This is a genomic window from Staphylococcus sp. URHA0057, from assembly GCF_000620265.1.
Taxonomy (GTDB): Bacteria; Bacillota; Bacilli; order Staphylococcales; family Staphylococcaceae; genus Staphylococcus; species Staphylococcus pasteuri.
Map to the genome: position 1 here is coordinate 1 of NZ_JHVS01000007.1, position 115,343 is coordinate 115,343.

A 115,343-nucleotide genomic window follows, 5' to 3' on the forward strand; every position below is an offset into this window, starting at 1 on the left:
GATTTTCTTGTCTAAATCTTAAAACAGATACTTTAAAATCTCTAGTATATGAGCTATTTTTCATTTTTTTATCTAATCCTTCTGGGCCCGATTCCAAATACTGGTTAACCCATCTTTGAAGTAAAGAATGATGAGAAAGATTATATTTTTTAGTTAATCTCTTATATCCTAAACTACTATTTAAATATTCGTGAACTATTTTTAATTTGATTTCAAATTTATAATGTTTACCCATAAAAAATGCACCCCCTAAAGTTAGATTTTCAGTCCAACTTTTGGGGTGCACATCACATTTAACTTTTGAAGTGCTTTTTTAATAAATAAATTCTTTAGTAACTATTTCTATATTTTGCTATGATTAAACTGGTTAAAACATAATGAATTAGGAGATGGACTATGACTATTAACATTGATAAAAATAAAATTATTTTTTCAAGAACATTTAAAGGTACAATACATGAAGTGTTCAATGCCTATACTCAAGAGGATTTATTTAAGCAATGGTTTCACCCTGCAGGCGCTTCAACTGAAGTATTTGAATTTAATGTCGAAGAAGGTGGGCACGCGTTTTTCGCAATTCATACACCTAGCGTAACAAGTTACACTTTGTCAGAGTATAAAAAAGTTGAGAAACCGAATTATATAGAGTATTTAGACTTCTTTGCTACACCTGATGGGGAAAAGGATACAAGTATGCCAGGTATGCATATTGTTATCGAATTTAACGAAGAAAAACCCAATCAAACAACAGTAACATCGACGTCAGTCTTCCCAACAGAAGATGCTGCTCAACAAGCGCTTGATATGGGTGTTGAACAAGGTATGAATTCAACATTAGATCAACTAGAAAAATTATTAGAATCATAATTGTTAACGAATTGTACCATTTAGTGTTGGATGAGTGATGTATAATATAGGTATAAACAAATCAAAGAAGAGGTAGATTTTAAATGAAGAAAAGATATCTTATTGTATTAGTATTATACTCATTAACACATTTAGTCTCAGCTATAACTGTTAGTTCAAAATGTATATCTAATCGTTATTTACGCTTTGTATTAAGAACATTATTAGGATATGGTATTTTTGCTACAGGATTACATTACTTTGCTAAATTAAAAAGAAAAGCAAAATAATGTATTAATTACTAAATATAAGAATATTAGCTACCTACGTCATAGTTGTTGATGTAGGTAGTATTTTTTGATATTTATTAAAGTGAAAAGTAGTTTAATAATAGTGAAACTTTAATTTTTAGTAGATTTGCCTCTATTTTTTATCTTTAATTCCACATATAATAAGTGTGGTTAGAATAAAGAGTGAGATATTTATGGAGGATAGAAATGATAGAAAATCGTAAAAGCACTAAGGATACATATGTGACGAAAGAGATTATAGAAACAATCGTCGGCCAAACACAAATGAAAGAAGTGATGGCTGATAAAACACCTATGAGATATGCTTTAAAATCAATGATGGCTGGTTTTTTGTTAGCCATTGTTACTGTGTTTATGCTTGCCATTAAAACACAATTTGCATCTACACATATTGATGGGTTGATTAATTTATTAGGTGCTATTGCATTTAGTTTAGCCTTAGTATTAATCGTATTGACCAATTCAGAATTACTTACTAGTAACTTTATGTATTTAACTGTAGGTTGGTATTATAAAGCGATTCGCTTAAATAAGATGATTTGGATATTTACATTTTGTTTTATTGGCAACATTATTGGGGGCATCATTTTATTTTTCTTAATGAAATATGCACATATTATGACTCCAGAAATGACAAGTGCATTAACTGAAACAGTACATAAGAAAACAGAAGCGTCCACATGGTTAACTATTCTAGTTAAAGGTATTTTCTGTAATTTCTTCATTAATATTGGAATATTTGTTTCTATGCAATTTAAAGAAGGATTGGCTAAAGCGTTCTTTATTGCATGTGGCGTTGTTGTTTTTGTATTCATGGGATATGAACACGTTGTTTTCAATGCAGGACTATTTTCAGGGATGTTATTTTTTAATATAGATGCCTTATCAGGTTTAGGTGTTTTGAAAAATATCGTATTTGCTTTAATTGGTAACTACATTGGTGGCGGTATTTTTGTAGGATTAGTCTATGCGTATCTAAATGGCCAAAGAAATCAATTAAAATAAATTGATAATAAAGCGTAAGCGTTCATAATAAACATTGAACGACTTATGCTTTTTTTAGAAATTAATGTAAGCTGAATCAAGTTAATTGACTATATACTCATTTCTTTTTACGCTTAAAATCATGAAATGAGAAAAATGGGGACGTGAATAAGATGAGTAATTTCAATATAAGAATTGCAAACGAGAAAGACACTAAGGAAATTCACCAATTAATGTATGATGCTTTTACACCTTTAAGAGAATTAGGTATAGATTGGCCATCAGTCAATGCTAGCGTTGAAATGGTCAAAGATAATATCAAGAATAATACAACTTTCGTATTAGAATTAGATAATACAATTATTTCAACAATTACGGTTCGTTATCCGTGGGGAAGTGTTAGAAGTATTTCTGGCTATCCGTTTGTATGGTGGTTTGCAACTAAACCAGAATTTGATGGACTAGGCTATGGAAGTCAGTTATTGAAATATGTAGAAGAAGATTTTTTAAGAGATACATTAAAAGCAGCAGCGGTGACATTAGGTACGTCAGCACGTTTACATCCATGGTTATTAAGTATTTATGAAAAAAGAGGCTATGAAATTTATGCAAAGCATGAAAATGACGATGGAGATTTAGGCGTTATCATGAGAAAAATTTTAATTCCAGAACGCTTTGAAGAAAAAATATTAGGACAACCGCCATTTTAAAATTCAAAAGCTCGGAACTGACATGTTCCGAACTGATTTGTCACTAGTTCATGATAAAGTGCTTTAGAATCTTTATTCATTTTGGATTCATAATTTTGAAAACTCTTTTTCCATACAAATGTATAAGGCGTTTGATTTTGTAAAAGCCACATCATTCGTATACTATCGTTAAGTAATTATTCTATTTTACTACCAGAAAATACAAATTGTGTATAGTCATATAAAATGACTTTCAACATTATTTTAGGATGATATGATGTGTCTCCACGATGATGTTTGAATTCATCGAATTCATTATGTGGAATAGTTTCAACGATTTTATTAACATGTCGTGACATATCATTTGTGGGGATAAGAACTGAAGTTTCCATTAGTAGTGTAAGTTGAGTCATGTTATGATCTTTATACATAAGGTATCTCGTTAAGTTTGTTTAGTGATGTTTATTAAATTATACGAAGGGGTCTTATTTTTTTAAATTGTTTTGATGTAAAATTACATATAAATACGATGTATTTTGGCGAGACTCTTGAGTGAACAGGACAAGCTGAAGACTACAGGCTGAAGCTGTCCCCTAAGAAAGCGAGCCGATAATACGAAGTATTATAAATAAAGAAGCCAGTAAATGAGTTTTTTGGATAAACTCATTTACTGGCTATTTTTCTAGGATTTATGTCCTAGTTTCTTTTAATATTTATTTCTTATCTACTTTATAATCAATTAAATAGATTGATTCTGGTCTAACATTAAAGTTTTTAACATTTTTACTTACGCCATCAATTTGATCATTATAAGTAATATAACTATTTGGAATATCTTTGTTAGATGTTCTCAAAATGTTATTAGTCATTTGTTCACGTTGAGATTGACCAAATGTTTGATTAAGTTGTTTGATTTGTTGAGTGACTTCTTTATTATCATAGTTTCCTTTATTATTAGCACCTTTTGGTAAATAAGCAGTGTTAAAGAAGTAACCAGTATCTCCTCTAGGGACAGTTAAATAACTATACATCGATGCATCCCAAGCATTTTTATCTTTCAAGTAACCTTCAATATCATCTACATTTCGAAGTTTTACATCAATATTAGCTTTTTTAGCTTCAGACTGAATGACTTGTCCAATTTTAGGTAATTCTGGTCGACCATCATAAGTTACCATATTTATTTTTAATGGATGAGATTTAGAGTATCCTTCTTTAGCCAATAATTTTTTAGCTTTGTTAATATCTTGAGGTTGAACTTTACCTTCATCAATATTTTTCAATCTACTATTGAAAGGTCCAGATGCCGGTTTAGCATAATTTTTTGAAATAGTTTTCGCTATTTCTTTACGATTGATGACTGAATCAAAGGCCTCACGAACATTTTTATTCATTTTTTTACTGTCATGGTTATAAAGTAATAAATGAGTTCGGAAACCTGAAGTACTTTGGATATTTGCTTTATTAGATTTCTTTACATCATTGACTTGATCGATTGGTACGTCTGTTGTTAAGTCAGATTTGCCAGATAGTAAGTGACTAACACGAGTGTTACCATCTTCATGATAAGTGACGTTAATTTTACTTAATCTAGGGTTACCTTGCCAATAATCTTTGAATTTTGATAGTTCAATTTTTTGTGAACGTTTATAATTGTCAATTTTATAAGGACCTGTACCAACAGGTTGATCAGCGACTTTTTCTTTTGCTTTCGTATCATAAATAGCAGCAAATGGACTAGCAAGTTCTGATTTTAATTCAGGATAAGGTTCTTTTGTTTTGATAGTCACTTTTTGACCTTTAGCAGTAATGTTATCTATTGGTAATGAACCTCTTAATAAATCACTCTTTTCTATACCTTGTTCAAGACTTCGTTTCACTGCATCACCAGTTAATTTATGACCATTTTGGAATTTGATGTTGTCTTTAAGTGTAAGTGTTAATGTGTCATTAGATTTTTGTTTGTATGATTTCACTAACAAAGGTTTCACTTTACCGTCTTTAGACATTTTAAATAAAGATTCTAATGCTCCAACTTTGACAGGTACGTCAGTTTCATAAGGCGCAATAGATGTTGTTTTTAAGGGTATCTCAACATTTAAAGTATCCTTTTTAGAAGCGTTATTATTACTACAGCTCGCTAAAATAAAAGATACAATAATAATTAAAAAGGTAAATCTTTTCATGAACATATCTCCTCTCTAATATGAAAATAGATTAAGTTGTTAATTAATAATTAGGTGCGAATCATTATGTATATGACTATTCATTTAGAATAGTGATTACTTGTGTAATATATTAACAACCAACTATTCAATTATATATCTTATTTCATGTAAAATAAATCTTTATTCATAGCTTTTTATAAGACCAAAAAACCTATATAAATAATACTTGTTATATAAGGGGATTCCCTGATTTTTCCTTAAAATGTGAAAATAATCACAAAAATACATAGAATTAGTTTACAATTCAAGGTGAAAGGATTGGTTTTTATGGTAGGCAATATTTTAGTGGCACATGGTATGAGAAAAGGAAAACAGAATAAGGCCTTAGCAGAATTTATTGCAACTTTATTGAAAGACGAAGACTACCATTATGAATTAGCATTTTTAGAGAGTGATACACAAAGTTTAGAATTAACGATGGAAAGAATGATTCATCAAGGTATTAAAGAATTTAGAATTGTACCATTACTTATTTTTAGTGCAATGCACTATATGAGTGATATTCCAGATATTTTAATGAAAATGCAAAATAAGTATCCGAATATCTCTAGTCATATTAGTGAACCGTTAGGAACACATCCATATATGAAAGCATTAGTTGAAAGAAGAATTGATGATGTGAAATTATCCGATGTTTCCAACGCAGCGGTTGTTATTATCGCACATGGTAATGGTAGCGGTCGATTTACAAAGGCTCATGACGAACTTAAAGACTTTGTAAAAGCAGTTGATTCGAAACAACCTGTGTATGCACGCACATTGTACGGTGCATTAACATTTAGAAATGACTTAGAAGAAATATCAAAACAATATGATGAACTTATTATAGTGCCTTTGTTCTTTTTTGATGGCAGATTAGTCAACAAAGTGAAAGGAGTGATTGATGAGATGCCTATTCACTGCAATCTACACATCACACCTTCAATTAACTTTGATGATTCACTTAAATTAATCATTAGAGAGCGATTCGAAGCATTATATGTATAAGAAAAATCTATGTGCCTAATTATCCAATCCTTTAATAAAAACTATTCACAAGTGATAAAGGGGCATATTTATGGCTAAAAAGAAATTAGTGATGATAGGAAATGGTATGGCAGGTTTGAGAACGATTGAAGAGATTCTTGAAAGAGACGATGAACGTTTTGATATTACTATTATCGGTAAGGAACCATATCCAAATTACAACCGAATAATGTTATCCAATATTTTACAAAATAAAATGTCAGTAGAAGAGACGATAATGAATTCATATGATTGGTATGATGAGCATAATATCCAACTTATTAATAATGACCCAGCTATTAAAATAGATCGTAATAATCAAAAAGTTATGACAGAGAGTGGCATCGAAGTTGATTATGATCAATGTATATTTGCAACTGGATCTAAAGCATTTGTTTTACCAATCCAAGGTTCTGATTTTCCAAGTGTCATTGGATGGAGAACGATTGATGATACTAAACGCATGATGGAAATTGCTAAATCTAAAAAACATGCAATTGTTATTGGTGGGGGCCTTTTAGGTTTAGAATGTGCGAGAGGTTTACTAGACCAAGGTATGGAAGTAACGGTAATTCATTTAGCTGAATGGCTTATGGAAATGCAACTAGACGCGAAAGCTGGACAAATGTTAAAAGCTGACTTAGAAAAGCAAGGAATGAATTTTGAATTACAAGCTAATACAAAAGAAATTTTAGGTGAAGAAGATGTTGAAGCTGTACGTTTAGCTGATGGACGTGTTTTAGAAGCGGATTTAGTCGTTATGGCTGTTGGAATAAGACCATATACTGAATTAGCTAAACAAAGTGATTTAGAAGTAAATAGAGGTATTGTAGTTAATGATATGATGCAAACGAGCGACCCTAATATATATGCTGTAGGAGAATGTGCTGAACACCAAGGTAAAGTTTATGGATTAGTTGCACCATTATATGAACAAGGTAAAGTACTTGCTGACTATTTAACTGATAATGACACAGAAGGTTACAAAGGTTCAACAACATTTACGTCATTAAAAGTATCTGGTTGTGATTTATACAGCGCCGGTCAAATAGTTGAATCACCTGAAATTAAAGGTATTGAAATTTTTAATAGTGTAGATAATAACTATAAGAAAGTATTTCTAAAAGATGGCGAAGTCGTTGGTGCAGTACTATATGGAAATACAGATGATGGTTCACGATTTTACAATATGATGAAAAAGCACGAATCAATTGAAGATTATACATTAGTTTCATTACTAACTAAAGGTGGAGAGGAAGCTAGTAACTCTATAGAAGATATGGCTGATGATGAAACAATATGTGGATGTAATGGTGTAGACAAAGGCACTATTGTCAAAGCTATTAAAGAGAACGGACTAACTTCTGTAGATGAAGTAACTAAAGCAACAAAAGCAGGTAATTCATGTGGTAAATGTAAAGGTCAAATAGGAGAAATCTTACAATATGCTTTAGGTGATGATTTTGTTGCCGCTAAACCTTCAGGAATATGTGCTTGTACAGATTTAACACGTGATCAAATTGTAACTCAAATTAGAGCAAAAGGTTTAAAAACATCAAAAGAAGTTAGACATGTCCTTGATTTCAAAGATAAAAATGGATGTCCTAAATGTCGTCCAGCTATTAATTACTATTTGAATATGGTATATCCATATGAACATAAAGATGAAAAAGAATCACGTTTTGCAAATGAAAGATATCATGCAAATATTCAAAATGATGGTACTTTCTCTGTAATACCTCAAATGCGTGGCGGTGTGACAGATGCAGATCAATTAATTAGACTTGGTGAAGTTGCTAAAAAATATGATGTACCTCTTGTAAAAGTAACAGGATCACAACGTGTTGGGTTATATGGATTGAAAAAAGATGAACTTCCACAAGTATGGAAAGATTTAGGTATGCGTTCTGCTTCAGCATATGGTAAAAAAACAAGATCCGTTAAAAGTTGTGTTGGTAAAGAATTTTGTCGCTTTGGAACGCAATATACAACACGATTAGGTATCAGATTAGAGAAAACCTTTGAATATATTGATACACCTCATAAATTTAAAATGGGCGTATCAGGTTGTCCTAGAAGTTGTGTAGAATCTGGTGTGAAAGACTTTGGTGTCATTTCTGTTGAAAATGGATACCAATTATATATTGGTGGCAATGGAGGAACTGAAGTAACAAAAGGACAGTTCTTAACTACAGTAGAAACCGAAGATGACGTAATACGTATGTGCGGTGCGTTAATGCAATATTATCGTGAAACTGGTATATATGCTGAAAGAACAGCGCCTTGGTTAGAACGTCTTGGATTTGAAAATGTAAAAGAAGTTTTATTGGACCCTGAACGCCAACAAGCTTTATTCGATAGAGTGATGGATGCTAAACAAGCAATTAAAGAAGAACCATGGCAAGCAATAGCCAATGACAAAGCATCACAAAAAATCTTTGAAGTTGAGAGGGTATAGTTATGAAAAGTATGGAAAAGATTAAAGTTTCTAATTTGAATGAATTAACACCACTCATTGGAAAAAAAGTAATTGTAAAAGATAAAGAAATTGGTTTGTTTTTAACGAATGAAGGTAAAATTTTTGCAGTGAATAATGTATGTCCACATAAACAAGGACCATTATCAGAAGGCACAGTAAGTGGAGATTTTGTTTATTGTCCATTACATGACCAAAAAATAGACTTAACTACTGGTAATGTGCAAGAACCAGATACCGGTTGTGTAGAAACTTATCCTGTGGAAATTATCGATGGAGATATATTCATATGTCTGTAAGTAACTATGGTCAAGTATATTTAGTAGGTGCTGGACCAGGTAATCCTAATTTTCTAACTAAGAAAGCACAACGTCTTATAGAAAATGCAGATATTATTCTATATGACAGATTGGTAAATCCATTAATCTTACAGTATGCTAAACCTGAAATAGAAATTGTAGATGTAGGAAAGAAACCTTATACCAAACATATTCAACAAGATAATATTAATCAACTCATGGTTAAAGCAGCTTCAGAACACAACCATGTTGTGAGACTTAAGGGCGGAGATCCAGCGATATTTGGACGTTTACATGAAGAAGTTGAGACACTAAGTGATTTAGATATCAATTTTGAAATAGTTCCAGGAGTAACTTCTGCAAGTGCTGCTGCACAATCCATGAATATTGGGTTGACGATGAGAAGTATAGCTAAAAACGTAACTTTTTCAACTGGTCATTTTAAAGATAATCAAGAAAATCAGTTGGATATTACTCCGCTCCTTAATAAAGGTACATTAGCAATATATATGGGAGTGAAACGACTTCCAAAAATAATAAATCAGATACAACAATTCAGTGATATCAATTTTCCAATCGCTATTATTTTCCGAGCTTCCTTATTTGATGAAAAAGTAATTATTGGAACATTAAGCGATATTCAACAAAAGATAAAATCTCATCAACTTGAAGGTATGCCAGGCGTTTGTATTATTGGAGATATCGTTAACTATGTGGAATCTAAAATTGATAGTAAACCAGACCAACCTTTTTACATTGTCCAAGGGGAAAAAGGAAGAGCAATGGAAAAATGCGAAATATTAAGTGATGAAGGATATGGTTGCATAATTGAAGTAAAAAATAAAAACAAATACCATATTTCACAACAACAATTATATGAAAAAATCAAAAATCAATATTATCATCAATTTATTAAAGTCTAGATTCTATATTGTTCCTTTGGGAGCTAGCCCTAAATATGACTAACTCAATAATAAAAAGAGAGTACATTATATCTTTGTCTTAGACTTCAGTATGGCCACCTATAAGAGGTGGTCTTTTTTTATTAAAAAGAATATTGAAAGATTATAAAAAATCATAGGGGATTTATACCTTCAATTAGGACTTTCCCTAATATAAAAAGTTTGTGAAAAAATATACAATTTGAATATAAGAAAAAGTAGCGAAATTAATTAACGGACATAGATAATCACTTTGCTAGTGTAGGAGGATATATATGGGGAAATTTGGATTGAATTTTTTTAAACCAACAGAAAAATTTAACGGGAACTGGTCAGTATTAGAAAGTAAAAGCAGAGAATGGGAGAAAATGTATCGAGAACGTTGGAGCCATGATAAAGAAGTTAGAACTACACATGGTGTTAACTGTACTGGATCATGTTCATGGAAAGTATTTGTTAAAAATGGTGTTATTACATGGGAAAACCAACAAACAGACTATCCAAGCTGTGGTCCTGATATGCCAGAATACGAACCTAGAGGTTGCCCAAGAGGAGCATCATTCTCATGGTACGAATATAGTCCTTTAAGAGTTAAGTATCCATATATAAGAGGAAAATTATTAGAACTCTGGCAAGAAGCACTAGAAGAAAATCAAGGTAATAAAATTGCGGCATGGGCATCTATTGTTGAAGATGAAGAAAAAGCTAAACAGTATAAATCTGCAAGAGGTATGGGTGGCCATGTAAGATCTAATTGGAAAGATGTTACTGATATCATAGCAGCTCAATTATTATACACAATAAAAAAAGATGGACCTGACAGAATTGCAGGATTTACGCCTATACCTGCAATGTCAATGGTGAGTTACGCTGCAGGTGCACGTTTTATTAATTTACTCGGCGGCGAAATGCTTAGCTTTTATGATTGGTATGCAGATTTACCACCTGCCTCTCCACAGATTTGGGGAGAACAAACTGATGTACCTGAATCAAGTGATTGGTATAACGCATCATATATTATTATGTGGGGCTCAAATGTACCTTTAACACGTACACCGGACGCTCACTTTATGACAGAAGTTAGATATAAAGGTACTAAAGTTATTTCTGTAGCACCGGATTATGCAGAGAACGTTAAATTTGCGGACAATTGGTTAGCGCCTAATCCTGGTACAGATGCAGCAGTGGCGCAAGCAATGACACACGTCATTTTACAAGAATATTATATAAACAAACCAAACCAACGTTTCATTGATTACGCTAAACAATACACTGATATGCCTTTCGTATTGATGTTAGATAAAGATGAAAATGGATTTAAAGCAGGCAGATTTTTAAGAGCTACTGATTTAGGTCAACAAACTGAAAATGGGGAATGGAAACCATTAATTTTTGATGAAATTTCAAATGAGTTAACAGTACCTAACGGCACAATGGGACAAAGATGGGAAGAAGGCAAACAATGGAATCTTAAATTAGAAGATGATGAAGGAAACAAAATAGATCCTTCATTATCCATGGCTGATAGTGAATATGAATTACAGCAAATTCAATTTCCATATTTTGATAGTAATGGTGATGGAATATTTGAAAGACCAATTCCTACTAAAAAAGTCACTTTAGCTGACGGAACAGAAACATATATCACAACAGTATTTGATTTAATGGCAAGTCAATATGGCGTACGTCGATTTAACCATGATTTAGAAGCAGATAGTTATGAAGATAAAGATTCTAAATATACTCCAGCATGGCAACAAGAAATAACAGGTATTAAAAGTAATTTAGTCACTCAAGTAGCTAAAGAATTTGCACAAAATGCTATTGATACTGAAGGTCGTTCAATGATTATTATGGGCGCTGGCGTAAACCATTGGTTCAATTCAGATACTATTTATCGTGCAATACTCAATTTAGTTATGTTATGTGGTTGCCAAGGCGTTAACGGAGGCGGATGGGCTCACTACGTTGGTCAAGAAAAATGTCGTCCAATAGAAGGCTGGAATACACTTGCATTTGCAAAAGACTGGCAAGGACCACCACGTTTACAAAATGGAACTAGTTGGTTTTACTTTGCTACTGATCAATGGAAATACGAAGAATCAGATGTAGATAAATTAAAATCACCTTTAGCTAAAAATATTAAACATAAACATCCTGCTGATTATAATGTGACAGCAGCAAAATTAGGTTGGTTACCATCATATCCTCAATTTGACAAAAATAGTTTGTTATTTGGTGAAGAAGCTAAAGAAAATGGTGACAATTCAAATGAAGCAATTCTTAAACGCGCTATAGATGAAGTGACATCTAAGAAAACTAAATTTGCAGTAGAAGATCCAGATTTAAGAAAAAATCATCCTAAAACATTGTTTGTTTGGCGTTCAAATTTAATATCAAGTTCTGCTAAAGGACAAGAATATTTCATGAAACATCTATTAGGTACGAAATCAGGTTTATTAGCTTCACCAAACGAAGATGACAAACCTGAAGAAATCAAATGGAGAGAAGAAACAACAGGAAAATTAGATTTATTAGTATCACTTGATTTTAGAATGACAGCAACGCCATTATATTCTGATATTGTTTTACCGGCAGCGACTTGGTACGAAAAACACGATTTATCATCAACAGACATGCATCCATATGTTCATCCATTTAATCCGGCTATTGATCCATTATGGGAATCACGTTCAGATTGGGATATTTATAAAACATTAGCTAAAGCAGTATCTGAAATGGCTAAAGATTATCTTCCAGGTACATTTAAAGATGTGGTTACATCACCATTAGGTCATGACTCAAAACAAGAAATAGGTACGCCACTCGGAATTGTAAAAGATTGGTCTAAAGGTGAAATTGATCCGATTCCTGGTCAAACAATGCCTAGCTTTTCAATCGTAGAAAGAGATTACACACTAATCTATGATAAATACGTTACAGTAGGACCTAAACTTGAGACAGGTAAAATAGGCGCACATGGAGTTAGCTTTAGCGTTAAAGATCAATATGAAGAACTTAAAAGTATGTTAGGTACATGGAATGATACCGATCCAGACTCAATTAAAAATGATAAACCACGTATTCATTCAGCACGAAATGTTGCAGATGCCATGCTAAATATTTCATCAGCTACTAATGGGAAATTATCTCAAAAATCTTACCAAGATTTAGAACAACAAACAGGTATGAAATTAGCAGATATATCTAGTGAAAGAGCTTCTGAAAAAATTACATTTTTAAATATTACATCGCAACCTAGAGAAGTTATACCAACAGCGGTATTTCCAGGTTCAAATAAAAATGGAAGACGTTATTCTCCATTTACAACTAATATTGAACGTTTAGTACCATTTAGAACATTAACTGGACGACAAAGTTATTATTTAGACCATGAAGTGTTCCAACAATTTGGTGAAAGTCTACCAATATATAAACCAACTTTACCGCCAATGGTATTTGGTACAAGAGATAAAAAAATTAAAGGTGGCACGGATGCATTAGTATTACGTTACCTTACACCACATGGTAAATGGAATATTCATTCAATGTATCAAGATAATAAACATATGTTGACACTATTCAGAGGTGGTCCAAATGTTTGGATTTCGAATGTAGATGCTGAGGCACATGATATTAAAGATAATGATTGGTTAGAAGTTTACAACCGAAACGGTGTTGTTACTGCTAGAGCGGTTATTTCTCACAGAATGCCTCAAGGAACAATGTTTATGTATCATGCTCAAGATAAACATATTCAAACACCTGGATCTGAAATTACAGATACAAGAGGTGGTTCACATAACGCACCAACTAGAATACATTTGAAACCGACACAATTAGTCGGAGGATATGCTCAAATTAGCTATCATTTTAACTACTACGGTCCGATAGGAAATCAAAGAGATGTTTACGTTGCAGTTAGAAAAATGAAGGAGGTCAATTGGCTTGAAGATTAAAGCGCAAATCGCAATGGTGTTGAATTTAGATAAATGTATAGGATGTCATACTTGTAGTGTTACATGTAAAAACACATGGACAAATAGACCAGGTGCTGAGTATATGTGGTTTAACAACGTTGAAACTAAACCAGGTACAGGATATCCGAAACGATGGGAAGACCAAGAACATTACAAAGGTGGTTGGGTTTTAAATAAAAAAGGAAAATTACAACTTAAATCAGGTAGTAAATGGTCTAAGATTGCTTTAGGTAAAATCTTTTATAACCCAGATATGCCTTTAATACAAGACTATTATGAACCATGGAATTATAACTATGAACATTTAACTTCAGCTAAACAAGGTAACCATTCACCAGTAGCAAGAGCGTATTCCGTTATTTCTGGGAAAAATATGGATATTGAATGGGGACCTAACTGGGAAGATGATTTAGCAGGTGCTAATGTTACAGGCCCTAAAGATCCTAACATCCAAAAAATTGAAGAAGATATTAAATTCCAATTTGATGAAACATTCATGATGTATTTACCTAGACTTTGCGAACACTGCTTAAACCCAAGTTGCGTAGCATCATGTCCTTCAGGTGCAATGTATAAAAGAGATGAAGATGGTATTGTATTGGTTGACCAAGATGCATGCAGAGGTTGGAGATATTGCATGACTGGTTGCCCTTATAAAAAAGTTTACTTCAACTGGAAAACAAATAAAGCAGAAAAATGTACATTTTGTTTCCCAAGAATTGAAGCAGGTATGCCTACTGTATGTTCAGAAACATGTACAGGTCGTATGAGATATTTAGGCGTACTTTTATATGATGCTGATCGCGTTGAAGAAATCGCATCAACTGAAAATGAACAAGACTTATATGAAAAACAATTAGAATTATTTTTAGATCCATATGACGAAGATGTTATTGCTCAAGCTGAAAAAGATGGTATCAACCACGAATGGATTGAAGCGGCACAACAATCACCAATATATAAATTGGCTATTGAATATAAATTAGCATTTCCATTACATCCAGAATATCGTACTTTACCAATGGTTTGGTATTGTCCACCATTAAGCCCAATCATGAGTTATTTCGAAGGTAAAAATACGCAACAAGATCCAGACATGATTTTCCCAGCAATTGAAGAAATGAGATTACCTATCGAATATTTAGCTAATATGTTTACTGCTGGAGATACTGAACCTGTGAAAAAATCCTTACAAAAAATGGCAATGATGCGTAGCTATATGAGAGCTAAAGTGACTAATAGACCATTTGATGTTAAAAAGCTAGATGCTTTAGATCTTACTGAAAGACAAGTTTCTGATATGTATCGATTATTAGGTTTAGCAAAATATGAAGAACGTTTTGTAATACCAACATCACATAAAGAAACATATTTAGATACTTATCATGCTCAAGGATCTCAAGGATATGGTGGAGAGAACTTCGGTGCAAATTGTGAAGGATGCGGCGTTGCAGTTGGTTCTGGAAAAACAGGTCAAGAAATATATAACGAAAACTTTTATGGAGGGATATTCCGTGATTAATTTCGATAATTTAAAAAAATATCAAGATAGTTTTGGTTATATAGCAATGTTATTAAGCTTTCCAGAAAAATTAACATTTAATGAATCCATTACTTCACAACATCCTGGTTATCAAGATATTGTTAATTTTAGAGAAGTTATGATGAATTATACTTTGTCTGAAGCAAAACAAATTTATACAGATACATTTGATTTCAGTAAAAATTCTCCATTATATATGACATATAACAAATTTGAAACTCAAAAAGAACGAGGACAAATGTTAGCCAAACTTAAAGTATTATACGAAATGTTTGGATTAAAAATGGTAGATAATGAATTATCTGATTATCTACCGTTAATGTTAGAATTTCTACAAACTATCGAATGGTATGGCGATGATAGAGCGGAAGAAAATATTCAACTTGTAATTATGATTATTGAAGACGGTACGTATGCATTGGCAAATGAGCTTGGTAAACATAATCATCCTTATGGATATGTTATCCAAGCATTACGTAAGACATTAAAATTATGTCTAAAGTCACCAGAAGGAGTGACGCAACATGATTAGTCAATTTTTGTGGGTCATTTATCCCTACTTATGTTTGATGATTTTTATTATAGGACATATTGCAAGATATAAATATGATCAATTTTCTTGGACAGCCAAGTCTAGTGAATTAATTGAAAAGAAACAACTTAAATGGGGAAGTCTATTATTTCATTTAGGAGTTATTCCTGTGTTTTTTGGTCATGTTGTTGGTTTGGCAATACCGGAATCATGGACAGAAGCATTAGGTGTTACTGAAGGAATTTATCATTTTGGTGCCGTTTATATAGGAAGCATTTTTGGTATAATGACATTGATTGGTATGTTATTGTTAACAGCAAGACGTATAACATTTGAAAATGTAAGACGCTTGAGTTCATTTTCTGATATCTTCGTGAATTTTTTATTACTTTTAATTATTTTTATGGGATGTTACTCAACGCTTGTTACTAATATAACAAATGAAGGATTTAACTATCGTGAAACAATTTCAGTGTGGTTTAGACAGTTATTTTTATTTAGACCTCATGCCGAATTAATGTTAGAGGTACCACTTCAATTTAAAATTCATGTATTATTAGGATTCACAATATTAGCATGTTGGCCGTTTACACGTTTAGTTCATGTATGGAGTGTACCGTTATCTTATACTAATAGAAGATATATTATATATCGAAAAAATAAATTGTAATGATCCAAAGGTGGAATGATAATGACTCCAGGTTTAAATATGAAACTGCAAAATATTCAATACAATATTGATAAATTAAGAGAAGAAGAAGGCGTCGATTTTGCAGCGATTGCATTTTGTGAGCATTCAAGTACTTATTCCCCAATAAAATGGCAATATGTATCCGGAAATAACAACGATAGATATAAACTTATCGTTCTACGAAAAGGTCGTGGATTAGCTGGTAACGTCATGAAAACAGGGAAAAGAATGCTAATTTCTAATGTAGATATGGCGCTGTCACCAGATGAAAAAGTAAAATATCCCATTTTATTAAGTGAAAGTTTAACAGCGGTGATAGCAGTACCACTTTGCTTTAATAACCAAGTTTATGGTGTAATACTATTTGGCCAAAGAAATCACAAACCATTGCCTGATAATATAGAAAATATTATTATCAATGAGCGACTAGGTGAATTAAAAGAAGATATTAGGTGATTAAATTGTTGGGACATGATGATATCAAACTTGAAACTTTATTGAAAAAATATTATGAGTGCACAAATGAGAAAATTGTGTTTGTTAATAATGATGGCAAAGTAATAGCTATGAATGAAGCAGCTAATGAAGTGATTTCAATGGAAGATAATTATAGTACGATGACCAATGCAATATGTCGTAGATGTGAAGGTTATACCAATGAATTTGATTTGCAATCATGTAAAAATTGTTTTTTAGATGTAGAACAACCTAATAGATCTACATTTCAAGTTTTTATGAAAACTAATCAAAGAGAAATTGCACCATTTACTGCTACATATCAAACAATTGATAAAGAAAAAGGTATCAATGCATTTACTTTGCAAGATGTTGCACCTCAGATTGAACGTCAAGAAAAAATGAACCAACGTAGGATGATAAGAAAAACCATTTCTGCACAAGAAAATGAACGTAAACGTATTTCGAGAGAATTACATGATAGTCTAGTTCAAGAACTTTTAAATATAAACGTTCAATTACGCTTATTAAAGTACCAACAGGATAGAGAAAAAATATTGAATGATGTTGAAAATATTGAGGGTATCATGTCTCAATTAGTCGATGATGTTAGAAATTTATCTGTTGAATTAAGACCAGCTTCATTAGATGATTTAGGTTTAGAAGCCGCATTTAAATCTTATTTTAAACAGTTTGAAGAAAATTTCGGAATGCAAATTAATTACACATCTAATATTTCACAGCAACGTTTTGATAGTGAAGTTGAAACAGTTGTTTATCGTGTAGTTCAAGAAGCGATTTATAATGCGTTAAAATATGCAGGTGTTAGTGAAGTAGATGTAATGATTCAAAAAAATAATGATAATTTAATTGCAGAAATTATTGACCATGGATACGGATTTAATCCAAATTCTCAACCAAAAGGATCTGGACTAGGTTTATACGGTATGCGCGAGCGTGCTGAATTAGTGTACGGGCATGTAGATATAGAAACACATATTGATAAAGGTACAATAGTTACATTAGAAGTACCTTTGTGAAAATTTTTGGGGGAATTAAATTGAAAATTGTGATAGCTGATGATCATGCAGTTGTTCGAACAGGTTTTTCCATGATATTAAACTATCAACAAGATATGGAAGTAGTGGCTACAGCTGCTGACGGTGTTGAAGCATATCAAAAGGTGTTAGAACATAAACCAGACGTTCTTCTTATGGATTTAAGTATGCCACCAGGTGAATCTGGTTTAATAGCGACAAGCAAAATCAATGAAAGTTTTCCGGAGACTAAAATATTAATATTAACAATGTATGATGACGAAGAATATTTATTTCATGTACTTAGAAATGGTGCAAAGGGCTATATTTTAAAAAATGCGCCTGATGAACAATTAATTCTTGCGATTAGAACTGTTTATCAAGGAGATACTTATGTCGATATGAAATTAACAACATCACTTGTTAATGAATTCGTTAATAACAACAACCAAGAACCTACAGATGGGTCTGATCCCTTTAAAATTTTATCAAAACGCGAATTAGAAATATTACCGTTGATAGCTAAAGGGTACGGTAATAAAGAAATTGCTGAAAAATTATTTGTTTCTGTAAAAACAGTAGAAGCACATAAAACACATATTATGAACAAATTAGGATTAAAAACAAAACCAGAATTAGTTGAATACGCTATGAAAAAGAAACTATTAGAATTTTAGAGCCCCTTATCGCTTTAGCGATTAGGGGCTCTTATGCATTAGCGAAGCTAAGGCGAACCGAAGAAGAAAATCGCTTTAGCGATTAGGGGCTCTTATGCATTAGCAAAGCTAAGGCGAACCGAAGAAAATCGCTTTAGCGATTAGGGGCTCTTATGCATTTAAAGAAATACTTTTTCTTTAGAAATTAGTATTTCTTACACATGAGTTCATCTCATGTGTTCCATTAATAAACTCCATAGATTAAAAGTGACTAATTAATTCAGGAGAGTAACTGTATATCCTTTAAGCAGTAGCGAAAGCTACTGTGATCCTTAAAAGTACTTCCATTTTAATGGTTAGAGGCAGTGGTTGACTGGTTACTCATTTCATAAAACTCATGATTAACCTAGTCAACTATGCTGGGGAGAAAAGACGATAAAGAAATATTTTTTCTTTAGAAATTAGTATTTCTTACACATGAGTTCACCTCATGTGTTCCACTATAACCACTAGTATTTCCAACGCATGAACATGCCTCATATGTTCTATTAATAAATGCTTTTAATTTTACTGAACTCATTTATTTTTATAGGGGAAAAAGGTAAACAAATAAGGGATTACACTAATGTTCAATTTTTCACAAACATCATAAAATATAGTTATAGTTAGTACTTTGCATAGAAGTAGTAACACTCACAATTATTAAATGATTTATTCATTAAAGTACTAAATAATTATAATTTATGAAGGTGAAGACATGGACAAAAGAAAAGGTGGTTTTCAACTAGGTTTACAAACGTTAAGTTTAGTAGTTGGATTTATGGCTTGGAATATCATATCTCCTTTAATGCCTTACATATCACAAGATATTAAAATTCCAGCATCACAACTATCGATTATTTTAGCAATACCTGTAATTTTAGGATCCATTTTACGAGTTCCGTTTGGATATCTCACAAATATTATTGGAGCTAAATGGGTTTTCTTCTGTAGTTTCATAATACTATTATTCCCAATATTCTTTTTAGCTCAAGCTAAATCTCCGGGAATGCTAATGCTTTCAGGGTTCTTTTTAGGAGTAGGGGGCGCTATATTTTCAGTAGGTGTCACTTCCATTCCTAAATACTTCCCTAAAGAAAAAGTAGGGTTAGCAAATGGTATATACGGCATGGGGAACATAGGGACAGCAGTTTCATCATTCTTAGCACCACCTATTGCAGGCATTATCGGTTGGCAAACAACAGTAAGAATGTATTTAATATTTATTGCTTTATTTGCTATATTAATGTTTATTTTTGGTGATAATAAAGAAACAAAAGTTAAAGTACCTTTAGTGGCACAAACTAAAATATTAGCTAAAAATCCTAAATTATATTATACAAGCTTATGGTATTTTATAACATTTGGCTCATTTGTAGCATTTGGTCTATTCTTACCTAACTTTTTAGTTAATCATTTTGGTATTGATAAAGTAGATGCAGGAATTCGGTCAGGTATTTTTATCGCCTTAGCAACATTCCTTAGACCAATCGGAGGCATGCTTGGTGATAAATTAAATGCTGTTAAAGTATTAATTATAGATTTCATTGCTATGATTATAGGCGCAGTAATCCTGGGCATTTCTTCTCACATTGTATTATTTACAATAGGTTGCTTATTAATTAGTATATGTGCAGGTATTGGTAACGGATTAATATTTAAACTTGTACCATCATACTTTTCAAAAGAAGCTGGGACAGCAAATGGTATCGTATCAATGATGGGTGGCTTAGGAGGATTCTTCCCACCAATAGTAATCACTTATGTATCTAGTATCACTGGTACAAGCCATCTCGCATTTATATTATTAGCAATATTTGCTATTATTGCTGTAATTACAATGTTTTTAGTTAATAAAAAAGACGCGAAAACAATTAATTAAAAAAACAGACCTTGCTATGGTAAATCCATAACAAGGTCTAATATTTTATATTATGAAATTGAAATTGTTGTTGCATCTTCAGCTTCTTGCTGTTGTTTAGGCAAGCGTACGCTTAAAATGCCATTTTCAAATGTTGCTTTGATAAGAGACTTGTCTATATCCTCGAATTCAAATCTGCGCACCAATTCACCACTAGAACGTTCATTTAATTGCGTTTGTCCATTATGTGATTCAATATATTTATTAGCTTTAATAGTTAACGTATGTTGCTCAAAAGTTAATGAAATATCTTCTTTTTTCACACCTGAAAGTTCAGCTTCAATTAAGTAATGATCATTTTCATTATATAAATTAACAGGGAAAGCTTGAGATGAAAATTGATTGAATACTTGTTTACCTAAATCTCTAAATAAATCAGTTGGATCATTTTTCAAAAATGAATTATTAAAGAAGTCATTATTTGGCATATTATTAGCTCCTTTTACAGTTATAAATTAACTATATTTAATTGTAAATTCATTATATGAAGTGTTTGTTATGAGGTAAAGTAAAATGGATTATTAATAGAGTGATAATTCGTACTAGAGAATATAGACAAAAGTTTACAAAACTTGATTTTATCAACGCATAAGAAAGGGATGAAAGTGGGCAAGTTTACTTTTGCCTTTTTTCTCTATATAAGATTATTTTTCTGAGGATTTATCGAAGTTTTTAGAAACAAAAAGTTGAAGGTGGTTAACTAATTCCTTAGCTTCATTTACATCTATATCAAATTCGCCAAATACCTTTTGCGAAACTTCTGATAAAGGTTTTTTAATACTTTTACCTTGTTCTGTTAGTGAAATTTGAAGATTTCGTTCATCTTTTTCTTCACGAGTTCGAACAACGTAATTTTTCTTTTCTAATATTTTTAGTAATGGTGTTAAAGTGCCTGAATCTAAGAAAACTCTATCACCTAAAGTTTTGATGTTAAGTTTCTCATCTTCTTCAATCGCCATTAGCACTATATAACCAGTGTACGTGAGTTCATATTCCTTTAAATAATTGGAATACTTTTTGATAATTTCTTTTGATGAAACATAGAATAAAAAGCACAATTGTTTGCTTAAATAACTATTTTCGACATACATTAAATCACTCCTTGTTAAGGTAACCATATTATGAAGTGTGTGACTTGTCAAGTGCCTATTTTGATAGTAAAGTTAAATTGCTTTTCATTTAAATATTAGAAAATCATAATTAAAGATTATTGATTTGAAAAATCCAATGACTTATAAAAAATAAGGAGTATATATAATGGAGAAAATCACTCAATTTGACGATGTATTAAAAGGAAGAAGATCAGTAAAAGTATTTGATACAGAACATAAAATCAGCCATGAAGAAATGGATGATATCATTCAAAAAGCAACCAAAGCACCATCTTCAGTGAATATGCAACCATGGAGATTAATAGTTGTAGATTCTGATGAAGGTAAGGAGAAAATATTACCATCTTTCGGTAAGAATTCGAGACAAGTCAATACTTCTTCAGCTATGATAATCATATTTGGAGACTTGAAAAATTATGAAAAAGCTGAACAGATATACGGTGACGCAGTAAGCAAGAATCATATGACAGAAGAAATTAAAGATAAGATGTTAAGTTGGGTATTGCCTCATTATAAAGGATTATCTAGAGAAGGTATGAAAGATATCGTTAATATTGATAGTAGTTTAATGGCAATGCAATTAATGCTTGTGGCTAAATCGCATGGCTACGATACTAATGCTATAGGCGGATTTGATAAAGCTAATATTGCAAATGTGTTAGGGATAGATAGCGATCGATTTGTACCAGTTGTAGCAATTGCTATAGGTAAAGGTGCACAAGAAGCCCATGAATCAGTACGTTTACCACTTGATGATGTAAGACAGTATCTTTAATTAACATATGAATCATCTTTGCATTATATCAATGAGTTAAGAATATTTTGTTACAAAATTTTTATAAGACTTTAAAAATGCATAAATTTCGTTCATACTAATTAAGATAAGGCAAAAGGAGTCTATAAAATGAGTAAGAAGCAGAAATTAATCAGAATTATTATTATATTAATTATTTCATTAGTGATTGCGTTTGCGTTTTTCTTCGCGCTTAAATCATATCAAGGTCACAAAAATATTGAAATGGTTGATAGTTATTTAAAAGAACACCATTTAAAAGATAAAGTTAAAAAACAAGAAACTCTTTATAGCGCTAAAAAGGGTGTTTATTATAAGGAAGTTATTTTTAAAGATGAACCTAAAATAACTTATGTCATTCAACCTATTAGTACTAGAAAAGGTGTTTTTGCCGAAGGTTTTGATACTGAAACTAAGAAAAGTATAAAAAGTGCTAAGCATAATTACTTTAATAAAAACTATAAACCTTCAAAATAATTGCAATAAGATGAGTTACCAAGTTGAAAAACATTTGGTAACTTTTTTATTTTGGGTATCAGTTAAAATTAAAGAATAGAAATGAAGAACCTTTAAAAATAAACATAGTAAACTACTCTTGATTCATAAAAGTTAAAACATTTCAATACAATTATTTATATTTGTTATATAAATAATTATAGCTATTTTTAACTTATCTGATATAATTAAGTGATGTCAGATGAAGGGGAGTTTGCAATATGGCTCTGTTTAAGAGAAAAATCAGTCTACCTGTGCAAGTATTAATTGCATTGGTTCTAGGTGTTGTCGTTGGACTTATATTATATGGAAATGAAGAAGCGGCTAACTACATAAAGCCATTTGGAGACATCTTTTTAAACTTAATTAAAATGATTGTTATTCCAGTTGTATTCTGTTCTTTAGCACTATCTATTTCGAACGTTGGGGAATCGAAAACTGTAGGTCGCTACGGATGGAAAACAATATTATACTTTGAAATTATAACAACAATCGCTATTGGTCTTGGATTAATTTTCGGAAACCTATTTAAACCAGGTTCTGGATTAGATCCATCAAAATTACCAAAGGGCGATATTTCTAAATATCAAACATCTGCACATGCTGCAGAACAAACTACATATGGTAATCATTTTATTGATACTATAGTAAACATTGTACCAACAAACTTTTTTGAAGCTTTAAACAAAGGTGAATTATTACCTATTATCTTTTTTGCTGTATTTTTCGGTTTAGGTTTAGCTGCCGTTGGCGAAAAAGCAGAACCAGTAAAATCTTTCTTAAGTGGAACTTTAGAAGCAGTTTTCTGGATGATTAATAAAATATTAAAATTAGCACCACTTGGTGTCTTTGCATTTATTTGTACAACAATCATTACATTCGGAGCATCAGCGTTACTTCCTTTACTAAAACTAGTATTAGTTGTAATTTTCGCAATGGTATTCTTTATAGTTGTAGTATTAGGAATTGTAGCTAGAATGTGTGGCATTAGTATTTTCTCTATTATGAAAATACTAAAAAGCGAAATACTTTTGGCTTTCTCAACTTCAAGTTCAGAAGCAGTATTACCAGTAATGATGAAAAAGATGGAAAGATTCGGTTCGCCGAAAGATATTACATCGTTTGTTATACCAATTGGTTATACATTTAACTTAGATGGATCAGCTTTATATCAATCTATCGCTGCATTATTCGTAGCACAAATGTATGGCATGCATTTAACATTAACTGAACAATTAGTTTTAATGTTAACGTTAATGCTTACATCAAAAGGTATGGCAGCAGTTCCAGGTACTTCAATCGTTGTGTTATTAACAACATTAGGTGCAATGGGATTACCAGCTCAAGGACTTGCTTTAATTATAGGGGTTGACCGTTTATTAGACATGGTACGTACAGTAGTTAACGTTATGGGTAACGCTTTATCTACAGTTGTCATTGCTAAATGGGAAAACGTTTATGATAAAAAACAAGGTCAAGATTACTTAAAAACATTATAAAATAATAAATCTGACATTTTAGAGCCTCTTATCGCTTTAGCGATTAGGGGCTCTTATGCATTAGCAAAGCTAAGGCGAACCAAGAAGAAAATCGCTTTAGCGATTAGGGGCTCTTATGCATTTAAAGAAATACTTTTTCTTTAGAAATTAGTATTTCTTACACATGAGTTCACCTCATGTGTTCCATTAATAAACACCATAGATTAAAAGTGACTAATTAATTCAGGAGAGTAACTATATATCCTTTAAGCAGTAGCGAAAGCTACTGTGACCCTTAAAAGTACTTCCATTTTAATGGTTAGAGGCAGTGGTTGATAGATTATAACTTAACATATTCGTTCGTATAACATAAAAAAGAAGCAAGTCATTATCGACTTGCTTCTTTTAAAATTACATATGCATATCGCCCATATCATGGATTTGAGTCATTAATCCATGTGGTACATCATCATGATCTACTTTTTTAACACTAGCAATTTTGCCAGATTTTTCATTTTTAGTAATTCTTACGAAATCCTCTTTTTTAACAGATACATCAGCATCTGATGGAAGTTTAACGTTCTTTTCGATTTTTTCGTCTTTTTCACTAATCATTTTATCAATTGTTGTACCATTCTTCATTACGCCATAATATGTTTCTTTTTTACCGCCTGCCATCATAGCAATAACTAAAACAATACATATAATGACCATGATTGCAATAAGGCTATAAGCGAGTCCTTTTTTACCTTTCATTTAGCAAAATCTCCTTTGATATTGTTTATCTATCTACTATTTTATTTATACAGAAAAATAGAGTGATTTGCAATTAAATTTAAAATATAAGTGGATATTATAATTTAAAATTTTCATCAAATATACGAATTTGTATCACATCAAAAAATCCCAACTTATTTAAGTTGAGATTAATCATTCATTTATAACTCAATTGTGAAGGGTGTGTCTAAATCTTTGTCGTTCATCAATTTAATTGATTTAGGATTTACTTTTAATACACATAATTCAGGGTCTTTACTAGAATCGAAAAATGATTTATCTTGAGTTTCCCATAACCAGTCAATTGTTTTTTCATCTTTAACAACTTCAATAGTTGCATCGATTTCAACAAAACTATTGTTAGTCGTTTCGTTATAGCCTAATAAAATATAAGCATAAGGATTGTCTTCAATTTCTTCAACCTTTATAGAATTAATATTTGTCTTAGTATATAGTGTCAATTCATCATTATAGAATACCATATATCTACTATTAGGTTTATTATTATAAGCGGTTGATAATACACCCACTTTTGAATGGTCTAATACATTTTCAATTGCTTCAGTTGCTTTTTGATTATCCAATCCTATCATCTCCTTAATACTAAATATATCCTTAATCAGAGATTGTTAAACTTATGACAACATCATTCTACAATCGATGGCTAAATAGGTTTGAAACATACATATTTTACTTCATCATGTTTGAGAACAACATTAACATCTTGATTATCATTTTCTTGAATAAATAGTTCTGTTTTTGGATGATTGCATTGATCCAATTGATTAATAATATCTTTATCAAGAAATAGTTGTTCTTTAGTTTGTGGTAATAAATTATCTATTGTCCCATGCTCGCTATTCAAAGTTTGAACTATTGTCAATGAATGTGATTTCAATGTGTTTTTGAAAATAAATTTTTGTTGACTATCAGATAAATAACGATCGTTTATTTTATTAAATAATATGAAGTGATAATTGCCATCTTTACGACTCATAATGTAGTTATTACAAATTTGTAATTCTTCATTTACAAAAGGGTGAGTCATTTTATAAATGTGAATTAGAGGTAATGCATTACCGAATTCATTAAATAATGACAAGTACTTCGTTTCGTCTGCAATGAGTTGGTAACTAATACCACCACCATAGCGTAGTAAAGCAATGATATGACAAACTAAATCAGCTAGTTGTAAAGGATTAGAACTATTGCTAGCATATTTGAAACATTTCAAAGATAAATAATCATACACAAAATGAGTGGAGTCTATGCCTGAATCTAAAATGAACTGCTTATAATTTTCAAAATGTGTCGTCGAATGATTATATGTTCTTCTTTTATTAATTAAAGATAATTTCGTTTCAATATTTTCTATATCAATTAAATAGTAATCAAAATTAAGTCTTTTTAAAGTATCGTATGTTTTTTCTACAGTCTGATTTTGACGTAATAGGCCGTCTACAGTCATACCATATTGGATATCTTTATTTTTATTTTTAATTTTTAAATGACAAAGATGTATATCTTGTGTAGACATTTTAGACGAATCAAAAATAAGCATTAATTTTACGATTTTTTTATTTAATTTATAGTCATTATGTCCTTGTAAAAACTTCAAAATAAATTGATTAACTACATTAAATTGATTGTAGATTTAATTTTTATTGCTAAACCAATATGTCTCTCAAATAATTTATCAAGGCATCTATGTAACAAATGATAGTTAATTTGATTAGAAGTTACGTCGCTAACATTTTCAATAAGAATGACTGGTTCAGGTAAAAATGAAAAATCAATATCAAAATACTCATTGAACGTAAAATGAAATAATTCATTAAAATTATCAAGTCTAATAAATGCTTTTGAGGGTTTGGAATAATCTTTAGGATCAAAGTTATCTATATTGATTTCAGTAATCTCTGTAGCTAATTGATTATTAAAATCAAAATGATTAATTAATGGTATAAAAGGTGAATAATCCTTATCTTCTATATTTAAATGAGGCAAAGTATCCATTTTGACTATATAAGAGCGATACTGTTTTGGGCTAAAATTCAAATAGTTTTTAAACTGATTTGTAAAATTAGTATGGCTACTAAACCCAGATTCTTCTGATATAGTGTTAATTGATAAATTAGTAGTCATTAATAGTTTAATAGCATGACGAATTTTCAAACTTGTATAGTAATCTTTAAAATTCATATTTAAATAACGTATAAATAAATTTGAACAATAAGATTCTGAAATACTACTATTTATAGCGACATCTTTTAAAGAAATAGTTTGAGTTATTCTATCTTGAAGAAAAAGTAAACACTCTGAAAACAAAGTATTACTAATTGACATATTGGGGATATAATCAACATCGTATTTTATAACTGCTTCTTTATACAAGGTCTGAATTACTTTGGAACAAAGTTGATGATCAACCGTTTGGTCCTCTGAATATTGTTGTATAGTTTGTAGAATAAGCGTTTTGATATAACCACTAGATTGTAATAAATGTCTATCGAAATAGCACTGGAAAAAGTCGTCATCTTCTACATAAAAATAAAAGATCGGAATCGTTAATTGTACTATATTATGAGCATTTTCAACTTCAAATATGTCACCATGATTAATTATAGCAATGTGTGCATCTAAATCTTTAACTTCTCCGTTGATTTTAATGTTCAAGTCATTAGTTAATGAAAATAAGATGATGACTTTATTAATATTACGAAATGGCTTGGTGCTGTACTGATGAAAAAGGTTTAGGTTACATGTCATATGATATTACGAAGCTCCTCTATGTTTGTTTTGAAAATCTAAAAAAATCATCACTTATAAATTGTTTGCATTGAATAGTTTTTATGATATTCAATGTCTGTGGCATTTAATACGCGATTAAATAATAATTGATATTATAATAGATTCGCCTTCAAATAGTAATAGTTAAAAATAAAGTTCATAGTAAAAATTTTGTGAAAACGTAGCCATTTTTGTATTGTTTGCAACATAAAAGGAGTTTTAGAAATATAGTATTGTATATTTGGAAATTTTCAATAGCGTGTAATCTCATTTTTTAGTACATAATAAATATAGATTCCAATCCAAAAGAAATTTTAAAAAACTTAAATTGATTAAGGGTTGTAATCTATGGTATTAAATGTACGTTATATACACAACTTAGATATAACAACAAAAAGAGAGAGACAACATAGAATCACATATACCATATTTAGTGAATAAAAATTGATTAACTTAACATTAGTATAAACAACAAGGATTATATTCATACTTTAAATATTTTTATTAACACATTAGCAACTAGTAATTAGACATCATGAAACAATGTTGAATATATGAAGCAATGACAACAAGAATCAACAACATATTTCATATTTGGTAGAAATATTTAAACGACATCCAATGAATAACCATCTTCTGAAAATTAAAGTATGATGAAACATCAATATTTAAGTAGCGATTTTTAAAAACATTAATTTGAAATACTCCCCCCGAAGTACTAACAAATTAAATGAAGCATGACAATTCGTTTCACTGGATGTAAAAATAAGTCCTTTATATTGTTTATAATTATTTAGTGATACAACTTAGAATTAATCTTTCTTCAGACATTTATAATAATGTACATTTAATGAGTCAATAAAGGTTTATTACCTTTACTTACAAAAAAGACAAACCACTTATAAAAGAGTGGTTTGTCTTTTTTATGCTTTTAATACTGTGCTATCTTTTAAATATTGAACATCATATTGATACGCTAACGATCTTAAAAATGATAATAAATCTTCTATTGGAATATCTTGATGTTTAAATTGATGTTTTAATTTTGTAGCAGTTTCCTTTTCCTCTTCTGTAGCTAACTTTTTGAAATATCCCCACATATGATCGTAGGCATTCATAACACTTCCTTGACTAGGGGGCATTTGAATTGCTTCTTTTACTATTAGATTAATTTCATTATATGAGGGATTATGTTTAAGTCTTTCACGTATAGCATTGTAATGACTTTGACTATGGAGTAATACACGATATTTCTCTTCGCGCCATAACTTTTCAATATATCCACGTTCTTTCAATAAACTAACTCCTTTCATTTTTAATTATTTATATTCTTATACCCATTTGAAGAGTAAATTAATATAAGTTAATTAACTGTCATGACAACGATTAAATTTAAAACTTTATTGAATGAGGTTGATTTAATTATTGCAACCGTTTACAATAAAGTTAGTAATTTTGGAACTGGTTCCAAAAAATTGGGAGGGTTTATACAAATGAACTATAAACAATCAGCAGAAGATATATTAACTGCAATAGGTGGAGAAGAGAATTTAGATTCAATGGCGCATTGTGCGACGAGACTTAGATTAATATTAAATGATGAAAGTAAAGTAGATGAAGACGCATTATCTAAAATGGATGTCGTTAAAGGAACATTCTCAACTGGTGGTCAATACCAAATTATTATTGGGTCAGGGACTGTAAATAAAGTATTTAACGAAATGGAGAATATTACTGGTAAAGAAGCGTCTACAACTTCTGAAGTAAAAGAGAAGTCAACTAAATATATGAATCCATTACAACGCTTTGTGAAAATGTTATCTGATATCTTTGTTCCGATTATTCCAGCAATCGTTGCCGGTGGTTTGTTGATGGGTCTAAACAATTTATTAACTGCTAAGGACTTATTTTATGATGGCAAATCTTTGATTGAAGTCCATGATCAATTTGCTGGATTAGCAGAGATGATTAATATTTTTGCCAATGCACCATTTACATTATTGCCGATTTTAATTGGATTTAGTGCAGCAAAACGATTTGGCGGTAATGCATACTTAGGCGCAGCACTTGGTATGATATTAGTACATCCAAGTTTGATGAGTGCCTATGATTTTCCGAAAGCAGTAGAAGCGGGTAAATCAATTCCATATTGGGATGTATTTGGATTACATATTAATCAAGTAGGTTACCAAGGACAAGTTTTACCTATGTTAGTGGCAGCTTATATATTAGCTACTATTGAGAAATGGCTTCGCAAAGTCATACCAACAGTATTAGATAATTTAGTAACACCACTATTATCAATCTTTGTAACAGCATTTATTACATTCTTATTTGTTGGTCCTATTACAAGACAATTAGGATACTGGTTATCAGATGGCTTAACATGGCTTTACGAATTTGGTGGTGCAATAGGCGGATTAATCTTTGGTTTATTATATGCACCAATCGTTATCACTGGTATGCATCATAGTTTCATTGCAGTAGAAACAACATTAATTGCTGATCAGGCTAAAACTGGTGGTTCATTTATCTTCCCAATTGCTACCATGTCAAATATCGCTCAGGGTGGTGCAGCGTTAGCGTCATTCTTTATTATTAAAAATAATAAAAAATTAAAAGGTGTTGCATCAGCTGCAGGTATTTCAGCAGTTTTAGGTATTACGGAACCAGCGATGTTCGGTGTAAATCTTAAATTAAGATACCCATTCATAGGTGCTATTATTGGATCAGGTCTTGGTGCAGCGTATATTTCATTCTTTAAAGTTAAAGCAATAGCTTTAGGTACAGCAGGTATACCTGGATTTATATCAATCAATCCAAACCATGGTGGGTGGCTACATTACCTCATAGGAATGGTAATAGCATTTGTCGTTTCAGTTCTTGTGACATTTGTTCTATCTAAAAGAAATAAATATAAAGAAGTTCAATAAAGTAGGTTATAAAAAAGACAACTCGTTAATTTACTTTGATGATATCTATTAAATTATACAGAAGGCCTTATTCTTTAAAAGTATTATAATGTAAAATTACACACAAAATACGTAGTATTTATGGCGAGACTCCCGAGGGAACAGTACTAGTTGAAGACACTAGAAATACTCACAGATTTATCTGTGCCGTATTTCTGGCTGAAACTGTACCATGGGAAGGGACCCAACACAGAGAAACTGATTAAATCAGTTTCTACAAGCAAAGCAAGTTGGGCAAAGAGAGCCATACAATACGAAGTATTGGGTATAAAGAAAGCACTAAGATGATTAAAATAAATCGTCTTAGTGCTATTATTTTGGGATTTATGTCCCAAGTGATTTTTTTAATTTTGTTATAGCTATAGCTTTTGTTTTCGCCATAAATAAACACTGACGATTGCAACAAGAATAAGAGAAATAACGACAACGATAATCCAAGAAATATAACTATGATCACTTAGTGGTAATGGTACATTCATTCCAAAGAAACTAAATACCAGTGTAGGTAGGGTTAATAATACAGTAAACATAGTTAATGTTTTCATAATCGTATTCATATCATTAGACAATAATGATGCATAAGAAGTTGTAATACTTTCTAAGATACGTTGATGTAGTTCGGTTGTTTCAATTGCTTGGTTATTTTCGATAATTAAATCTTCTAGTAACTCTTCATCATCTTCAAAACGTTTAATAGCAGGTAGACGGAATAACTTTTTAATTATTGTATCGTTACCTTTCAAAGCCGCTAAGAAGTATACCAAACTTTTCTCAACTTCCATTAGTTTGAAAAGTTGCTTATTAGTAATATTATTTTTCAATTCTCTTTCGATACGAATACGTGATTTATTCAGTAATCTTAAATTTCTATTATAATGATTCGCAATCGTTGTTAAGATTTCTAGTGCAAAGCGACTATGAAACTTCAGATTAATATTGTCTTGTCTAGAGAAGTTCTCTAAAAATTCATTTTCAGCGTCACAAATAGTCATTACGATACCATTACCAATGACTATGCCTAATGGAATAGTAATAAAGGATAGGACACTGCGATTTGTTGAATTAACTAGAGGTAAGTCGATAATAATCAGTGAGTATCCAGTATCTTCGTCATACTCAATACGAGCACTTTCTTCTGAGTCGAGTGGATCTCGAATAAAGTCTTCTGGTAAATTATAATATTCCATTAAATGTTCTATTTCTTCTCTATCAGGTTCAACTACATTAATCCACAATGCTTGTTGATCAAGAGTCGTTTCGATAATTTCATTATTAATTTGATTTGAATGTTTATATGCAGTGATCATTTGTAAAAGTCCTTTCACAAGCTTTTTAACTTCAAACGCATCACAATATTTTACGAGCAATGTGTTTAACGAGACTGATTGTATTTTTGTTCTGCCATAATTCGTAACGGACCATAATAAATAATTTTGAAAATATGAGTGACAAGGTCATCAACAGAAATACGATTAGAATCTAATACCCAATATCTGATAATTGAGATTGTGGCACCTGACACATAACTATGAAAATACATTTCTGGTATGCCTTCAATTTCATTATTAATACTGATCTGATTCTTCATATTATATTGTATCAGGTCGCTTATTTTTTCTTCTAAACGACTTTTTCGTTCCAAATTAAGAATCGTATTATAAAAGTCTAGATTATCATATACATGTTGAATGATGTTTCGCAATACTTTATCTATAAATAGTGTCGAAATCATTTCAACATTTTCACCTTCAATTTCTGAAAAGGTGGTGAATTTAGATATTTGAGCAATACATTCGTCTTCCATATCGGTTAATAATAAATATTTATCTTCATAATGTAAATAGAATGTACCTCGATTTATATCAGCTTTATCTGCAATGTCTTGCACTGTAATATTTTCAATATTTTGTTCCTTTAATAATTGTATAAAGGCATGCTTTATTGCTGATTTTGTTTTACGGACACGTCGATCTTCCTTCAAAAATGTAAAACCTCCCATAATTAATAGACAATATACACCAAAGTGTTCAATAAAAGACGTTTTTCTATTAATTGATTGTTGTTTATTTATTTAAACTCATTATAATTGTAAAAGTGATAAATGTTCAACAAATTGTTGAATTGTTTCAAGGGAGGAAAAAAAGTTATGAATATATTTAAAAGTAAATTATTATGGTTGACGCCTATAGCAATCATTTTAATATTAATGATTTTCGCGGTTGCATTTTACCCAGCGTTTAATCCTAAACCAAAAGATATGCCAATTGCTATCGTAAATCACGATGAAGGTACTTCTATTCAAGGTAAGAAAACAAATATTGGTGATAAATTAGAAGATAAACTATTAGATAGCGATTCTGACGCTGTTAAATGGGTTAAAGTAGACAGTGAAAAAGACGCTAAAAAAGGTATAGAAAAAGAGAAATATTATGGGGCTGCAATTTTTGAAAAAGACTTTTCAAAAAATGCTATGAGTAAAACTCAAAAAGTCGTAATGGATAGTAAAAAATCTGAAATGCAAGATAAAGTAAAATCAGGTGAAATTCCAGCTCAACAAGCACAACAAATGGCTAAAAAAATGGGCAACCAAAAAGTTGACGTTAAAAAAGCACAATTTAAAACAATTGTAAGTGAAGGAACAAGTTTACAAGGTTCTCAAATGGCTAGTAGCGTATTGTCAGGTATGGGTGACAATATTAATAATCAAATTACAAAACAAAGTCTTCAAACATTAGAAAAACAAAATGTTAAAGTTGATGCAAAAGATATTAACGCTGTAACTAATCCAGTTAAAATCAATAACGATAAAATTAATGAAGTTAAAGATCACCAAGGTGGCGGTAATGCATCATTCTTAATGTTCATGCCAGTTTGGATGGGTTCTATTGTTGCATCAATCTTATTATTCTTTGCATTTAGAACTAGTAATAACGTTAAAATTGCACATCGTTTAATTGCGTCTGTAGCACAAATGATATTTACAGCTATTACAGCATTTGCTGGTAGTTTCGCATATGTATATTTCATGAAAGGTGCGTTAGATTTCCATTTTGATCATCCAAATAGAGTTTCTATATTTGTAGCATTAGCTATTATGGGATTCGTTGGATTAATTCTTGGAACAATGACATGGTTAGGTATGAAATCAGTACCAATCTTCTTCATTGCAATGTTCTTTAGTATGCAATTAGTAATGTTACCAAAACAAATGCTACCTGAGTTCTATCAAAAATATATTTATGATTGGAACCCATTTGCACATTACTCAACAAGCTTAAAAGAAATTATCTATATGAATCATCATCTAGAGTTAAATACAACAATGTGGATGCTTATTGGATTCATGATTTTCGGAGTAGTATCAAGCTTATTAGCAGCAGCTCTTAGAAAACATAGTAACAAACGTACTGAAATTCCAGCATAATATAGCATGATAAATTTCAATAACTGTCGATAAGATATATGTCTTATCGGCAGTTTTTTTGTGTAAATAAATGTTAATAAAACATGTATTCGTTACTCAGTAATGTATATATTGAATCAAAGAAAAAGGCAATTTCTATATTTTTCAATAGAAATTGCTTTTTATCCTTTGTCTCAAAACTTAATGTCTCAGACACTTCAATTTTGAATACGATTAAAGTGCTGTGTAACCACCGTCAACAGTAATAACTGAACCAGTAACGAATGATGATGCATCTGAAGCTAAGTATAGTGCTGCACCTTGTAATTCTTCTGGTACACCTGGACGATTCATAGGAGTCATATTCATCCAAGTATCAATCATATCTCCGCCTTTAGCGAAATAATCTTTAGTTAATTCTGTTTTCATATATCCTGGTGCAATTGTATTTACACGAATATTATGTTTAGCCCATTCATTTGCTAAACTTTTAGTAAGCATAATTACAGCTGCTTTAGAAGTATTATATGCTGCTTGTGGTTGTGGTGTGTTTACAATAACACCTGACATTGAAGATGTATTAACAATAACACCACTCTTTTGTTCACGGAAGACTTCACCAACAGCATTTGTAACTAGTACCATACTGTTTAAGTTAACATCCATTGTTTTTTTCCAACGTTCATATGGCATATCTTCAAAATCAACATGTTCATTAATACCTGCATTATTGAACAAGATATCAATATGACCAAATGTATCCATTGTTTCTTTTACCATGTCGTTTACTTGATCAACATTTGTTACATCTACTTTGCATGCAATGGCTTTATTTCCTGTTTCTTCTTCAAATTCTTTAGCAGTTTGTTGTCCAACTTCTAAATTCATATCTGCAATTACAAGATTAGCACCTGCTTCAGCTAAAGCTTTTCCCATAGATTTACCTAAACCAGAAGCTCCTCCTGTTACGATAGCTACTTTATTTTCTAATTTGAATTTATCTAATACTGACATTTAATCCATCTCCTTATGTTTATGTATGTATCCATTTTAAAATAAGATATATGAAATTCCTAGTGCAAACGCTTACTTTTATAAATTTTTATTTTCATATTACATTTTTTAAATAATAAGTTCACCATAGAAACATAAATGAATGCTCATTTGTATTCAACTACTACTTAAAAACACTATTTGATTAGTGTCTTCATATAATTACTACTCTTGAAATTTATATAAAATAAAACAACCTGGGACAATTAATGTCTCAGGCTATAATTTTAAATTCATTCATCTTCATTTTTATTATATGTAGCTTTAGCTAATTCTATAAACATATGTGCAGCTTTAGACAAGTGATTAAATTTATCACTTTTATATGCCACTACAACTTGATTAAAATAGCTAGGGTTCTCTAATTTAATACTTAACCCTTCAAAATGTTTACTACTGTTTTTAACGCTTTCTGGTACATAAGTAATCCCTAAGCCTTCATTTACCAATCTTAAAGCATTATCAATGCTGATCGTTTCCATCGCAATATTGGGTTCAAGCTCATTGTCTTCTAATATTTGATTAGTGATTTTACGCAAAGCCATATTCGGTTTTAACAATATAAAATTATCATTTACTAGTTCTTGATGAATTTCAAAAATTGATTTGTTTTTGTAATTATCATTTGTAATTAATGAATGATTGGATGGAATCATCAAATATATGGGTTCTTTAGATAGAGTTTCAAACTGGAATACACCTTGATAAAAAGGCAAAATCGTAATTGCTATATCAATCTTATTATCAATAAGTAATTGCTCAATTCGATGAGCTGATTCTTCTATTAACTTTAATTCGATACCTGGATATTCTTTTATAAATTCTGGCAATATCTTATATAATGCATGGGCTGCTAGTATAGGATTAATTCCTATGACTAAACGACCTTTTTTTAATCCAGAAATCATTTGTAATTCCGATTTCATTTCATCATACGTATATTTAATTTGATTCATATATTCTATATAACGTTCCCCAGCGTACGTTAAAGTAATTGGATTTTTCTCTCTATTTAATAACTCTGTGCCTAAGTCAGTTTCTAATTCCTTAATAAACTTACTTAAATACGGCTGTGAAATGTATAAATATTTTGCTGCTTGGGAAATACTACCAAATCTATTGATTTCCTCTAAATATTTACTTGATCTTGTGTTTATCATTTAGACACTCTTTCCTCTATATAACCTTTTAGTTATAGTTTTTATACCTAAAACAATCTTTTACAAAACCTAATTTTGGGTTGATAATATTAATTGTCATCAAATAGACAAAAATTAAACTTGAAATTCTACTTTAAGGGAGGGCCAATATGGAAATCATCGGTACAATTGGTATTATTATCGGGATATTATTCATTATCTATTTCTCAATGAATGGATATTCTATTTTAATAGTAGGTCCAATTGCTTCAATTATTGTTATTTTAACAAACGGTTTACCTTTCTTTAATTCCTTAATTGGAACTAAAGAATCATATATTACTGGATTGGCTCAATTTATTATTAGTTTCTTTGGCGTGTTCTTACTTGGTTCATTACTTGCAAAATACATGGATCAAAGTGGTGCAGCACATTCTATCGCCTCTAAAATAATTAGTAAAATTGGTACTAGCAATCCATATTCTATATTAGTTTCTATATTTTTAATCACTGCAATTTTAACATACGGAGGCATTAGCTTATTCGTGGTTGTCTTCGTTATCGTGCCTTTAGCAAAACCTTTATTCAAACAATTGAATATTGCATGGAATTTGATTTGTATTCCTATCATGTTAGGCTTAGGAACATTTACTATGACAATGTTACCAGGTACACCTTCAGTACAAAATGTTGTACCAACTAAATATTTGGGTACAACATTAACAGCAGCACCTTTATTAGGAATCATTGGAACAATCGTTGCCATAGTATTTGGTTTATGGTACATGAAACATGCATTAAATAAAAGTCTTGCAAAAGGTGAAACTTTTGATGATTTTAATACAAGTAATTTAGATTTAGAAAATGAAGAAAAATCTACACCTAATTTTTATCTAAGTATTTTACCTATCGTTGTGTTAATTATTATCAATATTATTGGTAGTATATTAAAAATTGATAACGTTATTCTTATTAGTTTAGCTATTTCAATTATTTTATCTGCCATTTTATTCCATAAACACATCAATATCCATAGAGAAGTTATTAACGAAGGTGCTGGTAGTTCAGTAACACCAATGTTCTTAACTGCTTCTGCAATTGCATTTGGTACAGTAGTTACTTTAGCACCAGGATTTTCAAGTATTAAATCTTTAATATTAAATATACCAGGAAATCCATTAATAAGTTTATCTGTAGCTTCTGCGTTATTCGGTATTATAACAGGTTCTGCTTCAGGTTCACTAGGTATTGTCATGCAAGCATTTGGTAAACAGTATGTTGATATGGGTATTGACCCTGATACAATTCACAGAGTTGCAGTAATGTCTTCATCTGTATTTACTGTTATGCCACATACTGGTGTTGTATTAACACTATTCGCATTGACAGGTTTAAATCACAAAAATGGCTTTAAATATTTATTTATTACTAATACGGGTGCCAATTTATTAGCGCTTATTGTTGTAATCATCGCATCCGCATTTATATAAACATTTTAGGAGGAATTTAATATGACTAGAAACGTAATTGTAACAGGTTCAGGACAAGGAATTGGCTACGCAATCGCACAAGGATTTGATAAACAAGGCGATCGTGTATTTATCTTTGATATGAGTAAAGATGCAGCTGAAAAAGCAGCAGACTCATTAGAAAATGGTGTAGCTTATCAAGTTGACGTAACAGATGAAGAAGTTATTAAATCTGCTATCGCTGACATTAGAAGTAAATATGGTGAAATTGATGTATTAGTTAATAACGCAGGTATCCAATTTATTTCTAAAGTTGAAGACTTCCCATTAGAAAAATGGAACCAAGTATTAGGTGTTATTCAAACAGGTACATTCTTAATGACAAAACATACAATCCCAAGTATGAAACAACAAGAAAAAGGACGTATCATCACTATTTCTTCAGCACATGGTGAAATGGCAGACCCATTCAAATCTGCATTTGTAGCTTCAAAATTTGCTCAAATCGGATTTGCTAAAACTGTAGCACTAGAAACTGTTAAATTTGGTATTACATCAAATGCAGTTTTACCAGGACCAGTTCGTACTAAATTAATTGAAAATCAACTTGCTAACTTAGCAGAACAAGATAATTCAACAGAACAAGAAGCTATGGAAAAATATATCACTGGTAAAATGCCAATGAATCGTTTATTAGAACCACATGAAATTGCTGATACTGTTCTATTCTTAGCTTCTGATGGTGCTTCAGCTATTACTGGTGAAACTATTAGTGTATCTGGTGGATCTAACGCATAATTCATTATTTCAAAATCTATAGAAAGAAGGAATAAATATGAGTAATTTAAAAGAACAATTAATTGGAACATGGGCATTAGTTAACTATCAAGATGAAGATGAAAATGGTAATATCTTCTATCCTTTAGGTAAAGACGCAACTGGTTTTATTATGTATAATCCAGATGGTTATATGTCAGCTCAATTAATGCAACAAGGTAGATCTGCTTATGCTTCTGGTGACTTACACACTGGTACAAAAGATGAAATGGCAGAAGCTGCACATGGTTATGTTGCTTACTCAGGTAAATATGAATTAGATGAAGAAAATTCAACAGTTTATCACACTATGGAAGTAAGTATGAACCCAACTTGGTTAGGCGATACACAACCACGTTTATTCGAACTTGAAGGTGACACTTTAAGCATTGTTAATGGTAATGTGCCAAACCAAAAATTAGTTTGGAAACGTGTTAATCACTAATTAAATATTGTAATTTTTAAAAGGTCTAAGACATTATGTTATCAGACTAATAAAGAAGGTAATTTCTATTACAAATGATATAGAGATTACCTTCTTTATATTTAAAAAAAGCGATAAATAATCAGAAAATTAGAACTTTAATATATCGGTTGTAATTTTTTAAAACCGTGTTAATATATTCATTAGATATCTAACTAAATGAGGTGAAGCGATGGAAGTGACATATCAATTTCTATTAAGAAGCTTAGCACATGAGATGAAGAATTATGCAGATCGACGATTAGATGATTTTGGAATTACACAAGAACAAAGTCATACATTAGGATATATATATCGTTATCAAGAAAAAGGTATATCACAAAAAGAATTAATGGAATTCTTTGGTAGAAAAGGTTCAACGGTCAGCAGTATAATAAAAAATCTGGAAGCAAATCATTTAGTTTTTAGGAAAGTTAATCCAGAAGATACACGTAGTAAAATTTTGAAACTAACGGACGAAGGTCTAGAATTAGTAGAATCTTTTACTAAAGTATTTGATGAAATTGAAGAAAGATTACTATTAAATATCTCAGATGAAGATCAACTGAAATTTAAAGAAATTATAGAACAAATGATGAAAAACTTGAAATAATGCGTGGTTATTATTTAGAGTAATAGCCACTATATTTTTCGATATATAGTTAGAAATCTAACTATTAGCCATCTAATTAAAAGGGAGTAAGAATAATGAAAGACGAACAATTGTATTTTTTTGAAAAAGCACCAATATTTAAAGCAATGATGCATTTCTCATTACCAATGATGATAGGAAGTTTATTAAGTGTAATTTATGGGATTTTAAATGTATATTTCATAGGATTTTTAGATGATAGCCATATGATTTCAGCAATATCACTAACATTACCAATATTTGCTGCATTAATGGGATTCGGTAATCTATTTGGTGTAGGTGGTGGAACTTATATTTCACGATTATTAGGAGCCAAAGATTACAGTAAAAGTAAATACGTTAGTAGCTTTTCAATGTATGGAGGCTTATTACTTGGCGTCATTATTGCATTAGTGACATTACCGTTTACTGATCAAATTGCACAAGTTTTAGGAGCACACGGTGAAACAATCAAATTTACAAGTGATTATTTAAGAATTATGTTCTTAAGTTCCCCATTTGTTATTTTATTCTTTATTTTAGAACAATTTGCACGTGCAGTAGGAGCACCAATAGTTTCTATGGTAGGAATGTTAGCAAGTGTTGTATTAAATATGATTTTAGATCCGATTTTAATTTTCGGTTTTGATTTAAATGTAGTTGGTGCTGCTTTAGGTACTGCAATTTCAAATTTAGTAGCTGCAATATTCTTTATTCTTTATTTTATGAAAAAAATTGAATCACTTTCTGTAAATGTTAAATTTGCTAAACCAAATAAAGAAATGATGGCAGAAATTTTCAAAATTGGTATTCCAGCTTTCTTAATGGTTGTACTTATGGGTGTAACTGGATTAGTATTGAATTTGTTTTTAGCTAATTATGGTAACTATGCTATTGCCAGTTATGGTATTCAATTTAGATTAGTACAATTTCCAGAACTAATTATTATGGGATTAAGTGAAGGCGTTGTACCTTTGATTGCTTATAATTTTGTTGCTAATAAATCAAGAATGAAAGATACGGTTAAAGCTGTTATCATTTCTATCTCTGCGATTTTTGCAGTAAGTATGATTATAGTATTTGTGTTTGGTCACCAAATCATTCAATTATTTAGTACAGATTCACACATTGTTGATCTTGCTACATTCATGTTACAAGTGACAATGACATCATTATTATTAAATGGTATTGGTTTCTTATTCACTGGTATGTTACAAGCGACTGGACAAGGTCGCGGTGCAACAATTATGGCTATTTTACAAGGTACAGTTATCATTCCAGTATTATTTGTCATGAATAGTTTGTTTGGTTTAACAGGGGTAGTATGGTCACTATTAATCGCAGAAACATTATGTGCTTTAGCAGCGATGTTAATCGTTTACTTATTAAGAAATAAATTAACAGTTGATAAAGAAGCTTTATTAGAAGAATAATTGTAAATAAAGGGACAATCATTATTATTAAAATGATGGTTGTCCTTTTTCTTTTGTGACTAAATAATGAACAATTTTCAATATTATTGTGAATTAAAGTAGTAATCGTTATGATGTAATATGGAATAATTTACGAGTTATTTAGATAAGGGGGGTTCGATGGTACATATTAATAAGTACCCTAAGATTATTATTGCCGTAATGGTGATGTTTTTTCTTTCTTTGTTGCCTTCCATGATGAATCAAGCTTCAGCTCATGCAACATTAGAAAAGACGAATCCTAAGCAAGATGGCGTTGTAAAACAAATGCCTGAAGAAATTGAATTAGAATTTAATGAACCAGTAAATTCGAAGTATTCCAATATCACTTTATATAATGATGAAGGTAAGGAATTAGGTAAAGTTAAGCCATCAACATCTGGCTGGGCAAAAACTTTAACGTTTTCACCAGATAAAGTTGGTAAAGGTACGCATACTATTAAATGGCAAGCCATCTCAGCTGACGGGCATGAAGTAGGAGATCAATTTGAATTTTCGGTAGGTAAAGTAACTGCCAAAGATATAGATACATCTAGCGCTTTTTATGCAGAACCAAGTTTTTGGTTTGGAGTAATGAGATATATTGCTGAAGGAACAACCATTATTTTAGTAGGTCTGTTTTGGTTAAACGGTATTGCTAAACGTCGCCAATTACATTCATTTGAATTATTTCCTAAACAAATGAGTATTTCATTTATGATGATAATGGCGTATATAATGGCATTATTGTTATACATGATGACATTAACCTCAGATGTTGTAGATGCTATATTATCACTTAAAATTGATGTTTTAATGCAATTTCCATTTATTTTAAGTTCAATTGCAATGATAGTATTATATGCTTTGATTATAATTAGAAATATGGATCGAATTTGGTATTGGCTAGTTTCAATAGTAATGATACTAACAATAAGTATGTCTGGTCATGCGTGGTCTCAATCAATTCCAATTTGGTCTATCGCAATTAGAACGATACATATTGCAGGTATGACATTATGGTTAGGTGCACTTGCATATCTTGTTTGGTATATGGTGAATAACAATTCATCTGAGCGGTTAAAAAATATACGTTCAATGCTATTTAAGGTGAATACTATTGCTGTTGCAATGATAATTATTTCAGGTGTGTTAATGGCTATTGATGAAACGAATATTTTAGCAATTTGGTCCAACATGCAAACATGGACAATACTAATACTTGTAAAAGTCATTGGTACATTAATAATGATGGCTTTAGGTTTATATCAAACCACGAAAGCTTTAGGTAAACGTCAACAAGTTAATAAAGTGACGTTAATAATAGAATTAATTATAGGAATCATACTTATATTCGTAGGTGTGATGATGAGTCAAATCAATATACCAGGTTAAGGAGTCGAATTATGTTAAAAAAATTATTTTCAATGAGTTTTATTTTATTTTTTACGTTAGGAATTTTTAAGGTTGCAGATGCACATGTAACTTTAAATCCAAATGAAAGCGAACCAGAATCTTATGATAAATATGATGTGAGAGTGCCAGTTGAACAAAATGACAATACGGTAAAAGTTGAATTAACTGTACCAAAAGGCGTTAATCTTGAGAATGTAGCACCAGTTGAAGGATTTAAGCATTCATTTGAAAAAGATAAAAAAGGTAACATTACTAAAGTAACTTGGAAAGCGACTGGTAAGGGTATCGGTCCTAATGAATTTATAGAATTCCCAATTGTTGCAGCTAATCCAGATAAAGAAGGTAGCTTTAAATGGAAAGCTGTTCAAACGTATGACAATGGCGATGTTGTTAAATGGGACGGTAAAGAAGATAGTGAACACCCAGCACCAATTACAACAGTGAAAAAAGGGGCTAACCCAACTGGTTCACAAAGTGATGAATCATCAACAAGTGGTAGTTCTATCGCGTTATGGGTTGTATCAATTGTAGCAATTTTACTTTCTCTAGTAGCTATTTTCAAAAAATCAAAAAAATAATTAAACATAGAGGATGCGATTTTGATAGGTCGTGTCCTCTTTTATAACTTAAATATTTGTTGTTTTGTCACTTTCATAATAATGAATATGTTTTATAATATAATCGTGAGGGAGGAAGAATCATGCGAAGATTATTATACTCATTTCTTTTTTACATGATTATTGGATTATTTAGTGGGTTTTATTATAGAGAACTAACTAAAGCACATCATTTTACGGGTGATACACAATTATCATTAGTACATACACATACATTGATTTTAGGTATGTTTATGTTTTTATTACTATTATCATTAGAAAAGTCATTTAAATTAAGTAGTTATTATTTATTTAATTGGTTCTTTGTTATATATCATATCGGTGTATTAGTAACAGTTGGTATGATGACAGTTAAAGGTACTTATCAAGTATTAGGAAAAACAGTACCGGCTTCATTCCCTGGATTTGCAGGAATGGGTCATACTGCTATGTTAGCAGCATTATTAATACTATTTTTCTTATTAAGACAAGCAATCATTAAAGAACCTAAAGATTAATTTCAGCTCGTGGGTGGTAGTGACTCACGAGTTTTTTTATAAAATGATTTGCTTCATATGTAAAATACCTTATAGTATAATGTAAAAGTATTGAATGATAATTATTTTCATTTAGAAATGATATAAATGTTATTTACAGTGTTTAAATAGGGGGAAACTAAATGGAAGACGTTACAATTATAGGTGGCGGTCCAGCAGGTTTATTTGCTAGCTTTTATTCCGGGCTTAGAGGTATGTCTGTGAGAATTATTGATGTTCAAGATAAGCTTGGTGGTAAGATGCAAGTGTATCCAGAGAAAATAATTTGGGATATTGGTGGCGTAGCACCTAAGCCGTGTCATGAAGTCATTAAAGATATGATTCAGCAAGGCCTACATTTTAATCCCAAAGTGAATTTAAATGAACGTGTTATTGATATAAGAAAAATAGACGAAAGACATTTTGAAATAGAAACTGAAGAAGGACAAGTATATCATTCAAAAGCTGTAATTTTTGCTATTGGTGGAGGTATTATTAATCCCAAACCACTGAAAATTAAAGGTGCTGAGCGTTATCAACTTACAAACTTACATTATGTTGTACAATCATTCTCTAGATTTAAAGACAAACATGTGCTTATTTCTGGAGGGGGTAACACAGCATTAGATTGGGCGAGAGATATTGCTAAAATAGCTGAAAGTGTGACCGTAGTTTATAGAAAACCAGAGATAACTGGTTATGAAGCGATGACTAAGGTGCTTGAAGATTTAGGCGTTCAGTTGATACCTTATACACAAATTAGTGAACTGATTGGTAACGACGAAGACAATTATATTCATCATGTTAAATTAACTAACTTACAAACCGGTTTAACTTCGACTCATTCATTTGATGATGTTATTATAAGTCATGGATTCGATCATGAAAATCCATTATTAAAAGATTGTACGTCTCAATTTGAGTTGTATGATGAATATCGAGTAAAAGGATTTGGAAATACAACGACTAATATTCCTGGCATCTACGCTTGTGGCGATATTGTTCATCATGAAGCTAAGGTTCATTTGATTGCAAGTGCGTTTAGTGACGCAGGTAATGCTGCTAACCTTGCTAAAACTTATATCCAACCTGATGCTGCTGCAGAAGGATATGTTTCAAGTCATAATGAAATATTTAAAGAATCAAACAAAGAAATTATGAATCAATATCTATATTAATATAAAACGGGGGAACAAAATGATAAACATTAAATATGAAGCACCATCTGTAGATGATTATTTGAAATTAAGAGTAGATGCAGGAATGAGTGCTAAGTCGGTAGAAGCGGCACAAAAAGGATTGCCGAATGGATGTTTCAATGTCACATTGTATGATGATAAAACTTTGATAGGGATGGGAAGAGTTACCGGTGATGGTGGTACTACACTTCAAGTTGTCGATGTAGCACTACATCCTGATTATCAAGGACAAGGTTATGGCCGTACAATTATGGAACATATTATGAAATATGTGGAAGAAAATGCTGTAACAGGTACATATGTAAGCTTAATGGCCGATTATCCAGCTGATAAACTATATGAAAAATTTGGGTTCCAGTCTACTGAACCCCATTCAACAGGTATGTATATCCTATTTTAGGATAATAAAAAGACGTACTCATCATTGTAATGAACTTCAAAAATTAGAACTTTTAATCTAACTTTTTGAGTTTACATTATATTGAACGAGCACGTCTTTATTTTATTTTTAAGATTTATTTAACACCAAAGTCAATGATGATACGACCCATGTGTTGATGATTCATCACACGTTCGATACCTTTTGGTAAATCTTTAAATGAAATGACATCTTTAATATCATGCAGTTGTTTTGGTTTTAAATCTTTGGCTAGACGACGCCAAACTAATTTACGCAATTTGATAGGAGTGAATACCGAATCAATACCTAGTACACTTATGCCTCTTAAAATAAGCGGAAAGACAGAACTTTCAAATTTAGTACCGCCAGTCATGCCGATTACTGCTACACTACCATTATTATCGAGTCTATTTACAATATTAGATAAACTGTCACCACCTACAGGATCGATGGCTGCTTGCCATGTTCTAGATGCTAAAGGCTTATGATCATATTTAGGCAAGCGATCGATAACTTCGTTAGCACCAATCGCTTTTAATTTATCATCTACATCTTTACGTCCAGTACTAGCAACTACGTCATAACCTAATTTATTTAACATTAAAACAGATAACATACCTACACCACCAGAAGCACCTCTGACAAGTACACTATCTTTTTCAATAGTCATTCCATCATTTTCTAGACGTTCGATGGCTAATCCTGCAGTATAGCCTGCTGTTCCATAGATCATTGCTTCTTCTAAAGTTAAATCCTCTGGTAAATCAATAATCCACTCGCTTTTAACTCGAGCATACTCACTATATCCACCAAAATGACTTACACCTAAATCATAACTAGTTACTATGACTTTATCACCTACATAATGGCCTGGTGCATTTGATTCAACAATTTCACCAGATAGATCGATACCCGGTACCATTGGGTATTGTTTTACAATTGCATTGTTATTTTGAGTAGCTAATGCATCTTTATAGTTAATACTTGAATAATGTACTTTAATCAGTACATCACCTTCAGGTAAATCATCTACTGTAAGTTGCTTAAAATCTGAAGAGACGTTTCCTTCATCGTCTCTATCTACGAGATAAGCTTTAAATTTTTCTGACACTATAAGTTCACTCCTTCAATATTTATGACCTTCATTATAAAGTTTTCTTCTACTTATTAAAATGATAAAAACTTTCCTTAATTTAAAATGACAAAAATTAGCCACGACTATTTTAATATAAATTGTGACGAATTGTCATAAAGTTTTAGAAATAAAATTGTTAAAAAAAGTGTTTCATAAATTTTGAAAAGAATTGTTATTGACACAATTAAAGGAGAAACATATAATTATTTTGATAATGATTATCAATTGCGACTAGTTGTTTTTAATAATAAAAATTTATGTAGGGGTGTAATAATGAAAAAATTACCAATGATTTTATTAACGTCGTCATTACTTTTAGCAGCGTGTGGAAATAACGGAGATAGTAGTAAAGATAGTTCTAATAAGAGCAATAATGATAGTGGAAATAAAGCCGAATTAAAAGAGGCTACTAAAAAATATGAAAAATACACAGACAAACAATTAGACGAGTTCTTAAAAGGAACACAACAATTTGTAGATGCTATTGATAACAATGATATGGATAAAGCTAAAGAATTATATCCTAAAGTACGTATGTATTATGAACGTTCTGAACCAGTTGCAGAAGCTTTTGGTGATTTAGATCCTAAAATTGATGCGCGTTTAGCAGATATGAAAGAAGAAAAGAAAGAGGACGAATGGACTGGTTATCATAAAATTGAAAAGCAACTTTACCAAGACAACAAAATTGATGATACAACTAAAAAAGATGCTAAACAATTACTTAAAGATGCCAAAGAATTACACGCCAAAGCAGATACTTTAGATATTACACCTAAATTAATGCTACAAGGTTCAGTAGATTTATTAAACGAAGTATCTACTTCTAAAATTACTGGTGAAGAAGAAATTTATTCACACACAGACTTATATGACTTCAAAGCTAATATTGAAGGAGCACAAAAAATCTATGAGTTATTCAAACCAACTTTAGAGAAAAAAGATAAAAAATTAAGTGCAGATATTCAAAAGAACTTTGATAAAGTAAATGAATTACTAGATAAATATAAAGATGGCGATGGCTATAAATCATATAATGATGTAACTAAGAAAGATAGAAAAGCACTTTCAGATGCTGTGAATTCATTAGGAGAACCGCTAAGTAAAATGGCCGTGGTTACTGAATGAGTAAACTAGACAATCAAAAGTCATCATCTGTAACTAGACGATCATTTTTAAAAATGATGGGTATAGGTGGCGCCGGTGTCGTTATAGGTGCTAGTGGTGCAGGAAGTGTATTTTCATTTAAATCAATGTTTGACACTCCAGAAGATGAAGAAAAAGATGCTTACGAGTTTTATGGTAAAGTGCAAGCGGGTGTTACTACACCAACTCAGAAAACTTGTAATTTCGTATCTTTAGAACTGAAATCTAAAGATAAAAATGCGATCAAAGATATGTTTAAAGAATGGACTAAGATGGCTGCCAATATGACAGATGGCGATGCAGTAGAAAAGGATAGTAAAAATCCATTATTACCACCTGTTGATACAGGTGAAGCTATTGGATTAGGTGCCAGTAAATTAACCATCACTTTTGGAGTAAGTAAATCATTTTTAAAAAAATTAGGTCTTTCTAATAAAATTAGAAAAGATTATAAAGATTTACCGCATTTCCCTAATGACCAAATTACAGATGATTACAGTGATGGCGATATCATGATTCAAGCATGTTCAAATGATGAACAGGTAACGTTTCATGCTGTGCATAATTTAATTCGTCCATTTAGAGATTTAATCAAAGTGAAATGGTCTCAAAATGGTTTTGTATCAGTCAAAGGAAAAGAAACACCTAGAAACTTAATGGCATTTAAAGATGGTACAGTCAATCCACGCAAAACAAATGAATATAAGGATTATGTATATATTGATGATGGTTGGGCTAAAAATGGTACATATTGCATTATACGTAGAATTCAAATTCATATTGAAACGTGGGATCGTACAGCACTAGAAGAACAAGAAGCTACATTTGGTAGAAAAAGAGCTTCTGGTGCACCGTTAACAGGTAAAAAAGAATTTGATGAAATGGATCTTAAAGCTAAAGATAGTACAGGGGAATATGTTATTCCTAAAGATGCACATGCGCGTTTAGCGAAAGAGGCTAAAACGTCAATAAAAAGACGTGCATATAACTATACGGCAGGAACAAATGAGAAAACAGGAAACTTAGAAACAGGTCTACTATTTATTTGTTTCCAAAAGTCTCCACAACAATTCATTGATATTCAAAATCATCTAGGACATCAAGACAAATTGAATGAATATATTACACATAGAGGAACTGCAACATTTATTGTATTACCAGGTGTACAAAAGGGAGGCTACCTAGGTGAATCGCTATTTAATTAAGATTGTTACTATTATCATTCTTGGGTTAACTATCTTTAAGTTTGCGCCTGCTTATGCCGAAACTTCTTCAATGAGCGAAACATATGTTGCTATTACAGATGCAAAATCAACAATAGAAGATAAAGATAAAAGTGCATCAGATAAATCTAAAGCACTAAAAGAAGTAAAAAAAGAAATCAAATCTTTAAAAATAAAAAATAGTAAAGAAGGCAAGAAAGTTAACAGTAAGTTGAAGGAAGTTGAAAATGCTTCATCAGATGAAACTAAAGCTGATAAACTTTCTGAGTTAACAAAGGCGCTTATTGCTTATGAAGATAAACAATCTTCAAAAGATGCTTCAGGAAAAATCAAAGAGTTAAAGCAAGCAGTTGATGCAAAAGATGCACCAATGAAAAAAGCAATCAAAGATAAAAATCAAACAGAGTTACAATCGCTTAACAATCAACTGAATACAATTTGGACAAGTAATGAAACCGTTATTCGTAATTATGATGACGGGAAATATGGCCAAATCGAAGTGAACTTAATGCAATTACGAGTTGCAGTGCAAAAAGAACCTTTAGATGTGGATAAAGTTAAATCTACATGGTCTACATTTAAAGATAGTATTGATACTGTTGATCAAAAGCAATCTGATACAGATTCAGATAAATACAAAGTAACTCAACTTAATGATGAATTAGATAAAGCTATCGCTGGAATCAATGATAATGATTTAGATAAAGCAGATGCGTCATTATCAAGATTTGTTAAAATATGGCCTTACGTTGAGGGTAAAATTCAAACTAAAAATAGTAGCTTATACACTAAAATAGAAGACAAAATTCCTTATTACCAAAGTATTTTAGATGATTCAAATAAAGATCGTGTGAAAAAAGGTCTACAAGAAATGAATACAGAAATTAAAGATACAGTTGGTCAAGGTGAATATTCTTTTGTTGATGTAATGATTATTTTCTTAAGAGAAGGTCTAGAAGTCTTATTAATTATCATGACGTTAACAACAATGACACGTAAAGTTAATGATGTTAAAGGTACATCAAGTGTTATTGGTGGTGGATTATTAGGGCTTGCTTTAAGTATTGGTCTAGGTATTGCCTTTATTTATACAATAGGTAATAATGGCGTTGTCAGAGAAGGTATGGAAGCGGTGCTCGGCATTGTTGCTGTTGTCTTAATGTACATTGTAGGTATTTGGATGCATCGTCGATCTAATGCACAACGTTGGAATGAAATGATTCAAAATATGTATAACAGTGCAATGAGCAATGGAAACTTAATACTTCTCGGTACTATTGGTCTTATCTCAGTATTAAGAGAAGGCGTTGAAGTTATCATATTCTATATGGGTATGATAGGTAGTATCACTACAAAAGATTTTATTCTAGGTATAGCACTAGCAATAGTAATACTAGTTATCTTTGCTTTTGCATTTAGATTTATTGTTAAATTAATCCCAGTACGCTTTATTTTCAGAGTATTATCCATATTAATATTTGTTATGACATTTAAAATGTTAGGTGTAAGTATTCAAAAATTACAATTACTAGGTTATATGTCCCAACATAGTATTGAAGGCTTACCAACAATTAGTTGGATTGGTTTTTATCCAAGTGTAGAAACAATTATTGCACAAGTGATTTTAATCATACTTATACTTGCATTTGTCTTAAAAAGACGTAAAAAATAAAAAAAGAATCTCGAGTGAAGTTATAATAACTAGACTTCATTCGAGATTTTTTGCCTTTTGTAAGTGATTTTAGCAATTAACATACTAAATTCAAATAAGATGATTAAAGGTAACGTTAATAGTAAATTAAGAACTAAATCTGGTGGTGCTATAATACTTGCTACAACAAAACAAGCAAAGTAAATATATTTACGATATTTTCCTAATTGATGAGGATCTATCAAACCAAAATGAGCTAATCCCATAAATAACACGGGTATTTGGAATAAAAATCCAAAGACAAGTAACCATCGTATTAATTCACCTAAGTATGCCTTTAAACCGATAATAGGTTCAATACTAAGAGCATCCGATAAATTAATTGAAAAATTAATAATAAGCGGAAACCCAATAAAGAAGGCAAATACAACACCAATTAAAAATAATCCAGCGCAAAAAATACTATATTTATATATAAATTTGCGTTCATAGTGGTGTAAACCTGGTGCAATAAATGCCCAAAGTTGGTAGAAGATGATGGGTGCGATGATACATACAGCTACTGAAAAGATAATCATAATATAAATTTGAATCGTTTCAGTAAAAGAAAATGTATGCAATGTTACATCTGAACGCTTTATATAATGTAAAAAAGGTTTAATCCACCAATGAGACGATATATAAATGATAATAGTTGCGACAATAAATGATATGAGTACGCGTACTAAGCGTTGCCTTAATTCAGTGAAGTGCTCTAGTAAAGTAGCACTATTTTGATTGTTCACGTTGTGATTTTGAAGATTTACTGGGAGTTTCTGTAGAATCTTCATCTATATTTTCAGCAGCTGATTTAAATTCTTTTAACGTAGATCCAATAGCACGACCAAATTGAGGTAATTTAGTTGGTCCAAAAATAATTAATGCAATAATACTTATAATGACAAGGCTTGTTGGTCCAGCGATTCCTAATACAAACATGTTTTCCATTTTTATCATCCTTTATAATAGTACTTGATTAATTATAACTTTATACTTATTGATAAAGATTATCAATAAATAATTTGGTTTTTGTAGTAATTTAATCATCGTAGTTATATTAAATGCATTTCACTCAAAATAGTTTAATCGTCTTCAATTATTCTAGTTTATAATATATAATAAATGAAATATTCTGAAAAATAATATAGAGTATTGTTAAATTGCATTACTAAAGGGGGATTATCATATAATGAGACAAATTGAAGAAATTAATATTGAAGATGTTAAAGCACTTCAAAAAATAGCTATTGATACATTTTATGAAACATTTAAACCATATTATACTGAAGAAAATTTACAAAAGTTTTTTGAGGACGCATATAATATTGAAAAGTTAAAAACAGAATTAAACAATCCCGAATCTTTCCATTACTTTTTTAAAGAAAATAATGAAATTGTTGGATATACGAAATTTAATATTGATAACACACAAACTGAACCTCATGGAGAAGATTACCTAGAAGTACAACGTATTTACTTCTATCAAACTCATCAAGGTGGAGGAAGAGGTAAAGAATTGATTAATTTAGCTGTAGAAAAAGCCAAATCATTTGGAAAATCTAAAATATGGCTTGGTGTGTGGGAACATAATCCAAATGCAATTCAATTTTATAAATCAAGAGGATTTGTTCAGACTGGTCAACATGAATTCTATACAGGTGATGTTGTTGATAGAGATATTATTATGGAAAAAGAATTATAATTTCAAATAATTGACTTTTATAATCAATTAAAAGTATTGAAATATTCGCATCTTAGTTCAAATTCAGATATAATGATGACGTTAATTTTTTAAATTATGTTTAAAATATATTGTTATAAATAAAAGATTTATCGTTGGAAAGGACGTATTAGATGCATTCATTGACGATTATTGTCACTTATTACAATTCAGAGGAATATATCCAAAATTGTATAGAAAGTATTAAGCAACAACGTACTCAGGACTTTGAGGTTATCATTGTAAACGATGGTTCTACCGATCAAACTGAGAGATTAATGAACGAGTCACTTAAAGATTATGATAAGAAAATCAATTACATTAAATTAGAAGAGAATCAAGGACATGCACATGCTCGTAATGTTGCAATGAAAGAAGTAGAAACACCTTATTTCATGTTTTTAGATGCAGATGATGAACTTGCATCTTATGCCATTACTTTTTATTTGGAAAAATTTAATTTCACTGATGGTTTAATAGCTCCTATACATTCGTTTACGCTTAAAAAGCCACAATTTGTTGATTTAGATAGAGTAAAAGTTAATTATTATGTTGGTAAAAGTAATATAAATTCATTTTTAAGAAAGCAAACAGCTTGTAATATTATTTTTAGAACAGCAATTGTAAAAGCACATCAATTGGAATTCAACGAAGATTTGAGTGTATATACGGATTGGTCTTTCGTCATCGAATACTCTAAATATGTAAATAAATTCATGAGAATTACCAATTTCTCCTTCTACTATCGAGGAGAAGTATATGACCCATTCGAAGGTACAACATTGAGTGAACAAGACTTTGATATTTTATTCGAAGATTATGTCAAAATGTTCTACGATGCTATGAATCGTGTCACAATTAAAGAAACAAAAACATTCATTATTGACAAGTTGGAACAACAAATTGCAAGAGATTTTGATCCAACACATCATGATATTAAGAAAAGATATGCTGCACACAAAGAAACATTAGTTGAATTAGCACGTTATTTAAACGTTAATTTAATCAAACATCAACATCTTATTAATAAAATTGAGACGATTCTTCTGATTAATGATGACACTGACAAAGCGTTCCAAGTTAACCAGTTCAGAAAAACATTAAGACATGTGAAAAATATTGTCTTACGTAATAAAAATAAAAATCGTTCAGTTTATGAATTAACAGATAAACAAGAAAACGTAAAACCTAAAACGATTGTGTTTGAATCATTCGGTGGTAAAAATTATAGTGATAGTCCAAAATATATTTATGAATATATGCAAAAATATTATCCAAATTATCGTTATGTATGGTCATTTAAAAACCCAAATAACCATGTTATCCCAGGTGACGCTGAAGTGGTTAAGCGTAATTCAGAAGCATTTTATCAAGCTTATTCAGAAGCTGGTCACTGGGTTTCAAATGCAAGATTGCCTTTATATTTAAATAAAAAAGAAAATCAAACATACATCCAAACATGGCATGGTACACCATTAAAACGTTTAGCAAATGATATGAAAGTAGTTCGTATGCCAGGTACCACAACACCAAAATATAAACGTAATTTCAACCGTGAAACGTCAAGATGGGATTATTTAATCTCACCTAATAGATATTCATCAGAAATATTCAAAAGTGCGTTCTGGATGGATGAACCAAGAATTTTAGAAATTGGATATCCTAGAAATGATGTTTTAGTAAATAGAGCAGACGACGAAGAATTTAAAAATGAAATCAAAAAGAATTTAAACATTCCAGAAGATAAAAAAGTCATCATGTATGCACCTACTTGGAGAGATGATGAATTCGTAAGTAAAGGTAAGTATCTATTTGAATTAAAAATCGACTTAGACAACCTATACAACGAATTAGGAGAAGACTATGTCATTTTATTACGTATGCATTATTTAATTTCAAATGCTATCGATTTAACTGGATTTGAAAACTTTGCTATCGATGTATCAAATTATAATGATGTTTCAGAATTATTCTTAGTCAGTGATTGTCTAATCACAGATTACTCATCAGTAATGTTTGATTACGGCATTTTAAAACGTCTACAATTCTTCTTTGCATATGATATAGACAAGTATGATAAAGGTTTACGTGGATTCTATATGGATTATAAAAAAGATTTACCAGGTCCTATTTTTACTGAACCATACGGATTAGCTAAACAACTTAAAGACTTAGATAAAGTTCAACATGATTATCAAGATAAAATTGATGCCTTTTATAATCGATTCTGTTCAGTAGATGATGGTAAAGCATCACAATATATTGGTGAATTAATTCATAAAAATATTGAAGAATAAACTTTAATAAAATAACACGAAAAATTAATAAATTTAGGGTATAATATTTATGAGTAATTAAATATTATACCCTTTTTATATTCGTTTCTTTTTATGAAAAATACATACTTAATTGTAGACCAAGACATTGGTGTGTTCATATATTTAAAAAGAGAGATAAATACAAAAAGGGTGAGAAGATGTTTTGGAAATAAAAAATATTATTTAGGAGGTTGTACTGATGAAAAAATTATATACGAGTTTGTTGGCATTATCATTTTTATTAGGTGCCACAGCATGTTCGAATGATGATAGCAACAAAGATAAAGACAACTCTAAAGATGAGTCATCTAAAACTGAACAAAAGGATAAAAAGTCAAATGATCATTCAAAAGATAAAACATCAAATAAAGATGATCAAAGCAATTCTAAGGAAAGTAAAGATGACCAAAATAATGATCAAAACGATGACCAAAACAATACAAGTGGTAATGATTCAACAAGTCAGAATCAAGATGATAATAGTGGAAATGATTCAAATCAACAAGCTAAAAGTACTGACAATTCAACTCAGCAATCTAATAATATGAATGACGCGAATACATCTAATAATAATTCAAACCAAACTGCTAGTAATACTAACAATCAAAAAACATCAAATCAATCTTCACAATCAACACAAAGTACAAGTGGTTACGTAGCACCATATCAATCAGAAAATGCCACATCAGTAGCTAGAAATTTATCAAAATCAAATGTTAATCAATCAACTGCATTAAAACAATTACCTAACTTCCAAACTGCTTTAGATTTAGCAAGACAAGAAGCAAATTTATATGGCAGTAGTAATAAAACGTATAATGACTATGCAATTGAAGGTGAGAATGCCAATTATAGATATGTATTTAGTTTCAAAGACCCACAACAAAATGGTGTTTATTCTATAGTTACTGTAAATAGCCAAGGCGAACCAGTTGTTGTTGACCCAGCTTATGGAAAATAAAAGTATGTTATTTCAAAATATATAGATATAAAAAAGGCGTATCATCAAATGTAAATACTTTGTGATACGCCTTTATAAGAACATTAGTTTCTAGTTATTTTAACTCTTTTTGAATTAGCTTCGTAAGATATTGTAAGGATTGATTATTTTTATTGATATACGGATTATCGTTTTTAGGAATCATATCTGTTACTAAATCATTTAGTAATAAATCAGGATCCGTATACCAAACATTAGCTAAGCTTTTCATCACACGATTATAAATACCTCGCTCTTCTTTGTATTGGTCATGATAAGGTGTATATAAGCATACACGTTTATCAATTGTTAGTGCATCGAATACTATAGATGAATAATCTGTAAGTACGATATCAGAAATAAGTAGTAAATCTTGAGTTTCTATTCCTTTTTGAGGAATAATCACTTCATCAGGTAAGTTTACGGTTTGACTACTTTCGACATGACCTTTAAATATAACGTTATATTTATCCAATAATTGGTCGGTGATTGGTAATGTTGGGTCTAACTCATTATTTGATAACCAAGTTGGAGCATAAAGTAATATTGGTTTAATTAGATCGCAATTTAAGTCGCGTTTGAGTTGTTCATAAAATGATGACTCACTTAGTTTGTTTAGTAAATATTGCACGCGTGGATAACCAATAGGTAACACTTCAGTATCATGAGTAGGGAAAGCTGTATGGAACATATCCATAGCAAATTTTGAATCACATACTAAGTAATCTTGTTTAGCTAACTTGTTATATTTACGAGCTCTATAATTATATATATTTAAGTTTTGGTTTGGTTCATGACTATCTAAAAATAATTTTTTAATTGGAGTACCATGCCAAAGTTGAATAATAGTACCATTTGGTTTGATGTCATCTGGAATATAACTTTCCGTGACAACTACTTTAGCAGTTTCTATCATAGATTTTGTTTCAGAATCCTCAGGTGATATAAAATGTGGCCCTTGTCTATCATTTGTCACAAAATAAGTATTGATGGTTGGATTTCTCTTAACAAAATAATTAAATAAGTATTTAGAATTACCACGATAACCATAATCAAATCCCATAAAGACAACATGTTCTTTAAGCAATGACTTATCTTTATCATAGATATAACTTAATTCTCTATGTTTTTTTAAAGAATGATTTTTAAATGGTTTGAACATCCACTTAGGTAATCTGAATTTTGTACTTAACAATACAGAATCTGAGTATCTTAATTCACTATGATCATTATAAGTAAATCTAGGGAATGGGATTTTTTGACGATGTTCATATGCGATTTTGTTTAAATAAAATTGATTTATTTTACTAATATTATTTTTATCAATAGATGACCAAAGTTGACTACTAGTATAAATAGGTGTTTTAAAATCAAAGACAACATGTCCATCTACTGCAAGTTGGCCTTTTAAAATGGTTACTAAAGCTAAATCAAAAATAGTCTCAATATTAAATTTTTCAAGATGAACTAGGGCAGATTTAATTTCATAAATCACATTAGGAAAGTGATTAATATTTTTAACCCAATCTATAAAATCAACTGTTTCTAACCCAAAATATCTGCAATCATTTAAATAGGTTTTATCTATTGTATAATCAACAATAATTGAAGTGCTCTTTAATTCAACAGCATCAAGCATTTTTTGATGAAGCATTATATCATTAGAGTATGGAACAAAATGTGTATATCCTTCATCTAAAGCTTTCATAAGTTGAATATCTAAGTTTTCTAAACTAGTTATATTAATTTGCTTTATCATATCGCTGACCTCTTTAGGCTAAATTTATTCTTCTTATTTTATCATGTGTAACACATTAATTCATAATGAGGACGTTTAATGATTTATGTAAGCGTTATCATTACAAGCTTTTGACACAAAAATAAAGAATAAAAAAATAAAGGGAAATAATTGGGAAAAACTATAAAATCAATGTTGTAATTTTAACGATAAGATGATATATTTTAATTGTGAAAAAGTTCACAAGTTATAAATGAATTCAATTTGAAGAAGACTCACAATCAAAGATAATAAATATTTTTATTTTGATATAACTCTAGCTAGAGACAAACAAATTTAAAGTAAAGGAAGAGTCATACTATGTTAGTAAATTCATTCAATCCATTTGATAATTTAGTGTTATCAAGTATTATTGCTGCAGTACCAATTATCTTATTTTTATTATGTTTAACTGTTTTCAAAATGAAAGGGATTTATGCTGCTATAACAACATTAGTCGTTACTTTATTGATTGCAATTCCATTCTTTAAATTACCTGTAGGAATTGCTTCAGGTGCGGTAGTGGAAGGTTTCTTCCAAGGTATTATTCCAATTGGTTATATTGTAATGATGGCTGTATTACTATATAAAATCACATTAGAATCTGGACAATTTTCTACGATTCAAGATAGTATTACAAGTATTTCTCAAGACCAACGTATCCAGTTATTATTGATAGGTTTTTCATTTAATGCCTTTTTAGAAGGGGCAGCAGGATTTGGTGTTCCGATTGCAATTTGTGCTTTATTATTAGCGCAATTGGGCTTTAAACCTTTACAAGCTGCTATGTTGTGTTTAGTAGCTAACGCAGCTTCAGGTGCATTTGGTGCCATTGGTATTCCAGTGGGGATTGTTGATACACTTCATTTACCTGGTGGTGTAACAGCAATGGGAGTATCCCAAACATCAGTATTTACTTTAGTTATTATTAACTTCTTCATACCATTTTTATTAATCTTTATAATTGATGGTTTTAAAGGAATTAAAGAAACATTACCTTCAATATTAGTCGTTTCTATTACGTATACTGTATTACAAGCTTTACTAACTGTATTTAATGGACCAGAATTAGCAGATATTATTCCTCCATTAGCATCAATGTTAGCTTTAGCTTTATTCTCAAGAAAATTCCAACCGAAACATACATTTAGAATACAAAAAGATGTTGAACCTGAACCAGTTAAACATCATAGCGCAAAATCAATTTTCTATGCATGGAGCCCATTTGTTATCTTAACAGTTATCGTTATGATTTGGAGCGCACCATCATTTAAGAATTTATTCTTACCTAATGGTAAACTTTCTGGATTAGTATTTAACTTTAATTTACCGGGAACATTTAGTGAAGTTGCACATAAACCAATTACATTATCATTAAATCTTATAGGTCAAACTGGTACTGCGATTTTAATCACTATTATTATTACAGTATTAATGTCTAAAAAAGTTGGCTTTGGTGATGCGGGACGTTTATTCGGTGTAACTTTCAAAGAATTATGGTTACCTATTTTAACAATTTGCTTCATATTAGCTATTTCTAAAATAACTACTTATGGTGGATTAAGTAGTGCAATGGGTCAAGGTATTGCTAAAGCTGGAAACGTATTCCCATTACTTTCTCCAATATTAGGTTGGATTGGCGTGTTCATGACTGGATCAGTAGTTAATAACAACTCATTATTTGCGCCTATCCAAGCATCTGTAGCACAACAAATTGGTACGAGTGGTTCATTACTTGTTGCTTCTAATACAGTTGGTGGGGTTGCAGCTAAATTAATTTCACCACAATCTATTGCTATTGCAACTGCAGCTGTTAAAGAAGTAGGTAAAGAATCTGAATTACTAAAAATGACTTTGAGATATAGTATTGGCTTACTAATATTCATCTGTATTTGGACATTCATCTTATCAGTATTATTATAAAATTAAATTTAGTAGTTAAACTTAAAAAACTGATTTCTCATATATCGGGAAATCAGTTTTTTGTATATTATTAATATGCTTTTTAAGGTGTCTTGACGTATATACTGTTAAAAATTTTAAAGCTAATATTAATTAATAATGTACTTTAGCTGAACATTTTCATGAAATCTTTATAAACAGCTTCGGCAGTATAATTTTCTAGCGTATGTCGACCCTCATTGATGATATATTGGAGTTCACTATCATTATGCATCGTTAAATCAATTCGTTTAGCCAATTGAGATGTATCATCATGTTCTACTAAATAACCATTTTTACCATTTTTAATAATAGAATCAGGGCCAGTATTACCAGCAAAGCTAATGACAATGTTATCTTGAGCCATCGCTTCAAGTAAGACCATACCAAAGCCTTCATTTCTTGATGGAACGACAGTAATTTTACTTTGAGCAAGCTTTTGATCAAGTTTAGGTGTTGATGGATAAAGTTCGACAATATCTTGTAAATGATATTGATTTATAAATTGAATTAATGAATCTTTTTCTTGTCCATCGCCATATAAGTGCAATACATAGTTTAAATGTCTCAAATCGTCTTGAATTAATATAATGCTTTCTAATAAAAGATCGAATCCTTTTTCATATTCTAATCTTCCTGCAGCAATAATAATATTTTTCTTTTGAGAAGCAATTCTCTTGTTATCAATGATATTAGGTATAACATAAACAGGTGTTTTTAGTTTTGATTGATAAATATCGCGATCTGCTGAAGTTAAAGTTGTGACTTTATTGATTTCTCGATATGCATTAATGATTTGATTTTGATACTTTGTATCATGTGCATTGAAATTCATATGTTCCATAGCGATAGTTGTAACTTTTTTATTTTGATATTTAGCGATTAAAATATTAAAACTTGCTCTTGTACCTATGAGAACATCCGTAGAAACATGTTTAATAGCTTTTATCATTTTCTTCTCAACATAACTCGAAAATTGATTAAGTCCAGGTTCATACTGTGATAATTGTTTAGGTTTTAAGAACGGTGTATATTTTTTAATACGATTCGCAATAATAGCATTAATATTAGATGGTTTCATACGGTAATCAATTAATACTTTAATATTGATATCTTTATGCAATTTGAAATAGGGTTTGTCGGCACCTCTGAAGACAGAAATAATAGTAACTGGATGACCTTTTTCAGCTAATGCATTAGCAAGTTGTGAAATAGATTTAACCGTTCCGCCCATTGCATAGATGTTATGCATGAAAAATGTGAACGACTTCATTTGAACACCTCTTAATTTTTATGAATTTATATTGATTATATCATGACATAGTTCACAAATGAGTTAAATGAATATGTTAAAATATAAGTATTAACAATAAATGAGATATATCATTTTGATCTATGTGTGATGTTACTAAGAAATTGACATTTTCAAATAGGTGTTTATTTCATTTAAGTATTGATTATATGGTACAATATTAAATGTTTTAAGTGTCATATTTTAGGTAATGTATTGAGTAATTATGACTAGATTACATTAATTATAAATCTAAAATAAAAGTTGTTTAGAATTAATGGAAATCGTTGATTTTATTTTTTACCTATTTAGAAAGCGCTTTAATATAAATCTAGGTCATTTGATAGTTTTATTAATCAACTAAAAAAGGGGGACTGTATTTGTTATGAGTACACAACATAGCAAAACAGATGTCATCTTAATCGGTGGCGGTATCATGAGTGCAACGTTAGGAACATTATTGAAAGAATTATCACCTGATAAAGAAATTAAAATATTTGAAAAGTTGAATCAACCCGGTGAAGAAAGTTCAAATGTTTGGAATAATGCTGGTACAGGGCATTCAGCATTATGTGAGTTGAATTATACTAAAGAAGGTAAAGATGGATCTGTAGATATTACTAAAGCGATTAAAATCAACGAGCAGTTTCAAATTTCTAAACAGTTTTGGGCTTATTTAGTTAGAACAGGACAATTAGAAAATCCAGAAAACTTTATTAAAACAGTACCTCATATGAGCTTCGTTAAAGGTGCGAATAATGTTGATTTCTTAAAAAGACGTGTTGAAAGTCTTCAAAAGAATGTTTTATTTAGTAAAATGGAAATTTCTGAAGATAAAAATAAAATTGCTGAATGGGTACCTCTCATGATGGAAGGTAGAACAGACGAAGAACCAATTGCTATCACTTATGATGAAACTGGTACAGATGTTAACTTTGGAGCTCTAACTAAAAAGTTATTTAGTAATTTACAACAAAAAAATGTAGATATTAATTATAAACATGAAGTTTTAGATGTAACTAAACAAAATGATGGAACTTGGTTAGTTGAGGTTAAAAACTTAGCTAATAATCAAGTTACAACTTATGAAACTGATTTCGTATTTATTGGTGCTGGAGGTGCAAGCCTACCATTACTACAAAAAACTGGAATTAAAGAATCTAAACATATCGGTGGCTTCCCAGTTAGTGGCTTATTCTTAAGATGTAAAAATCCGGATGTTATTAAACGTCATCATGCAAAAGTTTATGGTAAAGCTGAGGTAGGTGCGCCACCTATGTCAGTACCGCATTTAGATACACGATTTGTAAATGGTGAACGTTCATTACTATTTGGACCATTTGCAGGTTTCTCACCAAAATTCTTAAAAACTGGATCATATTTAGATTTAATTAAATCAGTGAAACCTAATAATATCGTTACGATGTTAACTGCAGGTGTTAAAGAATTTGACTTAACAAAATATTTAGTATCACAATTAATGCTTTCTAATGAGGAAAGAATAGATGACTTACGTGTATTCTTACCAAATGCTAAAGATGAAGATTGGGAAGTTATTACTGCAGGACAACGTGTTCAAGTGATTAAAGATACTAAAGATTCAAAAGGTAATTTACAATTTGGTACTGAAGTAATTACATCAGAAGACGGTACGTTAGCTGCTTTACTTGGTGCATCACCAGGTGCATCTACTGCTGTAGATATTATGTTCGATGTACTTCAAAAATGTTATAAAGATGACTTTGACAGTTGGGAATCTGCTATAAAAGAAATGGTTCCTTCATTCGGATTAAAATTAACTGAACATGAAGATGTTTATCATGCTGTTAATAAAGAAATAGTTAAATATTTGAAAGTTAAATAAATAGTTAAAGCGTCTCACTATAAAGTCTAATGGTTACGATAGTGAGATGCTTTTATTTATTTAGAATGCGAGTTTTTAAGTTGTTGGTTATATTTAGTTTTGAGGTAATTGAATCGTAAATGTAGTTCCTTCTTGTTGAGTGCTTGAGACGTAAATTTTACCGTGATGAAGTTTAATAATTGATTCTGTAATTGCCAAACCTAAGCCATTACTATTGTTATCATGGCTAAGTTTATAAAAGCGTTCAAACATTCGTGATTGTTGTGTTTCGGTTATAACATCACCATGATTAGTAACTTGAATTAAAACATGTTGTGATGTTTGCGTTAATGCAATGTTAATAACTGAATCGTGATAAGCATACTTAATGGCGTTGATAATAAGATTATTTATAGCTTGGTGTAATAGTCTTTCATTTCCAAGGAAATAAATAGATTCCAAGTTAGACATTATCATTAATGACTTATTATCTAGTGCGAAATGTTCATGTCGAATAATGTCTTTGATCAATATATTAAGTTGTATATTGTCTGAAAATGTAAGATGTTGTGCATTATCAAGTTCCGATAATAATAACAATTCTCTTGTTAAATCACTAAGTTGAGTTGTAATTTGATTGATTTCTTCTATTTTATTTTGTCGTTTATTTTCATTATCGGTTTGTTCTAAATCCACTAATAATTGTTTAATATGAGTTAGGGGCGTTTTGATCTCGTGAGAAACATTCTGTACAAAGTGTTGTCGCATTTCATCAACTTGCTTTAAAGATTGTCTCATTGTGTTAAAACGATATTGTAATGTGCCGATTTCGTCTTTTCGTGTTTGTTTAATCGGCGTGTTAAAATCTCCATTCATTAATCTTTCTGTACCACGTTTCAATTGTTTTACAGGTCTTACTATAGAATAGGTAGAAGCTATAACTAACGAGATTGAAATTATCAACAATAATGCTAATAGCACTGCTAAAAATATTCTGAATTCGCTAAATGTTTCCCCTATATCAGGACGCATAAATACTGCAATAGCTTGATGATCATTTTTAAATTGAAGACCTACAGTATTATCAGTTTCATTATCAAAGAAACCTGTTATAAAAAGTTTAAAAGGCTTCTCTTTTATCCCATGATAAGTATCGCCGTGTAAAACTTTTTGGATATCATGTTTGGGTAAGCTATCCTTTCTAAAAGGAGCGCCATAAAAGTGTTTGTTACCATGTTGATCAACAGTCATAATTTGATAATTCATATCTCCCAAGTGTTTAAAATATGTATTAATATGTTCAAATGATTGTTTATCTTCAAATTCCTTAGCTTCTTTTAATGTCTTCATAATTTTCGCATCATTAGAGGGTTTTAGATTAAAATGATAATAAATGTTCGTGAAAATAAAACTGATAAACGCACTAAATAAAATGACGACGATTGTATAAACAGCAATTCGAATATATAAAGATTTAAACATTTACTTCCACCTTATATCCTTGTCCACGAACTGTTTTAATTGTGACATTAGAATGTAATTGAGCTAAACGTTGTCGTAAACGCTTAATATGGACATCAACTGTTCTTTCATCACCTTCATAATCAACCCCCCATATTTTTTCAATAAGATGCTCTCTTGTAAGTATTTGCTTCTTATTGGTGGCTAATAGAAAAAGAAGTTGAAATTCCTTATTCGGTAACATCATCGTTTTATCGTTTACTATAACTTCCATATACGCTTGTTGGAGTGTTAAATCACCTATTACTAATTGTTCTTCTGCATGTATATCATATCTACGTAAAACAGCTTTAATACGAAATATGAGTTCTTTGACTTCAAATGGCTTTGTTAAGTAGTCATCCGTACCACTTAGAAATGCTCGTTCTTTATCACTTAGTGCATCTCTTGCAGTCAACATAATGACAGGTAACTCAAAATCTTCTTTGATAATTTGACATAATTCAAACCCGTCCATACCTTCCATCATAATATCGACAATAGCAATATCTATTTGATTACGATTTAAACATTCAAGTGCATCCTTAGCATTCATATGAGTATAAGTTTGAAAGTGTTCTTTTTCTAAATGTGTCGAGACATAATTTAATATTTTCAAATCATCATCGACGATAAGACAGCGATTCATATACACACTCCTATCTTTTTTACTTAATTATACTATGAGCAAAATTTATAAAACAATGTATGAAATTGTTCATATTCAGTTCATAAAAAGTAATTAATATACAACTAGTGAAAATATCGAATAGGAGTGAATATGAATGAAATTAGCATGGAATGAAATAAAATTTTATAAGCTAAGATATATATTGATTATGCTAATTATTGTCTTATTAAGTATGATGGTGTTATTTATTAGTGGTTTAGCACAAGGGCTTGGCAGAGAAAATGTTTCATTATTTAGTCAGCTTAAATCAAAACATTATATTATCCAAGATATGAAAGCACCTCAAATTGAAAAATCTCAATTAACGAAAAAACAACAATCTAAGGTTGAAAATATCATTAACACTAAACCCTTGAAAATGAAACAACAAACTTTAAATGTTAAAGGAGAAAATAATGAAGATGTATTAGCAATCGATTCTTCATTACAACATAAGTTTAAATTGGCAAAGGGCCATTATCCGAAAAACGATAATCAAATTGTTGTGAATGAAAAATTAACAGGAAAAGGGATAAATATTGGAGATCAAGTCCAATTTAAAAATCAAGAAAAAGCGTATAAAGTAACAGGATTTCTTAAAGATGCGATGTATTCACATAGTTCAATCGTAATGATGAATCAACAAGGATTCAGTGATATTAAAGGACAGTATGCTACATTTTATCCAATCAATAAACTATCGAAGCATGAACAACAACAGCTAAAGGATATTACAGGTATCCAAGTTACAGATGAAAATGAATTAAAAGATAATATTGCTAGTTATAAAGCTGAACAAGCACCACTAAACATGATGATAGTGAGTTTATTCGTTATTTCTGCTATTGTTCTTAGTGCCTTCTTTTATGTCATGACAATCCAAAAAGTATCAGAAATAGGTATTTTAAAAGCGATTGGTATAAAGACAAGACACTTGCTTAAATCCTTAACCTCACAAATTTTAATGATTACATTATTATCAGTTTTAATATCAGTCGCTATGATTATAAGTGTTTCGTTCATAATACCAGTAACAATGCCATTTCATTTAGCCTACGCTAATTACATTTTAGTGATTGTCATTTTCATTCTCGTAGCATGCATAGGCTCATTACTATCATTTATTAAAGTCGTTAAAATCGATCCATTAGATGCTATTGGAGGTGGAGAATAGTGACATTGCAAGTTAAACAATTAATTAAAACGTTTGGAGAAGGTAGTACTAAGACAGAAGTATTAAAGGGTATCGATTTAACAATAGAGCCTGGTGAATTTGTAATTCTTTCAGGTGCATCAGGTTCGGGTAAATCAACATTGTTATCTATATTAGGAGGTCTACTTTCTCCTACTGATGGGGATATAAACTATGAACAACAACCTTTATTTTCATCGTCTAAACAAAATAGTGAACGTCGATTATCAGAGATAGGCTTTATCTTCCAATCTTCTCACTTAGTACCTTATTTAAGCGTCATTGATCAATTGATAATTGTAGGACGTGAAGCAGGAATGTCTAAAAAAATAGCATATCGTCGTGCAGAAAAATTATTAAGTGATATAGGATTGTATGAAAGAATGAATGCTTACCCCCATATGTTATCAGGTGGTGAAAAACAAAGAGTAGCTATTATGAGAGCGCTAATGAATAATCCTAAAGTATTATTAGCTGATGAACCCACAGCAAGTTTAGATGCTAAAAGAGCATTATCTGTTGTAAAAATGATTAAAAAAGAAATTTCAAACAATCAAATGTGTGGGATTATGGTGACACATGATCAGCGATTGTTTGAATATGCAGATAAAGTTATTTACTTAGAAGATGGACTAATTAAAAATTAATATAAAAATAGAGGCAGTAATACATTCGTATAGAATGTACAATGTCTCTTTTATTTAATCCATAAAATGATAATACTTAACCAAAAGGTTAGTGCAAAGTATATGGTTAGTAAAAGACGATACTGGTACATTACACCTAAAAAGTCTCTGATTAACGCAATATGGAAAAAATGGTATGGTGTATGACTGCCAATACCATAGGCATGAATATCATGATTTTTAGCCAATTTAAGTGCTCTTAAAATATGAAATTGACTAGTTACACATAGTATTTTGGGTTTAATATTGAAATATTTTCTAATTATTTCTTTCGAATATATAAAGTTAGTATTTGTATTTGTTGATTGTTGTTCCAATAATATATGTTCTTTTGGGACACCGCGATGAATTAAATAGCGTTGCATAGCTAAAGCTTCAGTAATAGGTTCATCTGGACCTTGACCACCAGAAACTAAAATCATAGGAGAATTATGGAACTGTCGGTAAATATCATATGTTCGATCTAAACGCTCTTTAAGCATAGGTGTAACTTCTTCAGTAAAAATACCTGCCCCTAAAATAATGATTAAATCGATTGGTTTTTGAAAATGAGTTGAACCATATGCAGAAGACCAAAAGACATAACAAAAGAAAGCGAATAAAGTAGACAAACCAATGAAACTAAGCCATAGTATAATGCCATTCAATATTGGAATAGGACAAGTACTAATGTAGAAACAAGCAATTATAAATAGGATTAACCGAACTCCACTTAAAGTCATTTGCTTAATAAAACGACGCCCTTGTTTATTACGAAAGATAGAGGCATGCTTTAATATGATATACATAAATATCATTATTATTATTGCTATTAGTTCATAAGGTATTGAATAACTAATCAGATGGTAAATTAGAGTTATAAAACCTAATATAATAGTAGAAATAAATCCAGTTATACTTAAAGTTATAAATTGGTTAAAAAATAAAGAAAACAATATTATTAAAATTAATAAAGTGAAAAGCAATGGAATCATGAAAGGGCCACCTCTATCATATATGTATATATAAATGTAGTTGATAAGAGTTAAATAAGCAACTTAAAAGATATTGAGTTAAAACTGTTTTTAAGGTTTCATTTTATAATTTTTCTTGATATCATTTATAAGATGAAAAATAAATATTTTATATAAATCTACGCGTGTTTGAGGAGATACATATGACTAGACAATTAGAAGATCATATTGCATTTTTAGAAACATTTATCAATAATGTAAATACTTTAACGGCTAAATTATTGAAAGATTTGCAAAATGAATATGGCATTTCTTTAGAACAATCTAATGTATTAACGATGCTTAGTAACGAATCTATGACTATTAGTCAAATTACGGAGAAGCAAGGCGTTAATAAAGCGGCAGTGAGTACAAGAATTAGTAAATTGCTAGATGCAGGTTTAGTTATTTTAGAAAAACCTAACGCTAATATAGATCAACGACTCAAATTTATTACGTTATCTGATAACGGAAAATCATATATAAAAGAGCGTAAAGCTTTGCTTAATAGTATTGCTCATGACTTTACAAATGATTTTTCTGCGGAAGATTTAGAACAAGTAAGACATGTTTTAGATATTATTAATCATAGAATGACGAATTATAGTTCTAAACTATCTTAAAAATTATTAAATAAAGACTATACACAATAGAAGAGTTAGGAATATAATTTGTATATACATTGGACATAAGACTAAATACGTATGTTACTGTTATTCATTTAGTCATATAATGAAAATATCTGAAAAAATAAAGATTTATAAATTTTAAATATTAAAAAATGATGCATAAGTAATAACCCCCCTTGATATAAATATAGTGATATAACTATTTATAAATGGTAGTAAGTTTGGAAAGTGAATAGAGGTGATACGATGAAACAGTGCCCTCAGTGTGGCGTCTCTGTTGAAAATGATGAGCACACTTGTCATAATTGCGGCCAGTCATTAAAAAAAGAAATAAATCAGAAAAGTAGTAAAAATAACAATATTAAACGAAAAGATAGAACTAACAAATCAACTAATCAATCATCGAATATTAAAATCAGAAAAGTTGTGCCAGTGGCAATTATATTTTTTATTATCATACTATTAGTTATTTTATTTTTCCTTCTAAGAAATTATAATTCACCCAATGCTCAAGCTAAAATTTTAGTGAATGCAATTGATAACGACGATAATCAAAAGGTAGCAACCTTACTTGGTACGAAAGACAAAAAGGTCGATCCTGATGAAGCGGCTGCGTACATCAAATATATTAAAAAAGAAGTGGGCATGAAGCATTTCGTTAGAGATGTTAGAAATACGGTTGATAAATTAAACAAAAGCGATTCAAGTGTTGCATCGTATATCCAAACTAAAGATGGGCAAGATATTTTACGTGTAAGTAAAAACGGAAGACGATATTTTATTTTTGATAATATGAGTTTTAATGCACCTACAAAACAACCTATCGTTAAACCTAAAGTGGATACTAAATATGAATTTAAATCAGGTGGTAAACGTAAAACAGTCATTGCAGATGCAAATAAAACAACACCATTAGGTTATTTTATTCCTGGTAATTATCACATAGACGCAACTAAAGAAACAAAAAATGGCGTATTCACAGGTACACTTGATTTTAATTTCAAGAATAGTAATAGTGAAACTGTAGATGTTAACGAAAACTTTGAAGAAGCGCATTTAAATATCAAATTAAAAGGTGCAACGAAACTGACAAGTAAATCGAAAAAAGTAATCATTAATGATCGTACAATGTCATATTCAAATTCTAAAGAATTCGGTCCTTATCCTAAAAATAAAGATATAACAATTTCAGCTCAAGGTAAGGCGAAAGGTAAAACATTTGAATCTGAAACTAAGACAATTAAAGCGTCTAACTTAAAAGATAATACGTCAGTTACTTTAGATTTTGATAGTGATGAAATAAGTAAATATGTGACTAAAAAAGAAAAAGAAGAAAATAGTTTGAAGAACAAACTCACACAATTCTTTAGTGGTTATTCTATGGCTTTAACTTCAGCCAAAAATCAAAGTAACTTTGATTTAATATCAAGTTATTTTAAAAAGAATTCTTCAATGTATGACAAAATGAAAAATAGTATTAGTAATCAACAACTTGTATCATTACAATCACCACAAGTATTGAGTGCTAGCAAAAGTGGAGATAAAATATTAACAACTGTACAACATATCGATGAAAATGGTCAGTATGTTAATAAAGAGTATGAGTTAGAGCAAGCTTCTAGTGGGAATGACTTTAACTTAATTAAAGAAACAGATTAGAGAAATAGACGTAGTACAATGAAGTTCATTTACATTTATGGACATTGTCCTACGTCTCATTTTTTTAATTATCAAAATCTCATATGTTAAATATTTCTATATCATATAATATTAGAACTTTTATTATTAAAAATAAAAACAAGGTGGTTTCAAAAAATGAATAGTAAAGTACGAGCAAAATCACAATCTCTTATATTTGTAATCATCTTAGGAGCACTTACTGCAATAGGCGCATTATCTATAGATATGTTTTTACCTGGGTTGCCAGATATACAAAATGACTTTCATACAACAACTTCAAATGCTCAATTAACATTATCTCTATTTATGATTGGTTTAGCATTAGGTAATTTATTTGCTGGACCAATATCAGATTCTATTGGTAGAAGGAAACCGTTATGGATATCAATGCTTATTTATACTATTGCAAGTTTAGGTATTGTCTTCGTTACGAATATACAAGTGATGATAGCTTTGCGTTTTATACAAGGAATTACTGGTGGGGCGGCATCTGTTATTTCGAGAGCGATTGCTAGTGATATGTATAAAGGTAAAGAATTAACTAAATTTTTATCTTTACTAATGTTAGTTAATGGTGTTGCACCAGTTATAGCGCCTGCTATTGGTGGCGTTATACTAAGCTTTGCGGTATGGAGAATGGTATTTATTATTTTAACTGTATTTGGTGTATTAATGGTTATTGGTACATTAACGAAGGTGCCAGAGTCTTTACAAGAAGATGAAAAAGATAGTAATGGTATTAGAGAAATGTTTAAAAACTTTAAGCATTTATTATTTACACCTAAGTTTGTACTACCGATGGCAATTCAAGGTTTTTCTTTTATTATGTTATTTACCTATATTTCAGCTTCTCCATTTATAGTTCAAAAAATCTATCACATGTCAGCTTTACAATTCAGTATTATGTTTGCCGGTATAGGTATTACATTAATTATTTCAAGTCAGTTAGTAGGCTTTCTTGTAGACTATGTGGATAGACAACGCTTATTAAAAATAGTGACCTTTATTCAAATATTTGGTGTAGTTTTAGTTATCTTTACTTTGTTAAATCATATGAGTTTTTGGATTTTAGTGATTGGATTTATTATATTAGTTTCTCCTGTAACAGCAGTGGCAAGTTTAGGTTTTTCAATTGCTATGGATGAAAGTACACGAGGTAGAGGTAGTGCATCTAGTTTATTAGGATTAGTACAATTCCTATTAGGTGGCGTAATGTCTTCATTGGTTAATGTTATGGGCGAGCATAATGTAATGCCCTATGTAACGATTATTAGTTCAACGGCTATTATTTTAATTATATTACAATTACTTAATTCAAAAATACATCGTAACAATTAAACAACCAAAGTGATTAATACAATCACTTTGGTTGTTTTTCATCATTTACCAAATATAATTATCGCTGTAGTTTAACTGTGTTTGCTAGTAAATTTTCAGCAATTTCTTCTGGTGATTCTTGGCAGCCATTACGTAGCCAATAAAATATAACACCCACTTCACCACCAATTGAGTAAGTGATAAATAAAGACTTATTACGAATTGAATTTGGATAATCATTAATAACATGTTCATATGTTTTTTTTGTAGCTTGAAAATAATCAAACGCTAATCCTTTATTTGGATAAGTAATGAAAATAGCACGATAAAACGATTCTTTTCGTTTTATATATTTAGCTACAATTAAGAAAAATTTATATAATTTGCTTGTATCTACTCTTACACTTTCAAAATTATTATATAAAGCTGTAAGTAATTTAGTATATTTAGAGAGATGATAGTTTTGGATTTTTTCTAGTAAATCATATTTATCTTTATAATTATCATAAAAAGTAGATCTATTAACACCACTGTAAGCACATATCATTTTAATAGTAATATCTTCAAAAGGGTACTCATCTAATAGATCAATCATACTTTGTATAATTTTATATTTTGCTTTTCTTTTCATTAGTATTCACCTTTGTTCATATAACCGACACATTTTTTTAAAGTGTCGGTGTTTTTTTAATGTCTATGTAACTATAATAGATAAAGTGAATTTTAAAAGCAAATAGGAGGAAGTATATATGAAGAAAATGGTATTAATTAATATCATTACTATCATAGTATTAATTGTTATTGGAGTATTAGGCTTTTACTTCTGGAACAATGCAACAAGCTATGTTAGTACTGATAACGCCAAAATAGACGGCGATCAAATGAAAATAGCAAGCCCAACTGCAGGTGAAATCAAATCATTTGATGCAAAACAAGGTGACAAACTTAAAAAAGGTGACAAAGTAGCTGAAGTAGTTGGACAAGGTCAAGATGGTCAATCTAAAAAAATGAGCATCAAAATGCCTAAAGATGGCACAATCGTAAAAACAGATGGTATGGAAGGTTCAATGGCTCAAGCTGGGAACCCAATCGCTTATGCGTATAATTTAGATGATTTATATGTTACTGCCAACGTTGATGAAAAAGATGTTGCTGATATTGAAAAAGGAAATGACGTAGATATTGATATCGACGGTCAAAAAGCAACTGTAAGTGGTAAAGTAGAACAAATTGGTGATGCTACAGCAAATAGCTTCTCATTAATGCCTTCATCAAATAGTGATGGTAATTACACTAAAGTATCACAAGTTGTACCAGTTAAAATTTCTCTAGATTCTGAACCATCTAAAAATGTTGTTCCAGGTATGAACGCTGAAGTCAAAATTCATAAAAATTAAGGGGGTCATTAAATGACAGCGACCTTCATTATTGTTTATATTATAATCGCGCTCATACTTCTTGGTTTAATTAATTTCTTTATTTCTAAAAGTAAGAAAAAGTCTAAAAACCAAAAAGTGGAACAACGCTCAACAAAAGGTTCTGAGAGTCAATCATATCAATCTAAATTTAAAGCAAGTGATTTAGACAAACAATCTGAGTCACGTACAACATCTCCTAATGATTTTGGTTCAACTTCAAATCATATAGAAGACGATAAAAGAAAACATCATTTCGAATCAATGAATGAATCTGAAAATGACAACAACAATGCACATGACCAAGAGAAACTACGTCGTTCAGACGATTCTTCTCGTAACAATATTGATAGAGAAGAAACAGAAGATGTAGACGAAGAAGTGCATAATCCAATTAACCCTGACTCAAAAGAGGGCAGAGTTAATGAAAAAATCAAGAGACAACATAGTGATTTTATCTTTGGTAATGGTATCACTAGAGGTAAAATTTTAGCAGCAATGTTATTTGGGATGTTTATTGCTATTTTAAACCAAACTCTATTAAACGTTGCGCTACCTAAAATTAATACTGAATTTAATATCTCTGCATCAACTGGACAATGGTTAATGACAGGATTTATGTTAGTAAATGGTATTTTAATACCGATAAGTGCTTTTCTATTCAATAAATATTCTTATAGAAAGTTATTTCTTATAGGTCTTGTACTATTTACTATAGGATCATTGATTTGTGCTATTTCAATGAATTTCCCTATTATGATGGTAGGACGTGTATTACAAGCTATTGGTGCTGGTATTTTAATGCCTTTAGGTTCTAACGTTATTGTTACAATCTTCCCACCAGAAAAACGTGGTACGGCAATGGGTATTATGGGTGTGGCTATGATATTAGCTCCAGCTATTGGCCCAACGTTATCAGGTTATATTGTTCAAAATTATCATTGGAATATAATGTTCTATGGTATGTTCTTTATAGGATTAGTAGCTATCATAGTAGGTTATTTCTGGTTTAGACTTTATCAAAGAACCACAAACCCTAAAGCCGATGTACCAGGAATTATTTACAGTACTATTGGTTTCGGTGCTTTATTATACGGTTTCTCTGAAGCTGGTAATAAAGGTTGGGGTTCAACTGAAATCGTTACGATGTTTGTGATTGGTGTTATATTCATTATCTTATTCGTTATTAGAGAATTAAGAATGAAAGCACCAATGTTAAACTTAACAGTATTGAAATACCCAACATATACTTTAACAACAGTTATTAATATGATTGTTATGATGAGTTTATATGGTGGTATGATTTTATTACCTATTTACTTACAGAATTTACGTGGATTCTCTGCGTTAGATTCAGGCCTATTAATGCTTCCGGGTGCATTAGTAATGGGTGTACTTGGTCCTGTTGCAGGTAAGTTATTAGATACTATTGGTATTAAACCATTAGCTATTTTTGGTATTGCTATAATGACTTATGCAACTTGGGAATTAACTAAGTTAAATATGGACACACCATATTTCTCAATCATGGGTATTTATGTGTTGCGTTCATTTGGTATGGCATTTATTATGATGCCTATCATGACTGCAGGCTTGAACGCTTTACCAGGTCGATTAATTTCTCATGGTAATGCATTTGTAAATACTATGAGACAATTAGCAGGTTCTATTGGTACTGCGATTCTTGTTACAGTAATGACAACACAAACAACTAATCATGTTGCCGCATTTGGCACAGAATTAGATAAAACAAATCCAGTTGTTCAAGATCATATGCGTGAATTGGCTCAACAATATGGTGGAGAACAAGGTGCAATGAAAGTATTATTACAATTTATAAATAAATTGGCTTCTGTTGAAGGTATAAACGATGCATTCGTTATTGCAACTATGATAAGTTTATTAGCACTTATTTTAAGTTTCTTCTTACAAAGTAAGAAGAAAGCTGATGCATCAGCTGCAAAATCAAGAGCAGAAGATTAATTGTTGATAGACATTAAATAAAGTTTAATTAAAAAAATTGTGTTGTGGGGGCATGATTTTTAAGGGATCGGTATCAATTTTGATATCGATCCCTTTTTTTAGTGGCTCTTACGAATGAAATGAGTTAGAGCCACTTATGCATTAGCGAAGCTAAGGCGAACCGAAGAGAACGAATGAAATGAGTTAGAGCCACTTATGCATTAGCGAAGCTAAGGCGAACCGAAGAGAACGAATGAAATGAGTTAGAGCCACTTATGCATTAGCGAAGCTAAGGCGAACCGAAGAGAACGAATGAAATGAGTTAGAGCCACTTATGGGAGTAGAACAGAAATGTGAAGTACTACTCCTAATTTTATTAGGTTAGTAGTACTTACATCTTAGTTTTGACTAAGATGTTCTTTATCGTCGTTCCACCCCGGCAAGTATGGCTAGACTTGAAGGAAGTATGAAATACGCACGTTCAAGATAGACATCTACTGCCAATATATGAACGAAGTTCAGAATGGTTTAAGGCGAACCGAAAAGAACGAATGAAAAGAGTAAAAGCCACTAAAGAATAAATAAAACACAAAAAGCGTGTTGAAAGACATCTTTATCAAGATCATCTTTCGACACGCTTTTAATTATTAAAAGATATATTATTTAATACGGATTTTTCTGTTTCTAAAGAATAGACTAATAATTAGTAATCCAATGCTACAAGCTAATAAAATAAGCGCGTTGTGAATAGCATCGGCTTCTACCACTACCTGATCTGGTGAGACAGTTAAGTAATATTGTTTAAGTGAATCAGAAATTTTCTCAGCTAATGTATGAATAATATAGCTAAAGTACATTGTTATCACTAGCATAATGGCAAGAAACAACATATTTACAACCTTTAAAGCACTACGATTAAAAATAATTGTTAAAATCGATAAAATTAAACTAAGAATACATAATGCGAAAAAGGCGTAAAAGACAATCAATAATCGGTCAATTGATTGTTGTAATTGATCAATATTACCTAAATTGATATTAATATTTCCAATTTGTGTAACAGTATCTTGGAAATTTTTAAGTTGATGAAAATCAATAGTTTGTTTGGCAAATACAATATTGAATATGGGTTGTTTATACATGCTATAACCTGTAATTGCAGTCAACACAAGCACAATTAATTGAATAATCATACTTACCCATGAACGCTTTTTCTTGCCATATTGTTTACCTCGATGCAAACCTTGCGTTTGAAATGCATCGTCAAAGTTTTCCAATCTGCTTTGTTGATTAGACATGCAGGTGCCTCCCTTGAAATAGTCATATCTTTCTTTATCATTTCTAGTCTGATTTTGTTATAATAATGATTATTCAAAGACAGTAAAAAATTAGACAATTTATAAAATGAAATTCATGACTAAATTAAAATATACTTTAAATTATATCCCTTTTTATGTTGCGAATGTAGGTTTTTAATCAAATTGTTTTTTAATTTTAAAAATTGATAAGAGGTAGGTTTAGTTATTTATGAAGAATCGTTTAATGAACAGAGTGGTAAACAAATATATTCTACACAATCGTTCAATATTTTTCGATAATGATGAAGCAGTGGATAAATTTTTCGAAAAAAGACAAATTGAAAATGAGAAAAAACATAAGCAACCATCTACACTGAATGTGAAAGCCAATTTAGATAAACTTATGCTAGGAGATATGCAAGTTTTTAGATTTAATTTTAGACATGAATCCAAAAGAAAAATTTTGTATATTCATGGTGGATATAATACATTACAACCATCACCATTTCATTGGAGATTCTTAGATAAATTGACATTATCAACGTTACATGAAGTTGTATTTCCTATTTATCCTAAAGCACCTGATTATCATATCAATGATACACAAAAAGCTGTTAAAGATGTTTATGATCAATTAGTATCTGAAGTGGGTGCAGAACATATTATTGTCATGGGAGATGGCTCTGGTGGTGGATTAGCATTAAACTTAGTGCAAAGCTTGATCGAACAAAATGAACAAGTACCACGTCAATTATATTTAATTTCACCATTATTAGATGCAACATTATCAAACAAAGATATAACTGATGACCTATTAGACAAAGATATATTAGTGAGCAGATTTGGTGTGAATGAAATTATGAAACGTTGGGCAGATGAATTGCCACTTACCAATTCACGTGTATCACCAATATATGGCAAGATTGAAGGATTACCACCAGTGTTTATGTTTGGTGGAGGTAGAGAAATTATTAATCCAGATATGCATTTATTTAAGGATACATTGGAATCAGTTGGACAAGATATTGAATTTTATGAATATCCAAGAATGGTTCATGATTTTCCACTTTATCCGATTCGTGAATCACATAAAGTTGTTAAACAAATTACCAAAGCTTTAAATAAATAGCATGTATAAATAAAGAAAAGGGCGTTTAGCAGTTGATATTTAGCTAAACGTCCTTTTTATATTATTCCATAATAGAATTAATATGTTTAATAATAAAGTTTTGTCCTTTTGAAAAATATAAGTCAGCAATTGTGTCCTCAAAATGACTTGGTATGTCGGTTAAATTACTAAATGAAAAGACTTTTTCAATATTATCATTTCGTACACGATTCGCAAGTTGGTTATAGTGTTCGAGAAATTGATTGTCATCATCATATTTTTCAAGAAGTTGATTTATTTCATCAATAGCTTGTTTTTGACCTTGAGTGTAACTCATTCGTGTTGCACGTTTAAATAATTTTGAACCTGGACCATTTATCGTTAAAGCTTTTTGTTCGTTTAAGTCACTAAGCGCATATTTAACATCATCGAATAAATCTAATAATTCACTTTGTACTGTATGGCGAATAGAATCATTCATTATTTATCCTCCTTATGAGGGATACCAATTCGATGGCCTAGTTGGTCTGGCCATTCAATTGTTTGCTGTTGTTGGTCAGCATAGTGTTGCATTTGTTTGTAATAGTCTTCTGGAAAGGCAGCTGAGCGTCGTTGTTTTTGATCAATGCCCATCATCATTACTTCATTTGTAGCTGCAACATTACCATTATTACGGACCATTCTTAAGAAAAAGTGAACACGTTTGTAATCATAATCATAAATATATAACTCAACATCATAATGCTCATTTAATGTTAATTCAGATAAAAATGTAGTGTGTTCTTCAATTGTAAATGTAGTGTATTTATATTGTTCACGTTCTTCTAATGATAAACCATGACTATAATTAAAATCATCAATCACATCACTAAAAATGATATTATAGTATGCATCATGCATATGATTATTATGATCGATAAAATCTTCAGTCACCGTTTTACTTACCTTAAATGTTTGAGACATGACAACTACTCCTTTTTTGTGTGCTTGCTAATTATTTTACTAAATTAAATTAAGACATACACGTAATTCAATTCATGATAAAATAATGAAGAACTGCTTAACAGGGGGTAAATGGAGATGACAATGACTATTCGATACCAAACATCTACCGAACCTTTAAAAAGGGTGAATCGGATTGAAGATATTCCTAGTGAAGCAACAATTGTTTGGTACGATTTTGAGGACGCAACACCACAAGAAAATGAATTTTTAAGAAATCATTTTAACTTTAATGATTTAGAAATAGATGATGCCATTAATGGTATTCCTCGAGCAAAATATAAATCGTATGATGATTATCAATATTTAGTTCTTCATAGTATATTAGTACGCAATTATTCTGCAATAGCGTTAAATGTATTTTTAGGGGATAAATTATTAGTCACATACCATCATCAAAGTTTTGAATCGCTTAAAAGAGTGGCTAAAGTAAATGAACAACACCATGATCCAGAACTAGATTGTGCAGATATTGTTATTCTTATATTAGATAGTATGGTAGATAAATACTTTAATTTTGTTTACGATATTGAAGATAAGGTATATACATTTGAGGATAGACATGTTGATGATCGCTTTAGTAAAGATGTAATGGACAACGTATTTAAATTACGTTCTGACTTAATTAAAATCAAACGTGTTTTATTTCCAATGCAAGAGTTAGTTGATACGATTAAAACTGAAGGTAATTTAATTAAAGATAATAAGCATTCAATGTATATACAACATATAGATGACCACTTAATTAAACAAAGTAACGTCATTAAGACTTCTCAAGAAATGACGAATGAAATTAGAGAAAACTATGAATCTTATACATCATTTAGAATGAATAATATTATGCAAATTTTAACATTAGTTTCAGTTATATTTTCTCCACTTACCTTTATTGCAGGTATATACGGAATGAACTTTGAATATATGCCTGAACTTAAATGGCATTATAGCTATTTTGTTTGCTTAATTATTATGTTAATCATCACTATTGTGTTAATAATTTTCTTCAAAAAAAAGAAATGGTTTTAAATTGTGCATTTTAAAATTAGATTGAGTTGGAAAGGGCGGTATAGTAATGAGTGATTTTCAAAGAGAGCAGAGAAAAAATGAACATGTTGAAATCGCGATGGCACAGCAAGATGCTGCATTGTCAGATTTTGACAAAGTAAGGTTTGTACATCATTCAATTCCTAATATAGATGTAGATGATGTTGATTTAACTACACGTACATCACATTTTGACTTGAAATATCCCGTTTATATCAATGCAATGACGGGTGGTAGTGAATGGACTAAACAAATTAATGAGAAACTTGCGATTGTTGCAAGAGAAACAGGATTAGCAATGGCGGTTGGTTCAACACATGCTGCTTTACGAAATCCTAAAATGGCAGAGTCATTCACTATTGTAAGAGAAACTAATCCAGATGGTATTATATTCAGTAATGTGGGTGCTGATGTGCCTGTAGATAAAGCCGTAAAAGCCGTTGAATTATTAGATGCGCAAGCATTACAAATACATGTTAATTCACCACAAGAGCTAGTTATGCCAGAAGGTAATCGTGAATTTGCCAATTGGATGGAAAACATCGAAGCTATTGTTAAAGCAGTAGATGTTCCAGTGATTGTAAAAGAAGTAGGATTTGGTATGAGTAAAGAAACGTACAAATCACTGCTTAACGTTGGAGTAGCTTATGTTGACGTAAGTGGGCGTGGTGGTACAAACTTTGTTGATATTGAAAATGAGAGACGTTCAAATAAAGATATGGATTATTTATCAAATTGGGGACAATCAACAGTTGAATCTCTATTAGAAAGTACCGATTATCAAGATAAACTTAATGTCTTTGCAAGTGGTGGTTTACGTACACCATTAGACGCAGTGAAATGCTTAGCATTAGGTGCTAAAGCAGTTGGAATGTCACGACCATTTTTAAATCAAGTTGAGCAATCAGGTATTACGCAAACGATTGAATATGTAGAGTCATTTTTAGATCATATGAAGAAAATAATGACTATGTTAGACGCTAAAAATATTGATGAATTAACTCATAAAGATATGATATTCAGCCAAGATTTATTATCGTGGATAGACCAAAGAGGTTTAGATATTCATAAAGGATAATTGGCCTAACTATAGTTGCCAAAATAAATTCAAAAATAAAACAGTACACATGAGAAACTGTCAGGACATAAGCAAAAGCACTTTATGTCTTAGTTCCATCATGTGTACTGTTTTTTTATTATTGGAAAAATTGTATAAAGCCCATAACAATAGTCACGCCTATTAAGTCGATTAAGAATGCACCGACAATAGGAACAACTAAATAAGCTTTGGGTGAGTTACCGTATTTTTTTGTAATGACATCTAAATTAGCCATTGCATTAGGTGTTGCACCTAACCCATGACCAATAAAGCCACCAACCATTACTGCAGCATCATAGTCTTTGCCTAAGCCTCTGAATAAAATGAAGATAGAGAACAAGATCATGAATACAACTTGCACAAGAACTATGATAATTAATGGTAATGCTAATGAGTAGATTTCAGTTAATTGAATACTCATTAACGCGAGAGATAGGAAGATACCTAATGAGATATCACCGATTTCTTCGTTAATTTTTAAATCAACAATGTTAAAGCCAAATGCTTCAGAAATGTTACGCACAAAAACAGCGACGAACATTGAGCCTACATACATTGGTATATTAACATTTGTTAAATCAGTAAACGTATTTCCTATGTATGTACCGAGTGCCATACAGAATACAAGAATTGTAAACTGTATAAAGAAAATTTGTGTTGGTTTATATTTTTCGTGAAGTGCTTGATTATATTCAACTTCACCATAGTTTTTAAATGAATCATCACTATGTTCAGGTTTGAGGTTATAACGTTTGATTAAAAATTTAACTACAGGTCCGCCAATCAAACCGCCAAATACTAAACCTAATGTTGCGGCAGCAAGAGCAGCAGTTACAGCGGAATCAATGCCCATATCTTGAATTGTTTTACCATAGGCAGCGGCATTACCGTGACCACCTTCCATTGACATAGACCCTGCTGTTAAACCTAATAATGGTTTGATATTTAATACTTTAGCTAAGGAAACACCAATGACGTTTTGACAGAAAGCCATAATACCACAAAACATAAAGTATAATAACATGACCTTTCCACCAACTTTAAATAATTTCAATGATGCTCCTAATCCAATTGTTGTGAAAAAGGCTAACATAAAGAAATTTTGTATAAATGATGAGTCTAATTTAATTTTAACTATATTAAAGGAATCTAAAATCGCAACTAAAATTGCAAAAATTAAGCCACCAATCACTGGTGCTGGAATACAAATTCTTCTTAAAAACGAGACATGGTTTATGATTGTTTGACCAATCAGATATAAAATACATGCTAAACATAATGTGGTAATAGCATCTAATTCTAACATTTTAACTCCCCCTTAGAAGTTACCCCAAAACCTATGTTTAAGTGTTATTCAATTAAAATATGTAAGCGTTATAAAAAGCCACTATACCTAGTATACACGTATAAATCCATTAAATCTAGTTTTAGAATAAATATTATTTGTATTTATACATAAAAGTATTAATTTTCAATAGATATTATCAGAAATAATATTAAAATTATTAAAAAAGAATATCCTATGTTGAGGATTTATTATTTAGTACCTTGCAATGTACAGTAGTGAGTGCTATATTATAGATAATCACTACTGTGTAATGTTTAGTACCTAAAATGAAATATGGAGGAATGCCTATGAATACGCAATTTAAGAAGGGTGCGTTAGAACTAATTGTCTTGTTCATTATCAAAAGAGAAGATCAATATGGTTATTCATTAGTTCAAAATATCTCACGTTATATGACAATTGCTGAAGGAACTGTATATCCATTATTACGAAGATTAGTTAAAAACGGTGAACTATCTACGTATTATCAGCCATCAACAGAAGGTCCAGCGAGAAAATATTATCGTCTTACAGAACAGGGCCAAGGAAGATTGGCGACGTTAAAAGAGGAATGGCAGTTGTTTTCTAATGCTGTAAATACGTTTATTGAGGAGAGTGAATCAAATGAATAAAGAAAGATATTTAAAGCAATTGGTCGCTAATTTAAAGCATATGGATAATATTGACAAGCAAGATATTTATAACGAATATGAAACTCATTTTATAAGTGGTAAAAATGAAGGGAAATCTGAAGAAGATATAGCTAAACAATTAGGAGATCCTAAAATGATTGCTAAAGAATTGAACGCCACTATGGCTATCGAAAAGGTAGATGAGAAGTCTAATTTAAAAAGTATATTTAAAGCTATATTAGCAGTGATGGGATTAGGACTTTTTAATTTCTTTATTGTATTAGTACCAGCATTCTTCATTTTAATGATTTTTTTCACATTAATTGTTTTTACATTAATACTTTTCAGTGCACCTATATTTTTAATTATCAAATTTGCAACTGAAGGCTCAAATTCAATTATTTTATATGATGTTTATATGGCGGGATTAATGTTTGGTGTTAGTTTAATGTTATTAGCAATTACTATTCTTCTCATTAAATGGTTCTTAAAATTAACAGTAATGTATCTTAAATGGAATGTCTCATTCGTGAAAGGAAGTGTTCATCCATGAGAAAGTTAATCATCACACTTTTTATAATTGGTTTAATATTGAGCATTGGTTTTGGTATAGGTCTTATTTCTCAAGGTAAGAAGTTATCTTCAGCACATCATGAAACGCAATTAAATAAAGAATATAAAGACAATATAAAATCTATTCAATTGGATGTTGAGAATAGTGATGTTGAAATAAAGCATGGTAAGACATTTTCGATAAAATCAATTGGTAGTTCAGACGCTAAAGTAGATAGTAAAGTCGAAAAAGGAACATGGCATATTAATGACCAACATAATCAATCTAATATCAATTTTAGAATAGGCACTATGTTCACTAATAAAATTATTATTACCTTACCAAAAGAAATGAATGAACTAACAATAAAAGATGACGCGGGGGATATCAAAGTTGATAATGTTGTTAGTAAGAAAACGCATATCAATGTTGATTCTGGAGATATCACTTTGACAGATAGTAAATTAGGTGATTTGAAAGTCAATAATGATTCGGGTGATATTTTAATGAAACACATTCATTTCACAGAAGGTAAAATAAAAAATGATTCAGGAGATATAGAAATGAAACAAAGTATTCCTGATCAACCATTAAATGTATCAAATGATAGTGGAGATATTCATATAAATTATAAAAACAAAGCCAAAAACACATCATTTACTGCCTTAAACGATTCTGGAGATACGAATATATATGATAAGGAATTAAAACAACATCAAATAGGTAAAGGAGACAACAAAGTCAATTTATCTAATGATTCTGGAGATATTACGGTAAAATAAAATTGATTAAAAGAGAGGATGGCACTATTTTTAGTGCTATCCTCTCCTTTATTTCCATGTATCATCAGGGTTTTGAAAATCTGATTTTTTCATGCGAGATACATATGGATTACCTTTGACTGTATAGCGAAGTGGTTTATTTGTCCATTCTCCTTTATTTGGAATACCAATACGACCACTTTCAACTATCGATTTAGGATGTTTCCGATTTTTTATGTCAATTGATAGGCGACATTGATTGATAGTAGATCCATCAATGGCACGCGGAATATTAAATGCTTTCGTCCATTTTCCTGGTCCATTAGTCAATTCAAATCCATCTTTGCCTCTATTGATTCTCATAGCTTCAATCCCGTCTTCTGGTTCTACTGCGCGAATAAGCACACCTTCAGGAACACCACTATCTTTAGTAACAAAGTTAATTAATAAATGTGTATGCATGACATGTGCATAAATTGTTCCACCAGTCTTATATAATGAAGTAACTTTAGGTGTTTGTTTACCACCAAAGCCATGAGCTGCGCGATCTTCAAAACCTAAATAAGCCTCAGTTTCGACAATATAACCGCTATAAGTTTGATGATTATCCTGATAAATGACACGGACTCCTAATAATGATTTTGCAATATCTGTTGTATTACGTTCTTTAAAATCCATAATGGAACTCCTCTATAAAAATATTTGTTTTTATAATTTATTTTGGAAATTCTTAAAAAATATTTGATTTATATTTTTTTAGGTCTATCTATTTGATACAATGACCGTATTAACAATATTATTACTTAATTAATGTATCAAAATTGATATGAGTAATAAAATAAATTGAATTGATGATTTGAAAGGAGCAGCTAAGATGAGAGAGAAAGTTGGTTTTAAAGCATCATTTAAATTATATTGGTCAAATTATTTTAATTTTAAAGGTAGATCAAGACGTAGTGAATATTGGTTTATGCAATTATGGCATTTAATATTTATGTGTCCTGGTATTATTTTATTGATTATTGGTGCAATAGGGCTGACTATAGGTATCTCTTCAGGTCAAAGTACGACTGCACTTAGTATTGGTGTCTTTAGTCTAGTGATATCCGTGTTATATTTAGCCATTTACTCACTAGTGACAATTATTCCGAATTTAGCTATATTAGCCCGTCGATTCCATGATACTTCACGCACAATGTGGATACCTATGATCGGATTTGGTATTGCAGTATTTTTAAATATATTTAATTGGGTGGTCAATGCAACTGGACATTCTGAAAATGGATGGTTATTACTAATCTATTGGTTAATTACAATCATCTCTTGGATTTTTGGTATTTATAATATCGTTATTTGTTGTTTAAACAGTCAGAGAGAAACTAATATTTATGGGCCAAGTCCAAAATATGCAGGGTCTGAAATGATAAGCGATAATAATTATAATCCAGTAGACAAAGCAAATAAGAAACATAATTATGATAATAATGAAATTTAAAATAGTAAGGTAAAGCTAGGGTCATAGTGAGACCTTAGCTTTTTATATAAGAAATCATCATTTATTCTAGTAGATGTCGTATATATTTGACGTATGGGTAAATGATTTAGTAAAATCAAGATAATACTTATCGAAAGAAGCGGATGAATGCGTTGAATAGAGTGAAACAATATCGAGCACATCAAAAGATGTCGCAATTAGAACTAGCAAGACGAATAGGAGTTTCCAGACAAACAATTAATATGATTGAAAATGATAAATATAATCCGTCATTAAAATTATGTATAAATATAGCTAAAACCTTGTCAGTCACACTTAACGACTTATTTTGGGAGGATGAATAGTTATTTTTAATAAATTAGAATTTAAAGATGAATTCAAAAATAATTTATTCAAAAATCATTTAGCAAAAGCGAGTGCGATATCTATATTTGTAATTGCCTGTATATTTTATTTCCAAGCAATGTTTGATATTCAACGTGAATATTTGTCTCCATATTTGATAGGTAGTTTACTTATATTAATCGTGACAGTCTGTAAACTATCTTTAAATAAAGAAACAACGGATACTACAATAATTTACGTAAATAATAAAAATGAGAAAAACTATTTAAATCGTAAAGCCAGAAAGAAACACATTATATTTTTTATAGTGCTCATGATTTATTTAATCGTCATTAATAATGTAATTATCCCTTTAGTGGTAAGCAGTGAGGTGATGGTTAATAGTTGGTCTAGTTTAGGGTTGCTTATTCCAATTATAATGATGATATTGATGAAAGACAGTCGTATTCAAATATCTGATACACCGACAGTTTCAGCAAAAGAAAAGATTAATACACAAGAACGTTCTTTAAATATGTTGCCTAATTATAACTTCAGTGATGAATATGAGAGACGTAGAATTGTTAATGCATATGCGAGTAATACAATTTGGCAATTAATTGCTTTAATGGTAGTCAGTATTGTTGATATAGTTATTGAAGTAATAATGGGGCATTGGCCAATATCTAGTTATATTTCAATCCTGTTCATTGTTATTATTTCATTAGTCATTACATTTAAATATAAAAGTATTAAAAATTAAAAACAGCTATTCTTGCCATGTTGATAAACAAAGGCAAGGATAGCTGTTTTTAAAGTTGCTTATTCAGTTTCATGAATATAAGATAATTCAGCATGTTCTCTACCTAATAAATCATGAAGTTGTCGGTATTTATTAAATAATTTTTCGTAATGTTTTACTTTTTCAGGATCTGGTTGTTTTTCATAATAAATCGGTTGTTTCATATGTTGTACAGTATCTCGTAATGTTTCGTAAGCACCGCCGACGTTAGCTCCTAACATAGCAGCACCTAAAGCAGTAGCATTAGATGATTCTAAGACAACTACTTTTTTGTTTAATACATTGGCATAAATATCTACGAGTAATTTACTTTTTTTAGGTATACCACCTGACGCATATACTGTATGAACTGGAATGTCATTATCTTCGAATTGTTTCATGATCATTTTAGTTCCAAATGCAGTTGATTCTAAATAAGCACGGTGTACCATTTCGAATGGTGTTTGTAATGTTAAACCAAAGACACTACCAGTTAAATGGCTATCGCTTAATATACTTCTATTACCATTATGCCAATCTAGCACGACTACATGTTGTTCTTCAACAGGGATTTGCTCTGCTAGTGTTTCTAAGTATTGTAATACATCCATATCTTTGTTCTTCGCGGCTTCAACAATTTCATGTGGAGCCATGCGTTCAGAGTAACTAAACAAGTCTCCTACAGCAGCTTGCCCAGCTTCATATGCATATAATCCAGGTATAATAGCATCTTTAACTGAACCTGTAATTGATGGAATGGGTTCTTGTTTAGGGTCTAACATTAAGTGACAAGTACTTGTACCAATGACTGGAGTGAATTCTCCTTTTTCAATGGCACCTGCACCTAATACGCCAGAATGTGCATCAATCATATAAGGTGATATTTGAACATTTGAAGATAATCCCCATAAATTTTGGTAGTATTCTGATAATGAACCTGCACTATCTCCAATTTGAATAACCGGTGCTTCACATTTATCTTTTACAATTTGAGGTAATTCTGAATCTACAGTTTCAAAGAAATCGTAATTAAATCCATTGACTTCATCGTAAAATCCTTTAAATCCTATACCACAATTTGATCGGATATTTTGATTAACAAGCAAGCTTGTCATATAGTCTCCGGCTTCCATAATATAATGAGCACGTTCTAATAATTCAGGTGCTTTATGTTTTACCTCAAGAATTTTAGGTATCATCCATTCACTATTAACACTGTGACCATAATAGTCTAACCAATTTTGATTTGCTTTTTCATTAGCTTCGACCATTTGTGTTGCTTCATCTTGGGCACCGTGATGTTTCCATAATTTAACATAAGCATGAGGGTGATTTTTTAAATCTTCATTCATATGTAAAGGTTTGAAGTTTTCATCTAAAAAGACAATAGTACAACTTGTGAAGTCGACGCCAATTCCGATTACTTCATCTTTATTAATTTGACTTTCTTCTAATACATGTTTAACACCATTTTCTAAAACATTGTGATAATCGCCAGCATGTTGTAAGAAGTAATTATGAGGTAAAGTTTCTCCACCTAATTCTTCAGCAATTGTTCCATGTTGGTATGTTTCTTCATAACTAGAAATAATTTTTCCATCTGAAGTATCTACTAAAATAACACGTCCAGATGCTGTGCCATAATCGATACCAATACTATAACTCATTATGTCTATCCCCTTTATGTAATGTTTTATCTTAAAGAAGTTATCAATAAAATAATGTTCTACGATATGATTAATGATAGTGCTTACATAAATGAATGTAAAGTGTGACATATTGTAAATTCTAAATTCATTAATGAGTTTATTAATGTTATATTTATGTAGAATTAAATCATTAATTTGGGAGGTAACCATGTCATTAAATATTGAACACGTGACAAAGAGATTTAATCAATTTATAGCAGTTAATGATATATCGATTGAACTTGAGAAAGGAAAAATGCTTGGGTTTTTAGGACGTAATGGTGCTGGCAAAACAACTACATTTAGAATGATTTTAGGATTAAGTGAACCAACAGAAGGTCACATTACATATGAGAGACATACAATAGATAAGTCGATGTACAATCGTATAGGTTATTTACCAGAAGAGCGGGGTTTGCATTCAAAAATGACTGTTGAAGACGAATTAACTTATCTTGCTACTTTGAAGGGTATGTCTAAAAAAGCTATTAAGAAAAATATAGATTATTGGTTAAATCGATTTGCAATTACTGAAAATCGTCATAAACGTATTGATTCACTTTCCAAAGGTAACCAACAAAAAATTCAGTTATTAGCAAGTATGATTCATCAACCTGAATTACTTATTTTAGATGAACCTTTTAGCGGATTAGATCCAGTCAATGTTGAACTACTAAAAGAAGCGGTCAAAGATTTAAATAACCAAGGTTCGACGATTATTTATAGTTCACATCGTATGGAGCATGTCGAGGAATTATGTGACGATGTATGTATTTTAAATCATGGAGAACTAGTAGTTTCAGGCGATATACAAGAAGTTAAATCTTCTCATGGATATAAACAGGTAATTATCGAAACTAATAAATCAATGCCAGAATTAACAGGCATTCAAGGTGTTATTGATGTAGAAGTGAATAAGCATGACATTAAACTAACAATAGAAAATGAGGCTGTAGCTGAATCTATATACAATCAAGTTATAACACATGGTTATGTGCGTCGATTTCAAGTGTTAGAACCATCACTGAAAGATATTTTTATTGATAAGGTAGGTGATCTTCATGAATAAATTCTGGGCTACATTTGGATTAACATATAAAAGTAAGGTTAAATCTAAATCCTTTATGATATTTATGGTTATTGTCATTATTTTGATGGTAGCTTTATCAAATGCTGACAAAATTATAGATATGTTCAAAGGTGATGATGACCATATAGGTGTCGTAACCAATAATGAACCATTATATAAAGCAATTAAACAACAGAGCCATGTGATTGATGAGGAAGCAACGTTTGAAAGAGTGAGTCAAAAAGAAGCGAAATCTCAAGTCAAAAGTGAAAAATTAAAGGAAGCTTATATCATCAAAATGGATAAAGACCATCAACTTTCAGCGACCATTTTGAGTAAAGATAACGTTTCACAAGAAAAACAACAAAAAGTGACTGGTTTACTTACAAATCTTCAGTCAAAACTAATAGCATCGAAATTGCATCTCAGCGATAATGATTTAAAAAAATTACAATCTCAAAGTAAAGTAGATAGCCACATCTTATCAGATGATAAAGGACAACAATTAAGTGAAAGCCAAAAAGTATTTAATATGATTCTTGTTTATGCCATTTTAATGCTAATGTTTTTTATTATTTTCAATTATGCAACACAAGTGGCTATGGAAATTGCAACTGAAAAAACATCAAGAGTTATAGAAATGATTATTACGAGTGTGTCTCCGATAACACATATTATGGCTAAGATAACAGGTGTCATAGCAGTAGCGTTTACACAAATAGCTATGATAATTGTGGTTGCAATCATTTGTATATATGCTTTTGATTTAAAGCGTATGCTTAAAGGTTTTGATTTATCAATGAGTGACATATCATGGCAAATTATTATAGTAGGCATTTTAAGTGTGATTATCGGTATATTAACTTATGTTTTATTAGCAGCCATTTTAGGTTCTTTAGCATCCAGAATAGAAGACATTAATCAAACCTTAATGCCTTTAACTTTATTTGCAATGATTGCATTTTATATAGCTATTTTCAGTATATATAAACCTGATATTTTATTGGCTAAAATTACAAGCTTTATTCCATTTTTAGCCCCATTTGAAATGTTGGTGCGCGCTCAATCGACGGAATTACAAATTTGGGAAATTGTATTAAGTATGTTGATTTCATTAGTAGTTATGGTGATCTTGATATGGATTGCTATTAAAACATACAAAGATTCAGTTTTAACATTTGAAAAAGGTCTTATTAACTCAATTAAAAAAGTAATGAAAAAATAAATAAAAGAGGGGGAAGAGTGTTAATGTCATTTTGAAAAAGCTTACATAACATTCTTCCTCTTTAAATTGTAATTATCTATGGAATATTAGGTGAAAAAGTGTAACAATGTGTATGAGTTAGCAAAGAAGTTAATATAAAATAATAACTGATTGATACACATCATCAACCATAATTGATTAATATAACCTCTTATTAGGATGGAGTAGATAGAACGATGTTATATTCAACGATGATTTTTATATTAGCAGGTCTTTGTGAAATAGGAGGCGGCTACTTAATATGGTTATGGCTTAGAGAAGGTCAGCCATCGTGGCTAGGTATTATTGGTGGTATCATACTCATCCTATATGGTGTGATTGCGACGTTACAATCATTTCCAACGTTTGGACGAGTTTATGCCGCATATGGCGGTATATTTATTGTCATGAGCTTAGTATGGTCTATGTTCATTGATAAAAATATGCCAGATAAATACGATGTATTGGGTGCTGTAGTATGTGTAATTGGCGTTTTAATAATGTTATTACCACATAGGGCTTAATAAAACGTGTTTGAAAGGGAGAAATAAGTAATGAATGTTGAAATTGAGCATCAAAGATATGGTGTTGATTTAATTAAAATTGATAATGAAGAAACGAAAATTGTATTTACAAATTTTGGTGCAAGAATAGTATCATGGAAATATCATGATAATAATATTGTACTAGGGAATGTTGTTGAAGCGGACGAATTTTATTTTGATAATCCATTTAAATTTGGAGCGACTATAGGAAGATACGGTGGTCGAATTTCCGATGCTTCGTTCACATTAGATGGAATAAAATACCAATTAGAAGCAAATGATGGTAATCATCATATCCATGGCGGGGGTCACGGGCTAGATACAAAGTTATTCGACTATGAAGTAGTCGAAGAATTGGGACAAGTAAAAATTATTTTTAAGACAACGTTAAAGGAAACAGATGATAATTACCCAGGAAATATGGATGTTAAAGTTACCCATACTTATGATGTCGATCATTGTTGGACAGTTGAATATGAGGCTACATCAACGAAGACAACATTATTTAATCCGATGAATCATGTTTATTTTAATTTGAACAGAGATAATAATGTTATCGATAATCACCGTCTATATAGTTCTGAATTGAATATGTATCAACTTAATGAACAACATTTAATAAATACAGATGAAACACTAGATTTACATCAAATTTTTAATGGTAATGATATATACTTTAAAGATATATTTGAAAGTAAACATGCTCAACTAGCACAACAAATTGACACTTTTAATGGCTTGGATCATCCATTCAAAGTTGGAGGCCATCAATTATCAATAGATAACGGTGAGTTTCAATTAGATGTAAAAACTGATATGCCAAATTATGTATTATATACATTTAATCAACCAAAAGATTGGAATAGTGATTCTAATATTTATAAGGCACATTCTGGCTTAGCTATTGAATCTCAATTTTTACCAAATGATATTAATATGTATGGTGAAGACGCTTCGTCTATCTTAAAAGCCAATGATACATTTTATTCTCAAACAAGTTATGAAATAAATGAAAAGTAATTATTAAGAGTGAAGCCTACGGTTTTGATTCCATTGGTTTCACTCTTTCTTTATACTTAGAAAGTATTTTAATTATGATGATTTTGTTGCACGTTGGTACATCTTTTCTAATTTTTCATATCTTTTCATAGATAAATATGGATTTTTTAAAGCCTGTGAAATTCTCTTAGTATTTTTTCTGTCATTATAATAAATATCGTTTAATTCTTGAACCGATAATTGAGTCTTCGGGTCTGCTTCTTTAATTAATACTAAATGTTGATTTTGACTGACAGATCCTTCTTTAATTACGCGACAATAAAATCCTGTTTTTCCTGATTTAGACATGCGCTTCACTAAATTGGGTAAACCATATTTTGCTTGTATTTTCCAACAAGGTTCTCTGATTTCCGATACTTCTATAATTGCTTCACCCAAACGATATTGATTACCAAAATAAACTTCATTTTCATCTAAATTTATAATAGTTAAGTTTTCCCCAAACATTGCATAATCAGGCAGTTTTTCTAAATCATCTTTATACATGTCATAGTTTGATTTACTAAAGCAACAGACTGCTTTATCTGGTCCACCGTGGTCTTTATAGGCTTGTTCATTATCAACAAAACCTAGTTTAGATAACCACATATCTCCTTCGAAAGGGCGCTTATTAATAGCTGATTGCATTGGTTTTGAGTCTTTATATTGTAGCGATTCTATTTTCCCAGTTGAAATAGCGTAAACAGGTATCATTTCTATCCTCCCTCTTAAAGTATTTAAATGATAGTTTACTATATCTCAAGGCTTTTATGTAAAATTTTAAAATATATTAAAAATTAAACGATAAATAAGGTATGTTAAATCAAAAAAGTCATGTAAAATAGGAAATGTAAACGATTTAGAAAAGAGGCTCATGACGTAATGAATGATGTAAAACAACTTAAAATGATGACATTGAATGATGTTTTGAATCAAATTGAAGACGGTATGACACTAGGAATTGGTACAGGTAGTACAATTGAATTGTTAGTTCCTAAAATAGCACAACTTGTTGAAGAAAAGAATTACGACATCAAAGGTGTTTGTACTTCAAATAAGACTGCTTTTTTAGCTAAAGAACTAAATATTGAAATTGTTGATGTAAATGATGTTGAAAAAATCGATTTAGCTATTGATGGGGCAGATGAAGTCGATCCAAACCTCAACTTAATTAAAGGCGGTGGCGGTGCCTTATTTAGAGAAAAGGTCATTGATGAAATGGCAGATCGTTTTGTGGTCATTGCTGATGAAAATAAAGTAGTCAATTATTTAGGAGAAACATTTAAATTACCAGTAGAAGTAGATAAATTTAATTGGTATCAGGTTGCTAGAAAAATAGAAACGATTGAGGGAGTAATCGTGCAACGTCGTGTTACTGAAGATGTGCCGGTAACTACAGACAATGGTAACTATATTTTAGACTGTGCCTTACCAAAAGGGATTGACCCTTATGAAATGCATGAGTTTTTAATACATCTTACGGGTGTGCTAGAAACAGGTTATTTCCTTGATATTACTGACGAAGCCATTATAGGCACACAACAAGGTGTTAAAAAGATGTACCGTCAATAATAAAATTTTTACTTTTATATTATATAGATAATAGCCTTAAGGTGTTTGTTAGAACATCTTAAGGCTATTTTTCTAAATTTTATTCTTATTGAGCACTTTTGAATAAATCAACTAAACTTTGAGGACTATTCTCTCCAAGACAAATATCTAATAATTCATGAGATTCTTTTGCTTCGGCTTCACTTCTTGGGAACATTTTTGCTTCATATAATTCGATTGCTTTATCAAAATTATTACTATGTTCAGCTATCAATTCCGCTAACTCAGCTCCATCTAACATGGCTAAATTAGCACCCTCCCCAGAAGGAGCCATTAGGTGTGCAGCATCACCAATTAAAGTAACCCCTGATTGACGTTCCCAACGATGTGTATCAGGTAACGCATTAATTTTACGAGGTGTAATTGAACTATCCGCTTCAGTAATTAAGGCAGTTATTTCTGGTGACCAACCTTCAAATTCTGCAGCAATTGTTTTTGTCGCTATTTCACCATTTGCAAAGTCTATACTATCGATCCATTCACTATCACATTTCATTTGTACATATGTGTGAAGGATATCTCCTGCTTCTCTATGTGCAACAATACCTTTACTAGGTGATAAAGCATACATTGCACCTTTTCCTACTTTTTGAGCAGTCTTAGGATATTGATTATCTACATCATATAGATATGTTTCAATAAATGTATAACCTGAATAATATGGTTTAATATCTGTTAAGATGTTACGAACTTTAGACCAAGCACCGTCAGCACCAATAAGTTTGTCTGTAGTTACAGATGTCTCATCTCTAAATACCACTTTATATTGTGTATTATCCAATTTTTCAACATGATCCACTTTTTTATTCCAAACAATCATATCATGTGGCAATGAGTCTATTAATATATCTCTTAAATCACCACGTAATACTTCAGGTCGTCCATTTGATTCATCATCCGGTAAATCTAAAAGTATGTCACCATTATGGTTAACGATGCGAGAGGCATCAGCGCCTTTTTGTATAATTGATTGGAATTCGTCCAATAAGTTAGCTTTTTCTAAGGCAACTTGTCCATTATATTCATGTATATCTAATTGTCCACCTTGAGTTCTTGCATCACGAGAGGCATCAGATTCATAAACTTTAGCAGGAATACCATTTACATATAGCACTCTAGCTAAAGTCAGCCCACCAATGCCACCACCGATAATTGTAATAGGGTTGTTACTAGCTTTTATATTCATTGTATTACTCCTTTTAAACTCATAGTTATAATTAAATTATTACTGAAAGAGTTTACCCCCAAATATCTATATTTAAAACAAAAAACTCATCCATTCAATAAATTGAATAAGACGAGTTTAATATAATTAGTATTTGTTATTAGGGCTAGAATTTTCAGAGTCCTTGATTTCATCCTGTGCTTCAGATACAACTGATGAACGACGTGATGAACGGCGTGTTTGTTTATAAGAAGTATGTTCTCTTAAATAATCAGAAGAATCATTGTCATGTTCTTGTTCATCATCAATAGACGTTTTAGAATGTTGTTCATTATCAGAGGATTGATCATGTTTACGAGAATCAGATGCGTCATCTTCTTGAATATCATTATGATTATTTTCATTATTAGTTTCACTATCATTAGAATGGTCATTAACGTGATCTAAATAATTATTAGGTTCAACTTCGTCTAAACTTTGTTTTGTCTTTTTATAGAAGATGGCACGTATAATTAAGCTTAAAATAATATAGATTAAACCTACTGCAGTAGTAGCCAATGCGATGACTTTCATAGAGAATAAGTCACCAACTTCTTCACTGAACAAGAATACTAAACCAAATGACATAGCAGCATGGAAAATAGTAGCTATATAAATTGTTCTACCTTTAGTTGCGCGAATCAATTCACCTACAATCATAGAGAATGCGAATGTATATAAGAAATGATAACCAGCAAACTCTATTCCATATGTAGTATTGGCATTGAAGATTGAGTAAATGATACCAACTACGATACTTGCAAAGAAAGTATTCATTTTAACTTCTACAATATGTTGTAAATATGAACGAAAACCAAATTCTACTACAAATGCCATAATTAAATGGCCAATTATAATAGCAGTTATTGAAACTGATAAATCTGATGCCTGTAAAAGTATGAAACTATCTGCAAACGTGTTGAAACAGAACATACCTATGATAAATATAAATAAAGGTATGATTAAAGCGAGTAATATACGCTCCACAACTTTAAGGCTCAATGATAGTTTTAAACTCGCCATCTGATCTTTTTTATATCTAAAGACGAGTAGACATATGATTGCAGCGATAAAAGGAGAAAGATCAGTAATATCGAAGACAAATCTTTTTACTCCAATTGCCGATTGAAAATCTCTAAGTATTACGAATAAGGCCATCGTAATGACAAAAAATACGAATATTGTCATTGCCCATTGAAACCCAGAAATTCGATTGTTTTTCATTTTATGTAACCTCCATTACGGAAACAAGCAATTATTATTTTTATTTACAATTATACATGTTATAAGATGTTAGATAAATTGTCTATTTCAATTATCATCAAAATGTAATAGGAATGAATTATAAACGTAATTAAATTTCAGTGAATCGGGAATAAAATAACTACATTGAATAAAAAATAAGCTAAAGTTATACTTAAAATATAATGTTAGTGAATGAAATCAAGGGGGAAGAGCAATGTATCAACAAGCCGAACCAAGCTTATGGACAGGAAGACTTGATAGTGAAACAGATTCTAAACAATTTAGACATTTTCAAACGATTCAATTTAATGATTTAAGAAATGTGGAGTATAGTAATGAACAAAAAGGTGTAGGTATGTTAGGCTATGCCGTTGATAAAGGCGTAGAACTAAATAAAGGTCGAGTTGGAGCTAAAGAAGGCCCTAATGCGATTAAACAATCATTTGCAGGATTACCAGATTTAAATCAATGTGAACAAATTGTTGATTACGGAAATGTAGAGCACGATAACGAACAACTAATTGATACACAAAAAGAATTTGCAGAGTTAGCAGCGAAATCTATTCACAATCACAAACAAACATTTCTTCTAGGTGGCGGCCATGATATTGCTTATGCTCAATATTTAGCTACTAGAAAAGTTTATCCTAATCAATCCATTGGTGTTATTAATATTGATGCCCATTTTGATACACGTGATGAAGGAGAATCAACGTCAGGAACTAGTTTTAGACAGATTCTTGAACAAGATGATAATGCCGACTATATGGTTCTAGGTATATCTCAAGGTGGCAATACACAAGGGTTATTTGACTACGCAGAGGAAAAAGGCATTTCATTTGTTTATGCTGATGAATTGCTACATCAAGTATCCCCACCAATTAAAGATATGATTGAACGCTTTATTCATGATCATGACGTGATTATGTTTACAATTTGTATGGATGTTGTAGATAGTGCCTTTGCACCAGGTGTCAGCGCATCAGCAGTATTAGGTATCTATCCACACACAGTTTTTGAATTAGCTAAACGTATTGTACCAAGTGATAAGGTTAAATCAGTTAGTATCGCAGAAATGAATCCTAAGTATGATCAAGATAATAGAACTGCGAAACTGATTGCTAACTTAGTACACCATTTCTTATTATAAATTCCAATATTCAATACATTGTTCGATGAGAGAAAGTACTTGTTCAGAGTGCTTTCTCTTTTTTAAATAGTTGATATAAATTTTGCGACCTAAATTAGGACGTATTTTAATATAGTCTAAATTACTAGTATTAAACGATTGATAATAAAATCGTGGAATAACAGCATATCCTATACCTAAATGTACAAAATTAGTAGCTGACTCAAAACGATCAGATTCCATAATAATATTAGGATGTATACTCATTCTATTAAAATAATCATCTAAATGTTTACGAACTTGTGAGCTTTTATTAGGTAATATTAAAGGTAGATTATCTAGTTGAATTGTCTTTTGTTTAGGAAAAGCATCTTTAGGTGTTAGTAAAATATAGGATTCTTTGTAAAGTGCAATTGAAGTAATATCTTGGTGCCTAATTTCTTCATTTGTTAAAGCAAAATGCACATCAAAGTTAATAAGTTGCTCAATTGATTGATGTTGATCATGTACCTCATTAATACGATATTGTTGATTTGGATATTGAGTATGATGAGCGTGAATAACATTTGCCATCCATTGGCTTGTTGATTCTAAAATACCAATTTTAATTCTCGGTTCAGATGAAATATTTAAATCATACATCTTTTCTATTGTTGATCGATATTGTTGAACTAATTGTTCCGCATATTTATAGAATTGAATACCTTTTTCGGTTATTTTAATATCCTTTGTTGTGCGCATGAATAAATCATAGCCTAAATCTGATTCCATCTTTTTAATAGCAGCTGTTAAAGAGGGCTGGCTAATATGTAAAAAATTGGCAGCTTTTGTAAAACTATTATATTTAACAACGGCTAAAAAGTACTCTAATTGAATAATTTTCATAAGTCATCTCCAGTTAGTTATAGTTTATATCTATAAATAATTAGTTTATTTATATTTGTTATCTATATTTTAGCATAATATAATGGGCGTGTAAGAACTTAATTTAGTACATGTTCAATAGTCTAAATTATTTGATTATTTAGGTTATTCTATAAGTGTACATATTAAAAACTTTGAATTTATAGATATTATTTCGGATGGGAGAGATAGTAATGAGAGAAATTCATGCAAAAAAAGGTTTAGATATCGAGTGTAAAGGTTGGGAACAAGAAGCGGTATTACGAATGCTTTATAATAATTTAGATCCAGAGGTAGCTGAACATCCTGAAGAACTTGTTGTTTATGGAGGTATCGGTAAAGCGGCACGTAACTGGAAAGCATTTGAAGCAATCGAAAATACATTAAGAGACTTAGAAGCAGATGAAACAATGCTCGTACAATCTGGTAAACCAGTAGCAGTATTTAAAACTCATGAAGAAGCACCACGTGTGTTAATCTCAAATTCAGTTTTAGTACCTAAATGGGCAAACTGGGATCACTTCCATGAATTAGATAAAAAAGGTTTAATTATGTATGGACAAATGACTGCAGGCAGTTGGATTTATATTGGTTCACAAGGTATTGTTCAAGGAACATATGAAACTTTCGCAGAACTTGGTAACCAAGAATATAACAGTGATTTAACTGGTACAGTGACATTAACTGCAGGATTAGGCGGTATGGGCGGCGCTCAACCTCTTGCTGTAACAATGAATAATGGTGTGGCAATTTGTGTTGAAGTCGATGAAACACGTGTTGATAAACGTGTAGAAACAAAATATTGTGATGTAAAAACTAAAGATTTAGATGAAGCATTAAAATTAGCTGAAGATGCTAGACAAAAAGGGGAAGCTTTATCAATCGGTCTAGTTGGTAATGCAGTAGATTTACACAAAGCTATTTTAGACAAAGGATTCAAAATTGATATCATTACTGACCAAACAAGTGCACATGACCCATTAAATGGTTATGTACCTCAAGGTTATTCAGTAGAAGAAGCTAAACAATTACGTAAAGAAGATCCTAAGAAATACGTTGAATTATCTAAAGACTCAATGGCTAAACATGTAGAATTAATGTTAGAATTCCAAAAACAAGGTGCAGTAGCATTTGACTATGGTAATAATATCCGTCAAGTTGCTTACGACAATGATGTAGAAAATGCATTTAACTTCCCAGGATTTGTGCCAGCATACATTAGACCATTATTCTGTGAAGGTAAAGGACCATTCCGTTTTGCTGCATTAAGTGGAGATCCAAAAGATATCGAACGTGCAGATGAAGAAATGAGAAAATTATTCCCAGACAATGAAAAATTAATTCGTTGGTTAGATTTAGCTGAAGAAAAAATTGCTTATCAAGGCTTACCATCAAGAATTGCTTGGTTAGGCTATGAAGAACGTGCGAAAATGGGATTAGCACTAAACAAATTAGTTCGTGACGGTGAAATTTCAGCACCAATCGTTATCGGTCGAGATCACTTAGATTCAGGTTCAGTAGCTAGTCCAAACCGTGAAACAGAAGGTATGAGAGATGGCAGTGACGCAGTTGGTGACTGGGCGGTATTAAATGCCTTAATTAACACTGCAGCTGGTGGTTCTTGGATTTCATTCCATCACGGTGGCGGTGTAGGTATGGGTTATTCTCTACACGCTGGTATGGTTGTTGTAGCTGATGGTTCAGAACGTGCAGATCGTCGTTTAGGACGTGTATTAACTACAGATCCGGGTATGGGAGTAGTGAGACACGCAGATGCTGGTTATGATATCGCAATTCAAACTGCGAAAGACAAAGGCATCAAAATTCCTATGATCGATGAAACGGAGGATAAATAATGAATGATTTAATTATTCAAAATATCAAAGAACTTATTTTACCAAAATCTACTGATCGTCCATTAAAAGGTGCAGAACTTGATGAATTAGATGTTATTGAAAATGGTACAGTTGTAGTAAAAGATGGAAAGATTGTTTATTCTGGCCCTTATACAGATAAATATGAAGCAGAACAAATCATAGATGCTACTGGTAAAGTAGTATCTCCATCCTTAATTGATGCACATACGCATTTAATATTCGGTGGCTCAAGAGAACACGAAATGTCACTTAAACGTCAAGGGAAATCTTATTTAGAAATATTAGAATCTGGCGGTGGCATTCTTTCAACAGTAAAAGCTACACGTGAAATTAGCGAAGATGACTTATTCAAAAAAGCAGAACATGACTTATTAACTATGGTTCAACATGGTGTATTAGGTGTTGAAAGTAAAAGTGGTTATGGTTTAGATAAAGAAAATGAACTTAAACAATTAAGAGTATCTAATCGTTTAGCTGAGAAATATGGATTAGATATGAAACATACTTTCTTAGGACCACATGCAGTACCTGAGGAAGCAGAATCAAATGAAGCATTCTTAAATGAAATGATTGAATTACTTCCAGAAGTTAAGGAATATGCTGATTTTGCAGATATCTTCTGTGAAACAGGTGTATTCTCAGTTGAAGAATCTAGACATTATATGCAAAAAGCTAAAGAAGCAGGATTCAAAGTGAAAATTCATGCTGATGAAATAGACCCATTAGGTGGCTTAGAATTAGCAATTGATGAAAATGCCATTTCTGCAGATCACCTTGTTGCTTCAAGCGCTGAAGGTAAAGCAAAATTAAAAAATAGTGATACAGTAGCAGTACTATTACCAGCTACAACATTTTATTTAGATAAAAATGACTATGCTGATGCAAGAGGCATGTTAGATAATAACGGTGCAATTGCTATTGCAACCGATTACAATCCAGGTAGTAGTGTAACGAATAACTTACAATTAGCTATGGCGATTGCTGCATTAAAATTAAAACTATCTCCAAATGAAGTTTGGAATGCTGTTACAGTTAATGCAGCAAAAGCGATTGATTTAGATGCAGGTACAATTAATGAAGGTGACAAAGCCAATATCGTTATTTGGAATGCACCTAACCACGAATATATTCCTTATCACTTTGGTATTAACCATGCACAAAAAGTTATCAAAGATGGTAGAGTCATTGTTGATAACGAATTTTCATTAGATTAATTCATTCATAATTTAACCATGTGGAACCGTGTCGATATGAAGACACGGTTCTTTTTATATATAAGAGAAAAAATGTACATTTATTAGAATAGTTTGACAATTGTGTTAACATGAATTTATAAGGAGTTGGCTACACATGATGTTGGTACGAACGCAATACTTAAAACAATGGCAAGGCCAATATCGACAAAACATACCTTCCGGTATTTTAATGGGGTTAGCTTTATTACCTGTAACTATAGCATTTTCTTTTATTGTTCATGTTCCACCTTCAATTGGATTAATGAGTTGTGGGTTAATGATGTGCTTAATGAGTATACTGGGAAAAAGAATTGCAATGGTTTCAGGGCCAAGTAGTGGCATATCTATTATAGGTGCACCTTTAGTTAATCAATATGGCACACATTATTTATTTTTAGCAACAATAATGATGGGTATCCTATTAATTATATATAGCTTTTGTCATATAGATAAATTGCTTAATTATATCCCTAGAACAGTAGTCATTGGCTTTATGAATGCATTGGGGATATTACTGTTAACTACTCAAATTAAATATATATTCGGTGTGTCATTATCTACATATATCGTTGCGTGTTTAACCTTTATAGTGATTTATCTATCTGGAAAATGGATTCAAACCATACCTGCACCATTAGTGGCTATTATCATCATTACGCTATTAACGTCAGTAATTCACCCACATTTACAGTATGTTCACGATTTAGCTAATATTAAATTTAAAATGCCACAATTAACAACCCTAAATTCATCAATGACAATTTTTGATTGGTTGATTATATTTAAGTATGCATTTACGATGTCAGTGATTTCAGTCATTCAAACTAATTTAACTGCTAATATGATGGATGCAATCAGTAACACAACATCTAATAAAGATAAAGAAATAAGAGGACAAGGAATTTCTAACATTATCGTAGGAATTGTCGGGGGTTATGGTTCTAGTGGATTAGTAGGACAATCTAAATTTAATTATAAAATGGGCGCAACAACTCGGTTATCTACATTAATGACTGGTATTTTATTAGTATTATGTATGGTGTTATTAGGGCCAATAGTTGGCTTAATTCCAATGGTAGTGCTAGCTGTAGTATTAGTAACAGTTTCTCTTAATACATTCGACAGACGAACGGTGAGTCATATTAAAGAAGCGCCGATTATGCATAGTAGTATTATGTTATTAACTATCATACTTATTCTTATGACTAATAATTTAGCTATAGGTGTAATAGTGGGCACGATTATTTATTATATAATATTTTATCTCTTTAAGAAGGGGGATGTTACAAATGACTAATTATACTGATTATGTGAATTGGAGAAGGACTTTTCACCAATTTCCGGAACTATCAGAAAAGGAATATGAAACGACACAACGACTTAAACGTATTTTAGAAGCACACCACATTACCATATTAGATTTACCTTTAGATACTGGATTAGTTGCTGAAGTAGGTAAAGGCGATCAATTAATAGCTGTCAGAACTGATATAGATGCGCTACCAATTGATGAACAAGTAGAACATGAATTTACCTCTACTAATGAAGGCGTTATGCACGCTTGTGGTCATGATATACATATGGCTAGTATTTTAGGTGTGGCAACTCAATTAAAAGCACAAGAAAATGAATTAAATGGCCGTGTAAGAATTATATTTCAACCTGCTGAAGAATTAGGTTATGGTGCTCGAAAAATAGTTAAAACAGGAGCATTAGATGGAGTCAAAGCGGTCTTAGGTTTTCATAATTATCCTACAATGGATATAGGCGAATTTGCTATTAAAAAAGGAGCAATTACTTCTGCTGTCGACCGATTTGAATTTAAAATTAAAGGTAAAGGGGCACATGCTGCTAAACCTGAACAAGGAAATGATCCAACTGTAGCATTAGGACAGCTTATCAATAGTCTACAAACAATTGTAAGTAGAAATCTTTCTGCGTTTGATAGCGCAGTTGTCACTATAGGAGAAATTTCATGTGGGAATACATGGAATGTTATTGCAGATCATGCATATGTACAAGGAACTGTGCGGTCATTTAAACCTGAACATCGAGATTATATTGAACAAAGAATGAAAGATATAGCGAGTGGCTTAGCGAAGACATTTAATATAGAAGTAGAATGTCATTATACTAGATTGCCTGGTACTGTCATTAATGATAATCAGTTAACAGAGACCGCAATTGAAGTGGCAGAAACAGTTGGTTATAATGTTTCAATTATGGACTTGCCACTGACAATCGGAGAAGATTTCTCAGGCTACACTGAAAGTTATCCTGGTGTATTTGCATTTATTGGTTCAAATAGTAAATATGATTTACATCACCCTCTATTTGATCCGGATGAACGTATATTGGAAAAGGTTCCTTCATATTTTGTAGAATTAGTTAAAAAATTACTAAATCAATAAAGTTAACACAGTTGCTATTGTATTTTTAAAAGAAATCAGTAGTAACTGTGTTTTTTATTAAATTAAATTTTAGAAAAATTAAAAATGATTAGAGAGTAGATATACTTGGGTATAAACAGAACATATAGATATTAGGAGATGATTTTGAAATGTCAGCACAAGATCCAAGAAATAAATTTAAAACAACTGAATATGAAAAACAAGAACAATCACTTCCTGGTTTGCAAAGTGATTTAACACCAGAGCCAGATTGTGGTGAAACATTATATATAGGTCATGACAGATTAAAAGGATTTAAAGTGTTAGTCACAGGTGGCGACTCAGCTATTGGACGTGCAGCAGCTATAGCCTATGCTAAAGAAGGTGCAGATGTCGCAATTAATTATCTTCCAAGTGAAGAGAAAGATGCACAAGAAGTTAAACACGTCATTGAAGAAGCAGGACAACAAGCAGTGCTTATCCCTGGTGATGTTAGAAATGAACAATTTAACTATGACATGGTCGCAGAAGCCTATGAACAATTAGGTGGATTGGATAATGTAACTTTAGTGGCAGGTCATCAACAATATCATGATGACATTAAAGGATTTGATACACAATCATTCGCAGAAACATTTGAAACTAACGTATACCCAATCTTTTGGACAGTGCAAAAAGCACTTGATTATTTACAACCAGGTGCATCAATTACTACAACATCATCTGTACAAGGATATAATCCAAGCCCAATATTACACGACTATGCCGCTTCAAAAGCAGCGATTATTTCACTAACTAAAAGTTTATCTGAAGAACTTGGTCCTAAAGGTATCCGAGTTAACTGCGTCGCACCTGGTCCATTCTGGTCTCCATTACAAATTACAGGAGGCCAACCACAATCTAATATTCCTGAATTTGGTCAACAAACCCCATTAGGTAGAGCAGGTCAACCAGTTGAATTATCTGGTACTTATGTTTTACTAGCTGCAGAAGAATCTAGTTATACAACTGGACAAGTATTTGGTGTCACAGGCGGCATTCAAATAGATTAGAAATTTTAAATGGATAATTGAAATTTAAGTCGATGAAGTAGAGATACTTTATCGACTTTTTTATGTCTCATATTTATTTTAAATTAAATAAGTTCAAAATGAATTTGGAAATTAAATACGAATAATGTATAATTATAATACAAAATAAATAATAAAATTATGTAAAGTGCTTTAACTTTAATTACAGTAATCAGAAATAATAGGGGAAAGTGATTAGTTAGTTGTATAAATATCTTTTAAATATAAAGGAGCACACTATATGAATAAAGACCAAATCATTAGATTAATTCCTTTTATTGCATTAGTTATAGGTATAAGTTTTATTCCATTCTTCCCATCATTTAAATGGTTTTTCTTTTTAGTAGTACCAATATTCGTTATTACCAATATATTGAAGAATTTATATTTTGTAAATCGAAATATTAAACATAACAAGATATGGATTAGTCCAATCATAGATCGATTATTAGGTTGTATTGCAGGGATTTTTTATATAGGTTTTGCTTCAGTAGCTTTATTACAAAGCGCAAACCCTTGGATTGGGTTTTTACTATTATTATTAGCATCTTCATTCATTTACTTTTTAGAAACTAAATTGAAAATCGATGAACAAACGTTAAAAAAATCTAATCATGAGTATAAAGTCATTTCTGAAAAACTTGAACGTCAACTTAAAATAGTAGCCATAATCGTTACCATTATTTCTATTATAGCTATGATAATCTCACTTTATCTAAAATGGTGGATTGTCTTTGGTATAGCCGTTGGATTACTATTATTAGTAGCAATAGGATTAATTATCTATGATAAATACTTTACGACGAAATTATAATTTATGATTGACGTTATTGGAATTATCTTGTAACGTAAAATTTAAATGCAAATCACTTATCTAGAGAAGTGGAGGGACTGGCCCTATGAAGCTTCGGCAACATATAATAATGTGCCAATTCCAGAAACCAATTGAGGTTTGAAGATAAGGGGATAGTAATTGAAGGCAAACCTCTTTTCTTAAATAATTAGAAAAGAGGTATTTTTTATTAATATAGGAAGTAGGTATAATTATGAAAAAAACTAAGAAGGGTAATGCTTGGGCGTTATTTCCTTTATTATTATTTATGTTGTTATTTTTAGGTGTAGGTATTATATCAGGAGATTTTACCACTATGCCTTTAAATGTAGCGATTACAATAACTGTTATCGTAGCTTTGTTAATGAATCGTAAAGAAAAATTTGCTACAAAAGTTGAAGTGTTTACTAAAGGCGCAGGACATTCAAATATTATTTTGATGATGCTTATATTTATTTTGGCAGGCGCTTTCTCAACGACTACAGAGAAAATGGGAGGCGTGAGTTCAACTGTTAATCTTGGTTTGTCACTTATTCCTGAAAACTTAATCATTGTAGGTTTATTTATCATTTGTATGTTTGTTTCTATTTCTATGGGTACTTCAGTTGGAACAGTTGCAGCGATTGCACCTGTTGGATTTGGTTTTGCACAAGCTACTGACGTATCAGCAGCCTTAGCAATGGCTACGGTAGTTGGCGGTGCGATGTTCGGAGATAATCTTTCTATGATTTCAGATACAACGATCGCAGCCGTACGTACACAACATACAAAGATGAAAGATAAATTTAAAGTCAATTTTAGAATTGTATTACCAGGTGCGATTTTAACAATTATTATTCTATTTTTATTAACGAATGGAATTTCTATGGATCATTCTAAAAGTTATGATTTCCAATTAGTTAAAGTCATGCCGTACTTACTTGTACTGATATTAGCACTAGTGAGCGTTAATGTTATTATTGTACTGATTGGCGGTACAGTCTTATCTGGAATGATTGGCCTTATCGACGGCTCTTTCGGATGGAAAGGTTTATTAAACGCAGTATCCAAAGGTATTATCGGAATGGAAGATATTGCAATGATTGCTTTACTTATTGGTGGTTTAGTCGGTCTTATACAACATAATGGCGGGATTGATTGGTTGCTCAATTTCGTTAGAGGCAGAGTAAGATCTAAACGAGGCGCGGAATTAGGTATTGCTAGTTTAGTCAGTGTTGCAGATATATCAACTGCTAATAATACGATTTCAATTATTATGTCAGGACCATTAGCCAAAAATATTGCTGATGAATATGATGTTGATCCACGTAAATCAGCAAGTATATTAGATATATTTGGCGGTTGCTTCCAAGGATTATTACCTTACAGTCCACAAGTAATCTCAGCAGCTGGAGTAGCAGGCATCTCACCATTTTTACTAGTACCTTATAGTATTTATCCGATTATGTTAGGTATTTGTGGATTAATAGCAATCATCTTAGGTTATCCAAAATTAAAAAAGCGATAGCGTAAATGTTGACTAATGAATCATATTTTAATATAAATCTGAGACTGAACTAAGTCTCGGATTTTTTAAATGGTTGTTATGAAAATAATGTTATCCTTAGTTTCTATAATAGAGATGTTTAAATAATAGGGTTTAATGGTAAATTAGATTAAATGTATCAAAGATTAAGCATTTTTAAGGATAAATGTTTGGAAGTTTGAGTAAATACGTTAGAATAGAAATAAGAGTGAAAGTAGGTGACATATAGTGGCAAAGTATAATGTGGAAAATGAATATGTAGAAATTGATATTGAACGTTTATTTAAATATTCACCTGAAACTATTTATGAAGCTTGGACAAAAGAAGATATTTTAAAACAATGGTTTATGACGTCTAAACGTACGAATAAATCATTTGAAGCTGACGTTCAAGAAGGTGGTAAGTACCGCATTGTAGATAGTAGAAATGGTAAGCAAAATATTATTGAAGGTACTTATGAAGAATTAGTGATGGATGAATTTGTCAAAATGACTATTGGTATGCCTGGATTAAGTAACGAAGAAGATATTATTGAAGTTGAATTCTTCGAACGTGAATCAGGTGGCACACAAATGTTTTTCTATTACCAATCTTATATTGAACGTGAAAGAAGATTGACTAATCTTGAGTACAAACAGAAAAAGAAAGAATATCATGACTCTACAGCACATGGTTTCGAATTAATGTTTGATAAAATGAATACTGTATTAGAAGAAATTGAAGAACAAAAAAATAATTAAAAAGACGCAAGCAAATTGGTTTAACCTAAACATTTAGGTTACCGATGCTTGCGTTTTTTATTTGAGTTCTTCTTTTTCCTTACGTTCATTATATTTTCGAAGTAATGTTTCAAAGAAAATATGATAACTGATAAAACTAGAATAATCAGTGCCATCATTTAAATAAAAAGTATTACTAGATACATAAACATTATAATCGGCTTGCTGGGCTAATGTATTATCTTTCATCGTTGTTACTGATATAAAGTATTTTTGGCGTAATTTTAATAGCTGAGTTACTTCTTTCAGTTGAAATGTTTCGCCTGATAAGGAAATGATAAAGAACAAGTCTTGAGGCACTGTCTTGTTTAAAACCATCTTTAATTCATGAACATCATGGAGAATAATAATATTTTTGTGCATAGTTAATAAGATACGTTGTGCTTCTTCAGCCACATTCATTTGTGCTCGCCCTGTACCATATAAGTATATTGTTCCAGCCTCGTTCATTTTATTTGTTAATAACTCATAATCAATTCTATCTAAATAACTAAATGTATTTTCAATTTCTTGTCTAAAAGATTCAATAGAGTCAGATGGTAACTGATTTTTCTTTTCACTTTCAAACTTCAAAAATGATTTGAAATCACTATAACCATCAAACCCCAATTTACGCGTGAAGCGGTGAATAGTCGCATTAGATGCATGTGTGTGTTGAGATAAGTCTTGTATTTTTAAATTTTTACATAAATCTATATGGTTATTAACGAAATGTGCAATTTGCAAATCGTTGTCATTAAGTTGATTAAAATTCATATTAACTCGTTCATCTAAAATCATGATGACACCTCGTTTATTAATGTTGAAAAAATTTTCATCATATGAAAACATAATCTGATTATACAAAATACTTTCAAAATTCGTCAATGACATTGAGAGTATGTAAGCGTTTACTATATATTAGATATAAGATATTTCGGTGACACCTTGTTTATAAATACGAGGTTTGATACGAATAAAACGACATTGGGATGTGGAGGTTATTATAATGAATGCAATCAAACGATTTGGTAGCGCAATGATTGTGCCGGTATTAATGTTTGCTTTCTTTGGTATTGTCCTTGGATTTGCAACTTTATTTAAAAATCCTACTATAATGGGTGGTTTAGCAGATCAACATACGTTTTGGTTTAAATTTTGGTCAGTGATAGAATCTGGTGGTTGGGTTATTTTCAATCATATGGAAATCGTATTTGTAGTAGGATTACCACTATCATTAGCTAAAAAAGCACCAGGTCATGCCGCACTAGCAGCATTAATGGGCTATTTAATGTTTAATACATTTATCAATGCGATATTAACGCAGTGGCCACATACATTTGGTGCTAACTTGGAAAAAGGTGTAGAAAATGTTACTGGATTAAAAGCAATAGCGGGTATCGAGACATTAGATACTAATATTTTAGGTGGTATTATCATTTCAGGGATCATTACTTGGATACATAATCGCTACTATAGTAAACGTTTACCAGAAATGTTAGGTGTGTTCCAAGGTCTAACATTTGTAGTAACGATTTCTTTCTTTGTGATGTTACCTGTTGCTGCAATTACTTGCGTAGTATGGCCAACTATTCAAAATGGTATTGCATCTATCCAACATTTTATTATTGGTTCAGGCTATGTAGGAGTATGGTTATACCACTTCTTAGAAAGGGTATTAATACCTACTGGCTTACATCACTTTATTTATGCACCAATTGAAGTTGGACCAGTAGTCGTGAATCATGGACTTAAAGCGGAATGGTTACAACATTTAAATCAATTTGCCGAAAGCAGTAAACCATTAAAAGAACAATTTCCATATGGCTTTATGCTACAAGGAAATGGTAAAGTATTTGGTTGTTTAGGTATTGCATTAGCTATGTATTCAACAACACCTAAAGAAAACCGTAAAAAAGTAGCAGCTTTATTAATACCTGCAACATTAACAGCTGTTGTAGCAGGTATTACTGAACCTTTAGAATTTACATTCTTATTTATCGCACCATTCTTATTCGTATTACACGCATTGTTAGCTGCAACAATGGATACAATTATGTACGGTTTCGGTTTAGTTGGTAATATGGGTGGTGGCGTCCTAGATTTCTTAGCTACTAACTGGATACCACTTGGTAAAGAACACTGGATGACGTATGTGATTCAAGTGGTAATAGGACTTATATTCGTAGGTATATATTATGTTTTATTCAGATTCTTAATATTAAAATTTGATATTCCATTACCTGGACGACGCAAAAATGAAGAAGAAGTTAAACTATTCTCTAAACAAGATTATAAAGAGAAAAAAGGACAAGAAGATGCTACAAAACATACGTCAACTGGGAATGAGTATGATGATAAAGCAGCATATTATTTAGATGGTTTAGGCGGTAAAGAGAACATTAAAGATGTGACTAACTGTACAACTCGATTACGTTTAACTGTGAAAGATGAAAATAAAGTAGAAGATAGTAGTTATTTTACACATAATCAAATGGCTCACGGTCTAGTTAAAAGTGGTAAAAGTGTTCAAGTGGTAGTAGGAATGTCTGTACCACAGGTTAGAGAATCGTTTGAACATCTGGTTTATGATGAAAATGATAAATAATAAATAAAAATAAGGGATTCCAAAATATATCGTTTTGGAATCCCTTTTATAGTTAATTGAATTAGGAAATTCTAGCTTTATGAATCATTTTAGATTTATAACCAGCTGATAGGATATCTATATTACGAGTTGCTACTGTATGTAATAATTTAGAAAAAACTTCAGGTGGACAAATGATACTTGCACAATTTTTATTTAATGTATAGCTAATATCATAATGATTCATAAACATATTCATTATATCTATCACTTTGTCTTTAATAAAAGCATCTTGTAATCCGTCAATAGATAGTTCAAATCGTTTAGCTGATTGATATAAATGATCTGAATCAAGTAGTTCATCAAGTTGTTTTGGTGATAATATTTGATAAATAGTGAAATTATGAAAACTTAAAAAGCTAATAAAATAAGGTAATTGTTGTTTTGGTAAGCTCACTTCTAAAGCATACATACCTTGTTGTTTAAATATTTGATATTGAAAGGATTCGCAAAATTTAATCTGCTTACATAGCTTTGATAATGATTTGCGAGATGATCGAGATTTTAAATCTGCGATATTTATAATGTAAGTTTCAAATTTGTCTATCAACATGTTATGCCTCCCGATTGCTAACATTCATGGTTTAGAAATTTATTGTTAAGTAGGGTAATAGTTTTTGTTGCTTTAAAATGATTGTACCATGCTTCTTTTTGATATTCACTAGGACTTTTGAATGAAGACTAGTAAAAAAAGAATATTTCATTAGTCAATACTATGAGAATCATGGATTAAAGGACTTTATTAAAATCTAATTACAGGGACCGTAAATAACTTAAAATATAAGAAAATTCTGAAAATAACATTGTCCATTATAAATAGTTATGATAATATTTGTCATTATTAACTATTAAGGGTGTGTTTATATGTTAAATCGAATCAGTCAATTTGCGACAAAAACATTTATATTTTGGATGTTATTTGCTGCTGTGCTTGGATTTATTTTTCCTTCACACATCTCAATATTAGGTGGTTTCGTACCATACCTGCTTGGGATTGTTATGTTAGGAATGGGGATGACTATAGATCCTAAAGACTTTAAAATTGTTTTACAATCACCAAAACCTGTCATTATTGGCGTTATTTTACAGTTTACGATTATGCCTACCTTAGCATTTCTTATTGCTAAAGGCTTTCAATTACCTCCTGAAATTGCCATAGGTGTGATTTTAGTTGGATGCTGTCCAGGTGGAACATCTAGTAATGTAATGAGTTATTTAGCTAAAGCAAATGTAGCATTATCTGTAGCGATAACGAGTGTATCAACTTTAATTGCGCCTTTTGTTACACCAGCATTAATCTATATTTTTGCACATGAATGGTTGAAGGTCTCATTTGCCAGTATGTTATGGTCAGTCGTTCAGGTAGTATTGATTCCAATTATTATAGGATTTGTATTCCAAAAGGTAGCAAGACGTTTTGCTCAAAAGACAGCTACAGCATTACCATTAATTTCTGTTATTGCCATTTCTCTTATTTTGGCAGCTGTAGTCGCAGGTAGTAAAACACAAATTTTGAAAACAGGATTGTTAATTTTTGTAGTTGTTATCTTACACAATATTCTTGGTTATACAATCGGTTATGTATTAGCTAAAGTATTCCGAATGGATTATAAAGATAAAAAAGCCGTAGCGATAGAAGTAGGTATGCAAAATTCTGGTTTAGCAGTATCACTTGCAACAGTTCATTTTAGTCCTTTAGCTGCTGTGCCAGGGGCTGTATTTAGCTTAGTTCATAATATTTCAGGACCTATTCTTGCAAAATATTGGTCTTCTAGAAGTAAAGATATTTAATTGACTCATTTATCTGAAGATTAAATCCCATTTTTAACTAAGATAGTATCTAGATTATGTTAAAATATGAGACATTGAGATTTAATTTTTATTATAAAAAGATAAAGGAGTACGCATATGTATAGAGCAGTTGTTTTTGATTTTGATGGAACTATAATCGATACAGAAAAACATCTTTTTGATGTCATTAATAAACATTTAACTAAACATAATGAATCACCAATTACTTTAGAATTTTATAGAAGATCAATAGGTGGGGCAGCAACTGAACTTCATAATTATCTTGAAGCACTTATTGGCCCAGAGAAAAAAGCAGCTATTTATAAAGAACATAATGATACAAGTGGACATTTACCAATAATAGAAACGATTCAACAATTAATGGAATATTTAAAGCAACGCCATATACCGATGGCAATTGCGACTAGTAGTCATAGAGAAGATATATTACCTACATTTCATAAACTAGGTTTAGATAAATATATAGAAGTGATAGTAGGTAGAGAAGATGTTGAAAATGTTAAGCCCAATCCGGAACCTTATTTAACAGCAGTACAACAACTAAATTATAATCCGACAAACTGCTTAGCGATTGAGGATTCAGTAAATGGTGCAACGGCTGCAAATAGTGCCGGTTTGGATGTTATTGTAAATACAAATGTTATGACTGAAGAACAAGACTTTTCTACTGTTAATTATGTAGCTAAAGATATTGATTTCGATAATATTGTTCAGCGCTTCTTTAGTCGTAAATAGGAGGTATGGTATGTTTTATACTATCCTGTTTTTCATAGCTGGACCTATCATTATCGGTATTGGAAACTTGATATTAGGTCCTATGTTTAATAAACGTATTCCTTTACACATACATGTGCGATCTTTTCTTGTTGGTACGATGATATATTTAATATTAGCGACAATTGGATATTTCTTATTATTACAAGGTAGATTATAAAAAATCCGCTTCAATTATGAGTAGATCTTACTCAGTTTGAAGCGGATTTTTACTGATTAAAATATTTCATTACATAATTTTTAATAACAAGGTAACTAAAATCAATACAATTAATATCGCATCAATACCAACCATAATAGCAAAACGAGTGGTTTTTTGACCTTGAGACTTAGCTAATTTTAAAGCGTTATAATTTGGTATTAAACTAATAATTAATAAGATAAGAATAATTACGCCAATAATGACAGACATTAACTTTGTCCTCCGTTCCTATTTTCAATGTATTCCCAAATAAATCCTGCGATAATACCCACTACAATCCCTATTAAAACGCCTATTTTTATATGTGAAATCATGGCACCAATAATTAATCCAATAATAATGGCTATTGGCAAAGTAGTTCCAAATTTCATTTTTCTCTCAGGAGAATTTAAAATGGTAAACGCAACTACATATATGATAAAGAAAACAATTGCTGCCAGTAGTGACTTACCAATTAATGGTAGTAGATTTGGGTTTTTAACAGAAAAATAATTGAGTAAGAAAAAGATAATTAAAAATATGATTGATATTTTTAATGCTTTTTGAATTAATGTTTTACTCATAATGTACTCCTTAATAAATATATGAAAAGTATATCATAAACCTAAAATGAACCATAAAGTAAATCTCTTTAAAGGAATTTTTAAAAAAGTTGAAATTAATTAATTATTGCAAATACAGTAAAATTGCGGGTTTGCAAAAGACTGTCATAATAGTTTTGTAAGCGATTTCAATAAATTGTTAAAATATTGTTTCAATTTTGTCATTTTATAGTATAATTGCGTCAATAAGTTTATTATTATTTTATCCTAGTAAAAAAGAGGTGTGTTATTAACATGGAGAATAACGAATTACAAAGGGGATTAAGTGCACGTCAAATGCAGATGATTGCACTAGGCGGTACGATTGGTGTTGGCTTGTTTATGGGAGCAACAAGTACAATCAAATGGACAGGACCGTCAGTAATATTTGCGTATTTAATTGCGGGTATATTTTTATTTTTAATCATGCGTGCTATGGGAGAAATGATTTATATTAATCCAACAACTGGTTCTTTTGCTACATTTGCTAGTGATTACATACACCCAGCAGCTGGATATATGACAGCATGGAGTAATATATTCCAGTGGGTAGTCGTAGGTATGAGTGAAGTTATAGCTGTCGGAGAATATATGAATTATTGGTTCCCGAATTTACCTCAATGGATTCCAGGGGTTATAGCTATTTTATTATTAGCAGCTGCTAACTTAGTATCAGTAAAAGCCTTTGGAGAATTTGAATTTTGGTTCGCTTTAATTAAAGTTATAACAATTGTTTTAATGATTATAGCAGGTTTTGGTTTAATATTATTTGGCTTAGGTAATGGTGGACATCCAGTTGGTTTTTCTAACTTATGGTCACATGGTGGATTTATGCCAAATGGTATAGTCGGTTTCTTCTTTGCACTATCAATCGTTATAGGTTCATATCAAGGTGTTGAATTAATTGGTATTTCAGCAGGTGAAACTAAAGATCCACATAAAAATATTGTAAAAGCAGTTAACGGTGTTATCTGGCGTATACTTATTTTTTATCTTGGTGCCATCTTTGTTATCGTTACAGTTTATCCATGGGATGAGTTAGGAAGCATCGGAAGTCCGTTTGTAGCAACATTTGCTAAAGTCGGTATCACATTCGCAACTGGTTTAATTAACTTTGTAGTATTAACAGCAGCAATGTCTGGTTGTAACTCAGGAATCTTTAGTGCGAGTCGTATGATTTATACATTAGCACGTAAAGGTCAACTACCTAAGATTTTTACTAAAGTTATGAAAAATGGTGTACCAATTTATACGGTATTAGCAATTTCTATAGGAATCTTAATTGGAGCTTTATTAAACGTTATTTTACCACTGTTTATTAAAGGTGCAGATAGTATATTTGTATATGTGTATAGTGCTTCAATTTTACCTGGTATGATTCCTTGGTTTATGATTTTAATCAGTCATATTCGTTTTAGAAAATTACATCCTGGTGAAACTAAAAACCATCCATTTAAAATGCCAGGTGGTATAGTTGCAAGTTACTTAACAATAGCGTTTCTAATTATTGTTTTAATCGGTATGTTATTTAATAAAGAAACTGTAGTATCAGTAGTAATTGGTATCGTATTCTTAACTGCTGTAACTATTTATTACTTTATTAGATATAATAAAGCAGAGAAAAATTTAAAAAAAGATAATTCATTAAAATAAAATCAATTTAAAAAGCAGCATTAACGTCATTAAACTTGCGTTAGTGCTGCTTTTCTATATTTGAAATGTATATAATTAACAATAGGATTGAGCTTAGACAATATTTTAGTCTAAACTTAATCCTATTTAATTAATGCTTAAAGTCAATATTAGAAAGA

General features: G+C 30.8%; 109 protein-coding genes, 2 pseudogenes and 1 riboswitch (1 of these 112 running past the window's edge). Of the genes and pseudogenes, 74 read left to right on the plus strand and 37 right to left on the minus strand.

From position 1 onward, the window contains the following. On the minus strand, positions 1 to 235 hold a 235-nt coding region (locus N524_RS0104345), incomplete at its 3' end, for a helix-turn-helix domain-containing protein (RefSeq protein ID WP_029055755.1). Between the two features lie 161 nt (positions 236 to 396). Between N524_RS0104345 and N524_RS0104350 the strand changes: the two genes are divergently transcribed. The 4 genes from N524_RS0104350 (at position 397) to N524_RS0104365 (ending at position 2,851) form a co-directional block, all read left to right on the plus strand. After that, positions 397 to 867 (plus strand): SRPBCC family protein, encoded by a 471-nt coding sequence (locus N524_RS0104350; RefSeq protein ID WP_017637725.1) that lies wholly within the window; start codon positions 397 to 399, stop codon positions 865 to 867. 83 nt (positions 868 to 950) lie between these two features. After that, positions 951 to 1,136 carry a hypothetical protein gene (locus N524_RS0104355; RefSeq protein ID WP_017637726.1) on the plus strand — a complete coding sequence of 62 codons (186 nt, stop codon included), beginning with the start codon at positions 951 to 953 and terminating at the stop codon, positions 1,134 to 1,136. Between the two features lie 207 nt (positions 1,137 to 1,343). Beyond that, the gene (locus N524_RS0104360; protein ID WP_017637727.1) at positions 1,344 to 2,162 is read left to right on the plus strand and encodes a formate/nitrite transporter family protein; all 819 of its coding nucleotides are present in this window, start codon (positions 1,344 to 1,346) and stop codon (positions 2,160 to 2,162) included. A gap of 152 nt (positions 2,163 to 2,314) precedes the next feature. Next, a complete protein-coding gene (locus N524_RS0104365; protein ID WP_029055756.1) occupies positions 2,315 to 2,851 on the plus strand; it encodes a GNAT family N-acetyltransferase in 537 nt (178 codons plus the stop codon). Between the two features lie 32 nt (positions 2,852 to 2,883). Here the strand turns inward: N524_RS0104365 and N524_RS13160 are convergent. Together N524_RS13160 and nikA are read right to left on the minus strand one after the other, a co-directional pair. Then, positions 2,884 to 3,261: pseudogene (locus N524_RS13160) on the minus strand (transposase); the annotation flags it as partial. Between the two features lie 282 nt (positions 3,262 to 3,543). Continuing rightward, entirely contained in the window at positions 3,544 to 5,016 is a 1,473-nt protein-coding gene (nikA, locus tag N524_RS0104380) for a nickel ABC transporter substrate-binding protein (RefSeq protein ID WP_029055758.1), read from the minus strand. A gap of 309 nt (positions 5,017 to 5,325) precedes the next feature. Here nikA and N524_RS0104385 point away from each other — a divergent pair, with 309 nt between their 5' ends. From N524_RS0104385 to N524_RS0104440, 12 genes are all read left to right on the plus strand, one after another. Further along, positions 5,326 to 6,045, plus strand: a complete 720-nt coding sequence (locus tag N524_RS0104385; protein ID WP_017637731.1) for a sirohydrochlorin chelatase — start codon at positions 5,326 to 5,328, stop codon at positions 6,043 to 6,045. A gap of 70 nt (positions 6,046 to 6,115) precedes the next feature. After that, on the plus strand, positions 6,116 to 8,521 hold the full coding sequence (nirB, locus tag N524_RS0104390) for a nitrite reductase large subunit NirB (protein ID WP_017637732.1): 2,406 nt from the start codon (positions 6,116 to 6,118) through the stop codon (positions 8,519 to 8,521). Between the two features lie 2 nt (positions 8,522 to 8,523). After that, positions 8,524 to 8,838, plus strand: a complete 315-nt coding sequence (nirD, locus tag N524_RS0104395) for a nitrite reductase small subunit NirD (protein ID WP_017637733.1) — start codon at positions 8,524 to 8,526, stop codon at positions 8,836 to 8,838. Beyond that, on the plus strand, positions 8,829 to 9,761 hold the full coding sequence (gene cobA, locus N524_RS0104400) for a uroporphyrinogen-III C-methyltransferase (protein WP_029055759.1): 933 nt from the start codon (positions 8,829 to 8,831) through the stop codon (positions 9,759 to 9,761). The genes nirD and cobA overlap by 10 nt, the downstream gene beginning before the upstream one ends. 293 nt (positions 9,762 to 10,054) lie before the next feature. Next, positions 10,055 to 13,738, plus strand: coding sequence for a nitrate reductase subunit alpha (locus tag N524_RS0104405; RefSeq protein WP_017637735.1), 3,684 nt, complete (start codon positions 10,055 to 10,057; stop codon positions 13,736 to 13,738). Beyond that, complete coding sequence (gene narH, locus N524_RS0104410; RefSeq protein ID WP_017637736.1) at positions 13,728 to 15,281, plus strand: nitrate reductase subunit beta; 1,554 nt, start codon at positions 13,728 to 13,730, stop codon at positions 15,279 to 15,281. Before N524_RS0104405 ends, narH begins: the two co-directional genes overlap by 11 nt. Next, positions 15,274 to 15,834: a nitrate reductase molybdenum cofactor assembly chaperone gene (gene narJ, locus N524_RS0104415; RefSeq protein ID WP_029055760.1), complete on the plus strand. Its 561-nt coding sequence runs from the start codon at positions 15,274 to 15,276 to the stop codon at positions 15,832 to 15,834. The genes narH and narJ overlap by 8 nt, the downstream gene beginning before the upstream one ends. Next, the gene (narI, locus tag N524_RS0104420; protein ID WP_017637738.1) at positions 15,827 to 16,504 is read left to right on the plus strand and encodes a respiratory nitrate reductase subunit gamma; all 678 of its coding nucleotides are present in this window, start codon (positions 15,827 to 15,829) and stop codon (positions 16,502 to 16,504) included. The genes narJ and narI overlap by 8 nt, the downstream gene beginning before the upstream one ends. A 21-nt stretch (positions 16,505 to 16,525) precedes the next feature. Continuing rightward, complete coding sequence (gene nreA, locus N524_RS0104425) at positions 16,526 to 16,981, plus strand: nitrate respiration regulation accessory nitrate sensor NreA (protein ID WP_029055761.1); 456 nt, start codon at positions 16,526 to 16,528, stop codon at positions 16,979 to 16,981. Between the two features lie 8 nt (positions 16,982 to 16,989). Then, complete coding sequence (nreB, locus tag N524_RS0104430) at positions 16,990 to 18,021, plus strand: nitrate respiration regulation sensor histidine kinase NreB (RefSeq protein WP_017637740.1); 1,032 nt, start codon at positions 16,990 to 16,992, stop codon at positions 18,019 to 18,021. 20 nt (positions 18,022 to 18,041) lie between these two features. Next, positions 18,042 to 18,695, plus strand: coding sequence for a nitrate respiration regulation response regulator NreC (gene nreC, locus N524_RS0104435; protein WP_029055762.1), 654 nt, complete (start codon positions 18,042 to 18,044; stop codon positions 18,693 to 18,695). 736 nt (positions 18,696 to 19,431) lie between these two features. Next, positions 19,432 to 20,595: a nitrate/nitrite transporter gene (locus N524_RS0104440; protein ID WP_029055763.1), complete on the plus strand. Its 1,164-nt coding sequence runs from the start codon at positions 19,432 to 19,434 to the stop codon at positions 20,593 to 20,595. 50 nt (positions 20,596 to 20,645) lie between these two features. Here N524_RS0104440 and N524_RS0104445 read toward each other — a convergent pair whose 3' ends face one another. Together N524_RS0104445 and N524_RS0104450 are read right to left on the minus strand one after the other, a co-directional pair. Beyond that, positions 20,646 to 21,062 (minus strand): Hsp20/alpha crystallin family protein, encoded by a 417-nt coding sequence (locus N524_RS0104445; protein WP_029055764.1) that lies wholly within the window; start codon positions 21,060 to 21,062, stop codon positions 20,646 to 20,648. Positions 21,063 to 21,278: 216 nt separating this feature from the next. Further along, on the minus strand, positions 21,279 to 21,725 hold the full coding sequence (locus tag N524_RS0104450) for a MarR family winged helix-turn-helix transcriptional regulator (RefSeq protein ID WP_029055765.1): 447 nt from the start codon (positions 21,723 to 21,725) through the stop codon (positions 21,279 to 21,281). Between the two features lie 166 nt (positions 21,726 to 21,891). On the opposite strand from N524_RS0104450, the gene N524_RS0104455 reads away from it, so the two are divergent. The 3 genes from N524_RS0104455 (at position 21,892) to N524_RS0104465 (ending at position 24,533) form a co-directional block, all read left to right on the plus strand. Further along, a complete protein-coding gene (locus N524_RS0104455; protein ID WP_017637745.1) occupies positions 21,892 to 22,521 on the plus strand; it encodes a nitroreductase family protein in 630 nt (209 codons plus the stop codon). Positions 22,522 to 22,650: 129 nt separating this feature from the next. Beyond that, positions 22,651 to 23,016: a DUF3139 domain-containing protein gene (locus N524_RS0104460; protein WP_017637746.1), complete on the plus strand. Its 366-nt coding sequence runs from the start codon at positions 22,651 to 22,653 to the stop codon at positions 23,014 to 23,016. A 239-nt stretch (positions 23,017 to 23,255) separates the two neighbouring features. Beyond that, entirely contained in the window at positions 23,256 to 24,533 is a 1,278-nt protein-coding gene (locus tag N524_RS0104465) for a dicarboxylate/amino acid:cation symporter (protein ID WP_029055766.1), read from the plus strand. A 390-nt stretch (positions 24,534 to 24,923) separates the two neighbouring features. On the opposite strand, the gene N524_RS0104470 is transcribed toward N524_RS0104465, so the two are convergent. From N524_RS0104470 to N524_RS0104485, 4 genes and pseudogenes are all read right to left on the minus strand, one after another. Then, positions 24,924 to 25,268 (minus strand): DUF4889 domain-containing protein, encoded by a 345-nt coding sequence (locus N524_RS0104470; protein WP_017637748.1) that lies wholly within the window; start codon positions 25,266 to 25,268, stop codon positions 24,924 to 24,926. Positions 25,269 to 25,450: 182 nt separating this feature from the next. After that, a complete protein-coding gene (locus N524_RS0104475) occupies positions 25,451 to 25,873 on the minus strand; it encodes a pyridoxamine 5'-phosphate oxidase family protein (RefSeq protein WP_029055767.1) in 423 nt (140 codons plus the stop codon). An 80-nt stretch (positions 25,874 to 25,953) separates the two neighbouring features. After that, positions 25,954 to 28,058 (minus strand): annotated as a pseudogene (gene rsp, locus N524_RS12750) (AraC family transcriptional regulator Rsp). Positions 28,059 to 29,002: 944 nt separating this feature from the next. After that, a complete protein-coding gene (locus tag N524_RS0104485; RefSeq protein ID WP_029055768.1) occupies positions 29,003 to 29,374 on the minus strand; it encodes a YbgA family protein in 372 nt (123 codons plus the stop codon). 198 nt (positions 29,375 to 29,572) lie between these two features. Here N524_RS0104485 and N524_RS0104490 point away from each other — a divergent pair, with 198 nt between their 5' ends. Continuing rightward, entirely contained in the window at positions 29,573 to 31,012 is a 1,440-nt protein-coding gene (locus tag N524_RS0104490) for a sucrose-specific PTS transporter subunit IIBC (protein WP_029055769.1), read from the plus strand. Between the two features lie 398 nt (positions 31,013 to 31,410). Here N524_RS0104490 and N524_RS0104500 read toward each other — a convergent pair whose 3' ends face one another. Beyond that, the gene (locus tag N524_RS0104500) at positions 31,411 to 32,358 is read right to left on the minus strand and encodes a magnesium transporter CorA family protein (protein ID WP_017636835.1); all 948 of its coding nucleotides are present in this window, start codon (positions 32,356 to 32,358) and stop codon (positions 31,411 to 31,413) included. Positions 32,359 to 32,423: 65 nt separating this feature from the next. Continuing rightward, positions 32,424 to 33,032, minus strand: coding sequence for a TetR/AcrR family transcriptional regulator (locus tag N524_RS0104505; protein ID WP_029055770.1), 609 nt, complete (start codon positions 33,030 to 33,032; stop codon positions 32,424 to 32,426). A 165-nt stretch (positions 33,033 to 33,197) separates the two neighbouring features. Between N524_RS0104505 and N524_RS0104510 the strand changes: the two genes are divergently transcribed. Then, positions 33,198 to 34,475 (plus strand): YhgE/Pip domain-containing protein, encoded by a 1,278-nt coding sequence (locus N524_RS0104510; protein ID WP_029055771.1) that lies wholly within the window; start codon positions 33,198 to 33,200, stop codon positions 34,473 to 34,475. 213 nt (positions 34,476 to 34,688) lie between these two features. Here N524_RS0104510 and N524_RS0104515 read toward each other — a convergent pair whose 3' ends face one another. Continuing rightward, positions 34,689 to 35,468, minus strand: coding sequence for an SDR family NAD(P)-dependent oxidoreductase (locus N524_RS0104515; protein WP_017636832.1), 780 nt, complete (start codon positions 35,466 to 35,468; stop codon positions 34,689 to 34,691). A 272-nt stretch (positions 35,469 to 35,740) separates the two neighbouring features. After that, positions 35,741 to 36,667: a LysR family transcriptional regulator gene (locus tag N524_RS0104520; RefSeq protein ID WP_017636831.1), complete on the minus strand. Its 927-nt coding sequence runs from the start codon at positions 36,665 to 36,667 to the stop codon at positions 35,741 to 35,743. Positions 36,668 to 36,816: 149 nt separating this feature from the next. Between N524_RS0104520 and N524_RS0104525 the strand changes: the two genes are divergently transcribed. The 10 genes from N524_RS0104525 to N524_RS0104570 all read left to right on the plus strand — a co-directional run bounded on the left by N524_RS0104525 (position 36,817) and on the right by N524_RS0104570 (position 45,623). Beyond that, complete coding sequence (locus N524_RS0104525; RefSeq protein ID WP_017636830.1) at positions 36,817 to 38,136, plus strand: GntP family permease; 1,320 nt, start codon at positions 36,817 to 36,819, stop codon at positions 38,134 to 38,136. Positions 38,137 to 38,157: 21 nt separating this feature from the next. Continuing rightward, positions 38,158 to 38,913 carry an SDR family NAD(P)-dependent oxidoreductase gene (locus N524_RS0104530; protein ID WP_029055772.1) on the plus strand — a complete coding sequence of 252 codons (756 nt, stop codon included), beginning with the start codon at positions 38,158 to 38,160 and terminating at the stop codon, positions 38,911 to 38,913. Positions 38,914 to 38,950: 37 nt separating this feature from the next. Continuing rightward, the gene (locus N524_RS0104535) at positions 38,951 to 39,376 is read left to right on the plus strand and encodes a lipocalin-like domain-containing protein (RefSeq protein ID WP_017636828.1); all 426 of its coding nucleotides are present in this window, start codon (positions 38,951 to 38,953) and stop codon (positions 39,374 to 39,376) included. A gap of 211 nt (positions 39,377 to 39,587) precedes the next feature. Next, positions 39,588 to 40,007, plus strand: coding sequence for a MarR family winged helix-turn-helix transcriptional regulator (locus N524_RS0104540; protein ID WP_017636827.1), 420 nt, complete (start codon positions 39,588 to 39,590; stop codon positions 40,005 to 40,007). Between the two features lie 95 nt (positions 40,008 to 40,102). Next, positions 40,103 to 41,458 carry an MATE family efflux transporter gene (locus tag N524_RS0104545; protein ID WP_029055773.1) on the plus strand — a complete coding sequence of 452 codons (1,356 nt, stop codon included), beginning with the start codon at positions 40,103 to 40,105 and terminating at the stop codon, positions 41,456 to 41,458. Positions 41,459 to 41,617: 159 nt separating this feature from the next. Further along, on the plus strand, positions 41,618 to 42,871 hold the full coding sequence (locus N524_RS0104550) for a copper resistance CopC/CopD family protein (protein WP_037555564.1): 1,254 nt from the start codon (positions 41,618 to 41,620) through the stop codon (positions 42,869 to 42,871). A gap of 11 nt (positions 42,872 to 42,882) precedes the next feature. Further along, positions 42,883 to 43,470 carry a YcnI family protein gene (locus N524_RS0104555; protein ID WP_029055775.1) on the plus strand — a complete coding sequence of 196 codons (588 nt, stop codon included), beginning with the start codon at positions 42,883 to 42,885 and terminating at the stop codon, positions 43,468 to 43,470. A 122-nt stretch (positions 43,471 to 43,592) separates the two neighbouring features. Continuing rightward, positions 43,593 to 44,006, plus strand: coding sequence for a DUF2871 domain-containing protein (locus N524_RS0104560; protein WP_017636823.1), 414 nt, complete (start codon positions 43,593 to 43,595; stop codon positions 44,004 to 44,006). 161 nt (positions 44,007 to 44,167) lie between these two features. Further along, a complete protein-coding gene (locus N524_RS0104565; RefSeq protein ID WP_029055776.1) occupies positions 44,168 to 45,202 on the plus strand; it encodes an NAD(P)/FAD-dependent oxidoreductase in 1,035 nt (344 codons plus the stop codon). Positions 45,203 to 45,221: 19 nt separating this feature from the next. After that, entirely contained in the window at positions 45,222 to 45,623 is a 402-nt protein-coding gene (locus N524_RS0104570) for a GNAT family N-acetyltransferase (protein WP_017636821.1), read from the plus strand. A 115-nt stretch (positions 45,624 to 45,738) separates the two neighbouring features. Here the strand turns inward: N524_RS0104570 and N524_RS0104575 are convergent, their stop codons facing one another. Beyond that, positions 45,739 to 46,734 carry an acrylyl-CoA reductase family protein gene (locus N524_RS0104575; protein ID WP_029055777.1) on the minus strand — a complete coding sequence of 332 codons (996 nt, stop codon included), beginning with the start codon at positions 46,732 to 46,734 and terminating at the stop codon, positions 45,739 to 45,741. Between the two features lie 297 nt (positions 46,735 to 47,031). Here N524_RS0104575 and efeO point away from each other — a divergent pair, with 297 nt between their 5' ends. From efeO to N524_RS0104590, 3 genes are read left to right on the plus strand one after another with little or no spacing between them, the layout of a single operon-like run. Further along, positions 47,032 to 47,886 carry an iron uptake system protein EfeO gene (gene efeO / locus N524_RS0104580; RefSeq protein WP_029055778.1) on the plus strand — a complete coding sequence of 285 codons (855 nt, stop codon included), beginning with the start codon at positions 47,032 to 47,034 and terminating at the stop codon, positions 47,884 to 47,886. Then, a complete protein-coding gene (gene efeB, locus N524_RS0104585; protein ID WP_017636818.1) occupies positions 47,883 to 49,109 on the plus strand; it encodes an iron uptake transporter deferrochelatase/peroxidase subunit in 1,227 nt (408 codons plus the stop codon). The genes efeO and efeB overlap by 4 nt, the downstream gene beginning before the upstream one ends. Continuing rightward, positions 49,090 to 50,799, plus strand: a complete 1,710-nt coding sequence (locus N524_RS0104590; RefSeq protein ID WP_017636817.1) for an FTR1 family protein — start codon at positions 49,090 to 49,092, stop codon at positions 50,797 to 50,799. Before efeB ends, N524_RS0104590 begins: the two co-directional genes overlap by 20 nt. A 29-nt stretch (positions 50,800 to 50,828) precedes the next feature. Here the strand turns inward: N524_RS0104590 and tatC are convergent, their stop codons facing one another. Together tatC and tatA are read right to left on the minus strand one after the other, a co-directional pair. Continuing rightward, positions 50,829 to 51,563 (minus strand): twin-arginine translocase subunit TatC, encoded by a 735-nt coding sequence (tatC, locus tag N524_RS0104595; protein WP_017636816.1) that lies wholly within the window; start codon positions 51,561 to 51,563, stop codon positions 50,829 to 50,831. Next, positions 51,547 to 51,765, minus strand: coding sequence for a twin-arginine translocase TatA/TatE family subunit (gene tatA, locus N524_RS0104600; RefSeq protein WP_017636815.1), 219 nt, complete (start codon positions 51,763 to 51,765; stop codon positions 51,547 to 51,549). Before tatA ends, tatC begins: the two co-directional genes overlap by 17 nt. 238 nt (positions 51,766 to 52,003) lie before the next feature. Between tatA and N524_RS0104605 the strand changes: the two genes are divergently transcribed. From N524_RS0104605 to N524_RS0104615, 3 genes are all read left to right on the plus strand, one after another. Continuing rightward, entirely contained in the window at positions 52,004 to 52,519 is a 516-nt protein-coding gene (locus tag N524_RS0104605) for a GNAT family N-acetyltransferase (protein WP_183998748.1), read from the plus strand. Positions 52,520 to 52,671: 152 nt separating this feature from the next. Continuing rightward, entirely contained in the window at positions 52,672 to 54,834 is a 2,163-nt protein-coding gene (locus N524_RS13165; RefSeq protein ID WP_081772609.1) for a bifunctional glycosyltransferase/CDP-glycerol:glycerophosphate glycerophosphotransferase, read from the plus strand. Between the two features lie 220 nt (positions 54,835 to 55,054). Further along, positions 55,055 to 55,816 carry a hypothetical protein gene (locus N524_RS0104615; RefSeq protein ID WP_029055781.1) on the plus strand — a complete coding sequence of 254 codons (762 nt, stop codon included), beginning with the start codon at positions 55,055 to 55,057 and terminating at the stop codon, positions 55,814 to 55,816. Between the two features lie 94 nt (positions 55,817 to 55,910). On the opposite strand, the gene N524_RS0104620 is transcribed toward N524_RS0104615, so the two are convergent. After that, positions 55,911 to 57,593: a CDP-glycerol glycerophosphotransferase family protein gene (locus N524_RS0104620; RefSeq protein WP_029055782.1), complete on the minus strand. Its 1,683-nt coding sequence runs from the start codon at positions 57,591 to 57,593 to the stop codon at positions 55,911 to 55,913. 339 nt (positions 57,594 to 57,932) lie between these two features. Here N524_RS0104620 and N524_RS0104625 point away from each other — a divergent pair, with 339 nt between their 5' ends. After that, complete coding sequence (locus N524_RS0104625; protein WP_029055783.1) at positions 57,933 to 59,534, plus strand: L-lactate permease; 1,602 nt, start codon at positions 57,933 to 57,935, stop codon at positions 59,532 to 59,534. A gap of 145 nt (positions 59,535 to 59,679) precedes the next feature. Here the strand turns inward: N524_RS0104625 and N524_RS0104630 are convergent, their stop codons facing one another. Continuing rightward, positions 59,680 to 60,825 (minus strand): glycosyltransferase family 4 protein, encoded by a 1,146-nt coding sequence (locus tag N524_RS0104630; protein ID WP_029055784.1) that lies wholly within the window; start codon positions 60,823 to 60,825, stop codon positions 59,680 to 59,682. A 403-nt stretch (positions 60,826 to 61,228) separates the two neighbouring features. Between N524_RS0104630 and mqo the strand changes: the two genes are divergently transcribed. Further along, positions 61,229 to 62,707, plus strand: a complete 1,479-nt coding sequence (mqo, locus tag N524_RS0104635) for a malate dehydrogenase (quinone) (protein ID WP_029055785.1) — start codon at positions 61,229 to 61,231, stop codon at positions 62,705 to 62,707. A 93-nt stretch (positions 62,708 to 62,800) separates the two neighbouring features. Here mqo and N524_RS0104640 read toward each other — a convergent pair whose 3' ends face one another. Beyond that, positions 62,801 to 64,168 (minus strand): HAMP domain-containing sensor histidine kinase, encoded by a 1,368-nt coding sequence (locus tag N524_RS0104640; RefSeq protein ID WP_029055786.1) that lies wholly within the window; start codon positions 64,166 to 64,168, stop codon positions 62,801 to 62,803. Beyond that, positions 64,161 to 64,835 (minus strand): response regulator transcription factor, encoded by a 675-nt coding sequence (locus N524_RS0104645; protein WP_029055787.1) that lies wholly within the window; start codon positions 64,833 to 64,835, stop codon positions 64,161 to 64,163. Before N524_RS0104645 ends, N524_RS0104640 begins: the two co-directional genes overlap by 8 nt. Positions 64,836 to 64,971: 136 nt before the next feature. Here N524_RS0104645 and N524_RS0104650 point away from each other — a divergent pair, with 136 nt between their 5' ends. Then, on the plus strand, positions 64,972 to 66,030 hold the full coding sequence (locus tag N524_RS0104650) for an ABC transporter permease (RefSeq protein ID WP_029055788.1): 1,059 nt from the start codon (positions 64,972 to 64,974) through the stop codon (positions 66,028 to 66,030). Continuing rightward, entirely contained in the window at positions 66,030 to 66,695 is a 666-nt protein-coding gene (locus N524_RS0104655) for an ABC transporter ATP-binding protein (RefSeq protein ID WP_017636512.1), read from the plus strand. Before N524_RS0104650 ends, N524_RS0104655 begins: the two co-directional genes overlap by 1 nt. Before the next feature lie 50 nt (positions 66,696 to 66,745). On the opposite strand, the gene N524_RS0104660 is transcribed toward N524_RS0104655, so the two are convergent. Then, the gene (locus N524_RS0104660) at positions 66,746 to 67,522 is read right to left on the minus strand and encodes a YdcF family protein (RefSeq protein ID WP_225880638.1); all 777 of its coding nucleotides are present in this window, start codon (positions 67,520 to 67,522) and stop codon (positions 66,746 to 66,748) included. A gap of 368 nt (positions 67,523 to 67,890) precedes the next feature. Here N524_RS0104660 and N524_RS0104665 point away from each other — a divergent pair, with 368 nt between their 5' ends. The 3 genes from N524_RS0104665 to N524_RS0104675 all read left to right on the plus strand — a co-directional run bounded on the left by N524_RS0104665 (position 67,891) and on the right by N524_RS0104675 (position 71,373). Further along, complete coding sequence (locus tag N524_RS0104665) at positions 67,891 to 68,349, plus strand: MarR family winged helix-turn-helix transcriptional regulator (RefSeq protein ID WP_029055790.1); 459 nt, start codon at positions 67,891 to 67,893, stop codon at positions 68,347 to 68,349. Between the two features lie 252 nt (positions 68,350 to 68,601). Beyond that, a complete protein-coding gene (locus N524_RS0104670; RefSeq protein WP_029055791.1) occupies positions 68,602 to 70,014 on the plus strand; it encodes a zinc ribbon domain-containing protein in 1,413 nt (470 codons plus the stop codon). A 156-nt stretch (positions 70,015 to 70,170) separates the two neighbouring features. Further along, positions 70,171 to 71,373, plus strand: a complete 1,203-nt coding sequence (locus tag N524_RS0104675; protein WP_029055792.1) for a multidrug effflux MFS transporter — start codon at positions 70,171 to 70,173, stop codon at positions 71,371 to 71,373. A 58-nt stretch (positions 71,374 to 71,431) separates the two neighbouring features. On the opposite strand, the gene N524_RS0104680 is transcribed toward N524_RS0104675, so the two are convergent. Further along, positions 71,432 to 71,983, minus strand: a complete 552-nt coding sequence (locus N524_RS0104680) for a TetR/AcrR family transcriptional regulator (RefSeq protein WP_029055793.1) — start codon at positions 71,981 to 71,983, stop codon at positions 71,432 to 71,434. Positions 71,984 to 72,101: 118 nt separating this feature from the next. Between N524_RS0104680 and N524_RS0104685 the strand changes: the two genes are divergently transcribed. Both N524_RS0104685 and N524_RS0104690 read left to right on the plus strand, forming a co-directional pair. Continuing rightward, positions 72,102 to 72,749, plus strand: a complete 648-nt coding sequence (locus N524_RS0104685; RefSeq protein ID WP_017636507.1) for an HlyD family efflux transporter periplasmic adaptor subunit — start codon at positions 72,102 to 72,104, stop codon at positions 72,747 to 72,749. Positions 72,750 to 72,761: 12 nt separating this feature from the next. After that, positions 72,762 to 74,750 carry a DHA2 family efflux MFS transporter permease subunit gene (locus N524_RS0104690; protein ID WP_029055794.1) on the plus strand — a complete coding sequence of 663 codons (1,989 nt, stop codon included), beginning with the start codon at positions 72,762 to 72,764 and terminating at the stop codon, positions 74,748 to 74,750. A 638-nt stretch (positions 74,751 to 75,388) separates the two neighbouring features. On the opposite strand, the gene N524_RS0104695 is transcribed toward N524_RS0104690, so the two are convergent. Further along, positions 75,389 to 76,027, minus strand: a complete 639-nt coding sequence (locus tag N524_RS0104695; protein WP_017636505.1) for a hypothetical protein — start codon at positions 76,025 to 76,027, stop codon at positions 75,389 to 75,391. Between the two features lie 229 nt (positions 76,028 to 76,256). Between N524_RS0104695 and N524_RS0104700 the strand changes: the two genes are divergently transcribed. Further along, positions 76,257 to 77,156, plus strand: a complete 900-nt coding sequence (locus tag N524_RS0104700; RefSeq protein WP_017636504.1) for an alpha/beta hydrolase fold domain-containing protein — start codon at positions 76,257 to 76,259, stop codon at positions 77,154 to 77,156. Positions 77,157 to 77,217: 61 nt separating this feature from the next. Here the strand turns inward: N524_RS0104700 and N524_RS0104705 are convergent, their stop codons facing one another. Both N524_RS0104705 and N524_RS0104710 read right to left on the minus strand, forming a co-directional pair. Next, the gene (locus tag N524_RS0104705) at positions 77,218 to 77,616 is read right to left on the minus strand and encodes a hypothetical protein (protein ID WP_029055795.1); all 399 of its coding nucleotides are present in this window, start codon (positions 77,614 to 77,616) and stop codon (positions 77,218 to 77,220) included. Beyond that, the gene (locus N524_RS0104710; protein ID WP_029055796.1) at positions 77,616 to 78,098 is read right to left on the minus strand and encodes a thioesterase family protein; all 483 of its coding nucleotides are present in this window, start codon (positions 78,096 to 78,098) and stop codon (positions 77,616 to 77,618) included. Before N524_RS0104710 ends, N524_RS0104705 begins: the two co-directional genes overlap by 1 nt. A 117-nt stretch (positions 78,099 to 78,215) precedes the next feature. Here N524_RS0104710 and corA point away from each other — a divergent pair, with 117 nt between their 5' ends. Continuing rightward, positions 78,216 to 79,163 (plus strand): magnesium/cobalt transporter CorA, encoded by a 948-nt coding sequence (corA, locus tag N524_RS0104715; RefSeq protein WP_017636501.1) that lies wholly within the window; start codon positions 78,216 to 78,218, stop codon positions 79,161 to 79,163. A gap of 46 nt (positions 79,164 to 79,209) precedes the next feature. Further along, on the plus strand, positions 79,210 to 80,259 hold the full coding sequence (fni, locus tag N524_RS0104720) for a type 2 isopentenyl-diphosphate Delta-isomerase (protein WP_029055797.1): 1,050 nt from the start codon (positions 79,210 to 79,212) through the stop codon (positions 80,257 to 80,259). Between the two features lie 118 nt (positions 80,260 to 80,377). On the opposite strand, the gene gltS is transcribed toward fni, so the two are convergent. After that, complete coding sequence (gene gltS, locus N524_RS0104725; protein WP_029055798.1) at positions 80,378 to 81,586, minus strand: sodium/glutamate symporter; 1,209 nt, start codon at positions 81,584 to 81,586, stop codon at positions 80,378 to 80,380. Between the two features lie 329 nt (positions 81,587 to 81,915). Between gltS and N524_RS0104730 the strand changes: the two genes are divergently transcribed. The 3 genes from N524_RS0104730 to N524_RS0104740 are packed head-to-tail and all read left to right on the plus strand — an operon-like array spanning position 81,916 to position 83,574. Then, positions 81,916 to 82,239: a PadR family transcriptional regulator gene (locus tag N524_RS0104730; protein ID WP_029055799.1), complete on the plus strand. Its 324-nt coding sequence runs from the start codon at positions 81,916 to 81,918 to the stop codon at positions 82,237 to 82,239. Continuing rightward, entirely contained in the window at positions 82,232 to 82,792 is a 561-nt protein-coding gene (locus N524_RS0104735; protein ID WP_029055800.1) for an HAAS signaling domain-containing protein, read from the plus strand. Before N524_RS0104730 ends, N524_RS0104735 begins: the two co-directional genes overlap by 8 nt. Beyond that, the gene (locus tag N524_RS0104740) at positions 82,789 to 83,574 is read left to right on the plus strand and encodes a DUF4097 family beta strand repeat-containing protein (protein WP_029055801.1); all 786 of its coding nucleotides are present in this window, start codon (positions 82,789 to 82,791) and stop codon (positions 83,572 to 83,574) included. The genes N524_RS0104735 and N524_RS0104740 overlap by 4 nt, the downstream gene beginning before the upstream one ends. Positions 83,575 to 83,622: 48 nt before the next feature. Here the strand turns inward: N524_RS0104740 and N524_RS0104745 are convergent, their stop codons facing one another. Then, positions 83,623 to 84,231, minus strand: coding sequence for a DNA-3-methyladenine glycosylase (locus N524_RS0104745; RefSeq protein ID WP_017636495.1), 609 nt, complete (start codon positions 84,229 to 84,231; stop codon positions 83,623 to 83,625). Positions 84,232 to 84,427: 196 nt separating this feature from the next. Between N524_RS0104745 and N524_RS0104750 the strand changes: the two genes are divergently transcribed. The 3 genes from N524_RS0104750 to N524_RS13035 all read left to right on the plus strand — a co-directional run bounded on the left by N524_RS0104750 (position 84,428) and on the right by N524_RS13035 (position 86,135). Beyond that, a complete protein-coding gene (locus N524_RS0104750; RefSeq protein ID WP_029055802.1) occupies positions 84,428 to 85,048 on the plus strand; it encodes a DUF805 domain-containing protein in 621 nt (206 codons plus the stop codon). A 143-nt stretch (positions 85,049 to 85,191) separates the two neighbouring features. Further along, a complete protein-coding gene (locus N524_RS0104755) occupies positions 85,192 to 85,392 on the plus strand; it encodes a helix-turn-helix transcriptional regulator (protein WP_017636493.1) in 201 nt (66 codons plus the stop codon). Between the two features lie 374 nt (positions 85,393 to 85,766). Further along, a complete protein-coding gene (locus N524_RS13035) occupies positions 85,767 to 86,135 on the plus strand; it encodes a hypothetical protein (RefSeq protein ID WP_017636492.1) in 369 nt (122 codons plus the stop codon). Positions 86,136 to 86,194: 59 nt separating this feature from the next. Here N524_RS13035 and N524_RS0104765 read toward each other — a convergent pair whose 3' ends face one another. Further along, the gene (locus tag N524_RS0104765) at positions 86,195 to 87,820 is read right to left on the minus strand and encodes a ribulokinase (protein ID WP_029055803.1); all 1,626 of its coding nucleotides are present in this window, start codon (positions 87,818 to 87,820) and stop codon (positions 86,195 to 86,197) included. 190 nt (positions 87,821 to 88,010) lie between these two features. Here N524_RS0104765 and N524_RS0104770 point away from each other — a divergent pair, with 190 nt between their 5' ends. The 4 genes from N524_RS0104770 to N524_RS0104785 all read left to right on the plus strand — a co-directional run bounded on the left by N524_RS0104770 (position 88,011) and on the right by N524_RS0104785 (position 91,718). Continuing rightward, positions 88,011 to 88,910, plus strand: a complete 900-nt coding sequence (locus tag N524_RS0104770) for an ABC transporter ATP-binding protein (protein ID WP_029055804.1) — start codon at positions 88,011 to 88,013, stop codon at positions 88,908 to 88,910. Beyond that, positions 88,903 to 90,135 carry an ABC transporter permease gene (locus N524_RS0104775; RefSeq protein WP_029055805.1) on the plus strand — a complete coding sequence of 411 codons (1,233 nt, stop codon included), beginning with the start codon at positions 88,903 to 88,905 and terminating at the stop codon, positions 90,133 to 90,135. Before N524_RS0104770 ends, N524_RS0104775 begins: the two co-directional genes overlap by 8 nt. 215 nt (positions 90,136 to 90,350) lie before the next feature. Further along, positions 90,351 to 90,677, plus strand: a complete 327-nt coding sequence (locus N524_RS0104780; RefSeq protein ID WP_017636488.1) for a YnfA family protein — start codon at positions 90,351 to 90,353, stop codon at positions 90,675 to 90,677. 30 nt (positions 90,678 to 90,707) lie between these two features. Beyond that, positions 90,708 to 91,718 (plus strand): aldose epimerase family protein, encoded by a 1,011-nt coding sequence (locus N524_RS0104785; RefSeq protein WP_029055806.1) that lies wholly within the window; start codon positions 90,708 to 90,710, stop codon positions 91,716 to 91,718. 72 nt (positions 91,719 to 91,790) lie between these two features. On the opposite strand, the gene N524_RS0104790 is transcribed toward N524_RS0104785, so the two are convergent. Next, positions 91,791 to 92,450 (minus strand): MOSC domain-containing protein, encoded by a 660-nt coding sequence (locus N524_RS0104790; protein WP_029055807.1) that lies wholly within the window; start codon positions 92,448 to 92,450, stop codon positions 91,791 to 91,793. 168 nt (positions 92,451 to 92,618) lie between these two features. Between N524_RS0104790 and N524_RS0104795 the strand changes: the two genes are divergently transcribed. Next, positions 92,619 to 93,308, plus strand: a complete 690-nt coding sequence (locus N524_RS0104795) for a ribose 5-phosphate isomerase A (RefSeq protein ID WP_029055808.1) — start codon at positions 92,619 to 92,621, stop codon at positions 93,306 to 93,308. An 85-nt stretch (positions 93,309 to 93,393) separates the two neighbouring features. Here N524_RS0104795 and N524_RS0104800 read toward each other — a convergent pair whose 3' ends face one another. After that, positions 93,394 to 94,533, minus strand: coding sequence for an FAD-dependent oxidoreductase (locus N524_RS0104800; RefSeq protein WP_029055809.1), 1,140 nt, complete (start codon positions 94,531 to 94,533; stop codon positions 93,394 to 93,396). Between the two features lie 126 nt (positions 94,534 to 94,659). Further along, positions 94,660 to 95,775 (minus strand): CPBP family intramembrane glutamic endopeptidase, encoded by a 1,116-nt coding sequence (locus tag N524_RS0104805; protein WP_017636483.1) that lies wholly within the window; start codon positions 95,773 to 95,775, stop codon positions 94,660 to 94,662. A 235-nt stretch (positions 95,776 to 96,010) separates the two neighbouring features. On the opposite strand from N524_RS0104805, the gene hutG reads away from it, so the two are divergent. After that, positions 96,011 to 96,946 carry a formimidoylglutamase gene (hutG, locus tag N524_RS0104810; protein WP_017636482.1) on the plus strand — a complete coding sequence of 312 codons (936 nt, stop codon included), beginning with the start codon at positions 96,011 to 96,013 and terminating at the stop codon, positions 96,944 to 96,946. On the opposite strand, the gene N524_RS0104815 is transcribed toward hutG, so the two are convergent. Next, on the minus strand, positions 96,941 to 97,810 hold the full coding sequence (locus tag N524_RS0104815; protein ID WP_017636481.1) for a LysR family transcriptional regulator: 870 nt from the start codon (positions 97,808 to 97,810) through the stop codon (positions 96,941 to 96,943). The two genes, hutG and N524_RS0104815, sit on opposite strands and share 6 nt — an antisense overlap. Positions 97,811 to 98,022: 212 nt before the next feature. Between N524_RS0104815 and hutU the strand changes: the two genes are divergently transcribed. From hutU to N524_RS0104855, 8 genes are all read left to right on the plus strand, one after another. Further along, positions 98,023 to 99,684 (plus strand): urocanate hydratase, encoded by a 1,662-nt coding sequence (hutU, locus tag N524_RS0104820; protein ID WP_029055810.1) that lies wholly within the window; start codon positions 98,023 to 98,025, stop codon positions 99,682 to 99,684. Next, entirely contained in the window at positions 99,684 to 100,919 is a 1,236-nt protein-coding gene (hutI, locus tag N524_RS0104825; RefSeq protein ID WP_029055811.1) for an imidazolonepropionase, read from the plus strand. The genes hutU and hutI overlap by 1 nt, the downstream gene beginning before the upstream one ends. Before the next feature lie 136 nt (positions 100,920 to 101,055). Then, the gene (locus N524_RS0104830) at positions 101,056 to 102,237 is read left to right on the plus strand and encodes a SulP family inorganic anion transporter (protein WP_029055812.1); all 1,182 of its coding nucleotides are present in this window, start codon (positions 101,056 to 101,058) and stop codon (positions 102,235 to 102,237) included. Next, positions 102,230 to 103,351 (plus strand): amidohydrolase, encoded by a 1,122-nt coding sequence (locus N524_RS0104835; RefSeq protein WP_029055813.1) that lies wholly within the window; start codon positions 102,230 to 102,232, stop codon positions 103,349 to 103,351. The genes N524_RS0104830 and N524_RS0104835 overlap by 8 nt, the downstream gene beginning before the upstream one ends. A gap of 149 nt (positions 103,352 to 103,500) precedes the next feature. Then, positions 103,501 to 104,382, plus strand: a complete 882-nt coding sequence (locus tag N524_RS0104840; protein ID WP_029055814.1) for an SDR family oxidoreductase — start codon at positions 103,501 to 103,503, stop codon at positions 104,380 to 104,382. Between the two features lie 259 nt (positions 104,383 to 104,641). Continuing rightward, the gene (locus N524_RS0104845; RefSeq protein ID WP_029055815.1) at positions 104,642 to 105,214 is read left to right on the plus strand and encodes a hypothetical protein; all 573 of its coding nucleotides are present in this window, start codon (positions 104,642 to 104,644) and stop codon (positions 105,212 to 105,214) included. Positions 105,215 to 105,267: 53 nt separating this feature from the next. Further along, positions 105,268 to 105,365: riboswitch (SAM riboswitch) on the plus strand. Between the two features lie 81 nt (positions 105,366 to 105,446). Beyond that, the gene (locus tag N524_RS0104850; protein WP_029055816.1) at positions 105,447 to 106,739 is read left to right on the plus strand and encodes a Na+/H+ antiporter NhaC family protein; all 1,293 of its coding nucleotides are present in this window, start codon (positions 105,447 to 105,449) and stop codon (positions 106,737 to 106,739) included. 246 nt (positions 106,740 to 106,985) lie between these two features. Next, positions 106,986 to 107,498, plus strand: coding sequence for an SRPBCC family protein (locus N524_RS0104855; protein ID WP_017636472.1), 513 nt, complete (start codon positions 106,986 to 106,988; stop codon positions 107,496 to 107,498). 57 nt (positions 107,499 to 107,555) lie between these two features. Here the strand turns inward: N524_RS0104855 and N524_RS0104860 are convergent, their stop codons facing one another. Continuing rightward, on the minus strand, positions 107,556 to 108,317 hold the full coding sequence (locus tag N524_RS0104860) for a MurR/RpiR family transcriptional regulator (protein ID WP_017636471.1): 762 nt from the start codon (positions 108,315 to 108,317) through the stop codon (positions 107,556 to 107,558). A gap of 208 nt (positions 108,318 to 108,525) precedes the next feature. On the opposite strand from N524_RS0104860, the gene N524_RS0104865 reads away from it, so the two are divergent. Next, positions 108,526 to 110,124 (plus strand): alpha-glucoside-specific PTS transporter subunit IIBC, encoded by a 1,599-nt coding sequence (locus N524_RS0104865; protein ID WP_017636470.1) that lies wholly within the window; start codon positions 108,526 to 108,528, stop codon positions 110,122 to 110,124. Between the two features lie 61 nt (positions 110,125 to 110,185). Here N524_RS0104865 and N524_RS0104870 read toward each other — a convergent pair whose 3' ends face one another. Next, the gene (locus N524_RS0104870; RefSeq protein ID WP_017636469.1) at positions 110,186 to 110,716 is read right to left on the minus strand and encodes a hypothetical protein; all 531 of its coding nucleotides are present in this window, start codon (positions 110,714 to 110,716) and stop codon (positions 110,186 to 110,188) included. Between the two features lie 311 nt (positions 110,717 to 111,027). Between N524_RS0104870 and N524_RS0104875 the strand changes: the two genes are divergently transcribed. The 3 genes from N524_RS0104875 (at position 111,028) to N524_RS0104885 (ending at position 112,909) form a co-directional block, all read left to right on the plus strand. Then, positions 111,028 to 111,954 (plus strand): bile acid:sodium symporter family protein, encoded by a 927-nt coding sequence (locus N524_RS0104875; RefSeq protein ID WP_017636468.1) that lies wholly within the window; start codon positions 111,028 to 111,030, stop codon positions 111,952 to 111,954. A gap of 117 nt (positions 111,955 to 112,071) precedes the next feature. Continuing rightward, the gene (locus N524_RS0104880; RefSeq protein ID WP_029055817.1) at positions 112,072 to 112,710 is read left to right on the plus strand and encodes an HAD family hydrolase; all 639 of its coding nucleotides are present in this window, start codon (positions 112,072 to 112,074) and stop codon (positions 112,708 to 112,710) included. A gap of 10 nt (positions 112,711 to 112,720) precedes the next feature. Then, positions 112,721 to 112,909, plus strand: a complete 189-nt coding sequence (locus N524_RS0104885; protein WP_017636466.1) for a hypothetical protein — start codon at positions 112,721 to 112,723, stop codon at positions 112,907 to 112,909. A gap of 69 nt (positions 112,910 to 112,978) precedes the next feature. On the opposite strand, the gene N524_RS0104890 is transcribed toward N524_RS0104885, so the two are convergent. Next, positions 112,979 to 113,161, minus strand: coding sequence for a hypothetical protein (locus tag N524_RS0104890; RefSeq protein ID WP_017636465.1), 183 nt, complete (start codon positions 113,159 to 113,161; stop codon positions 112,979 to 112,981). Beyond that, entirely contained in the window at positions 113,161 to 113,514 is a 354-nt protein-coding gene (locus N524_RS0104895) for a hypothetical protein (protein WP_029055818.1), read from the minus strand. The genes N524_RS0104890 and N524_RS0104895 overlap by 1 nt, the downstream gene beginning before the upstream one ends. 273 nt (positions 113,515 to 113,787) lie before the next feature. Between N524_RS0104895 and N524_RS0104900 the strand changes: the two genes are divergently transcribed. Beyond that, a complete protein-coding gene (locus N524_RS0104900) occupies positions 113,788 to 115,185 on the plus strand; it encodes an amino acid permease (protein ID WP_029055819.1) in 1,398 nt (465 codons plus the stop codon). Between the two features lie 130 nt (positions 115,186 to 115,315). On the opposite strand, the gene N524_RS0104905 is transcribed toward N524_RS0104900, so the two are convergent. Next, positions 115,316 to 115,343 carry the end of a MurR/RpiR family transcriptional regulator gene (locus N524_RS0104905; protein WP_017636462.1) on the minus strand. The gene runs 845 nt beyond the window's last position, so only the last 28 of its 873 coding nucleotides appear in the window; the start codon falls outside the window, past its right edge; the stop codon is at positions 115,316 to 115,318.

Excerpts from the sequence above, each read along its gene's own strand:
- N524_RS0104515 (WP_017636832.1), bottom strand. The coding sequence starts at position 35,468 with ATGTCAGTATTAGATAAATTCAAATTAGAAAATAAAGTAGCTATCGTA.
- N524_RS0104670 (WP_029055791.1), top strand. The coding sequence starts at position 68,602 with ATGAAACAGTGCCCTCAGTGTGGCGTCTCTGTTGAAAATGATGAGCAC.
- corA (WP_017636501.1), top strand. The coding sequence starts at position 78,216 with ATGACAATGACTATTCGATACCAAACATCTACCGAACCTTTAAAAAGG.
- N524_RS0104880 (WP_029055817.1), top strand. The coding sequence starts at position 112,072 with ATGTATAGAGCAGTTGTTTTTGATTTTGATGGAACTATAATCGATACA.
- nirD (WP_017637733.1), top strand. The coding sequence starts at position 8,524 with ATGAAAAGTATGGAAAAGATTAAAGTTTCTAATTTGAATGAATTAACA.
- gltS (WP_029055798.1), bottom strand. The coding sequence starts at position 81,586 with ATGTTAGAATTAGATGCTATTACCACATTATGTTTAGCATGTATTTTA.
- N524_RS0104530 (WP_029055772.1), top strand. The coding sequence starts at position 38,158 with ATGACTAGAAACGTAATTGTAACAGGTTCAGGACAAGGAATTGGCTAC.
- N524_RS0104465 (WP_029055766.1), top strand. The coding sequence starts at position 23,256 with ATGGCTCTGTTTAAGAGAAAAATCAGTCTACCTGTGCAAGTATTAATT.
- N524_RS0104570 (WP_017636821.1), top strand. The coding sequence starts at position 45,222 with ATGATAAACATTAAATATGAAGCACCATCTGTAGATGATTATTTGAAA.
- N524_RS0104615 (WP_029055781.1), top strand. The coding sequence starts at position 55,055 with ATGAAAAAATTATATACGAGTTTGTTGGCATTATCATTTTTATTAGGT.
- N524_RS0104695 (WP_017636505.1), bottom strand. The coding sequence starts at position 76,027 with ATGTCTAATCAACAAAGCAGATTGGAAAACTTTGACGATGCATTTCAA.
- N524_RS0104440 (WP_029055763.1), top strand. The coding sequence starts at position 19,432 with ATGGACAAAAGAAAAGGTGGTTTTCAACTAGGTTTACAAACGTTAAGT.
- N524_RS0104445 (WP_029055764.1), bottom strand. The coding sequence starts at position 21,062 with ATGCCAAATAATGACTTCTTTAATAATTCATTTTTGAAAAATGATCCA.
- N524_RS0104550 (WP_037555564.1), top strand. The coding sequence starts at position 41,618 with ATGGTACATATTAATAAGTACCCTAAGATTATTATTGCCGTAATGGTG.
- N524_RS0104740 (WP_029055801.1), top strand. The coding sequence starts at position 82,789 with ATGAGAAAGTTAATCATCACACTTTTTATAATTGGTTTAATATTGAGC.
- N524_RS0104690 (WP_029055794.1), top strand. The coding sequence starts at position 72,762 with ATGACAGCGACCTTCATTATTGTTTATATTATAATCGCGCTCATACTT.
- N524_RS0104460 (WP_017637746.1), top strand. The coding sequence starts at position 22,651 with ATGAGTAAGAAGCAGAAATTAATCAGAATTATTATTATATTAATTATT.
- N524_RS0104770 (WP_029055804.1), top strand. The coding sequence starts at position 88,011 with ATGTCATTAAATATTGAACACGTGACAAAGAGATTTAATCAATTTATA.
- N524_RS0104850 (WP_029055816.1), top strand. The coding sequence starts at position 105,447 with ATGAAAAAAACTAAGAAGGGTAATGCTTGGGCGTTATTTCCTTTATTA.
- N524_RS0104520 (WP_017636831.1), bottom strand. The coding sequence starts at position 36,667 with ATGATAAACACAAGATCAAGTAAATATTTAGAGGAAATCAATAGATTT.
- fni (WP_029055797.1), top strand. The coding sequence starts at position 79,210 with ATGAGTGATTTTCAAAGAGAGCAGAGAAAAAATGAACATGTTGAAATC.
- N524_RS0104895 (WP_029055818.1), bottom strand. The coding sequence starts at position 113,514 with ATGAGTAAAACATTAATTCAAAAAGCATTAAAAATATCAATCATATTT.
- N524_RS13165 (WP_081772609.1), top strand. The coding sequence starts at position 52,672 with ATGCATTCATTGACGATTATTGTCACTTATTACAATTCAGAGGAATAT.
- N524_RS0104470 (WP_017637748.1), bottom strand. The coding sequence starts at position 25,268 with ATGAAAGGTAAAAAAGGACTCGCTTATAGCCTTATTGCAATCATGGTC.
- N524_RS0104645 (WP_029055787.1), bottom strand. The coding sequence starts at position 64,835 with ATGAATCGCTGTCTTATCGTCGATGATGATTTGAAAATATTAAATTAT.
- N524_RS0104500 (WP_017636835.1), bottom strand. The coding sequence starts at position 32,358 with ATGATCACTGCATATAAACATTCAAATCAAATTAATAATGAAATTATC.
- N524_RS0104765 (WP_029055803.1), bottom strand. The coding sequence starts at position 87,820 with ATGAGTTATAGTATTGGTATCGATTATGGCACAGCATCTGGACGTGTT.
- N524_RS0104900 (WP_029055819.1), top strand. The coding sequence starts at position 113,788 with ATGGAGAATAACGAATTACAAAGGGGATTAAGTGCACGTCAAATGCAG.
- N524_RS0104455 (WP_017637745.1), top strand. The coding sequence starts at position 21,892 with ATGGAGAAAATCACTCAATTTGACGATGTATTAAAAGGAAGAAGATCA.
- nreA (WP_029055761.1), top strand. The coding sequence starts at position 16,526 with ATGACTCCAGGTTTAAATATGAAACTGCAAAATATTCAATACAATATT.
- N524_RS0104710 (WP_029055796.1), bottom strand. The coding sequence starts at position 78,098 with ATGTCTCAAACATTTAAGGTAAGTAAAACGGTGACTGAAGATTTTATC.
- efeB (WP_017636818.1), top strand. The coding sequence starts at position 47,883 with ATGAGTAAACTAGACAATCAAAAGTCATCATCTGTAACTAGACGATCA.
- N524_RS0104510 (WP_029055771.1), top strand. The coding sequence starts at position 33,198 with ATGAATATATTTAAAAGTAAATTATTATGGTTGACGCCTATAGCAATC.
- N524_RS0104865 (WP_017636470.1), top strand. The coding sequence starts at position 108,526 with ATGAATGCAATCAAACGATTTGGTAGCGCAATGATTGTGCCGGTATTA.
- N524_RS0104885 (WP_017636466.1), top strand. The coding sequence starts at position 112,721 with ATGTTTTATACTATCCTGTTTTTCATAGCTGGACCTATCATTATCGGT.
- N524_RS13035 (WP_017636492.1), top strand. The coding sequence starts at position 85,767 with ATGGTTAATAGTTGGTCTAGTTTAGGGTTGCTTATTCCAATTATAATG.
- N524_RS0104560 (WP_017636823.1), top strand. The coding sequence starts at position 43,593 with ATGCGAAGATTATTATACTCATTTCTTTTTTACATGATTATTGGATTA.
- N524_RS0104830 (WP_029055812.1), top strand. The coding sequence starts at position 101,056 with ATGATGTTGGTACGAACGCAATACTTAAAACAATGGCAAGGCCAATAT.
- cobA (WP_029055759.1), top strand. The coding sequence starts at position 8,829 with ATGTCTGTAAGTAACTATGGTCAAGTATATTTAGTAGGTGCTGGACCA.
- N524_RS0104620 (WP_029055782.1), bottom strand. The coding sequence starts at position 57,593 with ATGATAAAGCAAATTAATATAACTAGTTTAGAAAACTTAGATATTCAA.
- N524_RS0104665 (WP_029055790.1), top strand. The coding sequence starts at position 67,891 with ATGACTAGACAATTAGAAGATCATATTGCATTTTTAGAAACATTTATC.
- hutI (WP_029055811.1), top strand. The coding sequence starts at position 99,684 with ATGAATGATTTAATTATTCAAAATATCAAAGAACTTATTTTACCAAAA.
- nirB (WP_017637732.1), top strand. The coding sequence starts at position 6,116 with ATGGCTAAAAAGAAATTAGTGATGATAGGAAATGGTATGGCAGGTTTG.
- N524_RS0104355 (WP_017637726.1), top strand. The coding sequence starts at position 951 with ATGAAGAAAAGATATCTTATTGTATTAGTATTATACTCATTAACACAT.
- hutG (WP_017636482.1), top strand. The coding sequence starts at position 96,011 with ATGTATCAACAAGCCGAACCAAGCTTATGGACAGGAAGACTTGATAGT.
- efeO (WP_029055778.1), top strand. The coding sequence starts at position 47,032 with ATGAAAAAATTACCAATGATTTTATTAACGTCGTCATTACTTTTAGCA.
- N524_RS0104775 (WP_029055805.1), top strand. The coding sequence starts at position 88,903 with ATGAATAAATTCTGGGCTACATTTGGATTAACATATAAAAGTAAGGTT.
- N524_RS0104650 (WP_029055788.1), top strand. The coding sequence starts at position 64,972 with ATGAAATTAGCATGGAATGAAATAAAATTTTATAAGCTAAGATATATA.
- tatA (WP_017636815.1), bottom strand. The coding sequence starts at position 51,765 with ATGGAAAACATGTTTGTATTAGGAATCGCTGGACCAACAAGCCTTGTC.
- N524_RS0104360 (WP_017637727.1), top strand. The coding sequence starts at position 1,344 with ATGATAGAAAATCGTAAAAGCACTAAGGATACATATGTGACGAAAGAG.
- N524_RS0104790 (WP_029055807.1), bottom strand. The coding sequence starts at position 92,450 with ATGATACCTGTTTACGCTATTTCAACTGGGAAAATAGAATCGCTACAA.
- nikA (WP_029055758.1), bottom strand. The coding sequence starts at position 5,016 with ATGAAAAGATTTACCTTTTTAATTATTATTGTATCTTTTATTTTAGCG.
- N524_RS0104750 (WP_029055802.1), top strand. The coding sequence starts at position 84,428 with ATGAGAGAGAAAGTTGGTTTTAAAGCATCATTTAAATTATATTGGTCA.
- N524_RS0104640 (WP_029055786.1), bottom strand. The coding sequence starts at position 64,168 with ATGTTTAAATCTTTATATATTCGAATTGCTGTTTATACAATCGTCGTC.
- N524_RS0104565 (WP_029055776.1), top strand. The coding sequence starts at position 44,168 with ATGGAAGACGTTACAATTATAGGTGGCGGTCCAGCAGGTTTATTTGCT.
- N524_RS0104450 (WP_029055765.1), bottom strand. The coding sequence starts at position 21,725 with ATGTATGTCGAAAATAGTTATTTAAGCAAACAATTGTGCTTTTTATTC.
- N524_RS0104805 (WP_017636483.1), bottom strand. The coding sequence starts at position 95,775 with ATGAAAAACAATCGAATTTCTGGGTTTCAATGGGCAATGACAATATTC.
- N524_RS0104685 (WP_017636507.1), top strand. The coding sequence starts at position 72,102 with ATGAAGAAAATGGTATTAATTAATATCATTACTATCATAGTATTAATT.
- N524_RS0104705 (WP_029055795.1), bottom strand. The coding sequence starts at position 77,616 with ATGAATGATTCTATTCGCCATACAGTACAAAGTGAATTATTAGATTTA.
- N524_RS0104660 (WP_225880638.1), bottom strand. The coding sequence starts at position 67,522 with ATGTATATCATATTAAAGCATGCCTCTATCTTTCGTAATAAACAAGGG.
- N524_RS0104795 (WP_029055808.1), top strand. The coding sequence starts at position 92,619 with ATGAATGATGTAAAACAACTTAAAATGATGACATTGAATGATGTTTTG.
- N524_RS0104800 (WP_029055809.1), bottom strand. The coding sequence starts at position 94,533 with ATGAATATAAAAGCTAGTAACAACCCTATTACAATTATCGGTGGTGGC.
- N524_RS0104490 (WP_029055769.1), top strand. The coding sequence starts at position 29,573 with ATGAACTATAAACAATCAGCAGAAGATATATTAACTGCAATAGGTGGA.
- mqo (WP_029055785.1), top strand. The coding sequence starts at position 61,229 with ATGAGTACACAACATAGCAAAACAGATGTCATCTTAATCGGTGGCGGT.
- N524_RS0104870 (WP_017636469.1), bottom strand. The coding sequence starts at position 110,716 with ATGTTGATAGACAAATTTGAAACTTACATTATAAATATCGCAGATTTA.
- N524_RS0104835 (WP_029055813.1), top strand. The coding sequence starts at position 102,230 with ATGACTAATTATACTGATTATGTGAATTGGAGAAGGACTTTTCACCAA.
- N524_RS0104890 (WP_017636465.1), bottom strand. The coding sequence starts at position 113,161 with ATGTCTGTCATTATTGGCGTAATTATTCTTATCTTATTAATTATTAGT.
- N524_RS0104735 (WP_029055800.1), top strand. The coding sequence starts at position 82,232 with ATGAATAAAGAAAGATATTTAAAGCAATTGGTCGCTAATTTAAAGCAT.
- N524_RS0104730 (WP_029055799.1), top strand. The coding sequence starts at position 81,916 with ATGAATACGCAATTTAAGAAGGGTGCGTTAGAACTAATTGTCTTGTTC.
- N524_RS0104365 (WP_029055756.1), top strand. The coding sequence starts at position 2,315 with ATGAGTAATTTCAATATAAGAATTGCAAACGAGAAAGACACTAAGGAA.
- N524_RS0104535 (WP_017636828.1), top strand. The coding sequence starts at position 38,951 with ATGAGTAATTTAAAAGAACAATTAATTGGAACATGGGCATTAGTTAAC.
- N524_RS0104630 (WP_029055784.1), bottom strand. The coding sequence starts at position 60,825 with ATGAAGTCGTTCACATTTTTCATGCATAACATCTATGCAATGGGCGGA.
- N524_RS0104845 (WP_029055815.1), top strand. The coding sequence starts at position 104,642 with ATGAATAAAGACCAAATCATTAGATTAATTCCTTTTATTGCATTAGTT.
- N524_RS0104385 (WP_017637731.1), top strand. The coding sequence starts at position 5,326 with ATGGTAGGCAATATTTTAGTGGCACATGGTATGAGAAAAGGAAAACAG.
- N524_RS0104755 (WP_017636493.1), top strand. The coding sequence starts at position 85,192 with ATGAATGCGTTGAATAGAGTGAAACAATATCGAGCACATCAAAAGATG.
- N524_RS0104545 (WP_029055773.1), top strand. The coding sequence starts at position 40,103 with ATGAAAGACGAACAATTGTATTTTTTTGAAAAAGCACCAATATTTAAA.
- N524_RS0104680 (WP_029055793.1), bottom strand. The coding sequence starts at position 71,983 with ATGAAAAGAAAAGCAAAATATAAAATTATACAAAGTATGATTGATCTA.
- N524_RS0104840 (WP_029055814.1), top strand. The coding sequence starts at position 103,501 with ATGTCAGCACAAGATCCAAGAAATAAATTTAAAACAACTGAATATGAA.
- N524_RS0104555 (WP_029055775.1), top strand. The coding sequence starts at position 42,883 with ATGTTAAAAAAATTATTTTCAATGAGTTTTATTTTATTTTTTACGTTA.
- N524_RS0104875 (WP_017636468.1), top strand. The coding sequence starts at position 111,028 with ATGTTAAATCGAATCAGTCAATTTGCGACAAAAACATTTATATTTTGG.
- N524_RS0104700 (WP_017636504.1), top strand. The coding sequence starts at position 76,257 with ATGAAGAATCGTTTAATGAACAGAGTGGTAAACAAATATATTCTACAC.
- N524_RS0104405 (WP_017637735.1), top strand. The coding sequence starts at position 10,055 with ATGGGGAAATTTGGATTGAATTTTTTTAAACCAACAGAAAAATTTAAC.
- N524_RS0104525 (WP_017636830.1), top strand. The coding sequence starts at position 36,817 with ATGGAAATCATCGGTACAATTGGTATTATTATCGGGATATTATTCATT.
- N524_RS0104675 (WP_029055792.1), top strand. The coding sequence starts at position 70,171 with ATGAATAGTAAAGTACGAGCAAAATCACAATCTCTTATATTTGTAATC.
- N524_RS0104540 (WP_017636827.1), top strand. The coding sequence starts at position 39,588 with ATGGAAGTGACATATCAATTTCTATTAAGAAGCTTAGCACATGAGATG.
- hutU (WP_029055810.1), top strand. The coding sequence starts at position 98,023 with ATGAGAGAAATTCATGCAAAAAAAGGTTTAGATATCGAGTGTAAAGGT.
- N524_RS0104780 (WP_017636488.1), top strand. The coding sequence starts at position 90,351 with ATGTTATATTCAACGATGATTTTTATATTAGCAGGTCTTTGTGAAATA.
- N524_RS0104350 (WP_017637725.1), top strand. The coding sequence starts at position 397 with ATGACTATTAACATTGATAAAAATAAAATTATTTTTTCAAGAACATTT.
- N524_RS0104815 (WP_017636481.1), bottom strand. The coding sequence starts at position 97,810 with ATGAAAATTATTCAATTAGAGTACTTTTTAGCCGTTGTTAAATATAAT.
- N524_RS0104745 (WP_017636495.1), bottom strand. The coding sequence starts at position 84,231 with ATGGATTTTAAAGAACGTAATACAACAGATATTGCAAAATCATTATTA.
- N524_RS0104625 (WP_029055783.1), top strand. The coding sequence starts at position 57,933 with ATGTTAGTAAATTCATTCAATCCATTTGATAATTTAGTGTTATCAAGT.
- N524_RS0104785 (WP_029055806.1), top strand. The coding sequence starts at position 90,708 with ATGAATGTTGAAATTGAGCATCAAAGATATGGTGTTGATTTAATTAAA.
- N524_RS0104860 (WP_017636471.1), bottom strand. The coding sequence starts at position 108,317 with ATGATTTTAGATGAACGAGTTAATATGAATTTTAATCAACTTAATGAC.
- narI (WP_017637738.1), top strand. The coding sequence starts at position 15,827 with ATGATTAGTCAATTTTTGTGGGTCATTTATCCCTACTTATGTTTGATG.